Annotated in this window: 118 protein-coding genes and 1 pseudogene (2 of these 119 running past the window's edge); 69 read left to right on the top strand and 50 right to left on the bottom strand. The window is 63.0% G+C overall.

Annotated elements, in window-relative coordinates; genetic code table 11:
• The 3 genes from NKJ81_RS16810 to NKJ81_RS16800 form a co-directional block, all read left to right on the top strand.
• Positions 1–1,650, top strand: the 3' portion of a protein-coding gene (locus tag NKJ81_RS16810) for a Na/Pi cotransporter family protein (protein WP_352473946.1). It extends 15 nt beyond the left edge of the window; only the last 1,650 of its 1,665 coding nucleotides appear in the window; its start codon lies off the left edge, out of view; the stop codon is at positions 1,648–1,650.
• A 132-nt stretch (positions 1,651–1,782) separates the two neighbouring features.
• Positions 1,783–1,992 carry a DUF2061 domain-containing protein gene (locus tag NKJ81_RS16805; protein ID WP_352473945.1) on the top strand — a complete coding sequence of 70 codons (210 nt, stop codon included), beginning with the start codon at positions 1,783–1,785 and terminating at the stop codon, positions 1,990–1,992.
• 127 nt (positions 1,993–2,119) lie between these two features.
• A complete protein-coding gene (locus NKJ81_RS16800; protein ID WP_352473943.1) occupies positions 2,120–3,301 on the top strand; it encodes an MFS transporter in 1,182 nt (393 codons plus the stop codon).
• Positions 3,302–3,303: 2 nt separating this feature from the next.
• On the opposite strand, the gene NKJ81_RS16795 is transcribed toward NKJ81_RS16800, so the two are convergent.
• Positions 3,304–3,861 carry a GNAT family N-acetyltransferase gene (locus tag NKJ81_RS16795; protein WP_352473942.1) on the bottom strand — a complete coding sequence of 186 codons (558 nt, stop codon included), beginning with the start codon at positions 3,859–3,861 and terminating at the stop codon, positions 3,304–3,306.
• A gap of 56 nt (positions 3,862–3,917) precedes the next feature.
• The gene (locus tag NKJ81_RS16790; RefSeq protein ID WP_292658734.1) at positions 3,918–4,367 is read right to left on the bottom strand and encodes a GatB/YqeY domain-containing protein; all 450 of its coding nucleotides are present in this window, start codon (positions 4,365–4,367) and stop codon (positions 3,918–3,920) included.
• A 320-nt stretch (positions 4,368–4,687) separates the two neighbouring features.
• On the opposite strand from NKJ81_RS16790, the gene carA reads away from it, so the two are divergent.
• Positions 4,688–5,905 carry a glutamine-hydrolyzing carbamoyl-phosphate synthase small subunit gene (gene carA, locus NKJ81_RS16785; RefSeq protein WP_352541094.1) on the top strand — a complete coding sequence of 406 codons (1,218 nt, stop codon included), beginning with the start codon at positions 4,688–4,690 and terminating at the stop codon, positions 5,903–5,905.
• A 55-nt stretch (positions 5,906–5,960) separates the two neighbouring features.
• Here carA and NKJ81_RS16780 read toward each other — a convergent pair whose 3' ends face one another.
• The 3 genes from NKJ81_RS16780 to mntR form a co-directional block, all read right to left on the bottom strand.
• Positions 5,961–7,229: a TCR/Tet family MFS transporter gene (locus tag NKJ81_RS16780; RefSeq protein ID WP_352541093.1), complete on the bottom strand. Its 1,269-nt coding sequence runs from the start codon at positions 7,227–7,229 to the stop codon at positions 5,961–5,963.
• A gap of 150 nt (positions 7,230–7,379) precedes the next feature.
• The gene (gene ypfJ / locus NKJ81_RS16775; protein ID WP_352473939.1) at positions 7,380–8,297 is read right to left on the bottom strand and encodes a KPN_02809 family neutral zinc metallopeptidase; all 918 of its coding nucleotides are present in this window, start codon (positions 8,295–8,297) and stop codon (positions 7,380–7,382) included.
• Positions 8,298–8,520: 223 nt separating this feature from the next.
• Positions 8,521–8,976 carry a manganese-binding transcriptional regulator MntR gene (gene mntR / locus NKJ81_RS16770; protein ID WP_023678308.1) on the bottom strand — a complete coding sequence of 152 codons (456 nt, stop codon included), beginning with the start codon at positions 8,974–8,976 and terminating at the stop codon, positions 8,521–8,523.
• Between the two features lie 235 nt (positions 8,977–9,211).
• Between mntR and NKJ81_RS16765 the strand changes: the two genes are divergently transcribed.
• The gene (locus NKJ81_RS16765) at positions 9,212–10,579 is read left to right on the top strand and encodes an Nramp family divalent metal transporter (RefSeq protein ID WP_352473938.1); all 1,368 of its coding nucleotides are present in this window, start codon (positions 9,212–9,214) and stop codon (positions 10,577–10,579) included.
• Between the two features lie 156 nt (positions 10,580–10,735).
• Positions 10,736–11,389 (top strand): dihydrofolate reductase family protein, encoded by a 654-nt coding sequence (locus NKJ81_RS16760; protein WP_352541092.1) that lies wholly within the window; start codon positions 10,736–10,738, stop codon positions 11,387–11,389.
• A 53-nt stretch (positions 11,390–11,442) separates the two neighbouring features.
• On the opposite strand, the gene NKJ81_RS16755 is transcribed toward NKJ81_RS16760, so the two are convergent.
• On the bottom strand, positions 11,443–12,312 hold the full coding sequence (locus NKJ81_RS16755) for a LysR family transcriptional regulator (protein WP_352541091.1): 870 nt from the start codon (positions 12,310–12,312) through the stop codon (positions 11,443–11,445).
• Positions 12,313–12,404: 92 nt separating this feature from the next.
• Between NKJ81_RS16755 and NKJ81_RS16750 the strand changes: the two genes are divergently transcribed.
• Positions 12,405–13,004 (top strand): LysE family translocator, encoded by a 600-nt coding sequence (locus NKJ81_RS16750; protein WP_352541090.1) that lies wholly within the window; start codon positions 12,405–12,407, stop codon positions 13,002–13,004.
• An 18-nt stretch (positions 13,005–13,022) separates the two neighbouring features.
• Here NKJ81_RS16750 and NKJ81_RS16745 read toward each other — a convergent pair whose 3' ends face one another.
• The gene (locus NKJ81_RS16745; RefSeq protein ID WP_352541089.1) at positions 13,023–13,814 is read right to left on the bottom strand and encodes an SDR family NAD(P)-dependent oxidoreductase; all 792 of its coding nucleotides are present in this window, start codon (positions 13,812–13,814) and stop codon (positions 13,023–13,025) included.
• 196 nt (positions 13,815–14,010) lie between these two features.
• On the opposite strand from NKJ81_RS16745, the pseudogene NKJ81_RS16740 reads away from it, so the two are divergent.
• A pseudogene (locus NKJ81_RS16740) lies at positions 14,011–14,457 on the top strand (MarR family winged helix-turn-helix transcriptional regulator); the annotation flags it as partial.
• Positions 14,458–14,506: 49 nt separating this feature from the next.
• On the opposite strand, the gene NKJ81_RS16735 reads toward NKJ81_RS16740, so the two are convergent.
• Positions 14,507–15,685: an MFS transporter gene (locus NKJ81_RS16735; protein WP_254820339.1), complete on the bottom strand. Its 1,179-nt coding sequence runs from the start codon at positions 15,683–15,685 to the stop codon at positions 14,507–14,509.
• A gap of 193 nt (positions 15,686–15,878) precedes the next feature.
• Between NKJ81_RS16735 and NKJ81_RS16730 the strand changes: the two genes are divergently transcribed.
• Positions 15,879–16,232 (top strand): ArsR/SmtB family transcription factor, encoded by a 354-nt coding sequence (locus tag NKJ81_RS16730; protein ID WP_352541088.1) that lies wholly within the window; start codon positions 15,879–15,881, stop codon positions 16,230–16,232.
• A 95-nt stretch (positions 16,233–16,327) separates the two neighbouring features.
• Complete coding sequence (locus NKJ81_RS16725) at positions 16,328–17,074, top strand: metallophosphoesterase family protein (protein WP_352541087.1); 747 nt, start codon at positions 16,328–16,330, stop codon at positions 17,072–17,074.
• Between the two features lie 86 nt (positions 17,075–17,160).
• On the opposite strand, the gene NKJ81_RS16720 is transcribed toward NKJ81_RS16725, so the two are convergent.
• A complete protein-coding gene (locus NKJ81_RS16720; RefSeq protein WP_352541086.1) occupies positions 17,161–19,587 on the bottom strand; it encodes a DNA/RNA non-specific endonuclease in 2,427 nt (808 codons plus the stop codon).
• 221 nt (positions 19,588–19,808) lie between these two features.
• On the opposite strand from NKJ81_RS16720, the gene NKJ81_RS16715 reads away from it, so the two are divergent.
• Positions 19,809–20,732, top strand: a complete 924-nt coding sequence (locus tag NKJ81_RS16715; RefSeq protein WP_352541085.1) for an SH3 domain-containing protein — start codon at positions 19,809–19,811, stop codon at positions 20,730–20,732.
• A 208-nt stretch (positions 20,733–20,940) separates the two neighbouring features.
• The gene (gene carB, locus NKJ81_RS16710) at positions 20,941–24,444 is read left to right on the top strand and encodes a carbamoyl-phosphate synthase large subunit (protein ID WP_352541084.1); all 3,504 of its coding nucleotides are present in this window, start codon (positions 20,941–20,943) and stop codon (positions 24,442–24,444) included.
• A 268-nt stretch (positions 24,445–24,712) separates the two neighbouring features.
• Here carB and NKJ81_RS16705 read toward each other — a convergent pair whose 3' ends face one another.
• Complete coding sequence (locus NKJ81_RS16705; protein ID WP_352541083.1) at positions 24,713–25,261, bottom strand: site-specific integrase; 549 nt, start codon at positions 25,259–25,261, stop codon at positions 24,713–24,715.
• Between the two features lie 496 nt (positions 25,262–25,757).
• Here NKJ81_RS16705 and NKJ81_RS16700 point away from each other — a divergent pair, with 496 nt between their 5' ends.
• Complete coding sequence (locus tag NKJ81_RS16700; protein WP_352541082.1) at positions 25,758–25,880, top strand: hypothetical protein; 123 nt, start codon at positions 25,758–25,760, stop codon at positions 25,878–25,880.
• Here NKJ81_RS16700 and NKJ81_RS16695 read toward each other — a convergent pair.
• From NKJ81_RS16695 to NKJ81_RS16680, 4 genes are all read right to left on the bottom strand, one after another.
• Positions 25,873–26,337, bottom strand: a complete 465-nt coding sequence (locus NKJ81_RS16695) for a DUF6644 family protein (RefSeq protein WP_352541081.1) — start codon at positions 26,335–26,337, stop codon at positions 25,873–25,875. The genes NKJ81_RS16700 and NKJ81_RS16695 overlap by 8 nt on opposite strands.
• Entirely contained in the window at positions 26,338–26,721 is a 384-nt protein-coding gene (locus tag NKJ81_RS16690; protein WP_352541080.1) for a DUF6152 family protein, read from the bottom strand. It lies immediately after the preceding gene.
• 350 nt (positions 26,722–27,071) lie between these two features.
• The gene (locus tag NKJ81_RS16685; protein ID WP_352541079.1) at positions 27,072–27,560 is read right to left on the bottom strand and encodes a GNAT family N-acetyltransferase; all 489 of its coding nucleotides are present in this window, start codon (positions 27,558–27,560) and stop codon (positions 27,072–27,074) included.
• Complete coding sequence (locus NKJ81_RS16680) at positions 27,553–28,329, bottom strand: transglycosylase SLT domain-containing protein (RefSeq protein WP_352541078.1); 777 nt, start codon at positions 28,327–28,329, stop codon at positions 27,553–27,555. Before NKJ81_RS16680 ends, NKJ81_RS16685 begins: the two co-directional genes overlap by 8 nt.
• Positions 28,330–28,536: 207 nt before the next feature.
• On the opposite strand from NKJ81_RS16680, the gene NKJ81_RS16675 reads away from it, so the two are divergent.
• Positions 28,537–29,106 carry a methylated-DNA--[protein]-cysteine S-methyltransferase gene (locus NKJ81_RS16675; protein WP_352541077.1) on the top strand — a complete coding sequence of 190 codons (570 nt, stop codon included), beginning with the start codon at positions 28,537–28,539 and terminating at the stop codon, positions 29,104–29,106.
• 52 nt (positions 29,107–29,158) lie between these two features.
• On the opposite strand, the gene NKJ81_RS16670 is transcribed toward NKJ81_RS16675, so the two are convergent.
• Entirely contained in the window at positions 29,159–29,485 is a 327-nt protein-coding gene (locus NKJ81_RS16670) for a hypothetical protein (protein WP_352541076.1), read from the bottom strand.
• 295 nt (positions 29,486–29,780) lie between these two features.
• Here NKJ81_RS16670 and NKJ81_RS16665 point away from each other — a divergent pair, with 295 nt between their 5' ends.
• Positions 29,781–29,993 (top strand): cold-shock protein, encoded by a 213-nt coding sequence (locus NKJ81_RS16665; RefSeq protein ID WP_352541075.1) that lies wholly within the window; start codon positions 29,781–29,783, stop codon positions 29,991–29,993.
• A 510-nt stretch (positions 29,994–30,503) separates the two neighbouring features.
• Here the strand turns inward: NKJ81_RS16665 and NKJ81_RS16660 are convergent.
• From NKJ81_RS16660 to NKJ81_RS16650, 3 genes are all read right to left on the bottom strand, one after another.
• A complete protein-coding gene (locus NKJ81_RS16660) occupies positions 30,504–31,112 on the bottom strand; it encodes a glutathione S-transferase family protein (RefSeq protein WP_352541074.1) in 609 nt (202 codons plus the stop codon).
• A gap of 263 nt (positions 31,113–31,375) precedes the next feature.
• Positions 31,376–32,230: an EAL domain-containing protein gene (locus tag NKJ81_RS16655; RefSeq protein WP_352506737.1), complete on the bottom strand. Its 855-nt coding sequence runs from the start codon at positions 32,228–32,230 to the stop codon at positions 31,376–31,378.
• Positions 32,227–33,120 carry an EAL domain-containing protein gene (locus tag NKJ81_RS16650; protein ID WP_352541073.1) on the bottom strand — a complete coding sequence of 298 codons (894 nt, stop codon included), beginning with the start codon at positions 33,118–33,120 and terminating at the stop codon, positions 32,227–32,229. The genes NKJ81_RS16655 and NKJ81_RS16650 overlap by 4 nt, the downstream gene beginning before the upstream one ends.
• A 202-nt stretch (positions 33,121–33,322) precedes the next feature.
• Here NKJ81_RS16650 and NKJ81_RS16645 point away from each other — a divergent pair, with 202 nt between their 5' ends.
• Positions 33,323–34,525, top strand: a complete 1,203-nt coding sequence (locus NKJ81_RS16645) for a pyridoxal phosphate-dependent aminotransferase (RefSeq protein WP_352541072.1) — start codon at positions 33,323–33,325, stop codon at positions 34,523–34,525.
• Positions 34,526–34,531: 6 nt separating this feature from the next.
• Here the strand turns inward: NKJ81_RS16645 and NKJ81_RS16640 are convergent, their stop codons facing one another.
• Together NKJ81_RS16640 and NKJ81_RS16635 are read right to left on the bottom strand one after the other, a co-directional pair.
• Positions 34,532–34,927 (bottom strand): (R)-mandelonitrile lyase, encoded by a 396-nt coding sequence (locus tag NKJ81_RS16640; protein WP_023678338.1) that lies wholly within the window; start codon positions 34,925–34,927, stop codon positions 34,532–34,534.
• A 30-nt stretch (positions 34,928–34,957) separates the two neighbouring features.
• Positions 34,958–35,557, bottom strand: coding sequence for a methyltransferase family protein (locus NKJ81_RS16635; protein ID WP_352541071.1), 600 nt, complete (start codon positions 35,555–35,557; stop codon positions 34,958–34,960).
• A 144-nt stretch (positions 35,558–35,701) separates the two neighbouring features.
• Here NKJ81_RS16635 and NKJ81_RS16630 point away from each other — a divergent pair, with 144 nt between their 5' ends.
• The 4 genes from NKJ81_RS16630 (at position 35,702) to NKJ81_RS16615 (ending at position 40,112) form a co-directional block, all read left to right on the top strand.
• On the top strand, positions 35,702–36,568 hold the full coding sequence (locus tag NKJ81_RS16630) for an alpha/beta fold hydrolase (RefSeq protein ID WP_352475048.1): 867 nt from the start codon (positions 35,702–35,704) through the stop codon (positions 36,566–36,568).
• Positions 36,569–36,747: 179 nt separating this feature from the next.
• Positions 36,748–38,799: an elongation factor G gene (locus NKJ81_RS16625; RefSeq protein WP_352541070.1), complete on the top strand. Its 2,052-nt coding sequence runs from the start codon at positions 36,748–36,750 to the stop codon at positions 38,797–38,799.
• Between the two features lie 554 nt (positions 38,800–39,353).
• Entirely contained in the window at positions 39,354–39,566 is a 213-nt protein-coding gene (locus NKJ81_RS16620; protein WP_352541069.1) for a hypothetical protein, read from the top strand.
• A 48-nt stretch (positions 39,567–39,614) separates the two neighbouring features.
• Complete coding sequence (locus tag NKJ81_RS16615; protein ID WP_352541068.1) at positions 39,615–40,112, top strand: methyltransferase family protein; 498 nt, start codon at positions 39,615–39,617, stop codon at positions 40,110–40,112.
• 19 nt (positions 40,113–40,131) lie between these two features.
• Here the strand turns inward: NKJ81_RS16615 and NKJ81_RS16610 are convergent, their stop codons facing one another.
• The gene (locus tag NKJ81_RS16610) at positions 40,132–40,884 is read right to left on the bottom strand and encodes an SDR family oxidoreductase (RefSeq protein ID WP_352469808.1); all 753 of its coding nucleotides are present in this window, start codon (positions 40,882–40,884) and stop codon (positions 40,132–40,134) included.
• Between the two features lie 121 nt (positions 40,885–41,005).
• On the opposite strand from NKJ81_RS16610, the gene NKJ81_RS16605 reads away from it, so the two are divergent.
• Positions 41,006–41,650 (top strand): TetR/AcrR family transcriptional regulator, encoded by a 645-nt coding sequence (locus NKJ81_RS16605; RefSeq protein WP_352541067.1) that lies wholly within the window; start codon positions 41,006–41,008, stop codon positions 41,648–41,650.
• Between the two features lie 264 nt (positions 41,651–41,914).
• Here NKJ81_RS16605 and NKJ81_RS16600 read toward each other — a convergent pair whose 3' ends face one another.
• Together NKJ81_RS16600 and trxB are read right to left on the bottom strand one after the other, a co-directional pair.
• The gene (locus NKJ81_RS16600) at positions 41,915–42,811 is read right to left on the bottom strand and encodes a LysR family transcriptional regulator (protein ID WP_023678345.1); all 897 of its coding nucleotides are present in this window, start codon (positions 42,809–42,811) and stop codon (positions 41,915–41,917) included.
• Positions 42,812–42,909: 98 nt separating this feature from the next.
• Positions 42,910–43,884 carry a thioredoxin-disulfide reductase gene (trxB, locus tag NKJ81_RS16595; protein WP_352541066.1) on the bottom strand — a complete coding sequence of 325 codons (975 nt, stop codon included), beginning with the start codon at positions 43,882–43,884 and terminating at the stop codon, positions 42,910–42,912.
• 255 nt (positions 43,885–44,139) lie between these two features.
• On the opposite strand from trxB, the gene NKJ81_RS16590 reads away from it, so the two are divergent.
• Positions 44,140–44,616, top strand: coding sequence for an Lrp/AsnC family transcriptional regulator (locus tag NKJ81_RS16590; RefSeq protein WP_352469300.1), 477 nt, complete (start codon positions 44,140–44,142; stop codon positions 44,614–44,616).
• A gap of 323 nt (positions 44,617–44,939) precedes the next feature.
• On the opposite strand, the gene NKJ81_RS16585 is transcribed toward NKJ81_RS16590, so the two are convergent.
• From NKJ81_RS16585 to NKJ81_RS16575, 3 genes are all read right to left on the bottom strand, one after another.
• Positions 44,940–45,515, bottom strand: coding sequence for a D-sedoheptulose-7-phosphate isomerase (locus NKJ81_RS16585; RefSeq protein WP_352541065.1), 576 nt, complete (start codon positions 45,513–45,515; stop codon positions 44,940–44,942).
• Positions 45,516–45,522: 7 nt separating this feature from the next.
• Positions 45,523–47,001, bottom strand: a complete 1,479-nt coding sequence (gene rfaE1, locus NKJ81_RS16580) for a D-glycero-beta-D-manno-heptose-7-phosphate kinase (protein ID WP_352541064.1) — start codon at positions 46,999–47,001, stop codon at positions 45,523–45,525.
• A gap of 139 nt (positions 47,002–47,140) precedes the next feature.
• Complete coding sequence (locus NKJ81_RS16575) at positions 47,141–47,773, bottom strand: LysE family translocator (protein ID WP_352541063.1); 633 nt, start codon at positions 47,771–47,773, stop codon at positions 47,141–47,143.
• Between the two features lie 175 nt (positions 47,774–47,948).
• On the opposite strand from NKJ81_RS16575, the gene rfaD reads away from it, so the two are divergent.
• From rfaD to waaC, 3 genes are read left to right on the top strand one after another with little or no spacing between them, the layout of a single operon-like run.
• Entirely contained in the window at positions 47,949–48,899 is a 951-nt protein-coding gene (gene rfaD, locus NKJ81_RS16570) for an ADP-glyceromanno-heptose 6-epimerase (protein ID WP_352450437.1), read from the top strand.
• Positions 48,872–49,873, top strand: a complete 1,002-nt coding sequence (waaF, locus tag NKJ81_RS16565) for a lipopolysaccharide heptosyltransferase II (protein WP_352541062.1) — start codon at positions 48,872–48,874, stop codon at positions 49,871–49,873. Before rfaD ends, waaF begins: the two co-directional genes overlap by 28 nt.
• Positions 49,870–50,853, top strand: a complete 984-nt coding sequence (gene waaC / locus NKJ81_RS16560) for a lipopolysaccharide heptosyltransferase I (protein WP_352541061.1) — start codon at positions 49,870–49,872, stop codon at positions 50,851–50,853. Before waaF ends, waaC begins: the two co-directional genes overlap by 4 nt.
• A gap of 199 nt (positions 50,854–51,052) precedes the next feature.
• Here waaC and greA read toward each other — a convergent pair whose 3' ends face one another.
• Together greA and NKJ81_RS16550 are read right to left on the bottom strand one after the other, a co-directional pair.
• The gene (greA, locus tag NKJ81_RS16555) at positions 51,053–51,526 is read right to left on the bottom strand and encodes a transcription elongation factor GreA (protein ID WP_023719113.1); all 474 of its coding nucleotides are present in this window, start codon (positions 51,524–51,526) and stop codon (positions 51,053–51,055) included.
• A gap of 328 nt (positions 51,527–51,854) precedes the next feature.
• The gene (locus NKJ81_RS16550) at positions 51,855–52,412 is read right to left on the bottom strand and encodes a tetratricopeptide repeat protein (RefSeq protein ID WP_352541060.1); all 558 of its coding nucleotides are present in this window, start codon (positions 52,410–52,412) and stop codon (positions 51,855–51,857) included.
• A 236-nt stretch (positions 52,413–52,648) separates the two neighbouring features.
• Here NKJ81_RS16550 and NKJ81_RS16545 point away from each other — a divergent pair, with 236 nt between their 5' ends.
• From NKJ81_RS16545 to NKJ81_RS16530, 4 genes are all read left to right on the top strand, one after another.
• A complete protein-coding gene (locus tag NKJ81_RS16545) occupies positions 52,649–53,074 on the top strand; it encodes a DUF3775 domain-containing protein (RefSeq protein ID WP_352541059.1) in 426 nt (141 codons plus the stop codon).
• A gap of 112 nt (positions 53,075–53,186) precedes the next feature.
• Positions 53,187–54,119 carry an extensin-like domain-containing protein gene (locus NKJ81_RS16540; RefSeq protein WP_352541058.1) on the top strand — a complete coding sequence of 311 codons (933 nt, stop codon included), beginning with the start codon at positions 53,187–53,189 and terminating at the stop codon, positions 54,117–54,119.
• Positions 54,120–54,235: 116 nt separating this feature from the next.
• The gene (locus NKJ81_RS16535; RefSeq protein WP_352541057.1) at positions 54,236–55,105 is read left to right on the top strand and encodes an extensin-like domain-containing protein; all 870 of its coding nucleotides are present in this window, start codon (positions 54,236–54,238) and stop codon (positions 55,103–55,105) included.
• Between the two features lie 66 nt (positions 55,106–55,171).
• Complete coding sequence (locus NKJ81_RS16530; RefSeq protein WP_352541056.1) at positions 55,172–55,879, top strand: LssY C-terminal domain-containing protein; 708 nt, start codon at positions 55,172–55,174, stop codon at positions 55,877–55,879.
• Positions 55,880–55,926: 47 nt separating this feature from the next.
• Here the strand turns inward: NKJ81_RS16530 and NKJ81_RS16525 are convergent, their stop codons facing one another.
• Positions 55,927–56,946 (bottom strand): zinc-dependent alcohol dehydrogenase family protein, encoded by a 1,020-nt coding sequence (locus NKJ81_RS16525; protein WP_352541055.1) that lies wholly within the window; start codon positions 56,944–56,946, stop codon positions 55,927–55,929.
• A 127-nt stretch (positions 56,947–57,073) separates the two neighbouring features.
• Here NKJ81_RS16525 and NKJ81_RS16520 point away from each other — a divergent pair, with 127 nt between their 5' ends.
• The 4 genes from NKJ81_RS16520 to NKJ81_RS16505 all read left to right on the top strand — a co-directional run bounded on the left by NKJ81_RS16520 (position 57,074) and on the right by NKJ81_RS16505 (position 60,200).
• Complete coding sequence (locus NKJ81_RS16520) at positions 57,074–58,015, top strand: LysR family transcriptional regulator (protein ID WP_352541054.1); 942 nt, start codon at positions 57,074–57,076, stop codon at positions 58,013–58,015.
• 59 nt (positions 58,016–58,074) lie between these two features.
• Positions 58,075–59,385 (top strand): hemolysin family protein, encoded by a 1,311-nt coding sequence (locus NKJ81_RS16515; protein WP_352541053.1) that lies wholly within the window; start codon positions 58,075–58,077, stop codon positions 59,383–59,385.
• A 76-nt stretch (positions 59,386–59,461) separates the two neighbouring features.
• A complete protein-coding gene (locus tag NKJ81_RS16510; protein ID WP_352541052.1) occupies positions 59,462–59,758 on the top strand; it encodes a methyltransferase domain-containing protein in 297 nt (98 codons plus the stop codon).
• 10 nt (positions 59,759–59,768) lie between these two features.
• A complete protein-coding gene (locus NKJ81_RS16505; RefSeq protein ID WP_352541051.1) occupies positions 59,769–60,200 on the top strand; it encodes a hypothetical protein in 432 nt (143 codons plus the stop codon).
• A gap of 119 nt (positions 60,201–60,319) precedes the next feature.
• Here the strand turns inward: NKJ81_RS16505 and NKJ81_RS16500 are convergent, their stop codons facing one another.
• Entirely contained in the window at positions 60,320–60,544 is a 225-nt protein-coding gene (locus NKJ81_RS16500; protein WP_352469830.1) for an NAD(+)--rifampin ADP-ribosyltransferase, read from the bottom strand.
• A gap of 214 nt (positions 60,545–60,758) precedes the next feature.
• On the opposite strand from NKJ81_RS16500, the gene NKJ81_RS16495 reads away from it, so the two are divergent.
• Positions 60,759–61,052: a hypothetical protein gene (locus NKJ81_RS16495; protein WP_352541050.1), complete on the top strand. Its 294-nt coding sequence runs from the start codon at positions 60,759–60,761 to the stop codon at positions 61,050–61,052.
• 52 nt (positions 61,053–61,104) lie between these two features.
• Here the strand turns inward: NKJ81_RS16495 and NKJ81_RS16490 are convergent, their stop codons facing one another.
• Positions 61,105–61,395 (bottom strand): hypothetical protein, encoded by a 291-nt coding sequence (locus NKJ81_RS16490; protein WP_352450454.1) that lies wholly within the window; start codon positions 61,393–61,395, stop codon positions 61,105–61,107.
• Positions 61,396–61,590: 195 nt separating this feature from the next.
• Between NKJ81_RS16490 and NKJ81_RS16485 the strand changes: the two genes are divergently transcribed.
• From NKJ81_RS16485 to NKJ81_RS16465, 5 genes are all read left to right on the top strand, one after another.
• Positions 61,591–61,908, top strand: a complete 318-nt coding sequence (locus NKJ81_RS16485; protein WP_352541104.1) for an ArsR/SmtB family transcription factor — start codon at positions 61,591–61,593, stop codon at positions 61,906–61,908.
• Positions 61,905–62,393, top strand: a complete 489-nt coding sequence (locus NKJ81_RS16480) for an SRPBCC family protein (RefSeq protein ID WP_352541049.1) — start codon at positions 61,905–61,907, stop codon at positions 62,391–62,393. Before NKJ81_RS16485 ends, NKJ81_RS16480 begins: the two co-directional genes overlap by 4 nt.
• 573 nt (positions 62,394–62,966) lie before the next feature.
• Positions 62,967–64,964 (top strand): ABC transporter ATP-binding protein/permease, encoded by a 1,998-nt coding sequence (locus NKJ81_RS16475; RefSeq protein ID WP_352541048.1) that lies wholly within the window; start codon positions 62,967–62,969, stop codon positions 64,962–64,964.
• A gap of 247 nt (positions 64,965–65,211) precedes the next feature.
• Positions 65,212–65,685: a VOC family protein gene (locus NKJ81_RS16470; protein ID WP_352541103.1), complete on the top strand. Its 474-nt coding sequence runs from the start codon at positions 65,212–65,214 to the stop codon at positions 65,683–65,685.
• 83 nt (positions 65,686–65,768) lie between these two features.
• Positions 65,769–66,548 (top strand): class I SAM-dependent methyltransferase, encoded by a 780-nt coding sequence (locus tag NKJ81_RS16465; protein WP_352541047.1) that lies wholly within the window; start codon positions 65,769–65,771, stop codon positions 66,546–66,548.
• A gap of 42 nt (positions 66,549–66,590) precedes the next feature.
• On the opposite strand, the gene gcvA is transcribed toward NKJ81_RS16465, so the two are convergent.
• Positions 66,591–67,484, bottom strand: a complete 894-nt coding sequence (gene gcvA / locus NKJ81_RS16460) for a transcriptional regulator GcvA (protein WP_352541046.1) — start codon at positions 67,482–67,484, stop codon at positions 66,591–66,593.
• A 204-nt stretch (positions 67,485–67,688) separates the two neighbouring features.
• Between gcvA and NKJ81_RS16455 the strand changes: the two genes are divergently transcribed.
• The 5 genes from NKJ81_RS16455 to NKJ81_RS16435 all read left to right on the top strand — a co-directional run bounded on the left by NKJ81_RS16455 (position 67,689) and on the right by NKJ81_RS16435 (position 70,821).
• The gene (locus NKJ81_RS16455) at positions 67,689–67,874 is read left to right on the top strand and encodes a DUF1127 domain-containing protein (protein ID WP_352541045.1); all 186 of its coding nucleotides are present in this window, start codon (positions 67,689–67,691) and stop codon (positions 67,872–67,874) included.
• Positions 67,875–67,946: 72 nt separating this feature from the next.
• Positions 67,947–68,432 carry a VOC family protein gene (locus NKJ81_RS16450; RefSeq protein WP_352541044.1) on the top strand — a complete coding sequence of 162 codons (486 nt, stop codon included), beginning with the start codon at positions 67,947–67,949 and terminating at the stop codon, positions 68,430–68,432.
• A 34-nt stretch (positions 68,433–68,466) separates the two neighbouring features.
• Complete coding sequence (locus NKJ81_RS16445) at positions 68,467–69,192, top strand: SDR family oxidoreductase (protein ID WP_352541043.1); 726 nt, start codon at positions 68,467–68,469, stop codon at positions 69,190–69,192.
• Between the two features lie 234 nt (positions 69,193–69,426).
• Positions 69,427–69,861 (top strand): FKBP-type peptidyl-prolyl cis-trans isomerase, encoded by a 435-nt coding sequence (locus NKJ81_RS16440; protein WP_352541042.1) that lies wholly within the window; start codon positions 69,427–69,429, stop codon positions 69,859–69,861.
• 231 nt (positions 69,862–70,092) lie between these two features.
• A complete protein-coding gene (locus NKJ81_RS16435) occupies positions 70,093–70,821 on the top strand; it encodes an HAD family acid phosphatase (RefSeq protein ID WP_352541102.1) in 729 nt (242 codons plus the stop codon).
• Positions 70,822–70,870: 49 nt separating this feature from the next.
• Here the strand turns inward: NKJ81_RS16435 and NKJ81_RS16430 are convergent, their stop codons facing one another.
• A complete protein-coding gene (locus NKJ81_RS16430; RefSeq protein WP_352541041.1) occupies positions 70,871–71,851 on the bottom strand; it encodes a quinone oxidoreductase family protein in 981 nt (326 codons plus the stop codon).
• Positions 71,852–71,949: 98 nt separating this feature from the next.
• Between NKJ81_RS16430 and NKJ81_RS16425 the strand changes: the two genes are divergently transcribed.
• A complete protein-coding gene (locus NKJ81_RS16425; RefSeq protein WP_352541040.1) occupies positions 71,950–72,342 on the top strand; it encodes a winged helix-turn-helix transcriptional regulator in 393 nt (130 codons plus the stop codon).
• A gap of 74 nt (positions 72,343–72,416) precedes the next feature.
• Here the strand turns inward: NKJ81_RS16425 and NKJ81_RS16420 are convergent, their stop codons facing one another.
• The gene (locus NKJ81_RS16420) at positions 72,417–73,022 is read right to left on the bottom strand and encodes an NADPH-dependent FMN reductase (RefSeq protein ID WP_352469781.1); all 606 of its coding nucleotides are present in this window, start codon (positions 73,020–73,022) and stop codon (positions 72,417–72,419) included.
• A 90-nt stretch (positions 73,023–73,112) separates the two neighbouring features.
• Between NKJ81_RS16420 and NKJ81_RS16415 the strand changes: the two genes are divergently transcribed.
• On the top strand, positions 73,113–73,481 hold the full coding sequence (locus tag NKJ81_RS16415) for a winged helix-turn-helix transcriptional regulator (protein ID WP_023678378.1): 369 nt from the start codon (positions 73,113–73,115) through the stop codon (positions 73,479–73,481).
• Between the two features lie 50 nt (positions 73,482–73,531).
• Here the strand turns inward: NKJ81_RS16415 and NKJ81_RS16410 are convergent, their stop codons facing one another.
• The 4 genes from NKJ81_RS16410 to NKJ81_RS16395 all read right to left on the bottom strand — a co-directional run bounded on the left by NKJ81_RS16410 (position 73,532) and on the right by NKJ81_RS16395 (position 76,272).
• Positions 73,532–73,852: a hypothetical protein gene (locus NKJ81_RS16410; protein ID WP_352541039.1), complete on the bottom strand. Its 321-nt coding sequence runs from the start codon at positions 73,850–73,852 to the stop codon at positions 73,532–73,534.
• Positions 73,853–73,995: 143 nt separating this feature from the next.
• Complete coding sequence (locus NKJ81_RS16405) at positions 73,996–74,391, bottom strand: acyl-CoA thioesterase (protein WP_023678380.1); 396 nt, start codon at positions 74,389–74,391, stop codon at positions 73,996–73,998.
• Positions 74,392–74,529: 138 nt separating this feature from the next.
• The gene (locus tag NKJ81_RS16400) at positions 74,530–75,192 is read right to left on the bottom strand and encodes a hypothetical protein (protein ID WP_352541038.1); all 663 of its coding nucleotides are present in this window, start codon (positions 75,190–75,192) and stop codon (positions 74,530–74,532) included.
• Between the two features lie 126 nt (positions 75,193–75,318).
• On the bottom strand, positions 75,319–76,272 hold the full coding sequence (locus NKJ81_RS16395; protein ID WP_352541037.1) for a LysR family transcriptional regulator: 954 nt from the start codon (positions 76,270–76,272) through the stop codon (positions 75,319–75,321).
• 106 nt (positions 76,273–76,378) lie between these two features.
• Between NKJ81_RS16395 and NKJ81_RS16390 the strand changes: the two genes are divergently transcribed.
• The 5 genes from NKJ81_RS16390 (at position 76,379) to NKJ81_RS16370 (ending at position 81,481) form a co-directional block, all read left to right on the top strand.
• A complete protein-coding gene (locus NKJ81_RS16390) occupies positions 76,379–77,170 on the top strand; it encodes an alpha/beta fold hydrolase (RefSeq protein ID WP_352541036.1) in 792 nt (263 codons plus the stop codon).
• A gap of 115 nt (positions 77,171–77,285) precedes the next feature.
• Positions 77,286–77,870, top strand: a complete 585-nt coding sequence (locus tag NKJ81_RS16385) for a GNAT family N-acetyltransferase (protein WP_352541035.1) — start codon at positions 77,286–77,288, stop codon at positions 77,868–77,870.
• An 80-nt stretch (positions 77,871–77,950) separates the two neighbouring features.
• The gene (locus NKJ81_RS16380; RefSeq protein ID WP_352541034.1) at positions 77,951–78,508 is read left to right on the top strand and encodes a hypothetical protein; all 558 of its coding nucleotides are present in this window, start codon (positions 77,951–77,953) and stop codon (positions 78,506–78,508) included.
• 148 nt (positions 78,509–78,656) lie between these two features.
• Positions 78,657–80,273 (top strand): GMC family oxidoreductase, encoded by a 1,617-nt coding sequence (locus NKJ81_RS16375; protein ID WP_352541033.1) that lies wholly within the window; start codon positions 78,657–78,659, stop codon positions 80,271–80,273.
• Entirely contained in the window at positions 80,270–81,481 is a 1,212-nt protein-coding gene (locus tag NKJ81_RS16370; protein ID WP_352541032.1) for a mandelate racemase/muconate lactonizing enzyme family protein, read from the top strand. The genes NKJ81_RS16375 and NKJ81_RS16370 overlap by 4 nt, the downstream gene beginning before the upstream one ends.
• Positions 81,482–81,582: 101 nt before the next feature.
• Here the strand turns inward: NKJ81_RS16370 and NKJ81_RS16365 are convergent, their stop codons facing one another.
• Together NKJ81_RS16365 and NKJ81_RS16360 are read right to left on the bottom strand one after the other, a co-directional pair.
• On the bottom strand, positions 81,583–82,005 hold the full coding sequence (locus NKJ81_RS16365) for a GNAT family acetyltransferase (RefSeq protein ID WP_352469774.1): 423 nt from the start codon (positions 82,003–82,005) through the stop codon (positions 81,583–81,585).
• Between the two features lie 128 nt (positions 82,006–82,133).
• Positions 82,134–83,072, bottom strand: a complete 939-nt coding sequence (locus NKJ81_RS16360) for a diacylglycerol/lipid kinase family protein (protein WP_352469773.1) — start codon at positions 83,070–83,072, stop codon at positions 82,134–82,136.
• A gap of 737 nt (positions 83,073–83,809) precedes the next feature.
• On the opposite strand from NKJ81_RS16360, the gene NKJ81_RS16355 reads away from it, so the two are divergent.
• The 3 genes from NKJ81_RS16355 to NKJ81_RS16345 all read left to right on the top strand — a co-directional run bounded on the left by NKJ81_RS16355 (position 83,810) and on the right by NKJ81_RS16345 (position 86,057).
• Entirely contained in the window at positions 83,810–84,244 is a 435-nt protein-coding gene (locus NKJ81_RS16355; RefSeq protein ID WP_352541031.1) for a DUF4383 domain-containing protein, read from the top strand.
• Positions 84,245–84,250: 6 nt separating this feature from the next.
• The gene (locus NKJ81_RS16350) at positions 84,251–85,381 is read left to right on the top strand and encodes a hypothetical protein (protein ID WP_352541030.1); all 1,131 of its coding nucleotides are present in this window, start codon (positions 84,251–84,253) and stop codon (positions 85,379–85,381) included.
• A 160-nt stretch (positions 85,382–85,541) separates the two neighbouring features.
• On the top strand, positions 85,542–86,057 hold the full coding sequence (locus tag NKJ81_RS16345; protein WP_352541029.1) for a hypothetical protein: 516 nt from the start codon (positions 85,542–85,544) through the stop codon (positions 86,055–86,057).
• Between the two features lie 8 nt (positions 86,058–86,065).
• Here the strand turns inward: NKJ81_RS16345 and NKJ81_RS16340 are convergent, their stop codons facing one another.
• On the bottom strand, positions 86,066–87,688 hold the full coding sequence (locus tag NKJ81_RS16340; protein WP_352541028.1) for an FAD-binding protein: 1,623 nt from the start codon (positions 87,686–87,688) through the stop codon (positions 86,066–86,068).
• A 118-nt stretch (positions 87,689–87,806) separates the two neighbouring features.
• Here NKJ81_RS16340 and NKJ81_RS16335 point away from each other — a divergent pair, with 118 nt between their 5' ends.
• Positions 87,807–88,301: a YegJ family protein gene (locus NKJ81_RS16335; RefSeq protein WP_352469768.1), complete on the top strand. Its 495-nt coding sequence runs from the start codon at positions 87,807–87,809 to the stop codon at positions 88,299–88,301.
• A 15-nt stretch (positions 88,302–88,316) separates the two neighbouring features.
• Here NKJ81_RS16335 and NKJ81_RS16330 read toward each other — a convergent pair whose 3' ends face one another.
• On the bottom strand, positions 88,317–89,288 hold the full coding sequence (locus NKJ81_RS16330; protein WP_352541027.1) for a hypothetical protein: 972 nt from the start codon (positions 89,286–89,288) through the stop codon (positions 88,317–88,319).
• A gap of 72 nt (positions 89,289–89,360) precedes the next feature.
• Positions 89,361–90,401 carry a CapA family protein gene (locus NKJ81_RS16325; protein WP_352541026.1) on the bottom strand — a complete coding sequence of 347 codons (1,041 nt, stop codon included), beginning with the start codon at positions 90,399–90,401 and terminating at the stop codon, positions 89,361–89,363.
• 143 nt (positions 90,402–90,544) lie between these two features.
• On the opposite strand from NKJ81_RS16325, the gene NKJ81_RS16320 reads away from it, so the two are divergent.
• From NKJ81_RS16320 to NKJ81_RS16295, 6 genes are all read left to right on the top strand, one after another.
• Positions 90,545–91,798 carry a hypothetical protein gene (locus NKJ81_RS16320; protein ID WP_352541025.1) on the top strand — a complete coding sequence of 418 codons (1,254 nt, stop codon included), beginning with the start codon at positions 90,545–90,547 and terminating at the stop codon, positions 91,796–91,798.
• Positions 91,799–91,912: 114 nt separating this feature from the next.
• The gene (gene uvrB, locus NKJ81_RS16315) at positions 91,913–95,203 is read left to right on the top strand and encodes an excinuclease ABC subunit UvrB (protein ID WP_352541024.1); all 3,291 of its coding nucleotides are present in this window, start codon (positions 91,913–91,915) and stop codon (positions 95,201–95,203) included.
• A 431-nt stretch (positions 95,204–95,634) separates the two neighbouring features.
• Complete coding sequence (locus tag NKJ81_RS16310) at positions 95,635–97,164, top strand: ABC-F family ATP-binding cassette domain-containing protein (protein WP_352541023.1); 1,530 nt, start codon at positions 95,635–95,637, stop codon at positions 97,162–97,164.
• 103 nt (positions 97,165–97,267) lie between these two features.
• Positions 97,268–97,441 carry a hypothetical protein gene (locus NKJ81_RS16305; RefSeq protein WP_023719167.1) on the top strand — a complete coding sequence of 58 codons (174 nt, stop codon included), beginning with the start codon at positions 97,268–97,270 and terminating at the stop codon, positions 97,439–97,441.
• Positions 97,442–97,569: 128 nt separating this feature from the next.
• Positions 97,570–97,998 carry a VOC family protein gene (locus NKJ81_RS16300; RefSeq protein WP_352541022.1) on the top strand — a complete coding sequence of 143 codons (429 nt, stop codon included), beginning with the start codon at positions 97,570–97,572 and terminating at the stop codon, positions 97,996–97,998.
• 77 nt (positions 97,999–98,075) lie between these two features.
• Entirely contained in the window at positions 98,076–98,429 is a 354-nt protein-coding gene (locus NKJ81_RS16295) for a DUF1428 domain-containing protein (RefSeq protein WP_023678403.1), read from the top strand.
• Here NKJ81_RS16295 and NKJ81_RS16290 read toward each other — a convergent pair.
• The 3 genes from NKJ81_RS16290 to NKJ81_RS16280 all read right to left on the bottom strand — a co-directional run bounded on the left by NKJ81_RS16290 (position 98,416) and on the right by NKJ81_RS16280 (position 100,712).
• Entirely contained in the window at positions 98,416–100,071 is a 1,656-nt protein-coding gene (locus tag NKJ81_RS16290; RefSeq protein ID WP_352541021.1) for a tetratricopeptide repeat-containing sulfotransferase family protein, read from the bottom strand. The two genes, NKJ81_RS16295 and NKJ81_RS16290, sit on opposite strands and share 14 nt — an antisense overlap.
• Before the next feature lie 181 nt (positions 100,072–100,252).
• Positions 100,253–100,519 carry a DUF1488 family protein gene (locus NKJ81_RS16285; RefSeq protein ID WP_023678405.1) on the bottom strand — a complete coding sequence of 89 codons (267 nt, stop codon included), beginning with the start codon at positions 100,517–100,519 and terminating at the stop codon, positions 100,253–100,255.
• A 10-nt stretch (positions 100,520–100,529) separates the two neighbouring features.
• On the bottom strand, positions 100,530–100,712 hold the full coding sequence (locus NKJ81_RS16280) for a hypothetical protein (RefSeq protein WP_023678406.1): 183 nt from the start codon (positions 100,710–100,712) through the stop codon (positions 100,530–100,532).
• A gap of 368 nt (positions 100,713–101,080) precedes the next feature.
• Between NKJ81_RS16280 and NKJ81_RS16275 the strand changes: the two genes are divergently transcribed.
• Positions 101,081–101,347: a hypothetical protein gene (locus NKJ81_RS16275; protein WP_352469759.1), complete on the top strand. Its 267-nt coding sequence runs from the start codon at positions 101,081–101,083 to the stop codon at positions 101,345–101,347.
• Positions 101,344–101,589, top strand: coding sequence for a hypothetical protein (locus NKJ81_RS16270; RefSeq protein ID WP_023678408.1), 246 nt, complete (start codon positions 101,344–101,346; stop codon positions 101,587–101,589). The genes NKJ81_RS16275 and NKJ81_RS16270 overlap by 4 nt, the downstream gene beginning before the upstream one ends.
• A 136-nt stretch (positions 101,590–101,725) precedes the next feature.
• Here the strand turns inward: NKJ81_RS16270 and NKJ81_RS16265 are convergent, their stop codons facing one another.
• On the bottom strand, positions 101,726–102,127 hold the full coding sequence (locus NKJ81_RS16265) for a Kazal-type serine protease inhibitor family protein (RefSeq protein ID WP_023678409.1): 402 nt from the start codon (positions 102,125–102,127) through the stop codon (positions 101,726–101,728).
• Positions 102,128–102,617: 490 nt separating this feature from the next.
• Here NKJ81_RS16265 and NKJ81_RS16260 point away from each other — a divergent pair, with 490 nt between their 5' ends.
• The 3 genes from NKJ81_RS16260 to NKJ81_RS16250 all read left to right on the top strand — a co-directional run bounded on the left by NKJ81_RS16260 (position 102,618) and on the right by NKJ81_RS16250 (position 103,871).
• A complete protein-coding gene (locus NKJ81_RS16260; protein WP_006202520.1) occupies positions 102,618–102,830 on the top strand; it encodes a cold-shock protein in 213 nt (70 codons plus the stop codon).
• A 227-nt stretch (positions 102,831–103,057) separates the two neighbouring features.
• Positions 103,058–103,270, top strand: coding sequence for a cold-shock protein (locus NKJ81_RS16255; RefSeq protein WP_006202521.1), 213 nt, complete (start codon positions 103,058–103,060; stop codon positions 103,268–103,270).
• Between the two features lie 190 nt (positions 103,271–103,460).
• The gene (locus NKJ81_RS16250) at positions 103,461–103,871 is read left to right on the top strand and encodes a BA14K family protein (protein WP_023678410.1); all 411 of its coding nucleotides are present in this window, start codon (positions 103,461–103,463) and stop codon (positions 103,869–103,871) included.
• A 69-nt stretch (positions 103,872–103,940) separates the two neighbouring features.
• Here NKJ81_RS16250 and NKJ81_RS16245 read toward each other — a convergent pair whose 3' ends face one another.
• From NKJ81_RS16245 to NKJ81_RS16235, 3 genes are all read right to left on the bottom strand, one after another.
• The gene (locus tag NKJ81_RS16245) at positions 103,941–104,582 is read right to left on the bottom strand and encodes an MBL fold metallo-hydrolase (protein WP_352450491.1); all 642 of its coding nucleotides are present in this window, start codon (positions 104,580–104,582) and stop codon (positions 103,941–103,943) included.
• A gap of 176 nt (positions 104,583–104,758) precedes the next feature.
• Complete coding sequence (locus NKJ81_RS16240; protein ID WP_352450492.1) at positions 104,759–105,070, bottom strand: hypothetical protein; 312 nt, start codon at positions 105,068–105,070, stop codon at positions 104,759–104,761.
• A gap of 145 nt (positions 105,071–105,215) precedes the next feature.
• A complete protein-coding gene (locus NKJ81_RS16235; protein WP_352450493.1) occupies positions 105,216–106,109 on the bottom strand; it encodes a branched-chain amino acid aminotransferase in 894 nt (297 codons plus the stop codon).
• A 249-nt stretch (positions 106,110–106,358) separates the two neighbouring features.
• Here NKJ81_RS16235 and NKJ81_RS16230 point away from each other — a divergent pair, with 249 nt between their 5' ends.
• The 3 genes in view from NKJ81_RS16230 to NKJ81_RS16220 are tightly spaced (at most 50 nt apart) and all read left to right on the top strand, a layout consistent with a single transcriptional unit that may run on beyond the window.
• On the top strand, positions 106,359–106,886 hold the full coding sequence (locus NKJ81_RS16230; protein ID WP_352456926.1) for a MarR family winged helix-turn-helix transcriptional regulator: 528 nt from the start codon (positions 106,359–106,361) through the stop codon (positions 106,884–106,886).
• Positions 106,873–107,592, top strand: a complete 720-nt coding sequence (locus NKJ81_RS16225) for a response regulator (protein ID WP_023678415.1) — start codon at positions 106,873–106,875, stop codon at positions 107,590–107,592. The genes NKJ81_RS16230 and NKJ81_RS16225 overlap by 14 nt, the downstream gene beginning before the upstream one ends.
• 50 nt (positions 107,593–107,642) lie before the next feature.
• Positions 107,643–109,001 carry the 5' portion of an ATP-binding protein gene (locus NKJ81_RS16220; protein ID WP_352541020.1) on the top strand. Its footprint extends 57 nt past the window's final position, so the window shows 1,359 of its 1,416 coding nt (coding positions 1–1,359); its start codon is at positions 107,643–107,645; the stop codon falls past the right edge of the window.

Genomic DNA, 109,001 nt, shown 5'->3' with positions numbered 1-109,001 from the left:
GTCTTGCTGCACCTGGCCGGTGCGGTCGCACTGATGCTGTTTGCCACCCGTCTGGTGAAGACCGGCGTCGAGCGCGCCTATGGCGATGTGCTGCGCCACAAACTGCGCGCCACAATGCGCAATCCGTTCATGGCGGTTCTGGCCGGCTGCGGCCTGGCTGTCGCGCTGCAAAGCTCGACCGCCGTCACCTTGCTGGTCGGCTCGTTCGCCGGCTCCGGTATTGTCAGCGGCATGTCGGGCCAGCTTGCGGTGCGCGGCGCCGAGATCGGCTCGGCACTCGTGGTCAAGCTGCTCACCTTCGATCTGTCGCTGCTGGTGCCGATCTGCCTGGTCGCCGGCACCGTCATGTTCATGGCCACCGAGCGGCGCGACTGGCGCCAGTTCGGCCGCATCCTGGTCGGCATCGGCCTGCTGCTTCTGTCGCTGGAGATGATCGGCCAGGCGTCGGAGCCGCTGCGCCAGAGCACGCTGATGCCGCTCATCGTCGATTACTTCTCCGGCGATCCGGTTACCGCCTATCTTCTGGCGGCGTTGGTCACCTGGCTGTTCCATTCCTCGATCGCCGCGGTGCTGCTGATGGTGACGCTGGCCGGCCGCGGCTTCATCCCGCCCGAACTCGGTATCGTGCTGGTGCTGGGTGTCAATCTCGGCTCTTCGATCATCGCGCCGCTTCTAACCCGCAACGCAGAACCCGGCGTTCGTATCGTGCCGATCGGCAATCTCCTGATGCGCGGCATGGGTTCGCTGATCATGCTGATCCTGTTCCTGACGTTCAAACCGCCGGTCGCCTTCTTGGGCAACACGGTGCCCGAGCAGATCGTCAATGCCCACATTGTCTTCAACATCCTGATCCTGATCGCCGGCCTACCGCTGGCGAGCCTGGTCTATCGCGCCTCGGAAAGGATCGTGGCGTTGGGCACCAAGCCCCAGGCCGCCAACGCGCTCGACGTCGTCGAGCTTTCGGCGCTCAACGAAAGTGCGCTCGACGTGCCGAGCCAGGCATTGGCCAACGCCACCCGCGAGGTGGTGCGGGTCTGCGAAACGGTCGAGATCATGCTGAAACGGATCATCGAGCTCTATGAGAGCGCCGATGCCGACAAGATCGGCGCGCTGGCCGCACTCGACGACCGTGTCGACAGGAAGCACGCTGCGATCAAGCTCTATCTGGCCAGGGTCACCAAGAACCCGCTGAGCGAGGACGAGGCGCTGCGTTGCCAGGAACTGATCGGCGCCTGCGTCAAGCTGGAGCAGGTCGGCGACATCATCGTGCGCAACATGCTGGTCCACGTGAAGAAGAAATTCGAGCGTGGGCTGGAGTTCACGCCGGAAGGCTGGCGTGAGCTTTGCGCCTTCCATGCCTTGGTGCTTGCCAATGCCAGGCTTGCCTTCAACGTGCTGGTGTCCCGCGATCCGGAGACCGCTCGCCAGTTGGTGCTGGAAAAGGACCGGCTGCGCGACCGCGAGAAGGAAACCAGCCAGAGCCATTTCGTGCGGCTGCGCGACGGCACCGCCAAGAGTGTCGAGACCAGTTCCATCCATCTCGACACCATTCGCGACCTCAAGCAGATCAACTCGCTGCTCGCCTCGATGGCCTATCCCGTTCTTGAAGAACGTGGCCTGCTCACCGGTTCGCGGCTGAAGGCCGGATAGATTGCATCCACAGGCCGGGAAGCTTCACAACATCGCCTATGAAAATTGCTGTGGGCCAATGCGCAGAAATTATCTTTGCGCCACCTCCTGTCTGTCGGCTAAAGATCGCCGCATCTACCGGAAGGAAAGTCGATGGACACCCATTCTCGCAGCTTCGCCAAAGCGCTTTCCTGGCGCATCACCGGCACCATCGATACGATGATCATTTCGCTCGTCGTGACCGGAAGCATTAAGCTCGCCGCTGCCATCGGCCTGACCGAGGTCGTCACCAAGTCGCTGCTCTACTATTTTCACGAACGTGCGTGGCTGAAAATTCCTTACGGGAGGAAGGCAGCCGCCTAGCTCTTGCCTCCGCGCGGACGCCTGACCGGCGATCAAGAAAAGCTAAAGCGGCGTCGACAATTTCTGGATTGCCCGCTGCCCTCATCCGTGGTTTGAGGCGACCTTATCTGAGGATCGCCTTTCCGCCATGCTCCCCCTCATTGCCCTGTTCATTGCCGCCTTCGCCTTCGGCACTACCGAATTCGTCATCGCCGGCGTGCTGCCGCAGGTGGCGGAGGGCCTTGGTGTCGCGATCCCGACCGCCGGCTATCTCGTTTCCGGCTATGCCGGCGGCATTGCAGTCGGCGGCCCGCTGCTGGCGCTCGCCACCAAAAGCTTCTCCCGCAAGGCCCTGCTGCTTGGACTGACTGCAGCCTTCACCATCGGCCAGGCCGCCTGTGCGCTGGCGCCCGACTTCGCCTCGATGCTGCTGTTGCGGATAGCGGTGGCCGTCGCGCATGGCGCCTATTTCGGCGTTGCCATGGTGGTGGCCGTCGGCCTCGTGCGCGAAGACCAGCGCGGCATGGCGGTGGCGCTGATCCTGTCCGGCCTCACCGTATCGAACGTAATCGGCGTTCCGGCCGGCACGGCAATCGGCAACATCTGGGGATGGCGTGCGACATTCTGGGTGATGTGCGCGCTCGGTGTGGTGGCCTTCACGGCAGTCGGCGCCCTGCTGCCGCGCAAGACGGGATCGTCGAGCCCGTCGGCGAGCCTTGGAAGCGAGGTCCGTGTGCTCGCACGCCAGCAGGTCTGGACCTCGCTCATTATTATGCTGATGCTGATGATCGGCCAGTTCGGCCTGTTCACCTACATCACGCCGACGCTGCTTGAGGTCACCGGCCTCGACGAGAAATGGATACCTTGGGTGCTCTTGCTCAACGGCGTCGGCGCAACGATCGGCGTCTTTGTCGGCGGGCGGCTCGCCGACTGGAAGCTGATGCCGTCGCTTATCGCCATGCTTTTCCTACAGGCGGCAATGCTCGCCTTGATCTACGCTGTCGGCCCTTACCCGCTGCCGATGGTGATAGCGATCTTCGTCTGGGGCGGCCTCAACTTTGCCATCGGCACGCCGATCCAGACCCGCATCCTGACCTGGACCGCGGACGCCTCCAACCTTGCCTCGTCGCTCATCCCGTCGGGCTTCAATGTCGGCATCGCGCTCGCCGCATCGCTCGGCGCGGCGATGCTCAATGCCGGCTATGGCTATCGCAGCCTGCCGGTGGTTGGCGCGATCGCCATGCTGGTCGCCGTCGCGGTTGCGCTTGCCTCGCATGTCTGGGAATGGCGAAGCCGGGCTGCGCCGCCGCTGCCGGCTGCCGCCGAATAGGGCTACAGATCGATCCGGTAGCGCAGGCTTTCCGCGCCGCCATAGGCGGCGTCCTCGAAGAAACGCCCGACCAGCCGGCCGCCATTGGCCAGAACGACCTTCTGCGAGGGCACATTGTGAGGCTTGCAGGTGATTTCGACGAAGGGCAGGCCAACCGCCCTCGCCTCCACCAGCATCAGCCGCAGCGCCTCGGTCGCATAGCCGCGTCCCCGTTTCCACGGCACCACCGCATAGCCGATGTGGCCGAGCACATGCGACGGCAGCGACGCGGTGCCGTGCTGCCAGCGCAGGCCGATTGAGCCTGCGACTTCCCCGTCCCAGATCCAGCGCCGGAATCCGGGCAGCCGCGGCACCGTCGAACCGTCGGGCAAGGTGATCGGCGGTCCCTTGCCATCGGAATCGTCGAGATCGCCAAGGAAAGTCGCTGGATCCTTTTCGATAGCCGCAAGCTGCTCGCGCGTCGCGTCGAGCAGCCGCACATTGTCCGGCGACCAGCCGCGCTCGAGGGCCGCCTTGTAGGACGGCAGGTGTTCAAACGCCGGTTTGACGAGTTCGATCACGGGCGCGAGCTTTTGGCTGCCGGATTGCGGGCGCGACGGCAAGGGCCTTCGGCGGCTTACTGCAGCAGGCTCTTGACGATGCCGCTCGCCTTGGAGAAATCCATCTGGCCGGCGTATTTTTCCTTGAGCGCCGCCATCACCTTGCCCATGTCCTTGACGCCGCTGGCACCAGTCTCGGCGATGGCGGAACGGACGGCGCTTTCCGTCTCGGCCTGGCCCAGCTGCGTCGGCAGGAAGTCGCGGATGATGGCCATCTCGTCGCGCTCCTGCGCTGCAAGCTCCGGCCGCTTGCCGTCATCGAACGCCTTGGCCGATTCTTCGCGCTGCTTCACCATCTTGGCCAGGATCTGCAGGATCTCGTCATCGCTCGCCGGCTCCTTGCCGGCGCCGCGATTGGCGATGTCGCGATCATGGATGGCCGCCTGGATCAGCCGCAATGTCGGCAGCCGGCGCTTGTCCTGCGACTTCATCGCGCTCTTCAGGGATTCGGCGATTTTGCCTCGCATGGTGCTTTCTCCTTCGAATGCGGCGGACAATAGTCGTGCCGATAGCTCAAGGCAAACTCGATAGCGTCCGGCAAACCGCTGATATTATTCGACGAAATAAATCTAGGCTCGCACGGCGCGGCATCATTGACCGCCTTGGCGCCTTCCCCTATGTACTGGGCCTTGCATGAAATTGAATTCTAGTGCACGTCGCCCAAAAATGCGCAGCGGTTTTGGGCAACGACAGGCACAAATGAAAACCTAGCGCGCCGAGGCTGTGAGATCGCCGCTTCGCGCCTTTTGTTGCGCCGACTGAGGGCGCAACCTTTAGGAGTGCCGCCATGGCTACGATGACAGCCGCGTCGACCCCCCCTTGGGCCAGCGAGAGGCCGACAGCCCTGCTGGTGCTGGCCGACGGCACTGTCATAGAGGGCCGTGGTCTGGGCGCCGCCGGCTCCGCCGTCGCCGAGGTCTGCTTCAACACCGCGCTGACCGGCTACCAGGAGATACTCACCGATCCATCCTATGCCGGCCAGATCGTCACTTTCACCTTTCCGCATATCGGCAATATCGGCACCAATGACGAAGACACCGAAGACCTCAACCCGCTGGCCCGCGCCGGCGCCGTCGGCGCCGTGTTCAAGGCCGATGTCACCAACCCCTCGAATTACCGGGCCGGAACCGGTCTCGACCAGTGGCTGAAGAAGCGCGGCATCGTCGCACTTTCAGGCATCGACACGCGGGCGCTGACCGCGCTGATCCGCGAAAAGGGCATGCCCAATGCCGTCATCGCGCACGCGCCCGACGGTATCTTCGACATCGATGACCTCAAGCGCCGCGCCGCCGCATGGTCAGGGCTTATCGGGCTTGATCTCGCCAAGGAGGTGACCTCCGGCCAGTCATCAGTCTGGCGCGAGACGCCTTGGGTCTGGAACGAGGGCTTTGGCGAACAGGCTGATCCGTCGATGCACGTCGTTGCCGTCGACTACGGCGTCAAGCGCAACATATTGCGCCTGCTGGCCGGCCTCGGCGCCAAGGTCACTGTGGTGCCGGCAAAAACCGGCGCCGAGGAGATCCTGGCGATGCGGCCGGACGGCATTTTTCTATCCAACGGCCCTGGCGATCCGGAAGCCACCGGCGACTACGCCGTTCCGGTTATCCAGGATCTGTTGAAGACCGAAATCCCGCTTTTCGGCATCTGCCTCGGCCACCAGATGCTGGCGCTGGCGCTGGGCGGCAAGACCGCAAAAATGCATCAGGGCCACCACGGCGCCAATCATCCCGTCAAGGACCACACCACCGGCAAGGTCGAGATCGTCTCGATGAACCATGGCTTTGCCGTCGACGCCGACTCATTGCCGAGCGGCGTCGAGGAAACCCATGTCTCGCTGTTCGACGGTTCGAATTGCGGCATTGCGCTCACCGGCAGGCCGGTCTTCTCGGTCCAGCATCATCCCGAAGCCTCGCCCGGCCCGCAGGATTCGCACTATCTGTTTCGCCGCTTCGTCAATCTCATCCGCGAAAAGCGCGGCGAGCCGGCACTGGCCGAGCGTGTTTAGCGCATTGCGTAAAAACGGATTTGATTGACGGCGCCGGCCGGGCTCCCGGCGCCGATCAAGCCCCGTCCGTCACGGCTTCCTGCGTGTGCACGCGTTTGACTTCCTTCGGCGTCGGCTTGGCCACCCTGGTGACGAAGACGACGAGCGCCAGCGTGAGGAAAATCGCGCCGAGCAGATAGGGGGCACCGCCGAAAACCACGGGCGCGTTCGGGCCCGTGAACCAGGAAAAGATCGCCGTATAAAGCAGCGGTGTGATGATCGACGTAATCGAGAAGATCGAGGTCATTGCGCCTTGGAGTTCGCCCTGGGCGGAAGGTGGCACCTTGGCGGCCGCCAGGCTTCTGAGCGGCGGGTCGGCCAACGCCTCGAGACATCCGACGACGATCACTGCATAGATCATCCAGCCTTGTGACGCGAAGGCGTAGCCGAAGGCGCTGAGTGCGGTAAATGCCAGACCGATTACCGCCGTCTTCCACTCGCCGAGCTTAGGGATCACGCGCGGCAGGACTGTCGCCATGACGATCGCCCCGCACAGGCCGAAAGCGCCGAGCGAGAAGCCGATCTGTTGTTCGCTCCAGCCATAGCGATAACTGGAGACGAACGACCAGACCGCAGGATACATCATGTGCCCCAGCGTCATCAGAAAGAAGACAAGTCCGATCCAGCCGATACCTTCGTAGTTGCGCATCTGGACGAGCGTGCCGACCGGGTTCGCGCGTTTCCACTCGAAGCGGCGACGGTGCTTGTTATCAAGTGTTTCCGGCAACAGAAACAGCGCGATCAGAAAGTTTGCGAAAGCAAGCCCGGCAGCGAAATAGAACGGCACACGCGGCCCGAACGTGCCGAGCAACCCGCCCAGAACCGGCCCGATGACGAAGCCGACGCCGAAAGCAATGCCGAGCAGCCCGAAATTCTTCGCACGATTTTCGTCGGTCGAGATATCGGCAATGAATGCCGATGTCGTGGAATAACTGGCGCCGGAAATGCCGGCCAGCACGCGGCCGATGAACAGCATCGGATAGGACCAGGCGATAGCGCAGATCAGATTGTCGATAGCGAACGTCAGCACCGAGGCAAGCAGGATAGGCCGCCGCCCGAACCGGTCGCTCAACCCGCCCATCACTGGTGCGAAAACGAACTGCATCGCCGCATAGACGAAGAACAGCCAGCCGCCCTCGATAGCCGCCTCGCTGATGCCGACGCCGGTCAATTCCCTGAGATAGGCCGGCAGCACCGGCATAATGATGCCGAAGCCAATGATGTCGAGCAGCAGGGTGGTGAAAACAAGCGCAAGGCCCCGCCTGGCGGTTTTGGGGTCTATCATGATGGTATCTCCTCGGGCCGCCCAAGCTAACGGGAACACACCTTATAGGCGAGCACATCGCTGGGAACAATGAGGGAACGGGCAGAGTGCTTTCATCCTGACATCCCCTGACTGCGATCCAGTCTCTCGGATTAGGAGAAAACCGTCGGCTCAGATCGGGTTGTTGAACGTGTCGCAGTCCGAAAGCTTGCCGTTCTGGAAGCCTCGCGCCAGCCAGGTCTGCCGCTGCTGCGACGTGCCGTGGTTGAAGCTTTCCGGCACGACGTAGCCCTGCATCTTCTTCTGCAGCGTGTCGTCGCCGATCTGCTTGGCGGCGTTCAGTGCCTCCGCCATGTCGCCCTGTTCCAAGATGCCTTTCTGACCGGTGAAATGCGCCCAGATGCCGGCAAAGCAGTCGGCCTGCAACTCGACCTGCACCGACATGTGGTTGGCGTCCGCTTCGCCCATGCTCTGCCGCATCTGGTTGAATTTGGGCAGGATGCCGACGAGGTTCTGCACATGGTGGCCGACCTCATGCGCGATCACATAGGCCTGTGCGAAATCGCCCGAGGCACCGAACTGCTGATCGAGCTGCTGGAAGAAGGTGGTGTCGAGATAGACTTTGCGATCGTTGGGACAGTAGAATGGTCCGGCCGCTGACGAGGCAGAGCCGCAAGCAGAGCCGATCCGTCCGCTGAACAGGACCAGTTTTGGATCTTGATAGGTCAGGCCCTCGGACTGAAAAATACCGGTCCATGTGTCCTCGGTCTCGGCCAGCACAGTCGACACGAACTGCTTCATCTCGTCGGAGGCGGGCGCACCGGTGCCGCCGCCTTGCGCACCGCTATTGTCGGTGATCTGACCGCCGCCGGGCTGCAAGCCGCTGTTATCGAGGATCTGACTCGGGTCGAAGCCGAAATACCACCCTGCCAGGAAAATCAACCCTACGATGATAATGCCCGACATGCCGCCGCCGCCCGCGCGACCGCCGATCGGGATGCGAAACTGCCCCGGCCCGCCGCCAAGCCCGCCGCTCTGGCCGCGCTCGTCCTCGACATTGTCACTCTGACGACGGCCCTTCCAGAGCATGGCAACCCCCGTGATGCAATTTTCCGGCCGATCGGGCCGTGTCCCGGTTCGATCGGACACGACAACAATTATCTCAACGGTTACGCCAAGTCACAGTATTTTTCGTGCGAACAAGCAATGCTTGCTGACGCTTGCCTGCTCTGGCCGAGACATCGCAAGGTCTGTGCCGTTCACCCTGCTCGTGGGAAGCGAGTCGCGCGAAGAGATACGCTGGCCGTGCTTTTCAGCGGGCGGCGATTATTGCCTTGCGAAAGGCTTCGAGCGTCTCGGCGCTGACATGATGCTCGATGCCCTCGGCGTCGATGCGCGCCGTCTCGGCGCTGACCCCGAGCGAGCGCAGGAAGGCCTCGACCGTCTGGTGGCGAATGCGGCTCTCTTCCGCAACCTTGCGGCCGGCATCGGTCAGGAACACGCCGCGATAAGGCTTCCGGGAGACCAGCCCGTCGGCGCACAGCCGCGTCAGCATTTTCGCGACCGTCGGCTGAGCGACGCCGAGCCGTGCCGCGATATCGACCTGGCGCGCCTCGTTGCCATCCTCGATCAGGTCGGCGATGAGCTCGACATAATCCTCGACCAGCGCGCTGCGGCGCGCTTCACGCGTCTGCCTGAAGCCTTCCGAGTGGATTTCTGCGTCAGGCAGCGGCTTTTCGCGAGGAACCGGTCTTTTCTTCAGCGCCAATACGCGCTCCTCCCGGCAGTTTGAATCGACATTGCGGTCATAACACGGAACCCTATTGGTTCTGGCCGTTTATTTCCATTCGGTGGCCGGCGCAACCGGCGTTCACTGCCGTTCAGGCCGCACGCCAAGCGGCCACAAGAAAAAGCTCAGACAATGAAATATAGCATATTGCATAATGTTCAGCCGTGGCATAGATAAGGAGACAACATCGATCGTTCCAGTGGAAAGCCATTTCATGTCGGAAGCCGAAGCCACCTCAGCCCCCCGGTCCATGTGGCGATTTGCCCGCCCGGAGGACGACGAGCAGCCCAGCCTTCGCGAAGTCAACGCAACGATCGCGGTGCCGCACTCGGGGATCTGGCTTCGCCGGCTGTTCGCCTTCATGGGGCCGGGCTACATGGTTTCGGTCGGCTATATGGATCCGGGCAATTGGGCGACCGACCTCGCCGGCGGGGCCCAATTCGGCTACACGCTGCTTTTCATCATCATGTTGTCGAACCTGATGGCGATCCTGCTGCAGGCACTCGCCGCCCGGCTCGGCATCGCCACCGGCCGCGACCTTGCGCAGGCGTGCCGCGCCTATTATCCGCGACCAGTCAATTTCATGCTTTGGGTCGCTTGCGAACTGGCCATCATCGCCTGCGACCTGGCCGAGGTCATTGGCACGGCGATCGCCTTGCAACTGCTGTTCGGCATTCCGCTGATAGGCGGCGCCATCATCACCGCGCTTGATGCCTTCCTGCTGCTGCTGCTGATGAACAAGGGCTTCCGTTTCCTCGAGGCCTTCATCATAGCGCTTTTGATTATCATCTTCGGCTGCTTCGCCATCCAGATCTTTGCCGCCGCCCCGCCGGTCGGCTCCATCCTGCATGCGATGTTCGTGCCGTCGTCCGAGATCGTCACCAATCCGGCCATGCTCTACATCGCCATCGGCATCATCGGCGCCACGGTGATGCCGCACAATCTCTATCTGCATTCCTCGATCGTGCAGACCCGCGCCTATGAGCGCACCGATCGCGGCAAGCGCGACGCCATCAAATGGGCGACGACCGACTCGACCATCGCGCTGATACTGGCGTTGTTCGTCAATGCTTCCATCCTGATCGTGTCGGCGGTGGCGTTCCACGGCACCGGTCATCATGACGTTGCCGAGATCGGCCAGGCCTTCGAGCTTCTGTCGCCGCTGCTTGGCCTCGGCATCGCTTCCATCCTGTTTGCCGTAGCGCTGCTCGCCTCCGGCCTGAACTCGACGGTGACGGCGACGCTCGCCGGCCAGATCGTGATGGAAGGGTTCTTGCGGCTGCGCATCCCGCAATGGGCGCGCCGCCTGCTGACGCGCGGCATCGCCATCATTCCGGTGGTGGTGGTCACCGCGCTCTATGGCGAGAAGGGAACCGGTCAGTTGCTGGTCTTCAGCCAGGTAATCCTGTCGATGCAGCTCCCCTTCGCTGTCGTACCGCTGGTGCAGTTCGTCTCGGACAAGCGCAAGATGGGCAATTTTGCCATTTCCCGCGCCGTCGCCGTGCTGGCCTGGGTGGTTGCCGCGCTCATCCTGGTGCTCAACTTCAAGCTGCTCTACGATACGGTCGTTGGCTTGGGCTGAGCGTTCTCGGCTCCAAGCTGAGACGATAAGGTCGGCAGTCACCTGCCCCCGGTCCTAGACTAGAAATTTGCCGGCCGCTGTCGGACAAATGTCCGTTCGCGCGTCCTTGGCTCGAACTCCGGCCATGACGGCACGGACTAGGGAAAGGGAGCTCCAATGAAGAAGATCATCGCCGCAACATTCGTCAGCCTCGACGGCGTCATGCAGGCGCCCGGCGGCCCACAAGAGGACCCTGTCGGCGGCTTCAAATTCGGCGGCTGGACGTTTCACTACTGGGACGATGTGATGGGCGCCGCGATGGGCGAGACGTTTTCAAAACCGTTCGCGCTGCTTCTCGGCCGCAAGACTTACGACATCTTCGCCGCCCACTGGCCTTATCAGAAGAATGATCCGATCGCCGACATCTTCAACGCCGTCACCAAATATGTGGCGACGCACAGGCCGGATTCGCTGTCCTGGCAAAACAGCCAGCCGCTCGGCAGCGACGTCGTGGCGACGTTGCGCCGGATGAAGCAGGAGGACGGCCCCGACCTGCTCATTCAGGGATCGAGCGAGCTGATCCAGACCTTGCTCGCCAATGACTTGATCGACGAGATCAGCTTGCTGATCTTCCCGCTGGTGCTGGGCAAGGGCAAAAAACTGTTCGGCAGCGGCACGATACCTGCCGCCTTGAAGCTGACCCGTTCGCAGGCATCGACCACCGGCGTCCTCATGGCGAGCTATGAACGCTCCGGCGAGATCAAGACCGGGTCATTTGCCACGGAGCAGCCGTCCGAAGCCGAGATCGAGCGGCGCAGGAACTGGAAGTAGATGCCGCGGGGCGATCAAGGACGGCTGAACACTGGCCGTCCTTTTTGCTGTTTTTAAGCCGCCTCTCGTCGCCCTGCCAACCCATCGCGGAGGTGGCCCGCGAATGCCAGTGCAGCCGGCGCGACGGCGTGCTTCGGCAAATGCAGATTGATCGAAAAATTCGGCAATGACGGCAGCTCCGGATCGTTGGCCAAAATGTCGAGGTCGACAGGCACGGTCGACGCCAACCAGGTGGTGACGGCCAAGTCCGAACGCACTGTCGCCGTCGTCGCGTCGATGCTGCCGTTTTCGAATACGGTGCGCCATTCCAGCCCATGCTCGTTAAGCGCCTCCAGCACCACCGGGCGGAACGCACAGGTCTCGGCGACCATCGAAACCGGCAAGGGGCGTTTGCTGCGGGCGGCGCCGCCTTTGGCGCCGACCCAGACCAGCCGGTCGACAACAAGGCATTCGCCGGCCGACCGACCGATCGGCTCCTCGATCACCGCGAGCTCTATCGTGCCGGTCGCCAAGGCTGCAGCCAGCTCCGGCGACGAAGCACAGACAAGCGAGATCTCGACCTGCGGATAAGCTTCCGCATAGGCCTTCAGCACCGGCGCAAGCAAGGTGCCGACAAGATCGTACGGCACGCCAAGCCGCACCTGACCGGCAACTGCATCGCCCGCCATCTCCGCCAGGATCTCGTCATTGAGGGAAAGCAGGCGCTTGCCCTTGCCGAATAATCGCTCGCCGGAGCGGGTCAGCCGCAATCCACGCCGATCGCGATCGAACAGGCTGCAGCCGAGAACCTCTTCCAAACGCTTGATCTGCTGGCTGACGGCACCTTGCGTCAAATGCAGCGCGTTGGCCGCCGCCGTCATGCTGGCCTTGTCGGCAACGGTGACGAAGGTTCGAACCAGGGCAGTATCGAGGTTGCGGAGCATCCGGCTATTATATTTGCTAATGCATGTCATAGCAAACATTGCATTTACTGATGAGCCGAACAGCCTACCGTGCAGGCTTCAAAGGAAGCAGCATGTTTGAACCTGTCCTTCCCCTCGTCCTGTTCGCGCTGGTCTCAACCTCAACGCCCGGCATGGCCACGACCTTGTCGACGGCGTCCGGCGCGCAGTTCGGCTTTCGCCGCTCTATCCCGCTGATGGCCGGGAGTGCGGCCGGCCTGGCCACGGTGGCTGCGGCAGGTGCTGCCGGGCTCGCCGGTCTGCTGGCCGCCGCTCCTTCGCTGCAACTGGCAATGAAAATGGCCGGTACCCTCTATCTGACGTGGCTTTCCCTCAAGATCGGCCGCAGCGGTCCGCCCAATCTGGACGTGGCCATGGCAAAGCCGAACAGCTTTTTGGGCGGCGCCGGCCTGCAATGGATGAACCCAAAGGGCTGGGCCATGGGGCTGGGAGCGGCGGCATCCTTTGCCGGGCTCGCCAACGGGCCGCTGCAGCTCGCCTTGCTGCTCGGCACGGTCTTCGGCCTTGCAGCGGCCCTATCGCTGGCAGCATGGTGCGTGGCGGGCACGCTGCTCGCCGGGTTGCTGCGAACCGAGCGGCAGTGGCGCATGCTCAACGCCGTGCTTGGCCTGCTGCTGGCCGCCTCGATCATCCCGATGTGGCGGACAGCGTAAGATCAGTCTTTAGCCATGTCAGGCAGCGTAACGCGCCGCCGGCTTGCCCGCCAGAAGACTGCCGAAGAAGCCTTGCCGCGCACCAAGATAGGTTTCCAACCCAGCCGGATCGGAGAGCCCGGGCGCGGTGACGGTTTCGCCCTTGGCCAGGCCGACAAGCGCTGCATCGACCAGATCGTCGGCAGTCATAACGATCTCTGCCGGCAGGTCGGCAATATCGCTTCCGGCAACTTCCCAGAATTCTGTCCGCGTAGCCCCCGGCAAGACCACCTGCACGGCGACCTTCGTGCCCGCGACTTCCCGCTGCAAGGCCTCCGTGAAGTTGACGACATAAGCCTTTGTGCCGCTGTAGATGCCGCCGAACGAGGTGTCGAAGGCCAGCACCGACGCGATGTTGACGATTGCGCCGCGGTTGCGCGCCAGCAGCTCCGGCAGAACCGCGCGGGTCAAACGAGTCAAAGCCACGACATTGACCTTGATCATGCGCTCGGCCACATCAGCGTCGGCCGTTGCCACCATCTGCGCGCCGCCAAGGCCGGCATTGTTGACCAGCAGCGTCACGCTGTCGTCGGTTGATATCGCCTGCTCGACCCGCCGCAGATCGCCGTCGTCGGCCAGGTCGGCGCTGATCACACTGATTTTGATGCCATACGCGTAGCGGAGCCTCTCCGCCAATTCCTTCAGCCGGTCGGCGCGCCGCGCCACCAGCACCAGATCGTAATCTTGGCCGGCGAGCCGGTTGGCATAGACCGCGCCGATGCCGGAGGAGGCGCCGGTGACGACCGCCGTGCCTTTGTCCTGATTGCTCATTGTCTTGTTCCTTCTGGTTCGATTCCAAATGCCAGTGCCGCAGGGCAACACCTCTGCTTCGACTGGCACACGATTTATTGGTATATGCCACTATTTGAAAGTAGGCATATGCCACCATCTTGTCAATCCGGGGAGCAAGGACTATTTCTGGTTTGCATCGAGGGGTCCCTTCCGGCCCCTGATTGGAAATCCGCCAATGTCCCAAACCACCCTGCCCGGCCTGGCGCTTTGCAACAACGCCATGCTGCGCCGCGCGACGCGGAAACTCGGCCAGTTCTATGACGATGTGCTCGCGCCCTCCGGCATTAAGGCCACGCAACAGGGCCTGCTTTATCAAATCCACGTCGGCAACGAACCGACGATGGGTGCCATCGCCGCGGCCCTCGTCATGGACCTGTCGGCCCTCGGTCATACGCTGAAGCCGCTGATCCGGGACGGCTATGTCAAGACCTTCGCCGACCCTGTCGACCGCCGCATCAGGCGCGTCAGGCTGACATCGCAGGGCCGGATCAAGCTCGAAGAAGCTCTGAAGCTGTGGCAGGTCGCTCAGCAGCGCTTCGAGGAGATGTTTGGAAAAGAGCAGGCGGCAAGCCTGCGAGCGGCACTGGACGAAATCGCCGCGCTGGATTTTGACGCACCGCCGCCGCGACTTCAACTATCGGCGGCCGGCAGCCAAGCTTTGCCCACAAGCCTTACTCGGCCGGCATCGCCACCGGACGCGCCGCCAGATGGCCCGCCAGCACTACGCCCAGACCGATGATCGGGAACGCCGCCGCGACCACGCCGAGGTCGGCCGGTGCGCCATAGCGCAGCACAGCGGCGCCGACCACGGCACCCAGTGCCACGCCGAGATAGAGCGCCGAAGCGTTCAGCGACAGCACGATGGGCGCGGCATCGGGCGCCAGCTTGATAATGCGGCTGGCCTGCGCCGGCGGGAATGCCCAGCCGACGATGCCCCACGGCACCATCATGGCCATGAGCGCCGGCCCGGCGATCTCGCGCGGCAGGAACATCGGGATCAGCGAAAACGTGACCAGCATGGCGGCACTCAGCGCCAGCGACCAGCAGACGGTGCGCGTCGCGCCGAAACGGTCGGCGGCCTGACCGCCGCCGATATTGCCAATGACCGCGCCAACGCCAAAGGCGAGCAGCATTCCGGGAAGCGCGATCGGGTTCAGTCCGCCGCCTTCGATCGCCAGCGGCGCGACAAAGGCAAAGACGGTGAAGGCGCCGATCAGCGCCAGGATCGTCGTCACCAGGATAGGCATGACGCCGGGGCGAAGTGCCGCTGCAAGCCGCATCCGGAGCGGCAGCCTGGTGCCGACGATGCCGCGCGGCAGCCGGTACCACAGGATCGCGCCGGCGAGCGCACCGAGGCCGGCGATGGCAAAGAAGGTGCCGCGCCAGCCGGCAACCGTTGCAACGAGCGCGCCGAGCGGTGCTCCGACCGCGACCGCAACCGTAGTGCCGCCGACGACCACGGCAATGGCGCGGGCGCGGTGATGATCGTCGACAAGCGCAACGGCCGTTCCCTGTGCGGTCGCCGCGAACAAGCCTGACGACAGCGCCATGACGATGCGCGCGATCAACAGCAATTCGAAGGAGGAGCTTAGCGCCGCGGCGACGTTGCCCAACACGAAGAACACCAGCGTCCACAGGATGACGCGGCGCCGGTCCCATTCGCCGGTCAGCGTTGCCAGGATCGGCGTGCCGATCGCATAGGCGAGCGCAAACGCGGTGATCAGCGTGCCGGCGAGCGGAACGGAGATGGCGGCATCCTTTGCAATGTCGGGCAAAAGGCTGGAGATGACGAAACCTTCGGTCGAAATCGTGAACGATCCGAGCGCAAGCCAGATTAGGCGCTTATCCATGGCAATTTCCTTAGTTCAAAGGTTATTGAACAATTGGACATAACAGGGCATGATGTCAATAAAGCCGCTGCAAAATAGCCGAACCATCCTGACAGCCCGGTGTCAGGACCGGGCGACGGGACGAAACTATGTGTCCATTGGCCACGAGAGGAGATGCGTTGAAATCGGCTCCGAATGTGCTTAATTCCTGGGCATGACCTTGCCCCATCCCACCGCCGACCAGATCAGCCTGCCGAACGTGCTTGCCGTGCTCGGCGACCCGACGCGACTGGCCATCGTGCGCTATCTCGCCAGCAAAGAGGGCGTGCCGCTGAATTGCAGCCGGTTCCTCGATCTCTGCTCGAAGACCAATCTGAGCTACCATTTGGCCAAGTTGCGTGAGGCCGGCGTCACCCGCACCGAGGCGGTTGGAACCAGCCGGCTGATCACGCTGCGCCGTGACGATCTCGACCGCCGCTTCCCGGGCCTGCTCGACAGTGTTATTGCCGCGGCCGGCGACGCATCGTTGCCGGCGGTCGGCGGCCAAGAGATCGAAGTCCGCGCCTGAACGAACCCAAAGCTAGGTTCCGCTCTCGCCCGCTTCGCGAGACGAGCAAAGTAGCTTCACCCGCCCTCCAGCCATTCCAATTAACGGAGCCTGCCATGCGCATTGCCGTCCTCGCCGACATCCACGGCAATGTCCTGGCGCTCGACGCCGTGCTCGATGATCTGCGGCAGCGCGGCGGCGCCGACCTCATCGTCAATCTCGGCGATTGCGTTTCCGGCCCGCTCTGGCCGCGCGAGACCATGGAGCGGCTCGAGACGCTCGACCTGCCGACGGTGCGCGGCAACCACGACCGCCGCGTTGCCCACGACACCGCCGACGAGACCATGTGGCCGTCCGACCGCTACGCGCAGGAACGGCTGACCGCAGGCCAGCGCGAGGCGCTATTTGCGCTGCCCGTCACGCTGGAGGTGGCGCCCGGCATACTCGCCTTCCATGCCCGGCCCGACCACGACGAAAAATACCTGACTGACGCGATCGTCGACGGCCGGCTGGTGCGCGCGCCGCTGGTCGCAATCGAGCGGCGCCTCGGCGCGATCGATCCCGCCTGCCGCATCATGCTTTGCGGCCACAGCCATCGCAGCGAGCTGGTCCGCATTCCCGGCGGTCCGGTCATCTTCAACCCGGGCAGCATCGGCTGCCCGGCCTATCACGATGATACGCCGCCGGCGCATGTCTCCGAGCAGGGCTCGCCGCACGCCCGCTACGGCATCGTCGACTTGCACCGCGACAGTTTCGAAGCCATCGCCGTCGATTATGACCACGAGGCGGCGGCGCGCCAGGCCGAGCAGGCGGGACGGCCCGAATGGGCTCACGCGCTGCGCACCGGCTTCATGCCGGGCTGAGCTTGCTCATCCCAGGCTGAGCTTGCTCATGCCTAGCTGAACGGATGACCGCCTTCGAGCGGCAGAAGTCGCGACCGGTCCAATCTTCAGTCGTCAGACGCCGATCGCTTCGATCGCTTGGCAGGACGTCGGGCGCTGGCCGCCGAAGTCTTGGACGCCGAAGTCTTGGACGTCGAAGTCTTGGTCGCCGAAGCCTTTGGCCGTGACGTCTTGGGCGCCAGTTGCGTTGGGTTGAAAGTCTGTGCTGGGGCGGATTCGGAACCGGCCCGAATGTCGGCGTCGCGCACCTGCTGGCCAAAGTTCAGGCCGGTCAGCTCTTCAATCTCGGCCACCGTCGAAAGGAACTCCGATACCCTGGCAATTTCAAGCGGGTCATCGAATGCCTCGGCACGCTCGCCGAACGCTTCGGGCATCACTTCCAAAACCGGCTTCTGGTCCGCCAGCAGCGCGATGGCGCGCAGGCCAGCTTGATCGGACCACAGCGCGATCTTCCAGAACTTCAGCGGAACATGGCTGTCGAAGCGGTAGGGAGGATCGTCCTCGCCGAACACTGGCCCGGCAAACACCGTGACACGGCCTCGCGTCGTATAGGCGTTGCGCAGCACATAGGTTTCTACCGCGCGCCATCTCAACTTCCCTTTGGAGCCGGGATGGTTAAGCGAGCTTCCTTGATTGAAGAAGCCGACTTGCGGCGCAGCATTGGTATAAAAGAACGTGTCGCGTTCTGCCGCGACCGCCTCCTGATCGACGCCCCATGCGGGGTCGCCGCGAAGTGTAATATGGCCCTTCTGGAACATTCGAGCGATTCGTTCCTTGGATTTTGCGACGGGAAATCCAGGGACATTCTGGCTCGAATAGAATTCCTGGTTCATCTGCTCGCCAAGGTCGATGCGCCGATCGGGCCGGAAAGCATCGCTGGCTTCCGAACCGGAAATCGACTCCACCCCCAATTCGACAAGCGACGGGTTGTCGATGACCGTCTTGTCCTCACGATTGACCGCCTTGGTGCGGGATCCATCGATATTGCAGGCCGTGACGAAGGCAAGCCTGCGATCGGCGTTCATCAAGATCGAAAAATGATGGTAGCGCAATTCGTGCGGGTCCTCTCCCGGTTTGGCAAGAAGGTTTTTGGCCAACCGGTAGGGTGAATTGGCAACCGTCGGCATTGCCAGGACAAAGCCCGGTATGAAGCCGGGCTCATACCCTCCACGATCGTCGAAATCCTCTGTTTTCCAACCCGCGGCCTCGGCGATGGCCACCTTCCCGGGTTCGCTTGCCGGGCCTTTGCCGTCGTTTCGTCTCGCATCGCCTCCGTCGCGGTTGATCAGCGGCGCCCGGACATTTATCTCGACGGGAAAAGTCCAGGTGACCGAGCCATCGGCATTGTGTCTCGTCGCCGGCCGATTGCGATCCGGTTCCGGCCGCTGCACCGGCTTGTCCGGCACATCTTCGCGAATATCGGCGTTCAGCCGAACTGTCTCGTCCATCATGCGCGGCATGCCGGCCCAAATCGCCAGAGCTTGCGAAACCGCCGATGCCGAGGAGCCCGGCAGCTTGGACTTTCTAGCACCCAGATGGTCAACGATGGCGCTGATCCGTATGCCTTCGTTGATCTCGCGCGCAAGCGCATAGCCACCTATGCCCGTCACCTCGTGGAACGGGCCGGCCCAATGGTGCAGGGCGATAGGTTCCCATTCATTGTTGAAGACCGGGGAGCCGGAAGAACCCTGTTCGGTGTCGGCGACATAGTGCAGCACTTGCACCGTTTCGTCGCGGGCCACCAGCCGGTTTTCACGCAACACCAGTTCCTTGAAGCGGCCATCGGGATGCTGGACGATGTTGGCGATTTCGCCGAGCATATGCTTGTCGCGCGCATCCGACAGCGAGATAAAACCGAACTCCCCCAGTTCCTTTGGGCCGGAACGCCGCTCGCCGACTCCGATCAGCGTATAGTCCAGACCCTCTATGCTATCGCTCACGAAACAGGATTCAGGATCGAACAGGAACGTCGTCGGCGTACGCACGGCATTCGCACCGTCCTGCTCATAATCGAACTGGACCTGGAAGCGCCGGGAATCCGCCTGCGACGAAATCACATGGTTGTTTGTGAGGAACAACCTTGGCCCGACCAGAAAACCCGATCCTTGCGGATTGCCGTTGAGAAAGGCAACGCGGCCAACCGCATCGGCAGCACGGCGCCCACGCTCGAGGAATGCGACCCCGATGAAATCGAGCGTTGGGCCGAGAATAGCCTCCGGCCCTTGCTGCTTGGCGGCGGCCTTTCTTTCCCCGGCAGACCTCATGTCAATTGCTGCCGATATCATCTCCGCTTCGGTGCGGCTGAGCGACGCCTTTACCTGCAACCTGTCGAGGCGCCTGGAGAGGGTCTGTTCGGCGGCCAGCGGATTGCCGTTGGCGATGTGACCAAGTGAAGCCTCAATCTCGGCGCGCGTTTTCTTGATACGCTGGCGAACTATGTTTTCCACCTGCGCAAATATTTCAAGGTCGACCATATTGCCCTCCTCAACCTTACTTGAGAGAGTGCATATTTACATGAAATGTGCAATATTTTGCCGGCTGTTAGTTCACGGAAGTGGCTTGGTCGCGATTCAACACGCGGCACCTTTTCGGGCTTACACAGCGCCGTCTCGTCGCCTATAAAAGCCGGCTGGCGTGCGATGGCGCTTTCGTGCCTGGCCGCGCCTTCGGCAATTGAACCTACCGCCCATGGCAGATGATTAGGCGCACAGTAACACTCCCGACGACGCTGCTTGCGGTGATTGCCGCTCCGCTGATCCTGGCGGAGTTGCCGGCCAACGGCCAGGAGCCGGAGCCCATCGTCTCGATTGTGACGGGTCTCGCTCCGGATGACCTCCTGAACGTGCGCGCCACGGCGTCGGCCATGGGCAAGATCGAGGCGCGGCTGCCGAGTGGTTCGAGCGTGAAAAATCTCGGCTGCGGCGACGTCAGCGGCTACAAATGGTGCAAGGTTGAAGACATTGATGACCCGAAGATGAGCGGATGGGCGCCCGCACGCTACCTCGACCCTATCAATCCCCGGCAAGTGACACCGCAGGTGGCGGCCAGTGCGGAGAACCCTGCGCCTCAGCCGCTGCCCGACCTGACAACGCGCCTCGGCGCGACCGCTCCCGAAACGCCGCTGAATTCCCCTGACGCGATCGGCAGGGTGGCGATCGAGGATGCTTACCGCCTGGCCCTGGCCGGTGGAAACCCCACGACTGGACAGGTTGATGGATCGCCGCCCGCGGCAGTGGGTCCCGTCCAGAATTTCGGCGCGGCCAACGCGGCGCCCCCGGCCGACGCACAGACCGTTGCGCGGCTTCAGCCGCCGGGGACACCGGTACCCGGTGCCGGCAACGCCATCCCCTGTGCGCGCTATCTCGGCCAGCCGATGACCAGCTGCAAGGCAGGCGTGGTGCGCACCGGCGACAAGACCGACGTGACCGTGACCTGGCCCGATGGCGGCACGCGCATCATCAGCTTCAAGGCCGGCAAGCCGGCCGGTGCGGACGCACCCGGCGAATTCCGCTTCACCCGCGAAGGCAGCCTGAACATGATCCGCGTCGGTGCTTCCGAACGCTTCGAGATTACGGACGCTTTGGCGTTGGGGGATAGTGGTAAGGGAGTAGGGCAGTAGGGCAATAGGTTCAAAGGGGGCTCGAACCTCTGCCCTACTCCCCTACTCCCCTACTCCCCTACTCCCCTACTGCCATTTTAGGGGGTTACATCCGGCAAAACTCTTCCCTATAAGGCCCTCCTAGCCTGATACCAGAATCGCGAGCACAACCGGCCGGGTCATCCCGTCCGGCTTTTTGTGCAAGCCGCCCGCCGAACGGACCCTCGACATGCCAAGACGCACCGACATCAAGTCGATCCTGATCATCGGGGCCGGCCCCATCGTCATCGGCCAGGCCTGCGAATTCGACTATTCCGGCACCCAGGCCTGCAAGGCGCTGAAGGAAGAGGGTTTTCGCGTCATCCTGGTCAACTCCAATCCGGCCACCATCATGACCGATCCGGAGCTGGCCGACGCCACGTACATCGAGCCGATCACGCCCGAAGTGGTGGCCAAGATCATCGCCAAGGAGCGGCCGGACGCGCTGCTGCCGACCATGGGCGGCCAGACCGCGCTCAACACGGCTCTGTCGCTGCGCCGCATGGGCGTGCTCGACCGCTATCAGGTCGAGATGATCGGTGCCGACGCCACCGCAATCGACAAGGCCGAGGACCGCGCGCTGTTTCGCGAGGCGATGAACAAGATCGGCCTGGAAACGCCGAAGTCGATGCTGGCCAACGCCACCGACGTCAAGAATGCCGACCGCAAGACGCATGAGGCCGAGCGCGCCGAGTTGAAGGCGGAAAAGCCCGAAAATCTCGACGCCGCGCTCGATGCTCTGGAAACGCGCTGGAACCTCGGCGAAGGCGACCGCAAGCAGCGCTATATCAGCCATGCCATGGCGATTGCAGCACAAGCGCTCGACCATGTCGGCCTGCCCGCCATCATCCGCCCGTCCTTCACCATGGGCGGCACCGGCGGCGGCATCGCCTACAACCGCGCCGAATTCTTCGAGATCGTCCAGTCCGGCCTCGATGCCTCGCCGACCACCGAAGTGCTGATCGAGGAGAGCGTGCTCGGCTGGAAGGAGTATGAGATGGAGGTTGTCCGTGACAAGGCCGACAATTGCATCATCGTCTGCTCGATCGAGAACATCGACCCGATGGGCGTGCATACCGGCGATTCGATCACCGTCGCCCCTGCGCTGACGCTGACCGACAAGGAATACCAGATGATGCGCAACGCCTCGATCGCGGTGCTGCGCGAGATCGGCGTCGAGACCGGCGGCTCCAACGTGCAGTTCGCCGTCAACCCGGCCGACGGCCGCCTGGTGGTGATCGAGATGAACCCGCGCGTCTCGCGCTCGTCGGCGCTCGCCTCCAAGGCGACAGGCTTCCCGATCGCCAAGATCGCCGCCAAGCTCGCCGTCGGCTACACGCTGGACGAGCTTGAGAACGACATCACCGGCGGAGCAACGCCGGCCTCGTTCGAGCCGAGCATCGACTATGTCGTGACAAAAATCCCGCGCTTTGCCTTCGAGAAGTTTCCCGGCGCCGAGCCGGTGCTGACCACCTCGATGAAGTCGGTCGGCGAGGTCATGGCCATCGGCCGCACTTTCCAGGAATCGCTGCAGAAGGCCTTGCGTGGACTGGAGACCGGCCTGACCGGTCTGGACGAAATCGAAATCCCCGGCATCGGCCATGGGACGACAGCTGCCAGCCACGTCGACGACCGCAACGCCATTCGCGCCGCACTCGGCACGCCGACGCCGGACCGGCTGCGCATGGTGGCGCAAGCGATCCGCATGGGCACCTCGCTGGAAGACGTGCACGCCATGTGCAAGATCGACCCGTGGTTCCTCGAACAGATCGCCGGCATTCTCGACATGGAAGCCCGCATCCGCGAGCACGGCATCCCCGAGGACGCCGCCAATCTACGCATGCTGAAGGCGATGGGTTTTTCGGACGCCCGCCTCGCGTCGCTGGTCAGGAAGGATGTCGAAGAGATCCAGAAGATTCGCGACAAGCTCGACGTTCATCCGGTCTACAAGCGCATCGACACCTGCGCCGCCGAGTTCGCTTCGCCCACCGCCTACATGTACTCGACCTACGAGGTGCCGTTCGCAGGCGCGCTGGCCAACGAGGCGCAGGTCTCGTCGCGCAAAAAGGTCGTCATCCTCGGCGGCGGCCCCAACCGCATCGGCCAGGGCATCGAGTTCGACTATTGCTGCTGCCATGCCGCCTTTGCGCTGCGCGACGCCGGCTTCGAGGCGATCATGATCAACTGCAATCCCGAAACCGTCTCGACCGACTACGACACCTCCGACCGGCTCTATTTCGAGCCGCTCACGCCGGAGGACGTGTTGGAGATCCTGCGCGCCGAGCAGGCGTCGGGCGAACTGGTCGGCGTCATCGTCCAGTTCGGCGGCCAGACGCCGCTGAAGCTCGCCGATGCGCTGGAGAAGGCCGGCATCCCGATCCTCGGCACCTCGCCCGACATGATCGATCTCGCCGAGGACCGCGACCGCTTCCAGAAGCTCTTGCACAAGCTCGGCCTCAGCCAGCCGAAGAACGGCATCGCCTATTCGGTCGAGCAGGCCCGCCTCGTCGCTGGCGAGCTCGGCTTCCCGCTGGTGGTGCGCCCGTCTTATGTGCTCGGCGGCCGCGCCATGCAGATCATCCACGACGAGAGCATGCTGCAATCCTATTTGCTCGACACCGTGCCCGGCCTGGTGCCGGAGGACATCAAGCAGAAATACCCCAACGACAAGACCGGCCAGATCAACACGCTGCTCGGCAAGAACCCGCTGCTGTTCGACACCTATCTCTCAGGCGCCATCGAAGTCGATGTCGATTGCCTCTGCGACAGCAAGTCGACCTACGTCTCCGGTATATTGGAGCACATCGAGGAGGCCGGCATCCATTCGGGCGACTCGGCCTGCTCGCTGCCGGTGCATTCGCTGCCTTCCGAACTCGTCGACGAGCTGGAGCGCCAGACAGCAGCACTTGCCCGGGCGCTCAATGTCGGCGGCCTGATGAACGTGCAATATGCGATCAAGGACGGCACGGTCTATGTGCTGGAGGTCAACCCGCGTGCGTCGCGCACCGTGCCTTTCGTCGCCAAGACCATCGGGCGGCCTATCGCGAAGATTGCTGCCCGCATCATGGCCGGCGAAAGCCTGGAAGACGCCTTCGCCCATTACGGCGCCATGCCCGACCCGCGCAATCCCGGCCACATCGCGGTCAAGGAAGCGGTGTTCCCGTTCGCCCGTTTCCCCGGCGTCGACATTTTGCTCGGCCCGGAAATGCGCTCGACCGGCGAGGTCATGGGCCTCGACCGCGACTTCGCGCTGGCCTTCGCCAAGAGCCAGCTCGGGGCGGGTGTTGATCTCCCCCGCGCGGGCACGCTGTTCGTCTCGGTGCGCGACGAGGACAAGAAAGGCATCCTGCCGGCGGTCAAGCGTCTCGCCGGCCAGGGATTCAAAGTGCTGGCCACCTCCGGCACCGCCCGCTTCCTCGCCGAAAACGGCGTCGCCGCGGAGAAAATAAACAAGGTGCTGGAAGGCCGCCCTCACATCGAGGACGCCATCCGCAACCGCCAGGTGCAGATCGTCTTCAACACGACGGACGGCCAAAAGGCGGTGTCGGACTCGAAATCGCTGCGCCGGGCGACGCTGATGCAGAAGGTGCCGTATTACACCACGCTTTCGGGCGCGGCTGCGGTGGCGGAGGCGATTGCGGCGTTGAGGGCGGGGAGCCTGGAGGTTCGGCCGCTGCAGGAATATTTTGCCTGATGAGCGCTTTTTTCCCTTCTTCCCTTGTTGGAGAAGGTGGCCGAGCGAAGCTCGGTCGGATGAGGGGTGTTTCAGCTTGACGGTCACGTAATCTGGCGTCCACCGCCATCGCGGGAAAATTTGCTCGGAACCGACAAATCAGCTATCTACTCGGGCATCTGGAAAAATTCAGATTGGTGGAGGCCGCTGGTCTTAGGTATGGACCCTATTACCAGCGGCCCCGGTGTCTCGGCTAAACCGAGAAAGATTCTCCGTTTGGACGGGAGAATCAATCAGATGCTGCCATAGCTCGCACGACATTTGCAATCTTATTTGCTTCAGCGGGCGTCAAATCAAATGGCAAGCCTTGGATTTGAATTATCAAATTTTCCCGAATCGGGATTGGAAGCACCGACACGCTGGTCGGCGGGGCCATCATCGCTGATGTAACCTGTCGAGCAGCTGGCCTTTCCCCCTGAATTTGCGCGACCTTCTGGCGCTCGCTTGTCTTCCGAAATCCAGCAGCCCCCCCTACTTTAAACGTCATTGGGTTGTCTTGGTAGTTTAAGAAATCCTCCACCGACGACTTTACGCGGCTTTTGTAAGTGTTCAGGCTCCCGGGAGTATAATTTCCTCCGGAAATGTTTGAAAACCTATGCATCAAACGATCGAGATCCACTTCGGCCAAATCAGAAGCCTCTACTTCGTCGAGTAGAGCAAGGACTTTGCCTGCCGCCGCTTTTCTGGCGTTGGCAGTGGTCTTGTTCAGGAGCCCCTTCCTGGCTAGGTAGTCCAAAAACTCTAGCAGAGCTTCTCGTGATCTAGGCTTCACATCCATAGCAATCTCCGTTGGCACCACAAATGACGGAGTCGGATGTCAATGTCAAACGAATTTTGTCCAGTTTGATCGTTTTTTTAAAACGACGGCGTTTGATTGAACAAATGGACTATGTGGCGGGCAAGCATGGCTCGACTAAGTCGCCAGGATGGCGCACGGTCATATCCTCCACGTTGTCAATGAACGTATCGCAGACGGAATCCAGGCCGGCGGCTCGAAGCTGCACGCCAGCGGGTTTGCCGCGAAGTATCTGGTATAGACGCTGGTGATGGCGTTGTACTGCGCCGGAATTGACGGCGTAGATGCGCACCATCACCACATCGTCGAGCGAGGATCCCCGCTTCCAGGCAATGTTTCAGCGCCTTCAGCGACGCCTCGGTCCGCGTTTCTATGTCGCCGCGCACCATCTCGCCTGTCACCATGTCCACCGGTGGCGTCGCGAACAGGAAATCATTGGCCCTGACGCGGTCGAGCACGGCACGCCGAGCGATCGCACTTGGCCGATATCACCGGCACCTCGATGATTTCCTTCTTCATGGCAAGCTCGTTCCAGATGCATTTTGCAGGGAGCTTATCTGCCCGCCTCGGCCGGACCATCGCCGACGCTCGGTTTAGTTGAGAAACCCAATAAACCGTCCGGCGAAAAGCACGGACGTCCACAGCATCAGCGAAAGCACCGCCAGCATGGTCGTGGCTCCGCCGGCCGGCTCGTCACCGCCTTTTACGCGGCGCACGAAGACAAGGAAGTTGGCGCCGGCGAGGAGGATGAGTGTCATCTTGGCAAGGAAGATCGGCATCGCCGCATATTCGCTCGCCCTGACCGAAAACAGCAGCGAGCCCGTGACCAGCGCACCGCCAAACGCGGCCAATGCGGTGCGGCGCAGCAGCGCGACGAACGCCGCCTGCGGCAGCGAGCGGAAGGCGCCCAGGATCCTGAGGTCCATGAGCCAGACGCAGGTCAGCAGCACGCCGATCGACATGATGTGCAGCGCATTGACGATGGGGTAGGCGACGAACGAGGCCTTCAGTCCCCGCACCAAAGCGAGTTGCTCGATGCCGGCGAAAAACCCGTCCATTCAGGCCGGCGGCACGCGGTCAGGATAGACGTCATAGGTCTTGCCGCCGACGATGACGCGGACTGCCTTCACGCGTTTTTCGCTCTCGTCGCGCGAGCGGTTGCCGATCGCGGTCACCTCGTCGCCGACCTTGGCGACCTCCTCGGTGAAGCCGGCGGCAATCGTGCGGGACGGCGTCGCCATCTCCACCCGCCAGGCCTCTCCCTTCGCGTCGACATCCAGCGTGGCGTGCGGGTTGCCGATATAGATGGCCGTGATCTTGCCCCGGAGTTCGAAAAACCCGTCCTGCGTCCACGACCAGCCGTGATGGGCATAGGCCGGACTGACGGCGGCAAGGATCACCGCCGCTGCCAGCGTGATGCTCCGGTTGAAAGGTGACCGCATCGCTCGTCTCCTCGGTTCATTTCGATTGGAGGGTAGCTCACGGCGCGGCAGCGTCAAATCACATAAGGGCCTTTTGGGTCGCTGCGCTCCACAGCCATGGTAACGGCATGGATCCTAGGGTCTGCGCTCCGCTTCGCGTTCGCTCCGCCCTAGGATGACGAAGCGAGGGGAGGTTTCCAGCCAATCTCCAACGTCCGCGATTGGCCTTATGCCACTGTACCTTCGTCATCCTAGGGCGGAGCAGGAGCGAAGCGACGTTGCGGAGACCCTAGGATCCATGCCGTTACCTTCGAGCGTCGCAGCCTGCTTGAATATCAACGCACTTACCCGAAGCCAGCTTTGCCCTGCCTTCACCCCGCCCAGTCGACTTCGACCATCCCCAGCCGTTCGTAGAGCCGGACGGCGGCGGCGTTCTCGACCGTGTTGGTCTTGAGGTCGACATGCACAGCACCCCTTGCGTGAAACACGGCGAAAGCGTGGCGCATCAGCGCCTCGGCGATGCCGTTGCCGCGCGCCTCCGGGTGGACGGCAAGATCCTTGACGAAAGCCCGCGTCCAGCAGAGCGCCGCGCCCGCCAGCCGGCCCTTGTCGTCGATGACCAGGAAACACAAAGCTGGGTCGAATTCCGCGCCGGCCGAAATGCGCGGCCACCATTCGTCGAACGGCCCGTCGGCGCCGTCGTCGAACACCGCGGTCAACAGCGTATGCAAAGCGAGTGCATCGGCGGCTTCGAAGCCGCGCATGAAAAAGCCTTCGGGCCAGCGCGGCGCCAGAAGCGTGTCGTCGAGGATCTTGCGCAGGCGGATGTCGTTTGGCGCCGGCGGGCGCGGCTCAGGCATCGGGTTGCATGCGGCGGCGCAGGCTGTCGCTGCCGAGGCCGGTTTCGCCCAGCATCCCCTTACGCTTGGCGTCATAATAATAGCCGCTCTGGTAGAGCCGGTCGGCGCGCTTGGGGTTGCCGCCTGAGACCAGCCAGGCGCCGCGCAGATATTTCACCGCATATTTCAAATTGGTCTCGGCATCGAACAGGCCGCTTGCCGGCCCGTCATAGCCCATGCCGCGCGCCGTCGCGTGCTTGATCTGCATCAGCCCCCAATGGCCGTGATTGTAGGCTTTCGGGTTGAACGTGCTCTCGCGGTTGACGACGCTGCGCACCAGATCGACCGGCACCTGATAAAGCGCGGAATATTTCTCGATCAGCCGCTCGATCTCGCTGCGGCCGCCGGCGTTGGACTGACCCTCGGTGGGGTCGGTCGCGGCCAGAGCGGCCGGGTCCTGCGGCAGCGTGTAGGAAACCGGCTGAACGCCGGGCATGGCCTCGGTCTGTTGGCTGACCGGCATGGCGACGGCTGGCGTCGCGGTAACAGGCAGCGCGTTGGCGGTCATGACGGCGGGGGTACTTGCCGCCAGCGGCGTCGGCCCGGCAAAGGCGGCGGCCGGCTCGATCGGCAGCGCCGCTGTCTGGGCGACGCCGGACGGCTCCGGCAGCACCGAAACCGTGTCAGGCAGCGCCAGCGTAAAGCCGGCATCGGTATTGGCCGTATTTTCGGTGAAGGCCGGCGTCGGGGTCACCGGCGAAGTCGAGGTGCAACCGCTGAGAGCGGCCACGGCCAACACCGCCGCAAGGACGGGAAAGAGGAATTTTGCTGGCAAGCGGCGCTCGGGTCCGGTTCGTCGGGTGTTAAGAAGTCCTTACACCAGCATCTTTCCTCGGGCAATCCGCGGTAGCTGGTGGTTTTCGGGTGGCGAGCCGGGCCGCGAAATGCGATATTGTTCTGGATTTGTACTTCGAAGGATTCCGGAAAGGAGCACGCCATGCACGCCTCTCATGCCACCGCCGGCCACGCGGTCTTCGAAACCGTGCTCGGCTTCATGGGCATCGCCTGGAGCGATGCCGGACTGACCCGGCTCTGCCTGCCGCAGCGCAATCGCGACGCGGTCGAGCGCCGGCTGCTGCGCCATGCCGCCGCCGACCAGCCTGCGAAGCCCGAGCCGCAATGGGTTGCCGAGCTGATCGCGTCGATCAAGGCCTATGCCGCCGGCGAGGATATAGATTTCTCCAACGTGCCGGTCGATCTCAGCGGCGTCGACGAGTTCCGCCTGGCGATCTATGACGCGGCACGAAAACTCGCCTTCGGCGAAACCACCACCTATGGCGAACTGGCCAAACGCGCCGGCCATGCCGGGCTGGCGCGTGAGACGGGCGCCGCACTCGGCGCCAACCCGGTGCCGCTGGTCATCCCCTGTCACCGCATCCTTGCCGCCGGCGGCAAGATCGGCGGATTTTCCGCGGCCGGCGGCTCGGCCACCAAAGAAAAGATGCTGGCAATGGAAGGCGTACGCGTCGGCCCGCCGCCCCCGGCGCAGGTGTCGTTCGGGTTTTAGTGGTGCTGATATTCAGGCGAGGCCGGCACCCGGCGCACCATTTCGTCCCACTCTAATCCGGAAGCAGGCGCCGGCGAAAACGCCGGTCGATCTCCACCCGCTTGCATTTGTAGACGGTGCAGGAATTCGTGTCGGCGCTCGGCACCGAGGCCCGCGCCCTGACCTCGCCGATGTCGCAGAATTGCTGGCTCCGCACATAGCGGTCATAGAGCGCCAGCCCCGGCACGCGCGCCGATCTGTAGCGCAGGATGACCGCGCCCTCGCGCGCGATCGTCGCCTGCACCCTGCCGCAGCTCATGCGGGTCGGGTCGTAGCGTGAGACCGCCTGCGCCTCGGCGGCCACCAGGGTCAGGCAAGCGGCAAGCAGAACGATTTTCATGTCCCTCCCCCCAAAACCCGTGCCCGAAGCTGTCGCGATCCTCCCGCGTCAGGCGCGCAACGACGACGCTCTCACGTGATTGGGGCGGCCGTTGGGCAGCGTTGCCGTCGCGCCATTTTCCGCCCCGTCTTGTTTTTTGCGCGAAGGCATATTATATGCGGTCCATTGATATTTCGGCCGATCGATCCGGGCCTCGCGATCTTCGCGTTTGCTGACGTTCTATCTCCAAAATCTCGATACAAACCGGCTGGGTTTCGGCCCAGTCAAACTAAAGCAAACGTAAAGGACTATCGAAATGGCAATAGGTACGGTCAAGTGGTTTAATTCCACCAAGGGTTTCGGCTTCATTCAGCCTGACAGCGGCGGCGCGGACGTTTTCGTCCACATCTCCGCAGTCGAGCGTGCTGGACTGTCGACCCTGGTTGAAGGCCAGAAGATCAACTTCGAGATCGAGCAGGACCGCCGCACTGGCAAGTCGTCCGCTGGATCTCTGAGCAAGGCAGCCTGATTTTGCGAATGGCGCCCCCCGCGCGAAAAACCCGCGCGCGCGGGCAAACCAGGGGCTTCTAGCGGGAGCGCCCCGAGCCCCCCCGCGCGCAAGACCCCCCCCCCACCCACCACCAGAATGAGTACCGCCCCGCCCCACGGCAATGGCGGCCGGTGATTCTCGCACCCCGGCCGCTTTTTTTTCCTCCGGGCGCGCGCCGGGCCACCCCGGGGGGCGCGCGGCAAGTCACGGATGTACTGGCGGTCGCGCGAGAAGCGCGCCGGAGCGAAAGACCCCGACAAGCCGAAGCAGCAGATTGCTGCCGGCCCGGCCAAAACGCTCCCGATCAGGCTACCAAGCATGGGAAGGCGGGATTTTGTCCCGCCTTTTTGCTGTCTGGATTTTAAACGCCGACAATTGGCGAAACCGGCGATACAGCTCCTTCTCCCCGTATAGTGACGGGGAGAAGGACGCTTTCGCCAAAGCTTTCGCCAATTGTCAACGTTGCTCAGCAAAGTCGGCGAGCTGCGCTCAACCCACCCACTCCAGCGGCACATGCCCCGGATCGGCCTCGACCCTTTTCAGCCAGGCGGCAACCGCCGGATAGGCGTCGAGCTGAAACCCGCCCGTCTCGGCCGTATGCGTATAGGCATAGAGCGCGATGTCGGCGACGCTGAGCGCATTGCCGGCAAAGAACGTGCTCCCGGCCAGGTGCTTGTCCATGACGCCGAGCGCCTTGTTGCCGCGCTCCAGCGTCAGCGCCAGCCGCTCGGGCGTTGCGTCCTTGGCTCTTTCAGGGAAGGTCAGCAGCGCCCTGCGCACGGCGATATAAGGCTCGTGGCTGTATTGCTCGAAGAACAGCCACTGATAGGCCAGCGCGCGTTCGTATCTGTCCGCTGGCAGAAACCGCGTGCCTTCGGCGAGATAGAGCAGGATGGCATTGGATTCGGCCAGCCGCCGGCCGTCGTCGAGTTCGAGCAGCGGCACCATGGCGTTCGCGTTTTTCGCGACATAGTCGGGCTTGCGCGTGTCGCCGGTGTGCGAGCTGACCTCGACATTGGTGAAAGCGATGCCGAGCTTGGCCATCAACAGGCGCGGCTTGTAGCAATTGCCGCTGTCGATCATTCCATAGAGTATCATCGGTGCTCCCCCTTGCTCGCAACCACCCCTCTCAGGGCTTGATCCAGCCTCTATCGCGGCAGCGGCGGCTTCATCCAGTGATTTGTTTTGGCGTAAGCATCAGCGCCGCTGATGCATTTCAGGATATGTCGAGATTCAAGTCAGGCCGAGCCGAGAAGAGCGGGTTCCGAGAACCGGAGCGGAGCGTACTTTTTGGGTACGTGAGCACCGGAAGCGCAGGACCCCCCGTTCGCAGGCCGGCATCACTTGAATATCGGCATATCCTAGCCGAACAAGGGGATGACGTTGCTATCCCTGCCAAGCAGCCTGTCGATCGACAGAGGCTCCTCGTCGAACAGCGTACCGGCCAGCGCCGGCCGGGCAAGGTAAAAGCCCTGCAGCAGGTCGACGCCGCCATCCAGCGCGACGCGCAGATGCGTGGCGTTCTCGACGCCTTCGACCAGCACCTTGGCGCCACGGTCGTGCAGCGTCGAAACCAGCGGCCGGAAAAACCGCTCGGCGGCGGCATGGCGGCAGAATTCTGCGAACCAGGTGCCGTCGATCTTGACGATGTCGGGCTGCACCAGCGCTACCCTTTCTTCGGTCGAATGCCCGGTGCCGAAATCGTCGATGGCGATGCGGACGCCGTCGCGCCGCATCTCGCGCGCCAGGCTGACAAGCACCTTGTCGCCGGCCGCCTGTTCGGTGATCTCGCAGACCAGCATGCCGGGATGCAGGCCGAAATCCGCCAGATGCCTGGTCATCAGCCTGATTTCGGCCAGCGCCCGTGCGGGGTCATCGTTGATCAGCGGATTGTAGTTGAAGAAGAGGTCGAGCCCGTCGACGCCGATGTTGCGGAAGTTGCGCAAATGCAGCACCCGGCACATGGTTTCGACAAACAGCCGATCCGCTGCCGGCACGCCTTCGAAGAAGATTTGCGGCGCCACCGGCCTGCCTGCACGGTGCGGCTCGATCAGTCCCTCGACCGCAACGGCGGCGAGAAACCTGCCGCGCGGCGCGAAGACCGGCTGATAGGCGCTCCTCAGCCGGAATGCGCCGTAGACGCCATATTCGATGCCGACCTCGTCGGCAAAGATCGCTTCGCCGACCTTGCGCCGCATGTCGGCCCGCCCGGTCACGATGCCACCCTGCGCCCGAAAGCCCGCATCGGTCGCCGCGAGGTCGAAACGGCCGTGGGCACTTTGTCCTTATCGGGCGACACCGCTGATGCCTGCCCGGCCTTGTCGAAGACGTGAAAGCTGGTCGGTGCAAGCTCCGGGCGTGCCAGCACGAAGCCTTGCACCATCGAGGCGCCCGACTTTTCGGCGAGCTCGAGCTGCCAGCCCGTCTCGATGCCCTCGAATACCGTACGGATGCCTTGCTCTTCGAAGCTGGTCACCATAGCGGTCAGCAAGGCGAAGCCGGCACCGGATTCCATCAGCGTCATGATCCAGTCGGCGTCGAACTTGACGATGTCTGGCCTGAGTTCCTTGATGCGATTGATGTCGGATTCGTCCGCGCCGTAATCGTCGACGGCAATGCGCAAACCATTGCCCCTGAGCGCCTCGACGAAATTGTAGAGCGTTTCCTGCGACGCCGATTTCTGTTCGGTGACCTCGCAGACGACGCGGTGCGGATCGATGTCGGCCTCGTGCAGCACCAGCCGCATTTCGCGCAGCGCCTTGTCGGCGATGCTGCGGTCGGTGAACACCGATGGATCGAAATTAATGAAGATGGAGGCGTCTCGCGGCAGGCAGGCGCCGGCGTTCAGAAGGTGCAGCGTCCGTGTCAGCGCCTCGATATGCAGGCGGTCGACCGCCGGACAGCTGTTGAAGAAACTCATCGGCGGCTGCGGCTCGCCTTCGCGGAACGGCCGGATCAGCCCCTCGAACGCGACGACGGAAAGCTTGCCCTTGTTGAAGGCGAAGATCGGCTGGAACGCGCTTTGCAGCGTATAGACCCCCCAGACACCGCTGGCGGTGCCGTCATCATGGCGGATGATATGGGCAAGCCCGATGCTGCGCGTCACGGTTCCTCGCTGTGCGAGACTGGCGGACCGGCTACGGTCCTGCCGTTCTAGCTTTTACCGATCGTTGGTGAATTTATTGTTGCCAGCATTGCGCGCTGGCTCATTCGACAATGCCTGCGCTGGGCTTGCGCTTGACCAGATGATGCGACATGAGAGGCGCCGCGGCGCTTTCGCCCGCCGGTCTTTTCTGGAGATATCTGTCATGGCCTTTCTTGCCGACGTCCTTTCCCGCGTAAAGCCTTCCGCGACCATCGCGGTGACGCAGAAGGCGCGCGAGCTGAAAAACGCCGGCCGCGACGTGATCGGGCTGGGCGCCGGCGAGCCGGACTTCGACACCCCCGACAACATCAAGCACGCCGCGATCGAGGCGATCCGCCGCGGCGAGACGAAGTATCCGCCGGTATCCGGCATTGTGCCGCTGCGCGATGCGATCGCAAAAAAATTCAAGCGCGAGAACAATCTCGACTACCGGCCGGAGCAGACCATCGTCGGCACCGGCGGCAAGCAGATCCTGTTCAACGCCTTCATGGCGACGCTGAACCCCGGCGACGAAGTGATCATCCCGCGGCCCTACTGGGTCAGTTATCCCGAAATGGTGGCGATCTGCGGCGGCACCTCGGCCTTTGCCGACACCTCCATCGACAACGGCTTCAAGCTGACGGCGGCCGTGCTGGAAAAGGCGATCACGCCGCGCACCAAATGGCTGTTGATGAACTCGCCGTCCAACCCCTCGGGCGCCGCCTATACCGAAGCGGAGCTCAAGGGCCTGGCCGACGTGCTGTTGAAGCACCCGCATGTCTGGGTGCTGACCGACGACATGTACGAGCACCTGACTTATGGCGACTTCGTCTTCAAGACCATCGCCGAGGTCGAGCCGAAGCTCTATGAGCGCACGCTGACGATGAACGGCGTGTCAAAGGCCTATGCCATGACCGGCTGGCGCATCGGCTACGCGGCAGGCCCGGTGCCGCTGATCAAGGCGATGGACATGATCCAGGGCCAGCAGACCTCCGGCGCCTGCACCATCGCCCAATGGGCGGCGGTCGAAGCGCTGAACGGCCCGCAGGATTTCATCCCGAAGAACAAGGCGATCTTCCAGGGCCGGCGCGATCTCGTCGTCTCGATGCTCAACCAGGCGCGCGGCATCACCTGCCCGTCGCCGGAGGGTGCGTTCTACGTCTATCCCTCCTGTGCCCAGCTGATCGGCAGGAGGACCAAGAACGGCAAGGTGATCGACAGCGACGAAACCTTCTGCTCCGAACTGCTCGAGGCCGAGGGCGTGGCGGTTGTTTTCGGCTCGGCCTTTGGCCTCGGCCCGAACTTCCGCATCTCCTACGCCACGTCGGAGGCTCTGCTCGAAGAGGCCTGCACGCGCATCCAGCGCTTTACCGCCGCGCTGGTCTGAGACGTTTCAGCCGCCATACTGCTCGTCGTTCACCTTCTCCAGCCAGTCGACATGCACACCCTCAAGCGCCTCCTGCATGGCGATGTGGGTCATCGCCGATTTGGGCGCGGCGCCGTGCCAGTGCTTTTCGCCGGCCGCAAAGGAGATGACGTCGCCGGCCCTGATCTCCTGCAGCGGCCCGCCCCAGCTTTGCACGAGACCGGCACCGGATGTGACATAGAGCGTCTGGCCAAGCGGATGCGTGTGCCAGTGGGTGCGGGCGCCGGGCTCGAAGCTGACCAGCGTGGCTCTGAGCCGCGCCGGCGCCTCTTTCTCGATGATCGGCGTCTGCAAAACCCGGCCAGTGAAGTATTTTTCCGGCGCAACAATCGTCGGCACGCTGCCGCAGGCAATGATCTTCATCGTCGCAAATCCTCGATTCAATCCAGTGTCTTAGACCCTACCACTTTCGTCCGATGCCGGCTGCATCTCCTGCCGGCTGCGGGCAAAACGCGGCCAGAACAGACCGGTCCGCGTGCGGTAAGCGTCGTAGGCATCGGCCAACCTTGTCCGCGAAAATTTTCGCTCTTCGTCCAAGGCCGCGATCACGTAGATCGTAACGATGCCGGCGACCGGCACCACCGCCCAGACCGACCAGGTCGCGATACCCCATCCGACCCAGAAGATGATGTAGGACGTGTAGAACGGATGCCGGACATGGAGATAAGGGCCTTCGGTCACCAGGCTGTCAGGATTGTCAGGATCGAATGCGAACCGCAGCCCCGCCTTGCGGGAGACCGAGATCGCCCACCAGAACAGCGCCGAGCTTGCCAGTTCGATGGCGAGCCCGCCGATCTTCGCCGCCAATGGCTGCCGCTCGATCCACAGCAGCGCAAGAAAGAACAGCGCCGTGCCGACCACGACGGCCGAAATGATCATCGCGCCTGGAGACATGCTCGGCGACTGGAAATGCGCGCGCATCGACCAGGCATATTGGCCGAGCGTCGCGATGCTGCTGATCGAGACGAGAAGGTCGAGTGTGGACTCCATCATCAGGCTCCGGGGGTTAGCTGTGGTGGATTCGTTCATCATACCCGGCGCAAGCCGAGAAATCATTTCTTAACCACCGTTCTAAACAACATGGTGACCTCGGCATGCGATGTTGACCTGGAGACAATCCCAAGGTCCAAACCAGATATGGCCGTTTCCCACCGCACGATCCGTACGCCGCAAGCGGATTTGCGCCTCAGCCAGTCGTCGGGACCCGGCATCCCGCTTGTCCTGATCCACGGCTCAGGCAGTTCGCGCGCCGTATTCGCCCGCCAGTTCGACAGCCCGTTGGCCGCTGCCCATCGGTTGATTGCTTTCGACCTGCCCGGCCATGGCGAATCGTCGGACGCCCGCGATCCGGCGACGGACTACACAATCGCCGGCCTTGCCCAATCGGCGGCCCAGCTCCTCGATGCCTTGGGCATCGGCCGCGCGGTCGTCTTCGGCTGGTCGCTTGGCGGGCACGTGGCAATCGAACTCGCGAGTTTTCACCGCGCCGTCGGCGGGCTGATGCTGACCGGCGCGCCGCCGGTATCGAAGGGTCCTTTCGGCATGCTGCGCGGCTTCCACGCGCATTGGGACATGCTGCTGGCGTCCAAAAAGACGTATTCCGAACGCGATGCCGAGCGCTTCGAGACGCTGTGTTTCGGCGACACCGCCGATCCGTCCTTTCGCCAAGCCATCCTGCGCACCGACGGCCGGCTGCGCGCCGCGGTGACGCGCGGCATGCTCACCGGCAAGGGTGCCGACCAGAGACAGGTGGTCGAGCAAGCCGCGTTTCCGGTCGCTATCGTCAATGGCGAGAACGATCCGTTCGTCCGGCTCGGCTATTTTGAGACGCTCGCCTACGGCTCGCTGTGGGAGCATTGCCACATCGTCTCCGGCGCCGGGCATGCGCCTTTCTGGGAGCGTGCGGACCTGTTCAATCCGTTGCTCGCGCGCTTTGCCGAGACGGTGGCGGTGCAGCGCGTGGACGCACCCCCGCTGGCGTCGCGCCTGACCGGCACCGGCTGAACCGGCCCCAACTTCAAATCCCTTCAACTTCAAATCCCTTCAACTTCAAATCCCTTGCCCTCCCGGCCTGCCCGTGGGACGATGCCCTTTGGGTAGGTGGCAAATTGAAAAAAGCCTCGCCCGCGACGGCCGACAGGCCGGCCGCCGCTCACAGGGAAACGCCTGAGTGGAGGTCAGCCATGGGTACTCGCGCCGGAGGACGACGCACGGGACCGAAATGCATTGCCATAGTCGGTCCCTTCGCAAGCGGTAAGACGACACTTCTCGAAGCCATACTCGCCCGTACAGGCGCCATTCCCCGCCAGAATCCCGTTTCGTCCGGAAATACCGTTTCCGATCATTCGCCCGAGGCGCGCGCTCACGGCATGAGCGTCGAGGCGACCTTCGCCACCACCGATTTCATGGGCGAGCCGTTCACCTTCGTCGATTGTCCCGGCTCGATCGAATTCTCCTTCGAAGCCGAGCCGGTGCTGGCCGCCTGCGACGTCGCCGTGGTCGTTGCCGAGGCCGACAAGAAGAAGATCCCTGCCCTGCAGCTGATCATGCGCAAGCTCGACGAGCTCGGCGTGCCGCGCATGCTGTTCCTGAACAAGGTCGACAAGGCGATAGCAGGTGTGCGCGACACGCTGAAGATGCTGCAGCCGGCAAGCTCGGTGCCATTGCTGCTGCGCCAGATCCCGCTGCGCAAGGACGGCGTCGTCATCGGCTCGATCGACCTCGCTCTGGAGCGTGCCTACATCTACCGCGAATATGCCGAGAGCGAGGTCGCCCAGATCCCGAGCGACGACAAGGCGCGCGAGCTCGAGGCGCGCTTTTCCATGCTGGAGACACTCGCCGACCATGACGACCGGCTGATGGAGCAATTGCTTGACGAGATCGAACCGCCGAAGGACGCGATCTTCGACGACCTCGCCGCAGATCTGCGCGACGGCACGGTGACGCCGGTGCTGATCGGCACCGCCGAGAAGGGCAACGGCGTGCTGCGCCTGTTGAAGGCGATCCGTCACGACGCACCCGACATCGCGGCGACGCGCCAGCGTCTCGGCGCGCCCGATGGCAATGCCACCGTGGTCCAAGTGATGAAGACCATCCACACCGCGCATGGCGGCAAGCTGTCGGTGTCGCGCATCCTGTCCGGCCAGGTCGCCGACGCCGCCGAGCTGTTCCTTCCCAGCGGCGAGACGGCAAAGGTCTCCGGCATCTACAAGATGCTCGGCAAGGACCAGGTCAAGCTGACTTCGGCCAAGGCCGGCGACACTGTGGCGCTCGGCAAGCTGGACGCCGTCAGGACCGGCCAGACGCTGAGCTCGACCAAGGGCGGCATCAAGCCGCTGGTCACGCTGGCGCCGCCGCAACCGGTCTTCGCCTTCGCGCTGCGGCCGAAAGAGCGCAAGGACGAGGTCAAGATGTCGGCGGCCATCCAGCGCCTGGCCGAGGAAGATCCCTCGCTCAACCTGCATCACAACCAGGATTCCGCCGAAACCGTGCTGTCCGGTCATGGCGAGATGCATCTGCGCGTCGTGCGCGAGCGGCTGGAAGGCAAGAACCAGATCCCGGTCGAAGGCCATGTGCCGGCCGTGCCCTATCGCGAGACGATCCGCAAAGCGACGCAGCAGCGCGGCCGCCACAAGAAACAGTCGGGCGGCCACGGCCAGTTCGGCGATGTGGTGCTGGAGATCAAACCGCTGCCGCGCGGTTCAGGCTTCCAGTTCACCGATACGATCACCGGCGGCGTCGTGCCGAAGACCTACATCCAGTCGGTCGAGACCGGCGTGCGCGATTACCTGAAATCGGGCCCGCTCGGCTTCCCGGTCGTCGATGTTGCCGTCAACCTTTCCGACGGCTCCTACCATGCGGTCGATTCCTCCGACATGGCCTTCCAGATGGCGGCGAAGCTGGCGATGAAGGAAGGCATGGCCGCGTGCTCGCCGGTGCTGCTGGAGCCGGTGATGAAGGTCGAGATCGTCACGCCGTCGGATGCGACGTCGAAGATCATCGCTCTGATCCCGCAGCGGCGCGGCCAGATCCTCGGCTACGACGCGCGGCCCGACTGGCCGGGATGGGACGTGGTCGAGGCGACCATGCCGCAGGCCGAGATCGGCGACCTCATCATCGAGCTGCGCTCGGCCACTGCGGGTGTCGCCAGCTACCGGGCCGTCTTCGACCACATGGCCGAACTCACCGGCCGGTTGGCCGACGAAGCGCTGAACGCCAACGGCAAGGCCGCCTGAGCTGCCCTTGCGGCCCAACAGGAACCGGCCCCCGGAGCCCCCGGGCGCCGTTTCTTGCGGACCGTCTTCGTGGGAGGCGAAACGGCAGGTCCGCCGCATGCTTGCCGCCGGTGTTTGGCGGAGGAAGGTTCGGACGCGGTAGCTGCCTGAGCCCGGGTCGTCCGAGTGATGCCCCCATCCCCCGGACGAGCCACACCGCGTCCTATGCTCTGCTTAATCGATTTGGCGCGCCCGCGGCATGTTACCCGAGGTTACATGTCACTGTTACGCGACCGTTCCGGCCGATTTTCTGGCGATGTGTTGGTTTCGGGCAACAAAAAAGCCGGATCAATGAAGACCCGGCTGAGTTTGATTGGAAGTGCCTGTTAAGGCTAACCTCCAGAGGGGAACACTCGAGAGCGCTAATGGGAGGAGAACGCGCTCAGGAGATGATCTATATATGTGCTCTTCATGCCCAAGAAACAAGCATCTATTTTGCAACACTCACATGCAAAAAGGCGCCGGCTGTGGTCTAATCCGTCCCGAAGCGCAATAGGACCAGTTGAATCGCTGAAATGCAGCCTGCGGCAAGGCAAAAATCGATCCACGGCCGCGAATCAGCAGCGATTCCTGCTCGGAAAATCGAAAAACGCAGGATGACGTGGAATCGTGCAGCACGCGTTTGTTTTTTCGGCAGCCAGACCTTGCTGGTGCATGCCGCCCAAAAGCCCGCCATCGAGCTTGACCTGAGGTGCGGCGGCTTGGGTTACGTGCCGGACAAGACCTGAAGCGCGTTGCAGGAGACCGTTCAAGGCCGCGCCCGTAAGGAGAGCTATATGCGAGCCACTTCGGCGATCGCCGGCAGCGTCATCTTCCTTGCTGTAGCGCCCGGCGTGGTCGCCGGACTGTTGCCTTGGCTGCTGACCGATCGCTATCGCCTGCCTTGGTCGAGACTGCCCGGTTTCGTTCCTGTGGGCTGGCTGCTGGTTGTCGCCGGCACAGCCATACTGCTGCACGCCTTTGCCCGGTTTGCCCTGGAGGGTCGGGGTACGCCCGCCCCGGTCGCGCCGACCGAGAGGCTGGTCGTCGGCGGCATCTACCGCCATGTCCGCAATCCGATGTACGTCGCCGTGCTGTCGATCGTCCTCGGCCAGGCACTGCTGTTTTCGAGCTGGACGGTCGCCGCCTATCTAGTCATCGCCGCGGCCGCCATGATCTCCTTCGTGAGACTATATGAGGAACCGACGCTTGCCCGCCGCTACGGTGACGAATACGAGGCCTACCGCCGTGCCGTACCAGGCTGGCTGCCCCGCCTGACACCTTGGCGCGGCTGAAGCAGGCTCCAACGCAACGTCACCACGGCAGCGGGCCGTCCTCGTTCGAGAACGTGCCCGTCGGACCGTTCGCGTCGAGAAGCGCGAGGCGCACGGGCTCCCGCGCGGCCTGTTCGACTGTGCGCGGACCTTCGAAGTTGTTGAGCTCCGTCGCGGTGTAGCCCGGGCACGCAGCGTTGACCTTGATGCCGGTCTCCTCGAGCTCGATGGCGAAGGCGAGCGTCATCGCGTTGACGGCCGTCTTCGACGGGTTGTAGACGGCGCCAAACGACGTGCGGTACGGAAAGGCCGGATCCGCGTTCAATGTCAGCGAGCCGGCGCCGCTCGATACGTTGACGATACGCGCCGCCGGCGCCTCACGAAGGAGCCGCAGCATCGCTTGCGTGACGGCAACGATGCCAAACACGTTCGTCTCGAATACCGCGCGTACGTCGTCGAGGGAGGCAATGCTCGGGCGGCCCGAATTGATGATCTCCTCGAGCGGCCTGCCCGGCTTTCCCGCATGGGAGATGCCGGCATTGTTCACCAGCACGTCGAGGCGGCCGAGTTCGATGCGGATGCGCTCTGCCGCGGCGGCGATCGACGCCTGATCGGTGACGTCGAGCTGCAGGGCGTGGGCATCCTCTCCGATGCTATTTGCGGCTGCCTCGGCATGCTCGAGCCTGCGCGATCCTACGAGCACGGTAAGGCCGTTCGCCGCGAGGTCCTTGGCGATCTGAAGACCGATGCCCTTGTTGGCCCCGGTGACCAGGGCGACGGGTTTGTCCTGCATGGTAATCTCCTTTTGTGCACCGATGTGTGGCCAACACCGCCTTGCCGTGCTAGATATAAGTCAAACGGAACCACGTTCCATATATATCCGGAACAAGGTTCCGTTTGCAAGAGGTAATTTGATGGGCGAAAAAACGCCGAACGGCAAAACGGATCAAGGCGATCGTCTGGAACCCCGCGACCGCGCGGATCGGCACGTGCGCGCCGACGCACGGCGCAACATCGACGCGTTGCTCCGGGCGGCCATGGCGGTGTTCGCGACCTCCGGCGTGGAGGCTCCGGTGCGAGAGATCGCGGAAAAGGCTGGCGTCGGCGTCGGCACCGTCTACCGCCATTTTCCACAGCGCTCGGACCTGATCGTGGCCGTCTTCCGCAACGAGGTTGACGCCTGTGCGGACGCCGCGCCGATCCTGGCCAGAAAGCATGAGCCCGGTGAAGCGCTGGCCCTGTGGATGCAGCGCTACGTGGATTTCATCACGGCAAAACGCGGCCTCGCGGCAGCCTTGTACTCAGGCAATCCGGCATTCGACACTTTGCCTGCCTATTTCAACCAACGGCTCCGGCCCGCGCTTCAAACATTGCTGGAGGCGGCGGCCGCGGCCGGCGAGGTGCGAGCCGATATCGAGCCGGGCGATCTGTTAGGGGCGGCCGCCAGCCTTGCCATGCCGGCACATGGCGGCGGCCCTGCCCAGGCACGGCGCATGGTTGCCCTGCTGGTCGACGGTTTGCGCTACGGCGCCAGCACGCTGGCGGATATGCGTTCCTAGTCTATACGCCGACAATTGGCGAAACCGGCGATACGTCCCCTTCTCCCCGTCACTATACGGGGAGAAGTGCCCGGCAGGGCGATGAGGGGCGGCGCGGCATATCAGGACTGCCCATCGCAGGCCAAGTACGACCAAAGGCTGGTGCTGCCCCTCATCTGGCTACCGCCATCTTCTCCCCGTATAGTGACGGGGAGAAGGACGCTTTCGCCGAAGCTTTCGCCAATAGCGGACAGTGCTCGGAAGTCGGTAAGCAGCGCTGGCAAACTAGAACGACCAGCTGCGCGCCTTGGCTATGATGAAATCGCGGAAGACATGCAGCTTCGCCTGGTTCTTCATCGCATCGGGATAGGCGAAATAGGTATCGAAGGACGGCACTTCGGTCTCGGGCAGCAACTGCACCAGTCCGGAATCCTTGCTGACCACGTAATCCGGCAGCATGGCGATGCCGGCGCCGCCCTGCACCGCCCGCTTGATCGACAATATGTCGTTGATCTGCAGCGTCGGCACCCTTTGCCCGCCTTCGAAATCGCCGACCGTCTCCAGCCAGTTCAGTTCCGACAGATGCGCCGGCACCGGCACGCCGAAGGTGACGATGCGATGGGTTTTCAGCTCGGCGATCGAATTCGGCTTGCCGTATTTGTTTACATAGGATGGCGCCGCGTAGAGATGGAAATGCACGGTGAACAGGCGGCGCTGGATGAGGTCCGGCTGCTGCGGCTGGCGCAGCCGGATGGCGCAGTCGGCCTGGCGCATCGTGAGATCGAGCTCCTCATTGGCCAGGATGAGCTGCAGGCTGACCTCGGGATAGAGCTCGATGAATTCCTGCACGCGCTCTGTCAGCCAGCCAGCGCCGAGGCCGACCGTGGTCGTCACCCTGAGCACGCCGGAGGGCCGGTCCTTGGTTTCGGTCAGTCGCGACTTGATGGTTTCGAGCTTCATCAGCACGTCGTGCGCCGTGCGGAACAGCATCTCGCCCTGCTCGGTCAGCACCAGGCCGCGGGCATGGCGATTGAACAGCGGCACGCCGACGTCATGCTCGAGCGCGCTGACCTGCCGCGAGATCGCCGATTGCGACAAATGCAGTGTTTCCGCGGCATGGGTGAACGACCCCGCTTCCGCCGCGGCGTGAAACACGCGTAGCTTGTCCCAATCCAACGCCATGATTTCCCCTCGTCCTGTTTTCTGGCGTCCGCCTGTTTTCGGCGTCTGAATGAAAAATCAGGCTTTTGCGCGGCTTTTCTCAGCCGCTTATCGAACAATCACTCCGCCGCTTCGCGGTGAACCTCGATCCCCGCCAGATATTTTTCCGCCTCGAGCGCGGCCATGCAGCCGAGACCGGCCGCCGTCACCGCCTGGCGGTAGATGTCGTCGGTCACGTCGCCGGCGGCGAACACACCCGGCATATCGGTGCGGGTCGAATCCGGCGCCGTCCACAGATAGCCGTTCGGCTTCTGCTTCAGCTTGCCGGCAAACAGCTCGACCGCCGGCGCGTGGCCGATCGCCACGAACACGCCGTCGACCACCAGATGCATCTCCTGCCCGGTCACCACGTTGCGCAGCTTCAGCCCTTCGACCGACGGCGGCAGCGGCGCCTTGCCGTGCCTGCCGGTGATCTCGTCGACCACCGTGTCCCAGATGATGCGGACATTGTCTTTCCGCAGCAGCCGCTCGCGCAGGATGCGCTCGGCGCGGAAATCGCTGCGCCTGTGGATGACGGTGACGCTCTTGGCCAGGTTGGAGAGATAGAGCGCTTCCTCCACCGCCGAATTGCCGCCGCCGATCACCGCGACGTCCTTGCCGCGGTAGAAGAAGCCGTCGCAGGTGGCGCAGGCCGAGACGCCAAAACCCATGAAGGTGTGTTCGCTCGGGATGCCCAGCCATTTCGCCTGGGCTCCGGTGGCGATGATCAGCGCGTCGGCGGTATAGATCGTGCCGGAATCGCCCTTGGCGCGGAACGGCCGCACGTTGAGGTCGACCTCGGTGATGATGTCGTTGACGATGTCGGTGCCGACATGCTCGGCCTGCCTGAGCATCTCGCTCATCAGCCATGGACCCTGGATCGGTTCGGCGAAGCCCGGATAGTTTTCGACATCGGTGGTGATCATCAGTTGCCCGCCCTGCTGCAGGCCGGCGACCAGCATCGGCTTGAGCATGGCGCGGGCGGCATAGATCGCCGCCGTATAGCCGGCGGGGCCGGAGCCGATGATGAGAACAGGCGCGTGCTTGGTGATCATGAAAAACCTCTGCGGGGAGCAGCCATGGATTGTGGCATGAACTCTCGTCGATTGTTGCGCGTAATGTAAGTGTTGCCTGCGACGCCAGCAAGGCAAGTTGCCGTTCGTCCCCGGAAAGCTTCGGCGCCGGCGACAGCGACAAGCAACCCGCAGCAAGATGATGCGAAAATCCTCGATCCAGCGGATGGAATAGACAGCAAAGTCGTTTAATTACAAAGTCGCGAAAGATTCTTTCGCGTCACCACGGAAGCCACCATGCCGATCAAGGCCGATCTCGATGCCATCGACTGGAAGATCCTGCGCGAGCTTCAGCAGGACGGACGCATGACCAATGTCGAACTGTCGGGCCGCGTCGGCATTTCGGCGCCGCCGTGCCTGCGCCGCGTCAGGAGGCTGGAAGAGGCCGGCATCATCCGCGGTTACCGCGCTTTGCTCAACGCTCCGGCGCTCGGCCTCGACGTCGTCGCCTTCTGTCTGATCGGCCTGCATCACCAGGCCGACGCCGAACTCAAGACCTTCGCCGAGCGCACCCGCGGCTGGCCGATCGTGCGCGACGCCTGGATGGTGTCGGGCGAGTCCGATTTCCTGCTGCATTGCGTGGCGAGCGATCTCGGCACCTTCCAGACCTTCGTCATCGAGGAACTGGCCTCGGCCCCCAATGTCGATACGGTGCGAACCGCGCTGACCATCCGCCGGGTCAAAGACGAAGGGCTGGTGGCGTTTTCGGCTTAAGAGAGCAGGCAAAGCGGCTGCGAAACAAAAAACCGGAAACAAAAAACCCGCCTCGGCGGGCGGGATCGTCGGTGGAATCATCACCATACCGAAATTAGTAGCATAGCTGCCGGCACAAAGCAAGAACAAAATTGCCTTCAGCGTTGAAGATTGGCTTCATTCCAGCTTAGGTTCCTCGCCCCACGAAAGTGGGGAGAGGTGGCTCGGCGAAGCCGAGACGGAGAGGGAACCGCGCTCTACGAAGCCCCCTCTCCGGCCGCTTCGCGGCCACCTCTCCCCCGCTTCGCGGAGGGCGAGGAATCCAGGTCCTGAGAGTTCGACGATCACCCTGCGTCGCAGAGGCGCGTTTCGACCATTTCGCACAAATGGTGGTAGAGGCACAAATGCCCCTGCTGGATGATCGGCGTCGAGGTCGAGGGTACGTTGAGCAGGACGTCGGAGAGCGGCTTCAGCTTGCCGCCGGTGTCGCCGGTCAGGCTGATCACCGTCATGCCCATCATGCGCGCCTGCTCTGCGGCGGCGAGGATGCTTGGCGAATTGCCGCTGGTCGAGATGGCGAGCAGCACGGCGCCCGCCGAACCATGCGCCTCGACCTGGCGCGCAAACACCGTGTCGAAGCCGTAATCATTGCCCCAGGCGGTCAGCACCGCCGCGTTGGCCGGCAGCGCGATGACGTTATAGGCCTTGCGCTCCCTGAGGAAGCGGCCGACCAGCTCGCCGGCGATATGGATGGCGTCGCTGGCCGAACCGCCATTGCCTGCTATCAGCAGCGCCTTGCCCTGCGAAAGCGCGGCGACGACGGCGCTGACCGCCCGCTCCATCTCGCTGGTCAGGTCGCGCTCGACCATCGCCGAAATCGCGGCCGCCGAGCGCGCCAGGTAATCGTTCAGTTCGGACATGAAACCCTCAGTTCCCGGCGCGCAATCTGCCGATAGTGCCGGTCGTGCTCTTGCCGGCGACGAGGTCGACCAGCACGACGCGCCCGCCGGCCTTCTGCACGACATCGGCGCCAACCACCTGATCGACCGTATAGTCAGCACCTTTGACCAGTATGTCGGGGCTCAGCGCCTCGATCAGCGAAAGCGGCGTATCCTCTTCGAAGATGACGACGGCGTCGACCGAGGCAAGTGCTGCCAGCACGCAGGCCCGGTCATGCTGGTCGTTGACCGGGCGCCCCGGCCCTTTCAGCCGGCGCACCGAGGCATCGCTGTTGAGGCCGAGCACCAGCCGGTCGCACTGGCTGCGCGCCGCATGCAACAGGCTGACATGGCCGGCATGCAGGATATCGAAACAGCCATTGGTGAAGCCGACGCTCAAGCCCTCGTCTTTCCAGCCCGCCACCAGCCGCACGGCGGCGGCGGCATCGAGGATCGCATCCAGGTGGGCGACCGGACCATGCGAGCGAAACAGCGCACCGGTGAGTTCCTCGATCGTCAGCCGCGCCGTGCCGCGCTTGCCGACGACAACACCGCCGGCGGCGTTGGCGATCGATCCGGCCATGACACGATCAGCCCCTGCTGCAAGAGCCAGCGCGAAGGTCGCGATTACCGTGTCGCCGGCGCCCGAAACGTCGAACACTTCGCGCGCCTGCGTGGCGATATGGCGGGCATCGTCCGCACCGATGACGCTCATGCCCTTTTCGCTGCGCGTCGCGACGACGAAATCGAAACCGTGCGCCGAAATCAGCTGGCGTGCCGCCGCCTCGATTTCGTCGTCGGCAAACACTGCGCGGCCGACCGCCTCGCCGAGTTCCTTGCGGTTGGGCGTGATTGCCGTCGCGCCGGCATAACGCGCATAGTCGCGGCCCTTCGGGTCGACCAGCACCGGCTTGCCCGCTTCCCGACAGATCGAGATCAGCTCGCCGGCGACGCCGTCGAGCAGCACGCCCTTGCCATAGTCGGACAGAATGACGATGTCGGCGCGTGCCAGCGCTTCGCGAAAATGCCCGACCAATGTCGCGCGCTCGGCATCGCCCAGCGGCTTGATTTCCTCTTCGTCAAAACGCAGCACCTGCTGGTTGAGCGCGCTGAATCGGCTTTTGGACGACGTCATGCGATCGGCATCCTGCGCCAGCCCGCCGGTGTCGACGCGAAATTCGCCGAGCATGCGCATGAGGTTCTTGCCGGCCTCGTCAGCGCCGATCACCGAGACCGGTATGACGGCAGCGCCGAGCGAAACGATGTTGGCGACGACATTGCCGGCGCCGCCCATCGCCAGCGTTTCGCCGCGCCCGTGCAGCACGGGGATCGGCGCCTCCGGCGAAATGCGCTCGATCACGCCGTTGACGAAACGGTCGAGGATGAAATCGCCGACCACCAGCACGGTGGCGCCGCCGAAGCGCGAGATGGCGCGGTGAAGAGGTTCGGGAGAGGGCAGCTTGATCATGTCAACGCGCGGGAGGGCCGATTTTCAGTGACGGGAAATTCGATTGGCAGGGCCGGCCGTTCATGGCGATGCCGATATACCGCAATTTCAGCCGACGCAACGGCGGGCCTTCGACCGATCGCGGCGGCGAGACAATGCGTCAGCTTTTCTGCAACGCGACATGCACGCCCAGTCCGACAAGCACCGCACCGCCGGCGCGCCGCATCAGGCGCTGCGCGCGGCTCGACTGCCGCAGCCTGGCGATCACCGCGCCGGCCAGCACCACGCAAACAATGTCGGCCGACGAGAACATCAAATTGACGATTGTTCCAAGCACGACGAACTGCACCCAGACCGGAAACGCTGCCGAGGCATCGATGAATTGCGGCAGGAACGCCATGAAGAAAATCGCCGTTTTTGGGTTGAGCACCTCGACGGCAACGCTCTCGAAAAAGGCGCGGCGGGCGGATTTCGGCTGAATTCCCGGCAAGACAACGTCGCCTTGCGCCTTGGCGCGAAACAGCGAAACACCGAGCCAGACCAGATACAGCGCACCGACCAGCTTGACCGCCATGTAAAGCACCGGCACGGCATGGAAAAGCACCGACAGGCCGACAGCGGCGGCGAAGACATGAACGTAGCCGCCAAGATGGATGCCGAGCGCCGCCATCAGGCCGGACCACCGGCCGCGCGCCATGGTTTGCGCGGCGGCATAGAGCATGGCGGGGCCGGGGATATAGGCGAAGATCGCCGTGGTGGCGAAAAAGGCGACAAGCAGTTCGGTTGACGGCATTACCTTGCTCCTGTCGCCGGTCGGCCGGCAGGCCGACTGAAACGTGACGTTTGCGGCGCCACTATGGCGCTCATCCGCCGCCCCGCCACCTGCTTTGTCGACAGCCCGGCCCGCCTCCCCTATAAGGCCAGAATCCCACAAGGGCTACAACCGGCACAAGGTACCAGAGGCTTTCATGATCATCGTCACGGGCGGCGCCGGCATGATCGGTTCCAACATCGTCGCCGCGCTCAACGCCGAGGGTTTCAGCGACATCCTCGTCGTCGACGACCTCACCGACGGCCACAAGATCGCCAACCTCGCCGATCTCGAGATCGCCGATTATCTCGACAAGGACGATTTTCTGGCGCGGATGGAGGCCGGTGACCTCGGCCGCATCGAGGCGGTCTTCCACCAGGGCGCCTGCTCGACCACCACCGAATGGAACGGCAAGTTCATGATGGAGGTCAACTACGCCTATTCGAAGCGCCTGCTGCACGCCTGCCTGGCCCTGCGCGTGCCGTTCCTCTATGCCTCCTCCGCTTCGGTCTATGGCAGCGGCGCCGAGTTCCGCGAGGAGCCGCAATGCGAACGGCCGCTGAACGTCTATGCCTATTCGAAAAAACTGTTCGACGACTATGTCCGCCGCACCGTTTTCGATACCGATCACTCGCCGGTCGCGGGCCTGCGTTATTTCAACGTCTATGGACCGCGCGAGGCGCATAAGGGCGCCATGGCCTCTGTCGCCTTCCATCTGTTCAACCAGGTCGAGCAAGGCCAGAACCCGAAACTGTTCGGCGCCTATGGTGGTTTCGGGCCCGGCGAGCAGAGCCGCGACTTCATCCATGTCGGCGATGTCGCCGACGTCAATCTGTGGCTGTGGAAACGCGGCTCGAGCGGCATCTTCAACTGCGGCACCGGCAAGGCCCAGCCGTTCCGCGCCATTGCCGAAACGGTGATCGATACGCTCGGCCAAGGCCAGATCGAATTCATCGAGTTTCCCGACCACCTCAAGGGCAGCTACCAGAGCTTTACGCAAGCTGATATGTCCCGCTTGCGCGCAGCCGGTTACAATGGCCAGTTCCGCACAGTGGAAACCGGCGTCAGAGACTATGTCGAATGGCTGAAAGCCCAACGATCCTCGTGATCGGCCCACGCTGGGTGGGCGACATGGTGATGGCGCAGTGCCTGTTCCAGGCGCTGAGGGAGCTTCATCCGGATGCCGCCATCGACGTGCTGGCGCCGGCCTGGGCAGCACCGCTGGTCAAGCGCATGCCCGAAATCCGCCAGCAGATCGACCTGCCGCTGCAATCCGGCGCGTTCGAATTCCGCGTCCGAAGGCGCTTCGGCCGCCTGCTGCGCGGCCGCTACGACATGGCCTTTGTCCTGCCGGGAAGCTGGAAATCGGCGCTGATCCCGTTCTTTGCCGGCATTCCGCGCCGCGTCGGCCATCTCAGGGAAATGCGCTACGGGCTGCTGACCGACATCGTGCCCTTGCCCGATCGCCTGAAACGGCGCACCGCGCAGGCCTATTTCAGCCTTGCCCGCGGCGGCGCCTTCCAGACTCCAAAGCTTGCCGTCGATCAAGCCAGCCAGGCGGCGCTGCTCGGCCGTTTCGGGCTGACAGCGGGGAAATTCGTGGCACTCATGCCCGGGGCCGAATTCGGTCCGGCCAAGCGCTGGCCGAGCGAACACTATGCCGGGCTCGCCCGCGAGATGATGGCGAAAGGGTTTGGCGTGGCACTGTTCGGATCGAAGAACGACGCTGGGGTGACGGCGGAAATCGCCGCGCTGGCTCCGGGCGCCGTCGATCTTGCCGGCCAGACGCGGCTCGAGGATGCCATCGACCTGATCGCCGCGGCGAGGCTTGCCGTCTCCAACGACAGCGGGCTGATGCATGTCGCCGCCGCCGTCGGCACGCCGGTCGTCGCCGTCTACGGCTCGACCTCGCCTGAGAACACGCCGCCGCTCGCCGAGCGCCGCGAACTGGTCTGGCTCGGCCTGTCCTGTTCGCCCTGCCACAAGAAGACCTGCCCACTCGGTCATCTCAACTGCCTGAAGACGCTGGAGGTCGAACGCGTCGTGGCGGCGGCGGAGCGGCTGCTGCCGGCCGCCGCATGAAAGTGCTGATCATCAAGACATCGTCCATGGGCGACGTCATCCACACTTTCCCGGCGATCGAGGACGCGCGCCACGCTCGGCCGGATATCTCCTTCGACTGGTGTGTCGAAGAGGCATTTGCCGGCATTGTGGCGCTGCATCGAGCCATCCAAACCATCCACAGCGTGGCGATCCGGCGCTGGCGCAGGAAGCTGCTCGAGCCCGGCACATGGCGGGAAGTGATCGGCTTGCGCCGCGCCTTGCGCGATTGCCGCTACGACCTCGTTCTCGATGGGCAAGGCTTGCTGAAATCGGCGCTGGTGGCGCGGCTGGCGGCAGCGCCGATCGCCGGTTTCGATCGGTCGAGCGCTCGGGAGCCGTCGGCGACCTTGTTCTACGACCACCGGTATCCCGTGCCGCGCGGCCTGCATGCCATCGAGCGCACGAGACGCCTGTTCGGGCTGGCGCTCGGCTACGAGCCGGATTTTTCCCGGCTTGACTCCGGCATCGCGCCGCCGGCCGGAAGATCCATTCTTGTCGGTGAAAAGACCGCCTTCCTGCTGCATGGCACCAGCCGCGAGGACAAGAAATGGCCGGTCGCGGACTGGATCGAAACCGCCCGTCTGCTGGTGGACAAGGGGATGACACCGGTCACCACCTGGTCGAACGATCGGGAACAGGCGGCTGCCGAAGCGATCGCCGGCGCCGTTTCGCAAACCGTGGTGGTCGCCAGGTCGCCGCTTGCCGAGATCGCCGCTGTCATCGGCGGCTCGGCGCTGGTCATCGGCGCGGACACCGGCCTGACCCATCTCGCCAGCGCTTTCGGCCTGCCGACGGTGGCGATATTCCTCGCTACCGAGCCCGGCCTGACCGGCCCGCGCGGACCATTCTCATCGACGCTGCTGGCCAGGCCCGGTCACAGCGTCACCCCGCCGGAGGTGATGGCGGAAGCCGAAAGGCTTGTGGAGCGCCAGACGCTTGGTCAGGCCGGTGGCCGCTGATTTGCTCAATCAATTCAATCGGAAAGGTGCCCCTTCCCTTCTCCCCCTGTGGGAGAAGGTGGATCGGCGCGAAGCGCCGAGACGGATGAGGGGTGTTGGACGGAGTGCGGAGGGAGCCAGCTGGAACACCCCTCATCCGACCTCGCTTCGCGAGGCCACCTTCTCCCACAGGGGGAGAAGGCAGAGCAGCGCCAATCCCCTAGATAAATTGCACCTGGACGATCTCGTAGCCCCTGGCGCCGCCCGGTGCGTTGACCTCGATGGCGTCGCCGACTTCCTTGCCGATCAGGGCGCGGGCGATCGGCGAGGAGATCGAGATGCGGCCGGATTTCACGTCCGCTTCCTGGTCGCCGACAATCTGGTAGGTCTTTTTCTCCTCGGTATCCTCGTCGACCAGCACCACGGTGGCGCCGAACTTGACCTTGTCGCCGCTAAGCTTGGTGACGTCGATCACCTCGGCCCGCGCGATCAGGTCCTCGAGTTCGTTGACCCGGCCCTCATTGAGGCTCTGTGCCTCTTTTGCCGCGTGATATTCGGCATTTTCGGAGAGGTCGCCATGCGAGCGCGCTTCGGAAATCGCCTCGATGATACGCGGCCGCTCCTGTTGCTGGCGCCAGCGCAGTTCTTCCTTCAATGACGCGAACCCCTCGCCTGTCATCGGGACCTTGTTCATAATGCCTGACCTTTCCTGCCGCCGCCCCCGCAATCGGGAGCGACCTTGTCGATGGTACAAAAAGAAAACGGTCCGGCAGCCTCGGGCTAACGGAACCGTCTCACCACAATTTCGCAAGATATAGCAATCTTCGCGGGTTTTTCACGTCCAAAAAGTCGGTTTTTGAAAAATCATCCACCGATTGCACGGCTGACCCCATGTCAAGCGGGGGTTTCCAAGATCGTATCGTGTACCGTGATGCCAAATCTCGGTTGTGGCCAACATGTGCAGCACAGCAAAAAACCGGCTGCGATCGCTCACAGCCGGTTATGAGCAGCGTTCCGGAGGATCAGCTCCTCATGAAATGATCGATCTGCTCCGACAGCATACCGTATTCGCGAGATCCCTTGCCCGTGCGCTTCTCGATTTCGCGGAGCTGTTCCTGGGCGCCAGCAAGATCGCCGATCTGCAGGTGCGCCTCGCCGAGATATTCGCGCACCAGCGTGTAGTTCGGGTCGATGCGCAGCGCTTCCTCGTAATAGCCGAGGCCGACGGTGACGCGGCCGGAATGGCGGTGCGAATAGCCGAGATAGTTGAGGATGCGCGGGTCCTGCTTGTTGGCGGCGAGGCTGAGCACGGCGATCGCCTCGTCGTAGCGTCCATCCATCGCCAGCGCGCGACCGGCATCATAGATGCTGTCGTCATCCAACATGCCTTGCTTCGGCGAGACACATTTCTTCTGCTTCTTGTCCCAGGCCTGCCCCTTCTTGCACTGGCTCTGGCCGCCGCCGCCATTGCCGCCGCCGCCGCCACCACCTCCCCCGCCTTCACCAGCCGAAAACGCCGGAGCCGCAATCAGCGGCAGGGCGGCAATGGCCATGGCGTAAATCAGCAATCGTCTGCGCATTACACTCTCCTTTGAACCTGACAATGCAACACTAACGCCGGGCCGAAGCCGTTTCGTCCCCGGAAAATGCCATCCTATCTCAAAACCGCGATCTCTCCCAGCAAGGCCATCTTATCCCGGGAAGAGAGGGCATCGGAAATCATGCTCACGATCAACGCCGCCGCGCAAGATAACGTGACGAGCGCTGCAAATCCGCTATCATCGGGCCGACCGAGCACGAAGCAGGGAGACGGCCGGTGCAGCAACGCGTTGAACGAGACTGGGAGCTTTCGATCGGTCCCGACACCGTGCGCCTGTTCATCCTGAAGGCGAAGGCGCTCAGCGCCGCCGTCAACGAAGACTATGCCAACGGCGCCGAGCACGAGGTAGAGCTCGACGGCAACGCGCACGACAACCACCATCATGACGGCCTTGCCGAGGAAAGCTCCGAAGATCTCACCGAAGAAGAATTGCGCGAGCTGATCGACGATCTCAATGTCGACGAAGCGGCCGAACTGATTGCGTTGGCCTGGGTCGGCCGCGGCGACTATGACGCGACGGAATGGACGGACGCGCTGTCCGCCGCCCGCGAGCGCGCCAACAAGCGCACGGCAAAATATCTGCTCGGCATGCCGCTGCTGGCGGACTGGCTCGAGGAAGGCCTGGAAGCGATCGGCGCGTGACGGCGCGGTTACCGATTGTGATCGCCTCGAACCTTCGTCCAAGGCAACTTCCCTGCATCCTGGCCGTTGCGAGCTGATGGCGGCGTTCGGTTTTTCCAGATTGTGCAGACTGATGCTCGCCGTTGCGATGGCGTCGCTGCTGGCGGGACCTGCATTACCCAAGGCGCCCGAACTACCGCAAACCGCACCGGTTCCCCAGCTCAACCGGGAAGCCACATCGCCATCGCCAACCGAGATCCCGGTCCCCGAACCACGCCCCGCTCCGGAGGCTGAGCGGCCCAAAAACGGTCAGCCTCAAAACGATCAGCCCCAAAATGGCCAGTCCAAGACCGAGCAGCCGGAGCCACCGGCGATCGCACCGCAGCCGCCTGAAAAGCCGGCGCAGGCCGAGCCGCCGGCAAACCCATCGGTCGCGCCACCAAACCCGGCCGAGGCAGACGAGAAGGCCGAGCAAAAAATCCTTCCAGATCCTCGATCGGTCGCCATTGCCGGGAAAGAAATGCCGCCGGAGGAGTTGGCCTGCCGCAGGCGGCTGAAGTCGATGGGCGTCGATTTCGAGGAGCGCAAGCCCGAGCATGATACGGCGGTCGGTTGCTCGATCCCCTACCCGATCGTGCTGAAGACGCTCGGCAAATCCATCGCCATCGGCCCGGACCCAGAGCTCAATTGCCAGATGGCGGAAGCGGCCGCCCGCTTTGCTGCTTCGGTCATTCAGCCTGCCGCAAAGGCCGAGTTCGGCATGGATGTCAAATCGATCGGCCAGGCCTCCGCCTTCGTCTGCCGGCCGCGCCACGCCGGCGGCAAACTGTCGGAGCACGCCTTCGGCAACGCGCTCGACATCGCCAGCTTCACGCTTTCCGACGGCAAAGAGATCGATGTCGGGCCAACGCCGCCGGAAAAGGACGCGAAATTCCTGAACGCAGTGCGCAAGGCGGCCTGCGGACCGTTCAAGACCGTGCTTGGTCCCGGCAGCGATGCCGATCATTCGCTGCATCTCCATTTCGATCTCGAGCCGCGCCGCAATGGCGGCACGTTTTGCCAATGACGCCGGCCGCCGGTAATGGGCGCCGCAATTTGGCCGCAGGCGTGAACAGCGCCGCTGATTTTTCCTTTACTCTTCAGGTTTAGAGTCTGTGCCATCTGGGGACAGGAACCCTTCCGATGGCCGGGCTATTTCGCGCTGCGCTTGCCGCTGCGCGGCACACAGAATGCGCGCGCATAGCCGGCAGGCTTGCCGCCCTGCTTGCCGTGGCGGCGGTCTCGGCCTGCAATACCGGCAGCGTGCTGTCGCTGCAGCCGGCCGTCGATATCGGCAGCCAGACCGCTGCCGTCCCGCCCAATTCCGACCCGCAATATTCCGACCCGCAATATTCCGGCGCGCAAGATTCCGGGCCGCAATATTCGGGTATGCAGCGTCTCGTCCCGTCCAACCCCTATATGACCGCCGCCTATCCGCGCCTGGACAACCCGATGTCGCCGGCCGAACAGATGCCGGCCACAGAGATCGATTGCCGCAAGGAATTGAAACGCCTCGGCGTCGTCTACACCGATGTTGCGCCGATCCATGAAGGCCAGTGCGGCATCGACTATCCGGTCAAGGTCTCGGCCATCGGCAGCGTCGAGATGAAGCCGGCCGCGACGCTGACCTGCGACATGGCCGCCAGCTTTGCCGGCTGGACCAGGAACGAACTCGTGCCGTCGGCCCGCTGGCGCTATTTCTCAGGCGTCAAGACCATCCACCAGGGCTCGAGCTATTCCTGCCGCAGGATTGCCGGCGAAGGTGTTTTGTCGGAACACGGCAAGGGCAATGCGCTCGACGTAATGAGCATCGAGCTTAACAATGGCGACGACATCGACGTCCGCAAGCCCGGCCTGTTCGCCTTCCGCACGCGCGGCTTCCTCAACAATGTGCGCGCCGACGGCTGCCAGTATTTCACCACCGTGCTCGGCCCCGGCTATAACTACGACCACCGCAACCATTTCCATTTCGACATCAAGAACCGCAAGAACGGCTATCGCGCCTGCCGCTGATTGCAGCCCCTGCCCAAGACTTGCTGCGCCGGTTAAGATGGTGCGCAGACGCTTGGGTGGTGCCTCTTGAGCCAACGGAGCCTTCGACGACGTGCAACGACCTGGCTGGTGGCATGCTGTGCCGCCTATCTTTCGCTCGCCTATTTCGCCGCGCCTGAGTTCTGGACGTTACGGGACCGCAATTTTCGCAATCAGCAATTCGAGATGGTGACGCACACGCCGCAAGGCATTCCGGGCGATCCGATCAATGTCGGCCTTGTCGGCACCAAGAAGGAGGTTGTCCATGCTTTTGCCGTCGCCGGCTGGGATACGGCAGACGCCATCACGCTGAAGACCGCGATCGAGATCGGCGAAAGCGTGCTGTTCAACCGCCCCTATCCCGACGCGCCGGTCAGCCGGCTTTTGTTCGAAGGCCGCGCCCAGGACCTAGCCTTCGAAAAGCCGGTCGGCGACAGCGCCGACCGGCGCCACCACGTCCGCTTCTGGCAGACCCATGCGACCGGAGACGACGGCCGGCCGCTCTGGCTCGGCTCGGCAAGCTTCGACCGGGGCGTCGGCCTCAGCCATGACACCGGCGCGATCACCCATCATATCGGCCCCGACGTCGACGCCGAGCGCGACGGGCTGATGCACGACCTCTCCGCCGCCGGCATGCTGATCTCGACCAGCGAGATACCAGGCGTCGGCGCCACGAAGACCGGGCGCAACGGCGAAGGCGATCCCTATTTCACCGACGGCAGGGCCATCATCGGGGTCCTGTTGCAACTGCCGTAGGCGCGCAATCGGCCTTCCCGTCTGACAGCCATTTCGTCCCGACGGGCTCAGGGCACGGTGATCACGATCTTGCCGAACGGTCCTGTCTCCAGACGCTCAAATGCCTGCGGCACCTCGTCGAAGCCAAACACCTTGTCGATCACCGGCTTGATCGCGAGCGTCTCGATCGCCTGGTTCATTCGCTCGAAAGCGCGGCGGTGGCCGATCGATATGCCTTGTACGACGATCCGGTTGCGTATGAACGGCAGGACCGGAAAATTGAGTTCCATGCTGCCGAGAAGGCCGATCACCGAAAGCCGGCCGTCGGCGCCCAGCGCGTTGAGCGAGCGTCGCGCATTGTCGCCGCCGACCATTTCCAGCACGTGGCTGACGCCGGCGCCGTTTGTCAGCTCACGCGCGGCCTCGTCCCACGCCGGCCGGCTGCGATAGTTTATCCCTTGCCAGGCGCCGAGCGCCTTCGCCCGTTCGAGCTTCTCGTCGCTGCTCGAGGTGACGATGGCGCGCAGGCCGAAGGCGGCGGCAAATTGCAGCGCAAACAGCGACACGCCGCCGGTGCCCTGGATGAGAACGGTTTCGCCCGGGATCGGCTTGGCCGCCTCGACCAGCGCGAACCACGCCGTCAGCGCCGCAATCGGCAGCGTCGATGCCTCGACGTCGCTGAGCGACGGCGGCGCCGCCACGGCGGCATCCTCATCAAAAAGCACATGCTCGGACAGCATGCCGGGCAGTGACGAACCAAGCGTATGCTTGTGCAGCACCGGCGGGGCGTCGCCGTCCGGCCAGTCGGCGATCACCTGGCCGAGCACGCGCTGCCCAATGCCGAAGCGGCTGACTTCGCTGCCTATGGCGACTACTTCGCCTACCGCGTCCGATGTCGGCACGAACGGAAAGCTGAGGTCCGGTATCAGCACGCCATCGACGATCATCCTGTCCTTGTAATTCAGCGATACCGCAGTGACGCGTACCAGAAGATCATGCGGCCCGGCTTGGGGCAGCTTTCCATCAGCCGGCTTCAACCTGGACAGGCCGAAACCGTTCATCTGCCAGGATCTGTTTTCGGTGCTCATTTGGTTCGCGCTCCGTGGTTGATGATTGCGCGAGACATTTACGCCGTTTCACTATGGAGAAAAGTGCTTCCATGTGGCATGTTCTGCAACAGATTAAGGAGCAAAACTCTACAATAGGGGCGCTTCATTGGAATCAGCCAATTTGCAAGGCATCGTCGCATTCGTTCACGCGGTGGAGGCCGGCAGCTTCACCGGCGCCGGCGCGCGGCTGCATGTCACCAAATCGGCGGTCGGCAAGTCGATCGCGCAGCTGGAACAGCGATTGGGCGTTCGCCTGCTCAACCGCACCACCCGTAGCCTCAGCCCGACCAGCGAGGGCCTGAGCTATTACGAAGCCTGCGTCAGGGCATTGGCCGAGATCGATGCCGCCCAGTCGCTGCTCGCTTCCCGCAAGCAGGTGCCTTCCGGCCGGCTTCGTGTCGACCTGCCTCTGGCCTTCGGCCGCCGGTGCGTCGCCCCAGTGCTGTTCGAGATTTCCAAAAGATATCCGGATCTGACGATGGAAATCTCCTTCAACGACCGGCGCGTCGACCTGATCGAGGAAGGCATCGACCTGACGGTGCGTATGGGCGACCTCGACGACAGCTTGTCGCTCGCCGCGCGCCGCATCTATGCCCAGCGTTCGGGCGTCTGCGCCGCCCCCGCCTATCTCGACGCCCATGGCAGGCCGCAATCGATCGAGGACCTGGCCAGGCACAGCCTCATCGGCTACGGCCGCGATGGCACGGTCCATCCCTGGACCGTCAGGCACGCCGACGGCCGTCTCGAAAAATTCGCGCCCAAGGCGCGGCTGGTGCTCGGTCACGGCGAACCGATGCTCGATGCGGTACTGGCCGGCTGCGGCATCGTCTATCTGCCGACATGGCTGACGGCCGACAGCATCAGGCGCGGCGAGCTCGAAATGGTTCTGTCGGACAGTCTTGTCGAAAACACCGTGGTGCATGCCATCTGGCCGGTAACACGCAATCTCGCGCCAAAGGTGCGCGTCGTCGTCGACGCCCTGATCGAGCATTTTGCCGCGCCGCCCTGGGATGTGGCAGGAGTGCCGCCTGATTGCCCGGCTCGCTAAATTTAAAAAGCGCGACCGTCCTATTTTCGAAAACAGCGCGGCAATGCTATGGACCCGGCATGCTTTATGCTGAAATTGCCATCGTGGTCGTCCTCATCTGCATTAACGGCCTTCTGTCGATGTCCGAGCTCGCCATCGTCTCGTCGCGGCCGGCGCGCCTCAAGACGATGATCGACCGCAACGTCAAGGGCGCCGGCCGGGCCCTGGCGCTCGGCGCCAATCCGGGAAAATTCCTGTCCTCGGTGCAGATCGGCATCACTTTGGTCGGCGTCTTGTCCGGTGCCTTTTCCGGCGCCACGCTCGGCGAGCGGCTGGCCACCTCCCTGGCGTCGGCCGGCATCCGCGAAAGCCTCGCCGATCCGCTCGGCGTCGGCATCGTCGTCGCCCTCATCACCTATGGCTCGCTGATCATCGGCGAACTGGTGCCCAAGCAGATCGCATTGCGCGACCCCGAACGGGTCGCCGTCAGGGTTGCCCCGGCAATGACCATCCTCGCCGGCGTCTCGGCGCCGCTGGTCTTCCTGCTCGATTTTTCCGGCCGCGCCCTCCTGTGGCTGCTTGGCCAGCGCGGTCAGAGCGAGGATAAGGTCACCGACGAGGAGATCAAGATGCTGGTCGCCGAAGCCGAGCACCACGGCACCATTGAATCCGACGAACGGCGGATGATCGCCGGCGTCATGCGGCTCGGCGACCGTGCCGTGCGCGCGGTGATGACGCCGCGCACCGAAGTCGACTGGATCAATCTGCAATCCGACGAGGCGGCCATCAGGAAGCTGCTGATGGACACCCAGCATTCGCGCCTGCCGGCCGGCGACGGCGGCGTCGACGCCATGATCGGCGTCGTCCAGACCCGCGACGTGCTGGCCGCAATGCTCGGCGGCCGCGCTCTCGACCCGCGCCGGCACGTGCGGGCTGCGCCGATCGTGCACGACCAGGCCGACGCGCTGGACGTGCTTGCGACGCTGAAGGAATCCGACGTGCCGATGGCGCTGGTGCATGACGAGTACGGCCATTTCGAAGGCATCGTCACCCCGGCCGACATTCTGGAAGCGATCACCGGCGTCTTCCGTTCGGATCTCGACGCCGGCGAAGAGGAAAACGCCGTCAAGCGCGAGGACGGCTCATGGCTGCTCGCCGGCTACATGCAGGCCGACGAGATGGCAGAGGTCCTCGGCATCGACCTGCCTGAGAGCCGCGATTATGAAACCGTCGCCGGCTATGTGCTGTCGCATTTGCACCATCTGCCGGCGACCGGCGAATGTGTCGACGCGCAAGGCTGGCGCTTCGAGGTCGTCGACCTCGACGGCCGCCGCATCGACAAGCTCATCGCCACCCGCCTGCCCGGCGGCCACCGCGAGGTCGTGCGCTAAGGATCGACGCTACTTATGGGCTATATGCTCGCGGCGACACCGCTCGCACAGTCAAAGTTGATTGGGAATACCGCCTATGGTCGACCACCTTTTCGCCGACCCATATCTCGCTGCCGTCTACGATGCCTGGCACCCGAGATCTGCGCGCGACGACTATGATTTCTACCTGCCCCGCATTCTAACAGCAGACGCGGTGCTTGATGTCGGATGTGGAACGGGCACCCTCCTTCACGAGGCACGCCTGGCCGGACATTCAGGGCGGCTCTGCGGCATCGACCCAGCACCCGGCGTGTTGAAATCGCGCACGAACGCGCGCGGATATCGAATGGGTTCTCGGCGATCTCCAATCGGCCGGCTGGACAGCCGAATTTGATCTCATTGTGATGACGGGGCACGCATTCCAGGCCCTTGTCAGCGACGAAGACCTGAGGGATTTCATGGCGGCTGTCCGACACGCCCTTGTCCCAGGCGGATGCTTCGCGTTCGAAACGCGGAACCCTTCGGTGCGGGCGTGGGAGCACTGGACACCCGAAAATGCGGTCGTCGTTGAGCTGCCTGACGGGTCGCTGGTGCAGATCACAACAGAGGTGATCGTGCCGTTCGATGGACAGACGGTGACATTCACCCACAGGTTCGGCGGAAAGCATCCGAGCCTTCCGCAAGTTAGTCGCAGCACCTTGCGATTCCTCGAGACGGACGCCTTATCGAGCCTGCTGGGGAACGCGGGGCTACGGATCGAACAGCAATTCGGCGACTTTGACGGCAGCCCACTTGGCCCTTCGAGCCCAGAGATCATCACGTTCGCGGCCAGATGAAAAGGAGCATCCGCTCTCCAGCCCTGCAAGCAACGACAACTCGCGGCCCCATTGCGGACGTGGAGCCGTATTTTGCGGCGGCTGCGACGCAGAAATGAGACTGCCGACCGTCAGCCAGGTCAAGCTTGGCAATCGCAGGACTCAGCGATCAATCGATTGCCTCGATGCCTTGTGCCCTCAGCCGTTCGAGATGGTCCATCATCCAGAGTGCCGGTTAGATAGACCCAGGCTGCCTGCTTTCGCGCGCCGTAGTTGGCGCTGTGGCCGGCTTCGATCAGGTCTCCCGGTTTAAGGTCGGCCCGCGTGCCGTGGTAGAATTGGCGCGGCTGGTCGGAGGCTGTCATCGGCTCGCTACTCATCCTCGTCGTCCCAGGCATCATGGTGTCGTAGCGCGCACTATTTCATGCACGCCATCGAATCAAGCCTCCGGCCGCGCGGTTATCGGCCGTCCGCGCTCAGCGCTGCCGACACCCATTCCGGCCATACCGCCCGATGCGCGCTAGCGGTCGGCTGCCGGCGCGGTTATTATCGGCGCCTGCACCGTCGCTAAGGTGGAAAATGGATCTGCAAGCCTTCAGGGAATCGATTGCGAAACCACAGCCGCCAGCCGGCTTGAGCCCTGCCCTGCAGGCGCTGTGGTGGGATGCAAAGGGCGATTGGGCTAAGGCGCACGAGTGCGCGCAGCAGCGCGACGATACGGCGGGCATGCACGTGCACGCCTATCTCCACCGCAAGGAAGGCGACCAGTCGAATGCGGAATATTGGTATCGCCGCAGCAACGCGGCGCCGTCGACCTTAACGCTTGACGAGGAATGGCAAGAGTTGGCGCGTACACTTTTGCAGCAAAGCTGACGCTTGCTCAGTCATCGTAAAATAGCCGGTCCTGCATCCACTCTCCGGGGTTTCAGCTGGCGCCCTGTGGCTTGTCCCTGCCGTTCCATTCCGCATTGCGCGCCTGCGCCTCTTCGGCGATCAGCTTGAACTCCCGCATCTTCGCAGCTTCGATGGCGAATGCGCGGCTTGGCAGGACGCCAGGGTCCTCCTGACTGTTCTGAAACTGAAAACGGGCCTCCAGTTCGGCCCATATTCGCTCGGGTGCCGTATCCTTGCTGGCAAGCAGCGCAACAACCAGCGCCAGAGTCTCGCGCTGGGCGTTCAGCCGCCCTTCGATCTCTTCATTCGGCAATTCGGACATGCGGGTCGCTTCCAGTTTCTGGCTCAACGGCAAAATCGCACCCTTGTTCCGGAATCCAGCGACGGCACGTGAGCAATTCCGAAAACGCGAGCAACAGTTTTCCCGTTAACCGACAGGGTCCGACCGGGGCTGTGGTTCCGCATCGTCGACCCCTCCAGGTTGACAGCGCAGGCCCATCGATTTAAGTTCGCGTTAGTGGCCACTAACGCGAAACACTGGACAGCGCTTGGAGACTCGACGAGGCGCACGATATTCGAACTGTTGGTCGAACATCCTTGCTCGGTCAACGGACTTGCTCGTGTGCTGCCTGTAACCAGGCCGGCGGTCTCTCAGCACTTGAAAGTACTCAAGGATGCCGGGCTCGTGGCCGACGCGCGCTCAGGCAAGGAACGAATATACCGTATCGATCCGAACGGCCTGGCAAGTCTGCGCGCGGAAATCGATGAGTTCTGGAGCAAGACCCTGGCAGGTTACAAACTGGCCGTCGAGCATCCAAAGAAGGACCAGCCATGAGCAAGCATGCTGCAACCGCGCCCGTAAGGCATTTCGTCGTTGTCGAGGCACCTATCGCGCGTGCCTTCAAGGTCTTCACCGAGGATTTCGGGAAATTCAAACCTCGCGAGCACAATCTTCTTGCCGTGCCGATCACAGAGACCATCTTCGAACCCTGGGTCGGGGGCCACGTTTACGATCGCGGCGTGGACGGCAGCGAGTGCCACTGGGCTCGTGTGTTGGCTTACGATCCCCCCGGCCGGCTCGTTCTGAGCTGGGACATCAGTCCTCGGTGGCAGATTGAGAGCGACCTGAACAAAACCAGCGAATGGGAAGTCAGGTTCACGCCTGAGACGGAGAACCGGACCCGGGTCGAGATCGAGCACCGGAATCTCGAGCGCCATGGCGAAGGCTGGGAGGGCGTGCGCGTGGGGGTTGATAGCGATCAAGGCTGGCCGCTGTACCTGCGGCGGTTCCAGGGCCTTTTCCCCGGTGTGGCGGCCTGACCCGTCCGCGCCCTTGCGAGCATGACTCGCAAGCACCGTCTGGTCCACTGCGATTCCAGGGAGCGGAGACAACATGGAAGTCTATTGGTTAAGTCTTCTCGGCGTGCTCGCGCTCTGTTTGCTATCGGTAGTGTTGGCAGTCTACTCGGGTTCGTCCAGAGGTTTGCAGGAGCGCTGGCAGGACCGGTAGTCCCGGCAGACGACGACAACCGGCGCTATAGGATCGACCGGGTTCACATGAATTCGGTCGAGGCACTGGCGCCCTTGATCGTGCCCGCAGTGCCAGCGATGATGGTTGGTGTTGGAGCGGCCAGTTTGGCGACATTGGTCTAGACCCACCTGGCGATACGCCTCCTCCACCTGGGAATCTACCTGCGTGGTGGAAACGCCGCCAAGGGGGGTAGTGTCAGGACGATCTTGTACGTCTCTGGCGCGCTGCTCACGTTGGCCCTCATCGTTTTGACTGGATGGGCAGCACTCAACTGACGTTGGCGCCACTTCTTGAGGCTACAGTTCGCGAGACTCGGCGGCTGACGCTATGAAACCTTCTGATTTTTAACCCGTTATCGCCGGATGCCCGAGGCTAAATTTAAGCTGAAATCGGTTGACGGCGCCCGAACGCGCGATGCCGAGAAGTCGCGCCGCGAGAAACAATCGACTGTCGAAGTCGCGTCAGAGGTCGTCGGCGAGCCCGCGCCGCCGCCGGATGTCACCGAACCCGATCCTGAGCTGACACCTGAAGAGGCCGAGCGGGCGCGCAAGAGATACCTGCTTAAGCGCTTCTGGATCAGCGCGCGCGGTTACTGGAGCGGCAGTGGCGACAGGGTCGCCTGGCCGTTGACGATCGGGCTGTTGGTCCTGATCGTCGCCAATGTCGGCTTCCAGTATGGGATCAATGTCTGGAATCGCGCAATTTTCGACGCCATTGAGCAACGCAATGCCCACACCGTATATTGGCTGAGCGCCGTATTCCTGCCACTCGTGATCGGAAGCGCCAGCCTTGTGGTGGCACAAGTCTTCTTTCGCATGAGGATACAGCGCCGCTGGCGTTCCTGGCTCACCACCGCGGTCATCGCGCGCTGGCTCGCAAGCGGCCGCTACTATCAGCTGAACCTCGTCGGCGGCGATCACAGCAACCCCGAAGCCCGCATCGCCGAGGATTTGCGGATTGCCACCGAATCGCCCGTCGATTTCATCGCCGGTGTCATCGTCGCATTTCTGTCGGCCTCGACCTTCATCGTGGTGCTGTGGACGATCGGCGGCGCCCTGACCCTGACGATTGCAGGTTCGACCGTCACCATTCCCGGCTTCCTGGTCATCACCGCGGTGCTCTATTCCGCGATCACGTCCACTTCGATGGCGGTCATTGGCCGTCATTTCGTCCACCTCTCCGAGGAAAAAAATCAGGCGGAAGCCGAGTTCCGCTACACGCTGACGCGCGTGCGGGAAAACGGCGAGAGCATCGCATTGCTCGGCGGCGAGGAGGAGGAGCGCAGCGGCATGGACAAGACATTTGCCCATGTGCTCAGGCAATGGGCGCTCCTTGCAGGCCAGCACATGCGCACGGCGCTGGTGTCTCAGGGGTCGAGCCTGTTTGCGCCTGTCGTGCCGGTCTTGCTTTGCGCTCCAAAGTTCCTCGAAGGCAGCATGACACTTGGACAGGTCATGCAGGCTGCCTCGGCCTTTGCCATCGTGCAGGGCGCGTTCGGATGGCTGGTCGACAACTATCCCCGTCTCGCCGATTGGAACGCCTGTGCTCGACGCATCGCTTCGCTGATGATGTCGCTCGACGGGCTCGAGCGGGCGGAACAGAGCAACACGCTGGGACGCATAAAGCGCGGCGAGACCGGCGGCAATGCGATGCTCAGCCTGAACAATCTCTCCGTGTCGCTCGACGACGGCACCGCCGTGGTCAAGGAAACCGAGGTCGTGATCGAACCAGGCGAGCGGGTGCTCGTCGCCGGCGAATCCGGCTCGGGCAAGAGTACGCTGGTGCGGGCCGTCGCGGGTCTGTGGCCATGGGGTAGCGGCAGCGTCAACATCCGCGCCGACAGACGGTTGTTCATGTTGCCGCAACGGCCCTACATCCCGACCGGGACGCTTCGCCGCGCTGTCGCCTATCCAGGCGCCGCCGACAACTGGACGCTGGATAAGATCAAGGCTGCCCTCGACAAGGTGGGGCTCGACTACCTCAACGACCGGATCGAGGAGGACGCGCCATGGGACCAGACCTTGTCGGGTGGCGAAAAGCAGCGCCTCGCCTTCGCGCGTCTTCTGCTGCACCGCCCCGATATCATCGTGCTGGACGAGGCAACGTCGGCACTCGATGAGAAGAGCCAGGACAAGATGATGGAGATGATTATTCGCGAATTGCCGAAGGTCACCATCATAAGCGTAGCGCACCGCGCCGAGCTGGAGGCCTTCCACAGCCGCAAGATCACATTGGAGCGGCACAAGGGCGGCGCAAAACTTGTCAGCGATATCGAACTCGTCCCGCGCAAGGACAGACGGAACTTGCTCATGCGCCTTCTGAGGCAACGGCGCGCCAACGGAAAGCCAGCGCGACCTTGAGCAAAGCGGCGCTGCCCTACGCAAAGAGTGAGGCCGCCGGTCGGATCAGGCGGACCATCGCCGGTTCGAGTCACTGCCCGCATCTGGTCCTGAAAGCAGCAGTCGTGGTACCTTGATTCCGGGCAGCTGCTGCTGTCGGAACGTCGATGGCACGAGCGCATTTCCATGTCCGGTGCAACGCCGATGCAACCCGGGTTGATTTCAAAAGCCCAGATTGATTTCGAAAGCAAAGGGACCAGCAATGACAATCGCCAAGAACACGATCTGCCTTTGGTACGACAAGGACGCCGAGGCTGCGGCCCGCTTCTATTCCGAGATTTTTCCCGACAGTTCGGTGAAATCCGTCCACCGCGCTCCCAGCGACTACCCGTCCGGCAAGGCCGGCGACGTGCTGACGGTCGAGTTCACGGTCGTCGGCATCCCCTGTCTCGGCCTCAATGGCGGGCCCGCGTTTAAGCACAACGAAGCCTTCTCCTTCCAGATCGCCACCGACGATCAGCAGGAGACCGATCGCTATTGGAACGCCATCGTCGGCAATGGCGGCCAGGAAAGTGCCTGCGGCTGGTGCAAGGACAAATGGGGCATCTCCTGGCAAATCACGCCGCGCGTGCTGACCGAAGCGATGGCCGCCGGCGGCGATGAAGCAAAGCGCGCATTCGAGGCGATGATGGAGATGAAGAAAATCGACGTTGCAGCGATCGAGGCGGCGCGGCGCGGCTGACAGTTTCGGGTGGCCCGACGCGAAAAGATCAGGGCAGAGCGGCCGGAAATGCTGCCGGCCCATCATCTCCAGGCAGGCGTGCGATGGTGCTGAACTGCGCTGCGTTTTACGACGCCGAACTGCGACGGCACAACGAGGTCTTCAGGGCTGCGGTCAAGGTGGGAACGCGCGATCGCGTGCTCGATATCGGATGCGGTTCGGGACAATCCTCTCGTGATGCTGCCCGTGTCGCGGTGGAAGGCAGCGTGCTCGGCGTGGACGTATCGGCGCAGATGCTCGAGATCGCCCGGAAGTGTAGCGCGAAAGAGGGATTGCGAAACGTCGCCTTTGAGCGCGGCGATGCGCAATTGCTGGTATTTCCGCGCGCCGGTTTCGATCTGTGCATTAGTCGGTTTGGAGTGATGTTCTTTGCCGACCCCGCGGCGGCGTTCGCCAACATCGCCCGGGCGTTGCGACCAGGGGCACGTCTTGTGTGGATGGTATGGCAGTGCGAGGGCCGCAACGAGTGGGCGACTGCCATTCAGCGGGCGATTGCGCCGGGGACCGCCATATCGGGGGGCGCCGCCACCCCGTTTTCGCTTGGCGACCCCGCCATCACCGCGGAGATCTTGCGTGCATCCGGTTTCGTTTCGGTCGACTTTGCCGAAGTGCATGAGCCGGTCTTCTACGGCCAAGACATCGATGCGGCCTATGACGCTTTGCTTGGCCTGCAACTGGTCAAGGATCCGCTCGCCCGCGCGGATGTGGATGTCGACGCGGCGCTGCGGCAGTTGCGCGATCTGCTCGACGCGCATTTGACCGCGGACGGTGTGCTTTTCGACTCGCGTGCCTGGATCGTCACCGCGTTTCGGGCGAGCCGATAGTAACCACTCGATGTAGACGATCCTGTTCTCTCGGCCTTCCCGTCAGTCCATTTGCGGCGTGACTTCTGAAAGCAGCCAATCCCTGAAAGCCTTGACTTTGCGCTGACGGATCGCCTCCGGCGGGTAGACGAAATAGAAGCTGGAGGGGGATTTCAGGGCGTAGCCGAAGGGGCGGACAAGTCGCCCGGCGGCAAGGTCGGCCGCAACGAGCATGGTCCGGCCGAGCACCACCCCCTCGCCTTGTGCGGCCGACTCCATGGCAAAGGTGGCAGAGTCGAAGGTAATCCCGCTCTGCGGGTCCACGCCCTCGACCCCGGCGCTAGCCAGCCAGGTCGCCCAGTCGATCGGAAAGCTGTCACGGATCAGCGTGTGGTGTTTGAGGTCCTGAGGCGTGCGGAGCGGATGTGCACCCTCAAGAAGCTTTGGGCTGCACACTGGAAACACCTCCTCGCCGGTGAGGAACTCTGACGTGAGCCCCGGATAGTTTCCATTGCCATAACGGACGGCGACATCGATGCCGTCGCCGAGGAAGTTGGTCAGCTTCCCGCTCGTCGAAACCCGCACATCGATGTCGCCATGCGCACGGTGAAAGCGGTAGAGGCGTGGCACCAGCCATCTTCCCGCGAAGCCATCGGAGGTGCTGACGTTCAATGTCGAGCTCGAATAGCGGGCTGTTGCTGCAGCGGTGGCGGTGGCCAACTGGGCGAGCGCCTCGCGCACCGCCCGCGCATAGGGCTCGCCGACGGCTGTCAGACTCACCGAACGCGTACCGCGCTCGAACAGCTGCACACCGAGCTGATCCTCAAGATTCTTGATCGCCCGGCTGATCGCACCGTGGGTGACATGAAGTTCCTCTGCCGCCTTGGAGAAACTCAACAGGCGCGCCGCCGCTTCGAAGCTCGGCAAGGTGGTGAGGGGAGGCAGCTTCCGGGGCATGGACCGAGACCTATGTGTGAGCAATGCTCACACATTGTCGCCGATAAGTCGTTTGTCGTCCAGGCCGGAACACTGCATGTTTGCTCGCGTAGTCAGTCATTCACCGCCGCTTCAAAAGGCGATTTGATGTGACTGATACTCTCGCTGACAAAAGTCGCGGGGCAACTGCTGAAACCAAAACTGCCGCCACTCTGGGAGAGCACCATGAACGCCAAACGAGTTGAAGCCATCGTCGACGTCCTGACCGGCATGGCCGGCCGCATCCTCGCCTCGAGCAGCCGGCGCCGGACCGGGCGGCAGATTGCACGCTTCTCTACCCGCCGGCTCGAAGACCTCGGATTTGCCCGCGACTGGGACGGCTCGGTCTATCGGCCGTCGGACCACCGCTAGCCTGAACGAAAGCAACAGCGGACAGGCTCTTCGCAAAAGATCGCTGTCGCAAGGAATTAATGGAGAACGGACATGGCCACCATCCACCCATTCCTCTGGTTCAACACCGACGCGGAGCAAGCCCGCGATTTCTATCTCTCGGTCTTCAAGAACAGCAAAGCGCTCCAGACCATCGAATACACCGACTGGGTGTCCGGAACCAACAAGACGGTCCCGCATGCCACCTTCGATTTCGAGCTCGAAGGACTGCACCTTACAGCGCTCAACGCCGGGCCGCAGCCGCCTTTCAACGAGCGGCTCTCGCTCTACATCGAGACCAGGGACCAAGCCGAGACCGACTACTACTATGAGGCGCTCACCGCCGGCGGCGGCAGGGCACAACCCTGCGGCTGGCTCACCGACAGATACGGCGTCTACTGGCAGGTCATCCCGGAAATCCTGCCGCGGCTCGGTGCCGATCCGGACCGCGAAAAGGCCAACCGCGTCCGGCAGGCGATGTACGGGATGCGCAAGATCATCATCGCCGACGTCGAAGCCGCCTATGCCGGCAAGGCCTGACCCTCACCGCAATCGCAACGAACGGAGAACCCTCATGACATCGCTCGTGGACAGGAAAGTCATCGTCGTCGGCGGTAGTTCCGGCATCGGTCTCGGCGTCGCGGAAGCTGCTCTCAACGGCGGAGCGAAGGTCGTGATCGTCGGACGCTCGCCCGAGAAACTGCTGGCTGCCGAACGGACGCTCAATGCGGGCCGCGTGACCAGCGTGGTCGCCGACATGACCGACGAAGCGGACGTCGCTCGCCTGTTCAACGAGGTCGGTCCCTTCGATCACCTCGTATCGACCGCCGGAACACTGCCGCCCGGCGATCCCATCGGCAGTACCGACATGGAGGCTGTGCGAGGCTTCGTCGATAACAAGCTGATTGGCGCCGTCATGCTCTCCAAGCATGCTGTGCGCACCCTGAAAGCCGGCGGCTCGATGACCTTCACCTCGGGAATAAATAAGGATCGGCCGCCGGTGCCGGGAGGCTCGGTCGTCTCCGCGATTGCCGGTTCATTCAGCTACTTCGCCCGCGCCCTGGCGCTCGAACTGGCCCCGACGCGCGTCAATGTCGTGTCGCCCGGATGGGTCGACACACCGATGTGGGACATTGTTGGAGAAGCCAAATCCAGCTTCTTTGCCGACATGGCTGCCCGGTTGCCATCGAGAAAAATTCCGACCGCTGCGGATGTCGCCGCCGCCTACCTCTACCTCATGGAAAGCGACTTCACGACCGGCGAGACGATCCGCATCGATGGCGGCCATAACCTGATCTAGCCGCCATTTGCACGCCGCCTGAATGGGTTGAGCCGGCATGACCGCTAGACCGGTGCACTGCTGCCGAAGGCGACGAACGCCGGCGGGTCATGCCGGCGTCGCTCAATCGGGGTTTACATCGGCAGCCAGGTCCCTAGTTTTAGCGTTTCGCGCCGCGCACCTAAGTGCGTGGATGATCGAGGACGGGACCGTGAGCTTTGGCCGGCCCCTCGAAACTTTCAAAGGATGGCTATCATGACACAGGCCAAGAATGGCGACACCGTGCGCATCAATTACAATGGCCGCCTGGCAGACGGCACTCAGTTCGATTCTTCCGGCAACGAACCGCTGCAATTCACGTTGGGTGAAGGACAAGTGATCGCCGGTCTCGAAACCCATGTCGAGGGTATGGAGGGGGGCGCGAAAAGCACCGTCACCATTCCCGCCGACGCCGCCTATGGCCCCCACCGCCCCGAAGCGGTCATGACCGTCGATCGCGCCCGCGTACCAGACAATATCAATGTCGATATCGGCGCTCGACTGCAGGTCAGAACCCCGGAAGGGCGCCCGATGCCGGTAACAGTCGTCGGCGTGGACGACACCAGCGTCAAGCTCGACGGCAATCATCCGTTGGCCGGACGCGATCTCGTGTTCGACGTTGAACTGGTCGAGATCGTTCAGGCGGCGTAGGGCACGGCAAAGCGCGTAACGGCCATGATTTTCGGGTGACGCATTTCGACCGGCGGTTCCGGCGGTGCGTCACCTGTTTGGAGGCAAAGACCGCGACGGCAGAAATCGTGTAGCGTGCAGCAACCCATAGAGACATTCGGCATCTGGAATGTCCAATTCAGCGTCGCGGTCTCGAGGACCTGTGGAAGACCTCGCTTGACAGCCGAGTTCTCGTGACAGCAAAGTCCCGTGATGCGGGCGATTGGCTGGAATAGAATTGCGCGTGTCGGGGCAATCGTGCTGATGATTGGCACAAATGTTCCTGCGCCGGCACGTTCCGACTCGCTCCTTCTCACAAGCCCGTCCCAGCCGGCCAATGTCGGCGATGCGATGCTGGCGGCTGCCAATTATCATGATTCCGGCGACTATGATCGCGACCTTGCCGCTGTGGCGAAGCAGGCAGGCGACTGGGTCGTCAAGCGCGCAATGGAGGTGCCTCGCCCCGCGCTGGTGCTCGATATCGACGAGACGGCTTTGGCCAACTGGGAAGTGATCACACGTGACAATTTCGGCCGCCCGATCGGCGGCGCCTGCGACATTGCAATCGACGGTCCCTGTGGCTGGGCCGCCTGGGATCAGCTTGCGAAGGATCCGGCCATCGACCCGGTGCTGGAGGTTTTCCGGCAGGCACGAACGGCGAAAGTCGCGGTGTTCTTCATCACCGGACGTCCGGAGGACCAGCGTCAGGCAACCGAACAAAACCTGCAGTCGGCCGGCTATGCCGGCTACGAGCACCTTTACATGGTCCAGCCTGGGGCCAAATACGGCTCCGCCGCAGATTTCAAGGCACCCATAAGGGCCGAAATCGAAAAGGCCGGCTACACAATAATTGCCAATGTCGGTGACCAGCCATCCGACCTGTTCGGTGGGCATGCTGAGAAGCTGTTCCAGCTGCCTAATCCGTTCTACCGGGTTCGCTGACGGCCGGAACGGCACAAGCCCGGATCCTCGGCTCCTTGCCGAGCACCTACTAAGGTATCAAGACAACTTTGCCGGTCGCGCCGCGCTCCTCCAGCAGGCGATGTGCGTGGCTGGCCTGGTCGAGCGGGAAGCGGCCACCTTTGGTCACCACAAGCTGACCACCAGCGGCCAGATCGAAAAGCTCCAAAAGGCCGTCACGGAGCCCGTCCGTAGACAGCAACGGCAGCAGGGCAAAACCCTTCAGCGACTGGTTGCGGCCGATCATCGCCTCCATCTCCGGGGCGCCGAGCGCGTATCTGCCGAGTGCTGCAAACACCAACTCTCCGCGAAGTGCCAGAGCCTCCAGCGCAACCGCCGTCAGCGGGCCGCCGACAATGTCGTAGATGATGTCGACGCCAGCGCCACCTGTCGCTGCCCGGACGTGCACCGGCCAATCCGTGTTGCTGTAGTCGACGGCAGCATCGGCTCCCAGCGACAAAGCAAGGTCGAGCTTGGCCTTGCTGCCGGCTGCCGCGATGACACGGCTTGCACCGGCGCGCTTGGCAAGCTGGACGAGCAACGAACCGACGCCGCCCGCGGCGGCGGCGACCAGCACCGATCTGCGGGCGGGCGGGCTTTGCCACGATAGATACAATGCCGTCAGTCCTTGCACCATCAATGCCGTCGCGTTTTCGAACGAGAGCGAATCCGGCAAGGGCACGGCCAGGCTTGCGTCGATCGTCACATACTCGGCATAGCCGCCAAACGGGCGGCTCGAGGCGAACAACGGCGCGGCGACGCGCGTGCCGAGCAAGGAAGCGTCCACCCCCTGCCCAAGCGCCTCCACGATCCCGGCGGCCTCGACGCCAGGGATCATCGGCAGTTGCGGCGTCACCGCATAGCGATCCGCGCGCATCAGCACTTCGAAGAAATTCACCCCGGCCGCATGAACGCGGACCAGGACCTCGCCGGCTTGCGGCTCAGGCTTCGGCACCGTGACTATGTCGAGAACGTCGGGCCCGCCGAAGCGGCTCAGTTGAATGGCTCTCATCGCATGCACCGATAGCTGTTGGCATCGGCCGCTGTTTGCCACTATCTGCCTGGCTTCGACTACACACCAATTTGTCCGCTGCTGACCGGGAGGTGACCATGGCCAAGCCGATCAAGAGACTGCCGCTGCTGCCGGCGGAGCGCGCGCTGAAAGTGATTTCGGGGCGCTGGAAGGCGGTCATCCTGTACCATCTCTTCGACGCGCCCCGGCGGCTGTCGGCGCTGCAGGCGCTGATGCCCGATATCACCCAGAAAGTGCTGATCCAGCAGCTTCGCGAAATGGAAGAGCACGGCCTCGTCCGCCGCGAGATCTTTGCCGAGATACCTTCGCGCGTCGAATATTCGGCGACGCGGCTCGGCCTCAGCCTCGAACCGATCCTGCTGGCACTTTGCCAGTGGGGCCAGCATCACGCCGACGAGCTGAATGAGATGGACCGCCTTGCCGATTGCATCATCAGACCACGGCAAGCGCAGGACGCCCATGCCGTGTAAACAAAAGGGGCGGCGCATGCGCCGCCCCAATGCTTGGGAGAATTAATCCTTGGGAGGACTGTTCGAACCTGTGCTCAGGCCGCCTTGACTTCCTCGGCGACGGCATCGGCCTGACGCGCCGTCTTCAGCACCCTGGCCCACCATGCAATGTCGTTGACCAGCGCGGTTGCCGCCTGGTTGAGGTGCTCGAACTCATCGAGCTTCTTGTCGCCTTGCTTGACCGCAAGGAAATCGGCCCAGGAGATGTGTACGGCGGACTTCACCGGCGCCATCTGCAACTCGACCGCATGCAGCCTCAGCTGCTCGACCGCGCGCGCGCCACCGACGCTGCCATAGCCGACGAAGCCGGCCGGCTTCTTGTTCCACTCGTTGGCGGCGTAGTCGATGGCGTTCTTCAGCACGGCCGTCGGGCCATGATTGTATTCGGCGGCGGTGAAGATGAAGCCGTCGAATCCGGCGACCTTCTTTTGCCAGCGCTGCGCCACTTCGTTCTGCGACGGCGCCCAGGCGGAGGATGCGACCTCATCGAAGAACGGCAGCGGGAAATCGCGCAGGTCGACGACTTCGACGTCGATGTCGGCGTGCGACTTGGCGATCTTGGCAATCCATTCGGCCGGGACGTCGGCAAAGCGCGCGGCGCGGGTCGAACCAATGACGATGGCAATTTTGGGTTTTGACATAGAGGGGCTCTCCTTACAGGAATACTGGTATCGTTTAGATACCTGAGCTATATGAGTAACTGGCCGCTCAATGTGCAAGGAGGCACTTTTTTGTTACCAAGGCACCCGCACCGCACCGAGGACTGCCGCGCCATCTCGGAAATCCTGCAGCGCGTCGGCGACAAATGGACGGTGCTCGTGGTCGGCAAGCTTGGCAACGGGCCGCTGCGTTTCAACGAGTTGCGCAGCGCGGTCGGCGGGATTTCGCAAAAGATGCTGACCACGACCTTGCGCGGGCTCGAGCGCGACGGCTTCGTTACACGCACCGTGTTCCCGACCATCCCGCCGCGGGTCGACTACGAATTGACCGATCTTGGCTACGAACTGCTGGTGCCGGTCGATGCGCTCGGCGAATGGGCACGCAAGAACACCGAGCGCGTCAAGGCGGCGCGCGAGAAGTTCGACGCCATGCACAGCTGAACCCTTGTGCTGCAAAGGTTTGAACCTGCCCGGGAGCCTCCGGATGAGCGCTACTGCTGTAACTGCATCTTGGTCTTCGGCAGCTTCTCGATCCGGTTCCATTTCGGGTTGGGACTGACCACCCTGCCGCCAATCGTGCAGGTCGTGGTCGTCTCCTTGCGGCAATTGCTCACCGTCGTGCCGCTGGTGTCGCATTTCGTCGCCGAGCAGATCTCGCACTTGGCCGCCTGCCCGTTGATGGTGCGGTTTTCCGACGTGCAGGTGGCGCCTGGATCGCCTTTTTTGACCTCGGCAAAAGCGCTTGCGGACGACAGGCAGAGCAAGGCTGCAAAGGCACCCGCCAGGGCAGCGTTCAGCATGTGTTGACGCATTGTCTTTCCTCCCAATATCCCGTCGGTCGCGCTGCAGGCGCGCATGCGGGAACCCGTTAGCCAAAGACCACGCGGGATCGCTGTCCGCATCCCCCGCGCGGGAGAGACGGCTGTTTAAATCCGTCTTCTGGAATCAGGCCGGGTCAGCCTTCGGCCGGAACCGCCTTCGGCTTGCCTTCGCCGTCCAGCGCCACCATGACGAAGTCGGCATGGGTGACCTTCTCCATCAGGTCGGAGAGATAGCGCTGCGCCCAGGCCTCGACCTTGAGCGTCATCGAGGTGCGGCCGACGCGTTCGACATGCGTATAGATGCACAGCGTGTCACCGATCTTCATCGGCTTGGCGAAGGACATTTCCTTCACCGCCGCCGTCACCACGCGGCCCTTGGCGCGCTCGGCGGCGCGGATGCCGCAGGCGAGATCCATCTGCGCCATCACCCAGCCGCCAAAAATGTCGCCTGCCGCATTGGCGTCGGAAGGCATGGCCAGCGTCCTGAGCGTCAGATCGCCGATCGGCCGCCCGTCCGCGTAATGCACCATGCTGAAAAAACCTTTGCGATCGATTGTCCCGATCCGTATCGGCGGGACGATGATACGTCAACGCGCTCTCCGCACCTGGGTTGCCGGTATGGTGCGCGGCGCACGTACTAACGATAGAGTGCGTAATCGATGGACTTCTCACTTGCTTCTAGGGCGATACACCCCGCCATCACGTGCGAAAGGCTCTATATCTCGACAATCAGGAGGGGCTTTAACGGCGGCCATCCTTGCCAACAGGTACGGGACTCGAAACTCATCCATATTATTTTTTTGCATTTTCTCCACAGCGTTCGAACTGACAGAGTAATCGGGGCAAGTGATGAACGCTTGGAGATATCCACCCCATGCCACCGCCGCTGCATAGATTTTGTACTGTGAACTGCCACGCGGCGCCGCATTGAGTAGACTTAGCATCTCGTCGCGGGGATTCGGGGTTCCAATATCTAAATCTAGAATTTCATAGCTGAGGTCATCGCACTCTGTTCCGGGTACCCCGCCGCCTTTGGCGCTCCAAGTGGTTTGTGCGTCGGAGTAGTGCTTTTGTACCAGTGCGAGGTCTGAAGGACTAAGGCTCCAAGTCAGCTTCTTATAGTAATTTTCGAATGCCTTCATGTCTATCAGCGGAACCAAGTCGCACTTGTCGTCAAATTCTTTGTGTTGCGTCAGCGCGTTCATCATGCGGCCGAGTATATCGGCGCGAGCCAATGAATCTTGGCTGGCCACGTTCTGATAGACCTCTTCCGCCAAAACGGTCGACGACGCGAGAGAAGCGAGAAGCGGCAACAAAAAGATCAGGCGCATTTTGAGACTCTCCACGTGAGCGTCGCCGATTTTGTCAGATGGAGCAGACCCTAACGAAGGACTGAGATAACAACAATGTAGGAATTACGGTTCTACCTACCGATAGACTGAACGGCCTCGAAGAATTCACTCGATGCCGAGCCCTTGCTTTGCGTGCCGGACAGGTGTCCGACGTTCGAGCGCTCGGCGCAACGTCGGCGCCTCTTGCTCGATATGATCCCACAGACGGTTCGAGATCGGCCCGTGCGGCCGGTCGCGGCGGCGCGCCACCACCAACTCCTCGGTGCGGCCTGGCAGATGACGGCCGGCAACGGATTGCAGGCGTCCGTCGCGCAGCTCATCCTCGATCAGGAACCGGGGCATGTGGCCCCACGCGAGGCCCTGCAGGATGATTTCCTTCTTCATCCCCTGGTCGGCCACCATGCATTGCGGCGCACCCTCGATCATGAAGTAGTCTTGTTGGGGTGAATGGCGGGCCGTGTCGCGCATGACACATTGGGTGAACGCGTGCATCTGATCCGGCGTGATGGGGTGCTTGATCCGCTCCGGTAGAAAGCCCGACGCCACTACTGGGACGAAGGGCACCTTGCACAGATCGATCCATTCCACCCGCGGATCGGTCTTGTCGATCCAGTGCAGGATCAAATCGGCTTCGTCATCGAAGAGGCGCTCCCACGGGCCGCCCACCGCCTCGAAGTGCAGATGCAGGCGTGTGCCCGGACACTGGGCGAAGAACCGTCCGAGCATGCCCAATGCCTGCGGACGCGGGCAAAGGTCGCCGATCACCACATGGATCTCGCTTTCTTCGCCCATTGACAGCTGAGCAGCATGAAGCCGCAAGCCCTCGAGCTCGCGCAGCAGCGATTGTGCCCTGCGATGGAACGACAGCCCTGCCTCGGTGGGGCGCACGCGATAGCCGCTGCGATCCAGGAGAACGAGGTCGAGTTGCCGCTCCAGCTTTGCAACGGCTGCGAACACAGCCGGGTGCGAGCGATGCAGCATGGCCGCCGCAGGCTGAAAGCCGCCGCAGCGGACCACGGCATCGAAGCATTGCAGGTCGTGCAGGGTGAATTCGGCCATGTCAGCTTCTATTACAGAGATGGTCCCATCTTTGTAATATCATCAAAAGCGCGCCGCAGCTAGGCTTTGCCACATTCAACGCTCCAAGAAGGAAGGTGTATTCACCATGAATGAGCTGGATTTCGTGACTGTCGGCGATGGCACACGCATCGCCTACCGCATCGACGGCGACGCCGGGAACCCCGTGCTGATGCTGTCGAATTCCATCGCCACCACGCTGCGGATGTGGGACATGCAGGTCGGCGAGCTGTCGAAGCATTTCCGTGTTCTGCGCTATGATTTTCGCGGCCACGGAGGGTCGAACGTTCCGGCCGGCGCTTATTCGCTCGACCGGCTTGGCCGCGACGTGATCGAGTTGCTCGACACCCTGGGCACTGAACGCGTACACTTCCTCGGTCTGTCGTTGGGCGGCTTCGTCGGGCAGTGGCTCGGCATCCACGCGCCCGAGCGGATCGAGCGATTGATCCTGAGCAACACCTCATCCTACCTCGGACCGGCAAAGCAGTTTGACAAGCGGATTGCCGCCGTGCTGCAGGCGCCGGACATGGCGGAAACCGCCGAGATGTTCCTGGGCAACTGGTTTCCTGCGCGTATGCTGGCGGCCAACGAGCCCGTCATCGAAGAATTTCGCGCCATGCTGCTGGCTATCGACCGGCAAGGCTTGGCTGGCTTGTTCGCGGCGGTTCGCGATGCGGACCTTCGCCGAACCGTAGCGCTGATTTCCCGGCCAACGCTGGTGATCGCCGGCCGGCACGACACTGTCACAGCCGCCAGCCATAGCGAGCTGATCGCGGCGACGGTGCCCGGCGCGAAACTGGTTGTCCTGCCCGCGGTTCACTTGTCGAACGTCGAGTACCCCGCCGAGTTCATGGAGGCCGTGCTTGGCTTTCTGCGCTGAGCTGGAGCACGACGGGGATGCTGAGTGAACCCCGTTTCGAACATCACCCGCATGGACCGCAACCTATGATGCACTAACGCGTAGCTCAGGCTAGACTGGGCAAGGTAGGTAGCTGATGGCGGCTGACATGGAACTTGGCTTTCGCCCATTAACGTCCGATCTATGGCCCGCACTCGAGAACCTGTTCGGTGACAGCGCCGTCTGCAGTCGCTGTTGGTGTATGTACGGACGGATCGGTCGTTCTTACCGAAAGAGACCCGGCGAGGAAAACAAGGCCGCGTTCCGGCAAGCCGTCCAGCATGGTCCGCCTCCGGGTTTGCTCGCTTTCGACGGCGATACGGCTGTCGGCTGGTGCCGGGTGACGCCGCGAGATGCCCTGCCCTGGCTCGATCGGCTATGGCAGCTCAAGCGCGTGGATGACAAGCCGGTCTGGTCCCTGTCCTGCCTCTACGTGCGAAAACGATACCGCAGGCGGGGCGTAACATTCCAGCTGATTGCGGAAGCACTGGAAGTCGCAAGGCGCGCAAATGCTCCGGCACTCGAAGCCTATCCTTTCGAGGCCGACGTATCGCCGAGTGCTTCCGGCAGCGGATATGCCTCCACCTTCGCGCGCGCCGGGTTCCGGGTCGTCGCTCGCAGAACGCCGGCCCGCCCGATCATGCGCTATGATTTCAAGCAGATTGCCGATCATCGCCTGTAATGCTTGGATCGCTTGTCGAGGAAGCTCAGGCACTTCGAAATGAAGCCGGATCGTTTTCAACTTTTGGTCAGAGGCACAACGTGGATTGGTTCACACGACGCAAGCCGTTCTCGGGCGCTGCGAAGTCAGCTTTCCCATTCAGCATGTTGACCACCATGGCAGAGGAGGAGCTGACGCCCTTTGTCGACGACACTTACCGAACGACGTCCCGACATCTCATTTCTGATGGAGCGGTCATCTATATTCCTTATCGGTTACATTTTCTGCCAAGCGTGCGAGAGCATCACCTTGGCTTTTCATTTCCGTCGCATTGCCTGCTGACACGATCGACAGATGGCTTTTTGCGGCAGAAATCAGCCAAGGTGATCCTGTCGCTGAACGAAAGTTGGAGCATCGCCTTCGTCGTTCTGCTGTTGGGCGAATATGTCGTCGAAATCGCCGAAGACATCTACGCCGCAGTACCTGATCTGGACGCTTCAGCCTATGCCAGTTTTGTCCGACAGAACCGAGACGTAATGCGTGCAATGCGCAGCAAGGCCACAAGCTATTGGAATGCCTATTACAGGCGTGCTTATCCCAACCGGAAATCCTATCCAGCCATTGCTGTCCTCAATCAACTCGATGCGTGGGCAAGTTAGGTCTTCATCAATCTTCTTGGCGCTGAAAGTCGAAATTCAAACGAAGTTGCCAGTCGCTTTTTTCACATCGGATGCCGGAAGACCCGGCGACGCCGCGCCGCGCTCAAGTCTAGGCTAGAGCTGAATTCCGGAGCCAGCCGCAGCCACAATGCAGACCTATGATTTCATCATCGTTGGCTCCGGTTCGGCCGGCTCGGTCCTGGCCGAGAGACTGTCGGCTTCCGGCCGCTTCTCGGTGCTGGTGCTGGAAGCCGGCGGCAGCGACCGCCGCTTCTACGTGCAGATGCCGCTCGGATACGGCAAGACCTTCTTCGACCCGGCGGTCAACTGGAACTACAAGGCCGAGCCGGACCCCGGCCTCGCCGGCAATGTCGACCACTGGCCGCGCGGCAAGCTGCTCGGCGGCTCGAGTTCGATCAACGCCATGGTCTGGATCAGGGGCGCGCGTGAGGATTTCGACGCTTGGGCAGCGGCCGGCAATCCCGGCTGGGGCTTCGACGACCTGCTGCCTGCGTTCAAGGCGCTGGAGGATAACCAGGCCGGCGCCGACCAATGGCGCGGCGTCGGCGGGCCGCTGCATGTCACCGACTGCTCGACCTCCGTCCATCCGCTCACCAAGCGCTATCTCGCCGCCGCCAACCAGGCCGGCCTGCCGCTCAACCCGGATTTCAACGGCGCCTCGCAGGAAGGCGTCGGCGTCTACCAGATCACCACCAGGAACGGCCGCCGCATGTCGGCGGCGCGCGCCTTCCTGCGCCCGGCGACGAAGCGCAAAAACGTCCGCGTCGAGATCAACGCCCTAGCGACAAAGATCCTGTTCGAGGGCAAACGCGCCGTCGGCATCGAATATCTCCAGAATGGCGCGACGAAAACCGCCCGCGCCGGCCGCGAGATCATCCTGTCGGGCGGCTCGGTCAATTCGCCCCAATTGCTACAGCTTTCCGGTGTCGGCCCGTCGGCGCTTCTTGGTGCGCTCGGCATTCCCGTCGTTCACGCCAACGAGAATGTCGGGGCAAACCTGCAGGACCATGTCGGCATCAACTACACGTTCAAGGGCAGGCTGCCGACGCTCAACCAGATCCTGCGCCCGTGGTGGGGCAAGCTGCTGGTCGGCATGCAATACGTGTTTTTGCGCTCAGGCCCGCTGTCGCTGTCGATGAACAATGCCGGCGGCTTCTTTCGCACCGATCCGGCCACGGCACGGCCCAACATGCAGCTCTATTTCCAGGCGTTTTCAACCGTCATTCCGAAGAGCGGCGAACGCCCGATCCTGACGCCCGATCCATGGCCGGGCTTTTCCATCGGGCTGTCCAATTGCCGTCCGTCGAGCCGCGGCGAAATCATGATCCGTTCCGCCAATCCGCGCGATTATCCCAAAATCGTCGCCAATGCCTTTTCGACCGAGGCGGACGTCGCTGAAATGCTGGCGGCGGTGAAATTCGTCAGGAAGATCGCCTCGATGCCGGCGATGGCCGAGATCATCGAGGAAGAGGTTTTGCCCGGTCCCTCGATCACCTCCGACGCGGATCTCATTCAGGATTTCAGGAAGCGCTCGGGCACCGTCTATCACCCGGTCTCGACCTGCCGCATGGGGCCGGACGCGGCGCACGCCGTCGTCGATCCGCGCCTCAAGGTACACGGCATCCAGGCGTTGCGCGTCATCGACGCCTCGATCTTTCCGGACAACATAACCGGCAACACCAACGCCGCCGCGATCATGACCGGATGGAAGGGCGCCGAACTGGTTCTGGAGGATCAAAAATGAAAATCACCGACGTCAAGACCTGGGTGGTCGGCAATCCGCCGCCCGGCATCGGCGGCAAGTATTTCATCTTCGTCAAGCTCACCACCGATGGCGGCGTCGTCGGCTATGGCGAGGCCTACAACGCCACCTTCTCGGCCCATGTCACGGCGAAAATGGTCGAGGACATGGCCGAGCGTTATCTGATCGGCCGCGACCCGCACGATATCGAGACCTTCTTCCGCCGCGCCTATTCGTCCGGCTTCACCCAGAGGCCCGACGTGTCGGGCATGGGCTGTTTCTCGGCGCTGGAAATCGCCTGCTGGGACATTATCGGCAAGGAGGCCGGCAAGCCGGTCTACAAGCTGCTTGGCGGCCAGGTACACGAAACGCTGCGTTCCTATACCTACCTCTACCCGCACAGCGGCAGCGTCCATTCGGAGGACGCCCGCGGCAAGAACGTCTACAATGATCCTGACCTGGCCGCCGCCTGCGCGCTCGAATATGTCGAGCAGGGTTTTAACGCGGTCAAGCTCGACCCAGCCGGCCCCTACACCGCCTTCGACGGCCACCAGCCGCGCCTCGTCGACATCGACCTCTCCGCCCGTATGGTCAAGGCGATCCGCGAGGCGGTCGGCACCAGGGCCGACATCCTGTTCGGCACGCACGGCCAGTTCACCGCATCGGGTGCGCTGCGCCTCGCCCGCGCCATCGAGCCCTATGATCCGCTGTGGTTCGAGGAGCCAGTGCCGCCCGACATGCCCGAGGTCATGGCTCAAGTGGCGCGCGGCACTTCGATCCCCATCGCGACAGGGGAAAGACTGACCACCAAGTTCGAATTTGCCCGCGTCATCGAGAACCGTGCGGCGACCATTCTTCAGCCCGACCTCGGCCGCTCCGGCGGCATTCTCGAAACCAAGAAGATCGCCGCCATGGCCGAAGCCTACCACATCCAGGTCGCGCCGCACTGCTATTGCGGGCCGATCGTCGGCGCCGCCAACATCCAGCTCGCGGTAACGCTGCCCAACTTCCTCATTCTGGAATCGCTGAAGCAGTGGAACGGCTTCCACGAAAAGCTGCTGAAGAAGAAAATCGAATGGCAGGACGGCAACGTCATCCCGTCGAAGGAGCCGGGCCTCGGCGTCGAGCTCGACGAAGCCGTCTGCGAGGCGCATCCCTGGACCGGCAAGGACCTGCATTTGCAGATGATGCAGACGCCGCTGATACCGTGAGCGCGCGTCAGAGCTATGCCTTCGTCGGTCTTGGCCATCTCGGCGGCCAGCTCGCCGCCAACCTGATCCACAACGGCTTTGCCGTCACCGTCCGTGCCAGCTCAGGCCTTGGAGAGCAGTTTGCTCATGCTCACGCGCTGCTCGACCTCATACCCGCACTTGCGGTAGAATCCGAGGCCCGCTGAGTTGGAAGCGACAACTTGGAGGTTGATCTTTACGCAGCCAAGGGCGGCGAGCCGTTTTTCGGCTTCGTGGATGAGGGCCTCGCCGATCCCCTTGTGGCGATGGGATTGCAGGACGGCGATCCGGGAAATCCAGCCCCGGTGGCCATCGTATCCAGCCATGATCGAACCGACGACCCGGCCAGATTCAAGCACAACCAAAAAGAGGTTCGGCTGATATCTCAGCTTCTCGGGGATCGAAATATGAGCCGCGTTCCAAGGGCTGTCATCGGGGAATGCGTCCCGCCAAAGCGTATCAACCCCGTCAAAATGACTGTCGGTGTATTCAATGGTCGAGAACATTCATGTCCGTTCCAACTGGCCCGACCGGGGTGTCTGACATCAGGCAGAATATCAGCAATTTCAAAGCGCTGAATGTATCTCCGGAATCAAAGCGGTAACGACCGGATTCAAAGTCTCAACACCTTGATTCAATATCTCAGCGTCAATGCGCCGGGCAGGATCTCGAAAGTCGCTGGTATGCGACCCGGCGATTCGCCGTCTACGTCGATCAGCGCGGCGTTCTTTTGCACATCGCCGAGCGGCTCGACAACCACTTTCTTGCCGCGCAGGATGGTGATCGCAGGATGGTTGCGGTGCCGCCCGCCATAGAGCAGGCGGATGTCCCAGATCAGCTTCAGCTTGCCGGCGGCGCGCAGGATGACGATGTCGAACTCGCCGTCGTTAAGCTCGGCGTCGGGCGCGATCATCATGCCGCCGCCGAAGAATTTGCCGTTGGCCACCGCCACCAATGCCATGCGCGCCTCAACCGGGGCACCGTCGTCGATGGTGATCGCAACCTCCTGGAACCGATAGCGGAGGAATTCCCAGACCGTGCGCCAGTAGAACAGTGCCTTGGCCGAAACCTTGCCCTTGCGCCTGTCGGCGTTGACGGCACGGTCGGTAGCGCCGGAAAGCCCGAGGCTGGCGATGTTGATGAAATGGCGGCTGGCCAGTGCGCCATGGTCGTCGACATAGCTGATGCAGCCGGCATCGACCTTGCGCGGCTTTGCCTCGGCAATCCGCTTCAGCGTCAGATCGACATTGTTCGACAGGCCGAGCCCGCGGGCAAAGTCGATGCCGGTGCCGCAAGGCAGCAGCCCGAGTTCGGCCGTCCGGCCGCTTTCCCGGAAAGCCTTCAGCAGCCCGTCGGCGACTTCGCTGGCGGTGCCGTCGCCGCCGGCCGCGATCACCAGCTCGAAGCCGATGGCGGCAAGGTCGAGCGCCAGCCGTTCGGCATCCCCCTCGGCCTGCGTTTCACGCAGCTCGAAATCACCGAAATGTCTTTTCAGCGAAGCCGCAACCTCGGGCCAATGCCGCTTGAGCCTGCCGCCGCCGGCGATCGGATTGAGAACCACCGCGACCTTCAAGCCTGCCTCCCCAAGGCCATCGAACACGCCTTCCAATCATTTGCCGGCATTGAAGCCCGCGCCGGCCTGCGGGGCAAGGGTCGATTACCCGACAATGCGGCTTCGGCATCGAGGCGGCAAATCCCGACCGGCGGCGGCAGAGATCGGAAAGTCGCTATTTTGGCAGGGTCAGTCCCCGATAATCCCGCTATCCACAGGCATGCGGCAGTTCCGCCAAACGCTTATCCGACGTACGTTAAAACCCATCTCAGGCGGCTACCGATCGCCACGCCGAAAGGCAAAGCGGAACGGCGGATTTCCTGAGGCCCGTACGGCCCTGAACGAGAACAGGCTTGCTTGTTGGAGGGATGGACGCCGAGACCTACGGGGCCGCGGAAAGCGTGCGAACGCCGACGGCGGACCGATGCTGCCATGAAGGACGGCAAAAACCTTCGATGGCGCGCTGGGCAAAGCTCGCAAGAGTGGAGACCGGCGTGGTCCGGAACGGACGCTGCCCTCGGGTGGCGACTGGCAGGACCGTCAAAATCAAGGCCGGCATGGCGCGACATCTTTCGGGAGTTGCTGCCGCGACCGTGTCCTGATCTGACAGGGAGGCGCTGGGAGAAATCCCGGCGCCGACTGTCTTTGTGGCCCCGCCTGACGATTTTGCCGGCGACGCTTCACGCTGCGCCAAAATCAGCTACTATCCATTTGTCGTCGGGGGCCGTTTAAAGGGGCTGACGGCAGGGGGACATTTCATGACGCTCATCCAGAAGCTTGCTGTTGCCTATGCTTTCCTGTTCTTCGGCGTTGTTGCCATCGGCTATGTGCCGGCTTTCAACGACGCCGGCGGCAATCTGTTCGGCCTGTTCTCGCTGCAATGGTACGACGATTTGCTGCACGCCTTCTCCGGCGTCTGGGCGCTGGCCGCCGCCTTCATCTCGCACCGCCAGGCGGTGTTCTATTTCAAGCTGTTCGGCTCGGTCTATCTGTTCGACGGCGTGCTCGGCCTGATCACCGGTTCCGGCTGCCTCGATGGCGGCATCTTCATCAACGGCTTCCGCTCCCTGAACGACATCGAATTCCCGGCCCGCTTCTTCGCCAACCTGCCGCACATCGTCATCGGCGGCTTCGCCGTCTACGTCGGGTTCTGGCTGTCGAAACGTGTGTACGACCATTTCGCCACGGCCTGACCGGCCATGTTCCTGTTCCGCTGGCTAAAGCGCATTATCAAGGCGATCCTCTGGCTCGTCGTCATTGTCGTGTTGATCCCGATCGCCGGGCTGGCCTACGGCTTTCTCACGACGCCGTCGCTGGACACAACGCCATTGCCGGGCGTCGCCGAGGGTGCCCCGCCAAAGGCGCTGGCCGACAAGGTCCGTGCGGAGATCCCCGGCTACCAGCGGCCGGAGGAATCGACCTTTCTTACCTATCCGGAATGGGCCATCGTCTACGCCGCCCGCGAATATGCCGGCTTCGTCGACAAGAACCAGCCGAGCGGTTTTCCCTATCTCTCCTATATCGGCCGCTTCTGGCAGGACTATGCGATGGTCATCCGCGCCAGCTCCACCTACAAGTTCAACCTCGACAACCACCAGATGCTGGTGGTCATCGGCACCAGCCACACGATCGAGCACGCCATCCAGTGGGCCTATGAAAATACGATCGGCCGCGTCACCGAAGCGACAGCCGGCAAGCGCACCGCCGTCGACATCTACCAGGCCAAGGTGGCGGCCGATTATGCCGGTTTTCTCGACCAGGTGCCGTGGTACCAGTTTCCCTATGCCGAAAAGCGTGCCGGCCTGTTTGCCGTCCAGCCGGCAGCGGACGACAGCGCCGTCCGCACCAGCGAACGCAAGCTCGCCTTCGGCCTCGCCGACACGATCAAGCAGGGCTATGCCGATCTGATCAAGTCGGCGCTCGCCGCCACCACCGATCCCGCCTTGCTCGATATTCATGTCTGGGCCAAGGGTCCGGTCGGCGAGGTGACGCGCAACGAACCCGACACCTTGCTGGAGCGCGATCTCGGCGCCGACGGCGCGATCTTCGTCACCAGACGCTATCAGGTGTTCACCGACATGATCCCGCGCCTGATCGGCAAGGGCGTCTCCTTCGTCGAGATCGGCGGCAATGACGAGATCATGGTCACCATGCTTTCCAATGACGAGATCAATGTTCCCGAAGGCGCACGCACCTTGTTCAGCTACCCGCTTCCGGCGGAACCTTCGACGCGCCGCACCGGCCTGACCGTCGCCGTGCGCAAGCTGCACATCGTTCTGCCGGCGCTGATGACGGCGGGCGCCAGGCTCGAGCATGTCTACGATTACTGAGGCCTTTCGGTCACAGCCGGCCTCGGCAGGACGTTGCGTGATGCTCCGTCACGCTCATTCCACAATCGCGGCCAAATCCCGCCTTGTTCCGCAACGATTGATGATGCCGTAGACACGTTGTCTTGCGCACATGTGCCAGGCAACTCGGAGGGACACGACCGTGATCAAGACCGCCCTTGTCGCCATGACCATCGTCGGCTGCGATTGCGACGCCAGGCTTTGCGAATATATCGGCGAGACGCCCGCCAAATGGTCGACCATCGCCGAATGCGAAGCGGCGATGAAAAGCCAGATGCTGCACGAGCGCAATTTCGACTATCCGCTGGTCTCCGGCATCTGCCGGACACAGAACTCGTCTTCGTCATCGCAGCTCGCTGCGACCGCTTCCGAGCCTGAATTGACGACGGCCAGTACGGCCGCGACAGACCCGCTGCCACCGGAACTGAGCCATCGGCCCAGTGCTGCGGTCGGAACGCAGGCCACGGCGACGGAAACGGAAGCCGTCCGGCCGGTCGCCTATGAAGCGGCGGTCGATGGCGGCCGCGCCGTGGTCTACCGCACGAAGGCCGGCTACGCCGTGGTCAAGACCGATCTCGGCCGCGCCGCATCGGCAACGATCGGCATCGCCAGGCGTTCGGCGAACTGGCTGGCGGCGAAGCTGCCTGACGGTTTGTAGCCGCCGCTTCAGGCCGTGCCGATCAGTGCCTTGACGGCGCGATAAAAAATCGACGAAAACAGCTCGCCCGGATCGTATTGCAGCTTCTTCGCCAGGAAGGACGGCAGTTCCGGATAGGAGGCAAGCAGCTCCTTGCCTGTGTAGTGGAGCTGGTAGGGCAGGAAAAAACGCCCGCCATGCTTGATCGTCACGTCGATCAGCGCCCTTGTCAGCGCCCGCATCCTGGCATTGCCGTCAGCGTTTGTCGGCTGATTGATGTAGAGCACCAGCGAATAGGCCGGCTCCGGCGCATAATTCAGCGCCACATCCTCCTTGTGGACGATGCGTACCGACGCGTTGAGCACCGGCAGGGTCTGGTTGCGCAGGATCTCGCGCGCTTCGGCGATGAACGGGTTATAGGCCGCCCGCGGGATGAAATACTCGTGCAGGATGTCGGTCTCATCGAGCAGACCGTTGAACAGATAGGGCACTGAATCGTGCATCGGATGGTTGCGCGTGACGAGGCAGGCCTCGCCCTCGCCCATTGCCGTCGTCCGCGCCACCGTGCAGCTCTCGAATTGCGGCTCCAGCGTCTTTTCGGTGAACCATTTCAGCTCCTGGAACAGGCTGCCCCATTTCGCCAGGTTGATGATCACCCGCTTGAGCCCGACCGAACCCGGTTCACCGATTGCCGGCTGGTCGGCCGGCGGCTGGTCGGCGACCTTGTCATAGCGGTAGACGATCATATCCTCGAGGAAATTGCCCGGCGCAGTCGACAGATGCCCATAAAACAGACCGATCGCCCTGTTTGGCTCCAGAACCTCGGCGAAGAACGTCGGGAAATCGTCCGATTTTATGATCTCGCGCGAGGTCCGGTAGACGGCGTTGTCGACGATGTCGAGTGTCGCCTCCAGCACCACGCCGAACAGGCCGTAGCCGCCGACGACGTGGCGGAACAGCTCGGTATTTTCGGCCGGTGAGCAGGTCGTCACCGAACCGTCCGCCAGCATCACCCGCATCGATCGGATCGAACCGGCGACCGAGCCGGCCTGGTGGTCCATGCCATGCGCGTTGACCGACAGCGAGCCGCCGACCGAAAAGATGTCGGTCGACTGCATCGCCTTCACCGCGAAGTGCGGGTGCAAAAGGTTCTGGATGTCGTGCCAGCGCGCGCCCGGCTGCAAGGTCATCGTCTTTGCAGCCGGGTCGATACTGACCTTGTTGAATTTACGCATGTCGAGGACCAGCGCGTTGTCGTCGAAGGCGTGGCCGCCCATCGAATGGCGCACCGCCGCGACCGAGACCTTCAGGCCATTGGCGCGGGCAAAGGCCAGCGCGCTCGCGATGTGGTCTTCCTTGCTGACTTCGATAACGCCGTAGACCGGTGTCATCGACAGGCCGCTGGCATCGTTGATGTTGCCGCCCTTGGTCAGCCATGGCAGCGCCGGATCGTAGGCTGGCGGGCCCTCCAGCGGCTTCTGCGCCAGGTCGATTCCGTCAATGTCGGCGATGCGCCCGGAATTCTTCTGCCCCGACGGACCGCGCGCCAGCCGCGCCACGGTCGTGCCGCCCCAGAGCATCGCGCCTCCGACCACGGTCGTACCCAGCAGCAGCCGCCGCGACAGGCGAAACCCCTTGCGTTCTTCGACCATAGCCCCACCCCACTGCCCCAGGAATAGCGCCTGATGGAGACAAAAACCAGTTGCCAATCAGACGTTCGGCGAACGATGATCCGGTTTGCCTGGCGAAAATGTCGAAAGCAGTCGCATCATGAAGCTTGCAGCCCGTATCGCGCTTGCCCTGTTGCTTGCGTTTGCTCCGGCATCAGCCGACGCGCAGACTCCTGGTCAAGGCGACGACAAGGTCGTCAGCGTAGCTGGCGACGATCCGGAGATGGCGGCCGCTATCGAGCAGGCGCGTGCCAGCCTCGACGACTTCCTGGTATTGGCCGACGCACCGCCATCCGGAACGGCCGACTTCCAATTGAAAGTCGTGGTCAGGGACGGGGACGCCACTGAACATTTCTGGGTCTTTCCCTTCCACCGGACGGCGGCCGGATTTGCAGGAACCTTGGACAACGAGCCGCAGACCGTGCACAACGTCGTGGCAGGCCAGGAGATCGAATTCAGCCGGGACGATATTTCCGACTGGGGCTACATGAAGAACGGCCGCCGGGTGGGAAGTTTCACTGTCTGCGTTCTCTTCAAAAAAATGTCGAAGGAAGACGCCGACTATTATCGCCAAAACTATGGCTTCGATTGCTGACGGCTGAATTCTAGTTCAACCGGCTTCTACATCCTTCACGCCGATCTTGCGGACCAGTGCCGCGGTCGCCAGGATCGTGGCCATGTCGGCGATCATCGGCGCAACATGCTTGGCATAGTCGAGCGGCACAGAGATGTCCGGCAGTTCGAAGAAGTTCTTCGTCTGCGGAAGCAGCAGAAAGCCGTCGCTGCCGTTGAGCGCGACGCGTGCCGGTTCCTTCGGCCATGTTTCGCCAAGCCATTCGAGCGCCTGCGCCAGCCGGCCGGTCACCAGCGGCCGCGCCGCTTCGATGTTGTCGGTGTGGAACTCGTAGGCGGCGTCGAGTTCGGGTAGGCCGCATGACAATTGTTCCGTCTTGCTGCCGAACATGCCTCGGAAGAAACCTACCACCATATTGGCACGGCGCGCCGCCACCAAGATTCCCGGGAACGGCGCAATGGTGTCGAACGCGATAATGACGCCCTTGAACGCCTGAGATGTGGTCTTGCCGTTCCTCTCCAGCAGCGTCACCTCGTAGAGCTCGAACGCAAAGCCTTCATACCGACCGGAGACGACGTCCTCGAAATACGAACGGTTGAACACGCCAATCGTCTCGCGCGGCAGCCGATCGAAGGAGTTCGGCGTTACGCCATGCTGATAGCGCACGTCCTGGATGAAGCCGAAGACGATCGGCAGCAAACTGTTGCGGAACGTCTGCTGCAATTTGCGCGCTGGCCTGATCGCCTGGAGATAGAGCAGGATCGCCGCCAGGAACCCGCCGATATAGAGGAACACATGCGGGGTCGAGAACCACTGCTCGTTGGGGTCGGCAACCCCGTTGAAGAGCCAGGCCACCAGCGCCACGAAGACAACCACCGATCCGATGAAAAGTGGCACCCGCCAGCGCGTCCGGCGATAGGCCGAAGCCCTTTGCGCCTCGTAGGCCTCGATGTCCTTCCTGAGGCCGGCGATCACCGCTTTGCTCGGCATGAAATCCGCAGTTTCCATCACCCACCCGCCCCACAAGCCCGCCCGCGTTGGGCATGATAGCCGGTTTGGTGGACCGCGTCAGCGCAGCTGTCAGCGCCCGGCACCGAAGATCGCATCGAGGCGGGCCAGAACCCTTTGCCTGGATTTTCCCGCCAGCGTTTCAACCGGCATCAGCCGCTCGTGATCGCCGGCGCGCAGCCGCATGAAGGCATGCAGCCGGTAGGCGGCGATGGCCCCGCGCGTGCCGGGATCGTCGCTGATGTCGACGACGAGAATGGCGCCGATGCGGCCGGGCCATGGCTGGCGCGCGAAGGCGGTGCCGATGAAATCGCCGAGCCCATAGGCGACGAGCGTCTTGCCGATCCGCTCGATCGGCTGCACGACATGGGCATGATGCCCGGCGATCAGGCCGACGCCATGTTCGGCCAGAAGTCGCGCCATTGCCCGCGTCTTCGCACGTGGAAAATGCCGGAATTCCCAATCCCAATGCGGCACCGCGCAGAGGAGGTCGACACCCGAAACGGCAGCGTGCGGCCATTGCGTCGGATCGGCTTGCATCGAGACTCGGCCCGCCAACTGAGCCTCGTCGGTATTGCGCCACAAGGTAAAGGCGGCAAGGCCTATGGTCAGCGAACCAACCGCAAACCGCTCGACCGGAGCCGCACTGCCGATCGTGCGGATGCCTAATTGCTCCAGCGCGGCGACGGTCTCGTCGAAGCCGGCAATACCCTGGTCGAGCACATGGTTGTTGGCCAGCGACAGCACCAGTTTTTCACGCGAAATGCCGGCGGCGGCCAGCGCCTCGGCAAGGAACCGCTCGCTCATCGCGTGGTGCGTGCCGAGCCTGGTGCCCCAAACAGCGCTCGGCCGCTCCACCACCGGGCTTTCGCAATTGCCGACCACCAGATCGGCCGAGGCAAGCAGTGCCGCAATCGCCGGATCGCAGTCTGGCGCGCTGCGATTGGCCACCGCCGAGATATCGCCGACGAAAGCCAACCGCACCACCCGTGCCGGCGGCGGCTCGATCAGAGTCGCTGCCGCAGGCGCAAAGCCGCGCGCGTCGCCGTCGAGCGAAGGCCGGAGGAAGCGTGGCAGCCAGGACAGTTTATAGGAAAGCGGATAGTTCGACACGCGACGTCCAATCGTTTGCCTTGTGTAGACCGTCCGCCGGATTGATTGAAGCGTCGACTGTTGTGGGTGAACCACAGGGCCACAGGCGCAGCGAACCAAATGCGTGTATGATCCACTGCGGAGCGACAAAAGGGGCGATCACGATGAAGCGTTTTTCCAGGCTGGTGGCGTGCGCCATCATTCTTCTCCTGCCGCTGGCTTTACCCAGCGCCGCGGCTCCCGAAGCGGCGGCCCTGTTCGAGGCAAAAATCGTAGCCGAACGCGACAGCGCTCTTGCCGCTCTGGAAGCCGCCGCGCCAGGCGATCCGGCAGCCGCCTACGCCGCCGGCGCCGGCGAATTCTTCACCGCGCTGGAGATCCTGGCCGGCGGTCTGCACCGCCACGGTTTCGACAGCCCGCAATCCTTCATGCTGCCGCTGATGCGGCTGCCGGTGCCGGACAATGCCAATCCCGAGCCGCTGACCTACGAACAATTCCGCGCCATTCTCGTCGCCTTCCGCGACCGGCTGGAGAAATCCGCAGCCAGGCTGGGTTCGGTACCCGCCGACGCCGACATCGGCATGGTCATCGACCTCACCCGCCTCGGCATCGACCTCAACGAGGACGGCACGATCGCGCCGGACGAAAGCGCCGCGGCGATCATGGCATCTCTGTCACGCGGCGGCGGTGCGGCAGACGCGGCCGCACCAGCCCTCACCTTCCGCTTCGACCGCGCCGACGGCTATTGGCTGCAGGGCTATGCCGAGTTCCTGATGGCGCAGGCCGACTTCTGGCTGGCGCATGATTTCAGAAACACGTTCGACGGCTCCTTCCACATGCTGTTCCCGCGCGCAAAACTGCCGCTGCAGGATACGCTCGTGCCGCTGGACGGTGGCACGAATGGCGGCATCCTGACGTCCGAATGGCGCCTAGCCGATTTCATCTCCCTGGTGCATCTCATTAACTGGCAAGTGGTCGAGCCTGAGCGCCGGCAAGCGGCACGCCGCCATCTCATGGAAATGATCCGGCTGTCGCGCGAGGACTGGAAAGCCATCCGCGCCGAGACCGACAATGACCGTGAATGGCTGCCCGGCCCGCAGCAGAAAGGCGCCAGCCCGCTCACCGGCCTCGAAGTCGGCGAGCAGCAGGTGCAGGCCTGGCTCGCCGCCCTTGATATGGCCGAGGATCTGCTGGAAGGCCGCACCTTGCTGCCGCATTTCCGCATCGCCGACAAAGGCATCAACATGAAGCGCTTCTTCGACGAGCCGAAGCCCTTCGACCTGGTGCTGTCGATCACCGGCCCGGCCATCGCGCCCTATCTCGAGCGCGGCAAGACTCTCACCAGCGAGGAGTTCAACCAGATCCAGCGCCAGTTCGGCGGCGCCGGGTTTCTGACGTTCGCGCTTTGGTTTAATTGAGCGGCGCACTTCGACGTTGCTCCTGACAGCCTGCTGTCAGCAGCCAAATTGCGCGCGGCACCCTTCACCACTCCGCTCTTTCCATTTTGGCCGATACCTCCCATATTCGGGGCCATGGCCAGACTCTCCGACAAGAAAACGCCGCCGCCGGCGAATGACGAGCGCGCTTCGCCGCCCAAGCGGCGCAGTCCGCTGACCGATTTCCTCGATGCGTCGGAGCCCCTGTACAAGGGCGGCTTTGCCGAGGCGCCGCAGACCGAGTTCACCGGCGCCCCGCTGACCGGCTCGATCGCCGACTGGGCCGAGCAGATAGAGCAGGAAGCCGAGAAGGAAGGGCGCCAAATCTCCCCCCTCGAGGGGGAGATGTCGCCGAAGGCGACAGAGGGGGTCGCCGGAGGCAGCGCGGGACGCAAAGGAACGTCGAGTACTGCCGCACCGACCCCACCCGGCGGCTCCGCCGCCACCCTCCCCTCGAGGGGGAGGGAAGGCGCCAAGTCTGCCAAGAAAATCCCCGAGCGCTCCTCTTCCCCCGGCCGTACGGCACGCGGTACCTCGATGGGCGGCGCGGCTTCGGCGCGGGAGCGCACTGCGGCCGGTCTCAACCCTGTCGCTGGCCTCGATGTCTCCCTGGAAGAAGCCGAGACCATGGCTTCCGGCGGCGTCACCGCCACCGTCGCGGCGCTGTCGGCGCTGATCGAATCCGGCAATCCGCTGCACAAGGACGGCGTGCTGTGGACGCCGCACCGTCCCGCCCGGCCGGAAAAATCCGAAGGCGGCATCGCCATCAGGATGGTCTCGGATTTCGAGCCCGCCGGCGACCAGCCGACCGCGATCAAGGATCTCGTCGAGGGCGTCAACAGCAACGACCGCACCCAGGTTCTGCTCGGCGTCACGGGCTCGGGCAAGACCTTCACCATGGCCAAGGTGATCGAGGAGACGCAGCGCCCCGCTCTGATCCTGGCGCCCAACAAGACGTTGGCCGCGCAGCTCTACTCCGAGTTCAAGAAATTCTTCCCGGAAAACGCCGTCGAGTATTTCGTCAGCTACTACGACTACTACCAGCCTGAGGCCTATGTGCCCCGGACCGACACCTACATCGAGAAGGAATCCTCGATCAACGAGCAGATCGACCGCATGCGCCATTCGGCGACGCGTTCGCTGCTTGAGCGCGACGACGTCATCATCGTCGCCTCGGTGTCCTGCATCTACGGTATCGGCTCGGTCGAGACCTATACGGCGATGACCTTCCAGATGCAGATCGGCGACCGGCTCGACCAGCGCGCGTTGCTCGCCGACCTCGTCGCCCAGCAATACAAGCGCCAGGACATCAACTTCGTCCGCGGCTCGTTCCGGGTGCGCGGCGACACGATCGAGATCTTCCCGGCCCACCTCGAGGACCGCGCCTGGCGCATCTCGCTGTTCGGCGACGAGATCGAGGCGATCACCGAGTTCGATCCGCTGACCGGCCAGAAGACCGGCGAGCTGAAGAGCGTCAAGATCTACGCCAATTCGCACTATGTCACACCGCGCCCGACCTTGAATCAAGCCATCAAGTCGATCAAGGAAGAACTGAAGTATCGCCTGCAAGAGCTTGAAAAGGCTGGCCGCCTGCTTGAGGCGCAGCGGCTTGAGCAGCGCACCCGCTTCGACCTGGAGATGCTTGAGGCGACCGGGTCCTGCGCCGGCATCGAGAATTACTCGCGCTATCTGACCGGCCGCAAGCCGGGCGATCCGCCGCCGACCTTGTTCGAATACATCCCCGACGATGCGCTGGTCTTCATCGACGAAAGCCATGTCACCATACCGCAGATCGGCGGCATGTATCGCGGCGACTTTCGTCGCAAGGCAACGCTGGCCGAGTATGGTTTCCGCCTGCCGTCCTGCATGGACAACCGGCCGCTGCGCTTCGAGGAATGGGACGCCATGCGCCCGCTCTCCGTCGCGGTTTCGGCGACGCCCGGCGCCTGGGAGATGGAACAGTCCGGCGGCGTCTTCGCCGAACAGGTTATCCGCCCGACCGGCCTCATCGACCCGCCGGTCGAAGTGCGCCCGGCCAAGACGCAGGTCGACGACGTCGTCGGCGAAATCCGCGAGACCACCAAGGCGGGCTACCGCACGCTGGTCACCGTGCTGACCAAACGCATGGCCGAGGACCTGACCGAGTACCTGCACGAGCAGGGCATTCGCGTGCGCTACATGCACTCCGACATCGACACGCTGGAGCGTATCGAGATCCTGCGCGACCTGCGCCTCGGCGCCTTCGACGTGCTGGTCGGCATCAACCTGCTGCGCGAAGGCCTCGACATTCCCGAATGCGGCTTCGTCGCCATTCTCGACGCCGACAAGGAAGGCTTCCTGCGCTCCGAGACATCGCTGATCCAGACGATCGGCCGCGCCGCCAGAAACGTCGACGGCAAGGTCATCCTCTATGCCGACCAGATCACCGGCTCGATGGAGCGGGCAATGGCCGAGACCAACCGCCGTCGCGAAAAGCAGATGGAGTGGAACGCGGCCAACGGCATCACCCCGGAATCGGTCAAGTCGCGCATTTCGGACATCCTGGACTCGGTCTACGAAAAAGATCATGTCCGCGCCGATATCTCGCAGTTCACCGACAGCGCCGGCGCCATGATGGGCAACAATCTGAAAGCGCATCTCGACGCCCTGGACAAGCAGATGCGCGATGCCGCCGCCAATCTCGATTTCGAGAAGGCAGCCCGTATCCGCGACGAGATCAAGCGGCTGCGCGAGATGGAGCTGTCCATCTCCGACGATCCGCTGGCCAAATATGCCGACATGGAAAGCCCGGTCTCGGGCCGCGAAAAGGGCAAGCACAACAAGGGCGTGGCCAAACACCGTACATCGGAGGAACAGGAGCGTTTCCGCAAGCTCGACGAGGCACGTTCGGCCGAAGAGGCGGCCCGGCCCAACCTCTTCCGCAAGCCGGCACTCGACGAGATGGGCGCCGACGGCGCCGTGCCGGTGAAGAAGCCGCTGTTTTCGAAGCCCTCGCTCGACGCCATGGGGCCGGGCACGGATATGCCGACCCCGGCCGGCGCAGTGTCGCGTTCGCTGTTCAAGAAGCAGTCGGCCGAAGAGGCGCACGGCTCCGACTTCGGCATCCCGGGCGAACCGACCAAGCCGCTATTCAAGAAGAACTCGCTCGACGAGATGACCGTGCGGCGGACGGAAAAGCCGGTCGAAGGAAAGGTGCCAGCGAAACCACAGCCGATCTCCCCCCGTGTGGGGGAGATGCCCGGCAGGGCAGAGGGGGGCGCGAAGGAACACGGCGATCCGGGTAAACCAATTGTCCGCCAGCGCGCCGGCATCGGCTCCTACGAAGACCCCGCCGACGCCCGCCGCGAAAAGCGCCGTCCCGGCAAGACGGGACGGCCGGGACGCTAGCGAGCTTCCCTTCTCCCCTTGGGGGAGAAGGTGGATCGGCGCGCAGCGCCGAGACGGTTGAGGGGTCCTGGACGGATCGCCGTCGGTGCCAAGCTGGAGCACCCCTCATCCGATCGCTTCGCGGCCACCTTCTCCCACAAGTGGAGAAGGGGGAGCCTAGCCACTTGCCATCGGCCCTACCCTTGGTGTAGCCAGTTTCTACAACTCGAACGTCTTGAAAGGAGGGCTGCGTGTTATTTTCTCACCACCGTCAGCGCGGCCCTGTCTCTGCCCTGCGAGCTAGCTTGCAGGGCTGACCAGGGACGGTCCGGGTTTTTCCCCGCTTCGATTTTTTGGTCTGCCCTTCGTGGTGCGCAATGCCGAGCCTAATGGCTGGCACGTGCACCGTCAAAGTGCATGAGCCGGGCTCCGGCAAGACCAGAGAAATCAAAATGGCCCTGATCAGCCTCAAATCCCTCGGCGTCACCCTGAATGCGCCGCTGTTTTCCAACCTCGACCTCACCATCGGCACCGGCGACCGGCTCGGCATCGTTGCCGCCAATGGCCGCGGCAAGTCGACCTTGCTCAAATGCCTGACCGGCGAGATGGAACCGACCTCCGGCGACATCACACGCACGCGCGGCCTGCGCGTCGGCTATGTCGAGCAAGTCGTCCCCGCAGCCTTGGCCGGGCGTAGCTTTCATGAGGTGGTGGCCGACGCCTTGCCGGCCGAGCAGGCCGAAAGCGAGCAATGGCGCGTTGACGTGGTTCTCGACTCGCTCGACGTGCCGCAGCCGATGCGAGCGCGGCCGATGCGTGCCTTGAGCGGCGGCTGGCAAAGGCTGGCGCTGATCGCCCGCGTCTGGGTCACCGACCCCGACGTCCTGCTTCTCGACGAGCCGACCAATCACCTCGATCTCGGCAAGATCAGCCAGGTCGAGACCTGGCTGAACGCGCTGCCACGTGAGGTGCCGCTGGTGATTGCCAGCCACGACCGCGCTTTTCTCGATGCTACGACCAACCGGACGCTGTTCCTGCGCCCCGAACAGTCGCCGGTATTCTCGCTGCCCTATTCACGAGCCAGGGACGCATTGAGCGAAGTCGATGCCTCGACCGAGCGCAAATTCCAGCGCGACATGAAAGTGGCGCAGCAGCTGCGCCGGCAGGCCGCCAAGCTCAACAATATCGGCATCAATTCCGGCAGCGACCTTTTGACGGTCAAGACCAAGCAGCTCAACCAGCGGGCAGAGCGTCTGGAAGAAGCGGCAGCGCCGGCACACCGCGAAAGATCGGCGGGCGCGATCAAGCTCGCCAATCGCGGCAGCCATGCCAAGGTACTGATCACGCTCGACGATTTGGTGGTCGGAACACCTGACGGCACGGTTCTGTTCAGCACCGGCAAGCGCCACATCTGCCAAGGCGACCGCATCGTCCTGCTCGGCCGTAACGGCGTCGGCAAGTCACGGCTGATCGGCCTGATCCGGAACGCCATCGTCGAGCCGGAAACGGCGGCGCGAAGCCTGAAGGTGCCGCCGTCGACGGTGCTCGGCTATAGCGACCAGGCATTGTCGGGCATCGGCGGCGACGACACGCCGCTGGCGATGCTCTCGCGCAGATTCGATGTCGGCGAGCAGCGCGCCCGCTCGCTGCTGGCGGGCGCCGGCGTCAGCATCGACATGCAGGAGCGCAGGATCGGCGTGCTGTCGGGCGGACAGAAGGCGCGGCTGATGATGCTGGCGCTGAGGCTCGCCAATCCCAATTTCTATTTACTCGACGAGCCGACCAATCATCTCGATATCGATGGTCAGGAAGCACTGGAAGCGGAATTGCTGGAACATCAGGCGAGCTGCCTGCTTGCCTCGCACGACCGCTCCTTCATCCGCGCGGTTGGCAACCGCTTCTGGCTGATCGAGAAACGGCGATTGACCGAGATCGACAGCCCGGAGGAGTTCTTCCGGGAGGTTGCCGAAGCCGGCGGCTGAAGGCTTGCGGAAAAAAATTCCGGCGCCTGTCGGATTATGATCGCATGCCACGTCCTTGGGTTGCCGACACGGTGATGCCGGCGCCAATCGAGGAGAAAGCATCATGTCTATTCTGTCATCCATAGGTCACGCCGTGACGCGTTACTCGGCGGCTCGCGCCCGCTATCGCAGCGAACGCGCCATCCTTTCATTGCCGATCGAGCTGCGCAAAGATATTGGCTGGCCGGAAATCGTCGTCGACGCGCAAAACAGCCCGCGGATTCGCATCGAAGGTTGAAAGGTGGCAGTTGGCCGTCGCGGCAGGCGCCATTTCGAATCCAAAAAACCATCGGCCGTGTAGGATCGTCGCCGTTCCGTTCGTCCTGTGGTTCGCAAAGGCAAACCAGACGCAAAGAGGAGCATGACATGAATGACCAGCCGCAGACCCAGCCCGCCGCCAAAGTGCTTGGCGGATTGACGCCCTACCTTCAGTTGGATGGCGCTTTCAAAGCCGCCGAATTTTACCGAAAGGCCTTCGGTGCCGAGCAGGTCTTTGCCTATCCGCCGGACGAACAGGGCCGTACCATGCATATCCATCTCCACATCAACGGTTCGACCCTGATGCTTTCCGACTTCTATCCCGAGCATGGAATGGCCGCTGTGAAGCCGCAGGGCTACACCATGCAGCTCCATCTCGGCAGCGACGACATCGACGCCTGGTGGCAGCGGGCCATCGAGGCGGGCTGCGAGGAAGTCGTGCCGTTGCAAGTGATGTTCTGGGGTGATCGCTGGGGCAATATGCGTGATCCGTTCGGCGTCGAATGGGCAATGAACGCACCGGTGAAAGCAGCTTAGCATTCCACACAGGCTGTGTCTGAAATCACCTCTCCCGCTCCAGAGGGAGAGGAAAACGATCGCATGGAGGAAATCAGATGTCCTATGTCGACGGTTTCGTACTTGCCGTACCGAAGGCAAAGCTCGATGCTTACAAGAAGCTGGCGGAAACCGGCGGCGCCGTCTGGAAGGAGCACGGTGCTCTTGCCTACGTCGAATGCGTCGGCGACGACGTCCCTTATGGCGAGCTCACCTCGTTCCCGCGCGCCGTACAGGCCAAGGACGACGAGGTCGTCATCTTCTCATGGGTGGTCTACGAATCGCGCCAGAGCCGCGACGCGGTGATGGCCAAGGTGATGGCCGACCCGCGCCTCAAGTCGGACTGGGAGACCATGCCATTCGACGGCAAGCGCATGATCTTTGGCGGTTTTCAGCCCTTCATCGAGCTGTAGGCGCCCCTCGATCAAGTTTGTCGTGCAGCGGCTTCAGCCGGTCGCCATAGCGCTTCCACAGGTCGACCGAGCCCTGATACATCGGCTGGCGCACTTGCGCAGCCGACGCCGTTCGCACCGGCCGGTCGGTCTCGTGGAACGACAGCACGGCGTCGTCCCACGGCAGGCCGAGATGGGCGATCAGCGCCCGCGACCGGCCTTCCTGGTCGGCGACGAAATCCTCGTAGCGAACGTCGTGCACGACATCAGGCAGCACGGCATGCCAGTGCGCCATGATGTCGGTGTACAGATTGTGGAAATCGGCGAGCTCGTCGAGATCGTAGCCGTAGCGATGGCTGTCGCCGCGGAAGTGCACCTTGTAGATCGACAGGCAGGTCGCCGCCGCATCGCGCGCGCAATGGATGATCTTGGCCCGCGGCAGCATCATGTGGATGAAACCGACCAACAGGAAATTGCCGGGCATCTTGTCGGTGACGTGTCGAGAACCCGGATAGCGGGCGTGCAGCATGTCGAGATAGGCCTGGCCGGCCTCGGCATAGGCCTTGTCGGGCATGTCGGCGATGCCCCAGGGAAAGCCGCCCTTCATGCTGAGCGGAAACTGCTTGCCGACCGCCGTCTTCAATATGCTGAGCTCGCCGGCGCCATAGACCTGCGGATGGCTGGCGATGATCTGCTCGACCAGCGTGGTGCCGGAACGCGGCATGCCGACGACGAAGATCGGCGTGTCCTCGGCTATCTCGCTCGGCTTGTGCCTTTCAAAAAAGGCCTTGTCGAACACCGCCTTCATCGCCTCGAACTCGCCGCGCGTCTTGCCGGCGTCGTAGTCGATGCCCTGGCGGCGGATCGCGTTGCCTTCGGCGAAATAGTCGAAGGCGCGGCCATACTCCCTGAGGTCGTCATTGGCCTTGCCGAGACCGAAGGAAAGCTGCATGCGCGCCAGGCTGCCTCGCGGCGCCTTGGCGTGCTCCGCCTCCATGCGGGCAAGCTCGGCGTCGCGCTCCTTTTGGCGCTTGACCTGGGTAAGCATCAGCCAGGCCCTCGCCATGCCGGGGTCCACAGCCAGCGCCTGCCTGAAAAGATCCGCAGCCTCGTCGAGATTGCCCTTTTCCATCAGCCCGACACCCAGGCCGTGCAAAAGATCGGCATCCTTCGGCCGGATCGTCAGCGCCTCGCGAAAAACAGCCAGTGCCTCATCCAGCCGGCCCGCTTCCTGCAGCGTTTCGGCAAGCCCGACGCGGGCGCGGACATGGAACGGGTTACGGCCCATCGTGCCGCGATAAATATCCTCGGCGCCTTCGAATTGGCCGAGCTGCCTCAGCGACGAGCCGAGATTGTCACGCGCCGCCAACTGGTCCGGCCGAATCGCCACCACCTTGCGGAAGAGATCGGCGGCGGCCGCGACCCGGCCGAGGTCGCGCAGCACGGTGCCGAGATTGTTGAGGAAATCCGGATTGTTCGGTTGCAGACGCACCGATTGTTCGATCAGCGCCAGCCCCTCAGCGCTGCGCCCGGTCTGGTGCAGCAGAAGCCCGAGGAAATGCGCAGCAGCCGGGTGGTTGGCCTTTTGCGCCAGCACCTGTCGGTAAAGCGCCTCGGCTTCCTGCCGGCGCCCCGCCTGGTGCAACTGCAGCGCTTGCTGCACGTACTGGTCGAGCCCCAGTGGTGGCTGCCCGCCTGAGCCGTAACGTGCGCCTGCCGGTTGTCTCGGATCTCTGTTGATGGGAAACCTGCCGTGTTGTCCGCCTGCCGCGATCTAGGCCATCGCTGCGGCGCGTGCAAGAGCAGAGGCGGTCGCAAGGGAGCGAACCTCGGAACCCACCGAGCTAGCGGAAGTCGGCCGGCGTCAGCACATACATGTTCCTGCGGCCGTGCGAGTAGGCTTGGCGCGCAATCTCGTGGATCGACGAACGCTTGGCGTCGAAGGCGCTGAGAAATTCGGCCTCGGCTCCGCTTGCAGCCGGGTTTGCCGCCGAAAGTGCCGCGACCTCGACAAAGAACGGGACTTCGAGCATGCCGTCATGGCCGACGAAACGAATGCGCTTGGCCGCCGCGTCATAGGAGCGGCTGGGATTGGGAAAATTGAGCGTCATGGCTTGCGCGTCAAATCAGGCGGTTGCTTTCGGCAAGCTGGCGCGCCCGCCGCGCCGTGCCGTCGGTGTCGGCAATCCTTCGCCTTGCCGCCTCGTCGCTTCTTATCGTGAGACGCGGCGACAAGACCTTTATCGGCTTTGCGACAGGACTGACTGCAACTGTCGGGACATCCGGTGTTCTTGCGGAGTTCATGACTCTCTTCCTTCCATTGCTAGATAAATACAAATGCCGGAGGAATTTTTTCGGAAGTTCTTCAAATAATTTTCGAGGTGCTCCGGGACCGTATCATCGTTCTGCGGATAACTATAGAAAAGTAATTTGACGTTGGTAGGGGTAAGAGGCCGAAAACTTCTTGAATAAGTCGTATTTTCAGACTAGAGGTATGAAACCGTTTGGGTCATGCTTGGCCCCGCGGTGTCAGGGATTCTCGGCCCGCCAAACTTATCCAAATCGCCGACACCTGGTACCGCAATGCAGGCTCCGCTTCCGGGGCAGGCCGGAAAGAAACTTCAAGGCACGAGAACTTCAAGGCACAAGCGAGAACTTCGAGGCGCACAAGAATGTCTGCTCGCACCACCCATTCCATAGCGCATTTCGCGGCACCGTTCGTGCTTGGCGGGCTGGATGGCATGCAGCCGGCCGGCGACTATGACATCGACCACGACGAAGAACTGATCGACGGCATGTCCTGGCCTGCCTGGCGCCGCGTCGCCACTTTCATCCATCTGCCGGCAAGGACAGTGAAAAGCGCGACCAGCCAGCTTGTCGCCATTGACCATGCCGAGCTCGACGCAGCGCTTCGGCACGACCAGGAGAATGTCACATGATCCGCTTCCAGCAGAATGCGCGGCGCACGGACACGCCGGCGCATATCTTCACCGTCGGCCAGACCGTCCGCATGAAGAGCCGCACCGGCCTTGCCCAAAAGACCGCGGAGCTGTTCCAGATCAAGAGCCGGCTGCCGGTCAAGGACGGCTCGCCGCAATATCGCATCCGCAGCGATCAGGAGACCTATGAGCGGGTCACCACGGAAGACAATCTCGAACCGGTCGACAACCCGGCCAACTGAGCCGACGCGCCGCAACGCTGCTTCACATGCTGATGATGCCGCAGATCCGCGTCGCCTGCGCATCTTCAAGGGAACGGCGCTGAGCTGTACGCCGGCCCCAGATGGTGCTTATCCGGCCAGGCTGTAGGTCGGTGCGCTAGCAGGGCCCGTCATCGACGACGCGATAGTCCGCCGCGCGGGCTTCGCATTCGTTGGGGAATGTGCGCAGTTCGCCATGGCGACGGGCACAGACGGGGCGGTATTCGCGGGTGCAGAATGTCTGCTCCTCACCGCCACCACCACCGCCGCGGCACTCGCCCTCGCGAATGATGCGGTATCCGGCCCGTTCGGCAAGGCAGGCATTGGCGAAGGTCTGGCGGTCGCCGCCGCGCCGGGCGCAGACCGGGTCATATTGCCTGGTGCAGAATTGCGGCCCCGGCCGTGGCGGGCGCGGCCCCGGCCCCTCATCATCCACCACGACGGTGCAGGCTGCGAGAATTGCCGACAGGAACAGGATGGAAAAAACCTGCCGCGGAAAGATTGCCGCAAGAAACCGCATGAATGTTCCCTCCCTCGAAACTCCTGCCTGCACAAATGGTGCCTGGGTCAGGCCGATCCTCGTCATTCCGCCGCCAGATGCAACCCCTGTTTGCAACTGGCGAGCCAGGGCGGTATGCCGGCGCAAGCCAAGACAGCACCTGCCCCGCTTGCTGGACCATGCCTGGGTGAAGTCTGGCCGATGACCGCGCAGAGAACCGGGACTATCGGTGCGATGCGTCGGGATGCGCCTGTTGGGGCCGCCCGCGGCTGTGTCTTGCAAGCATCACGTTTCCGTGCGATAAATTTTGTGTTCGGGCATTTGCGACCCGGAGAGCGGAACGTTTTGGACGACCTTTCCCCGATACTGTGAATCTCTGACAGCCCCGTTTTCGGCGGGGGTTTTTACCATGCGCCAATGCATGACTGCCGAAGCAACCACCGGGACTTGCCCACGGCGCCAGGCGGCGGGCGGAACCACCAAGACTGACACGGGTGAAGGAGTTTCCCCAATGGCCCAGACCGGCACCGTTAAATTCTTCAACGCTACCAAAGGCTTCGGCTTCATCACGCCCGATGGCGGCGCCAAGGATGTGTTCGTCCACATCTCGGCGATCGAGGCTTCCGGGCTGCGCACGCTCGTCGACGGTCAGAAGGTCACCTTCGATGTCGAGCCCGACCGCATGGGCAAGGGTCCGAAAGCGGTCAATCTCCGCGCCGCCTGAACGGCGGCGTGCTGCGCGTCCTTTCGGGGTGTGAGGATGCTGCAAGGCTTTGGTGTGACGTGAGTTTTATGAAGGCGCGGCGGTTTTCGTCGCGCCTTTTGTGTTCCGGGGATGCTTGCCGGCACCCGCAAAACTTTCTCTTGCCGATGGCACTAAAATAAAGGACAAATTTCCGTCCGGGCATTTGCCGGCCCGAGACTGGACTTGTGGGATCAAAGGAGCTTCCCATGCCGCAGACCGGCACCGTCAAATTCTTCAATCACGCCAAGGGCTTCGGCTTCATCACGCCGGACGACGGGGCAAAGGATGTCTTCGTCCATATTTCGGCCGTGCAGGCGTCGGGTCTTCCCGGTCTCGAGGATGGGCAGAAAGTGACATTCGACACCGAGCCGGACAAGCGCGGCAAGGGTCCGAAAGCCGTCAACCTGTCGATCGGCTGAACCACCCCGGGCAGAATGGACGTGGGCCGGTCTGGCCTGCGGTGTTTGCCGCACGCTTGAACCGCCCAGTTAGATGAACCGCCTGGCCAAATTTCGTTCAGCCCCCGTTCAGCCACGGTCGCATATTAATCTTCGTTAAAGCCGGACCGCATCCCCCGAAACGACCCGGGCCGGCACGAAGGAGACTGACATGAACCGAATTTTCAAGACTGCCATCCTGTCCGCCGCGGTCGTTGCGACCACGCTTGCGACCTTGCCCGCGGCCAATGCCGACGAATGGCGCCATCACCGCCGCCACCACGGCCACGGCGACGCCGTTGCGGCCGGCGTGCTCGGCCTTGCGGCCGGTGCCCTGATCGGCGGTGCGCTCGCCAGCCCGCAGCCCCGCTATTACGACCCGGCCTATGATGATGAATACTACAGGCCTGCCCCGGTGCGCCGTTATTACGTGCAGCCGCGAGTGGCCTATGCCGAAAGCTATGCGGAGCCGTGGACCCGCGGCTGGTACGAATACTGCTCGGACCGCTACCGGAGCTTCAACGCCCGTACCGGCACGTTCACCGGCTATGACGGCGAACAGCATTTCTGCACCGCCAATTAGCGGAGGCAGTTTCCCGTCGGAAAAAAGCGCGGTCGCACAGGCCGCGCTTTTTGTTTCCGGCAAGCGGTTTCAGACCAGAAAAGGATTGCTCCGCCGCTCCTCACCAAAACGGCCGCCGGGACCATGGCCGCAGATAAAGCCGATGTCGTCGCCCAACGGCAAAAGCTTCTCCTTGATCGAGGCGATCAGCGCGGCGTGGTTGCCGCCCGGCAGATCGGTGCGGCCGACCGAACCGCGGAACAGCACGTCGCCGACATGGGCGAACTTCGCAGCCCGGCTATAGTAGACGACGTGGCCGGGTGCATGGCCCGGACAATGGAGCACCTCGAACACGTGCGAGCCGAACGAAACGGTCTCGCCTTCGGCAAGGAACCGGTCGGGGACACAGTTGCGCACGGGATCGGTGATGCCGTAGCGCTTTGCCTGGTTCTCGAGATTGGCGAGCAGCGGCCGGTCGGCGGCATGCGGACCGATGATCTCGATACCGAGCGCCTCCTTCAACTCCATGGCCCCGCCGGCATGATCGATATGGCCGTGCGTAATCCAGATCGCGCCGGCAGTGATCGCATTGTCCTCGAGCGCCGCCAGCACCTTGTCGATGTCGCCGCCCGGATCGACGACAACGCCTTGCCTGTCGTCCATGTCGAAGAGGATGGTGCAGTTCTGCTGGAACGGCGTGACCGGCACGATGCCGGCGTTGAGCTGACCCATATTCGTCCTTTCACGCTGTCGGAGCGCTGCGCGTCCCCTCGAACGCGTCAGGAGAGCTCCAACCTTGAACCAGGCCCTGATGTAGAGACACACGCGAACGGCGTCCACCGCTCCCACAAACGGCAAACGAAATGGGCGGCCGAAGCCGCCCATTTGAAAACCTGAAACGTCAAAGCTTATTTCTTCATCGCGTTCATGACCGCACCGATGATGCCGGTCAGGATGGCGCCGCCGCCGGCACCGCCAACGATATTTGAAATGTTCAACGCGCTGCCGGCCCCTGCCGCCGTGGCGGCGGCTGCCGGATCGACCGAGCCACCCAGCAGACTGTTGAGGATGGCCGCACCGCCGACGCCGCCGACAGCGCCGCCCAGGATTTTGGTAAGCTGCCCCATCGCCGCAGTCTTGATAGCCGCGCCAACCGCCTGACCACCGATGATACCCGTAATCACCTGAATAATGATCGGAAGAAGCGTGTTCATATCCATATTTCCAGTCCCTCCATAGCTGCCAGCCTCCCGGGCCGACCCCATCATGAGACGCCGAATTGTGTGAAAGTCAAATGCAGAAGCGCTTAAATAAAAGGGGCGGCCCGAAAACCGCCCTTACTAGTTAAAAAAGCTGTGACTTTCGTTATTCTGCAGCGATTGCGTGCTTGGGCTGAACGGCCGCAGAATAGTCATTCATCAGCGTCTTGGCGATTTCGCCGACCTCGAATCGGTATGGACCGATCTCCGAAACAGGCGTCACCTCGGCTGCCGTCCCGGTGAGGAAGCACTGCTGGAAGCCTTCAAGCTCATCCGGCATGATGGCGCGCTCGATCACCTCCAAACCGCGGTCCTTGGCAAGGCCGATAACCGTGCGGCGGGTGATGCCGTCGAGGAAGCAATCAGGCTTGGGCGTATGGATCTTGCCGTCCTTGACGAAGAAGATGTTGGCGCCTGTCGCTTCCGCCACCTGGCCACGCCAGTCGAGCATCATGGCGTCGGCATAGCCCTTGGCCTCGGCGGCATGCTTGGACATGGTGCAGATCATGTAGAGGCCGGCCGCCTTCGATTTCGACGGTGCGGTGCGCGGGTCGGGGCGGCGCCATTCGGCCATGTCGAGGCGGATCCCCTTGAGCTTCTGCGCCGGGTCGAAATAGCTTGGCCACTGCCAGATGGCGATGGCGCAGTTGATCCGACTGTTCTGTGCGGAAACGCCCATCTGTTCGCTGCCGCGCCACGCGATCGGCCGGACATAGGCGTCCTGGAAACCTTGCTTCTTCAACAGCGTGCGGCAGGCGTCGTCGATCTCGGCGACCGAGTAGGGTATCTTGAAGCCAAGCAGGCGCGCCGATTCATGCAGGCGTTCGGTGTGGTCGGTCAGCTTGAAAATTTCGCCCCCATAAGCGCGCTCGCCCTCGAATACCGCGCTGGCGTAGTGCAGCCCGTGGGTCAAGACGTGGATCTTGGCGTCGGCCCATTTGACGAATTCGCCGTTCATCCAGATAAAGCCGTCCAGTTGGTCGAAGGGAACGGATGCCATGGTAACCTCCCGCGGGCGGCAGCCCGCACATCATTGTGTCGTTGCGTGTTTCGCCTCGGCCGCTGCGGGCGGCCATTGTCTCAAAGCGTAGGCGGATATTTAAGGTCTGGCAAACTCAGGAAGTTCCGGAAAAAACGGCTTCGCTTGCCTTTTCGTTCGCAATCCGCCGAAAAGCTTGCCAAAAATTACCATCGCGCGGAAAATACGTCAATAGTGCTGACATAATTTCCTGCTTCACACGGAGAAAAGATGACGAGCCACGCAGCCGCAGAGCCGATCAGGACAGCGATCACCGACGAGGACGGCATTGATTTCGCCATCATCGAGTTGTTCTTCTTCGCCTATCGCGACTTTACCTCCGATCCGGACCAGATCCTGGCCGATTACGGTTTTGGCCGCGCCCATCATCGGGTGTTGCATTTTGTCAATCGCCGGCCCGGCCTGACGGTCGCCGAGCTCCTCGATGTGCTCAAGATCACCAAGCAGAGCCTGGCGCGCGTGCTCAAGCAACTGATCGACACCGACCATATCGTGCAATTGCAGGGCCCCCGCGACCGCCGCCAGCGCGAGCTTTATCCGACGGCCAAGGGCCGTGCTCTGGCGCTGGCACTGGCGCGGCCACAGTCGCGCCGCATCCATGCTGCATTGGAAGATTCCGGAGCCACCGAACGCGCCGTTATCGAACGGTTCCTTGAAGCGATGGTAAATCCGGAACTAAGGGCGCAGATCGACATTGTGCCCGCAAAGATGTCAGGGAAAAACCATGGAGACCATTGAGAGGGTTGATCATCCGACAGCACCGGAAGACGACGCGCCGCATCTGCTGGTGGTCGACGACGACACCCGTATCCGCAATCTTCTGAAACAGTATCTGACCGAAAACGGTTTTCGCGTCACCGTCGCCGGAAATTCCGGCGAGGCGAGGCGCAAGCTCGCCGGCCTCGACTTCGATCTGATCGTGCTCGACGTCATGATGCCGGGTGAAAGCGGCGTCGATCTCACCAAGGCGCTGCGGGCCGAGAAAAACGTGCCGATCCTGATGCTCACCGCACTGTCCGAAACCGACAGCCGGATCACCGGGCTCGAGGCCGGTGCCGACGACTATCTGCCTAAACCGTTCGACCCGCGCGAGCTGATCCTGCGCATCAACAATATCCTGCGCCGCGGCGGCCCCGCGACGACGCCCAAGGTCGAACAGCTGGTCTTTGGCCCCTATACGTTCCAGATCGCCAGGCGTGAGCTGAAGCGCGGCGGCGAGGCGCTCAAGCTGACCGACCGCGAGCAGGAAATCCTGGCGATCTTCGCTGCGCGTGCCGGCGAAACGATACCGCGGCATGAGCTTGTCGGCGATGAATCCGAGGTCGGCGAGCGCACGATCGACGTCCAGATCAACCGGCTGCGCCGCAAGATCGAACGCGATCCGTCCAATCCGGTCTGGCTGCAGACCGTGCGCGGTATTGGGTATCGGCTCAGCGTGGAATAGAATGCCGCCGACAGCGGCCCTTTGCCGGGTCCCGGTGAGCGAAAGGACGAATGGCGACCACGCAACTCGAACGGCCGGGAGATGGCGGCTTCAGCGCCCGCGCGACGCGGGCGCTCAAGGCCGTGCCGCGCGCCTGGAACCGTTTCTGGCGCCTGGTGTCGCTTTACATGCCGAAGCGGCTCTATGCCCGCTCGCTGATCATCGTCATCGCGCCAATGATCATGCTGCAGTCGGTCGTCGCCTTTGTCTTCATGGAGCGCCACTGGCAGACCGTGACGCAACGCCTGTCGCAGGCCACGGTGCGCGACATCGCCGCCATCATCGACCTGATAGAGACCTATCCGCATGACGCCGACTACGCCAACGTCATCCGCATCGCCCAGGATCGCATGCAGCTGAAGGTCGACCTCCTCCCGCCCGACCCGCTGCCGCCTCCCGGGCCAAAGCCGTTCTTCTCGATCCTCGACGAGATCCTTTCGTCCGAGATCACCCGCCAGATCAACCGTCCGTTCTGGATCGATACGGTCGGCAATTCCAATATCGTCGAGGTCCGCGTCCAGCTCGAGAACAAGGTGCTGCGCGTCTTCGTGCGCCGCAGCCAGGCCTATGCATCGAACACCCATATTTTCCTGATCTGGATGGTCGGCACCTCGCTGGTGCTGCTGATGATAGCCATTCCCTTCCTGCGCAACCAGATCCGGCCGATTCTGACGCTGGCCGAGGCGGCCGAGAGCTTCGGCAAGGGCCGGCCGATGCCGCGCGATTTTCGCCCGCGCGGCGCGGAGGAAGTCCGCCGCGCCGGCTTTGCCTTCATCCAGATGCGCGAACGCATCGAACGCCAGCTCGAGCAGCGCACCGCCATGCTGAGCGGCGTCAGCCACGATCTGAGGACCATCCTCACCCGCTTCAAGCTGCAATTGGCGCTTGCCGGGACCAAGGCGGCCGATACCCAGGCACTCGATCAGGACATCGACGACATGCAGTCGATGCTGGAAGGCTACCTTGCCTTTGCACGCGGCGAAGCTTCGGAAGATGCCGGTCAGTTCGATCTCGAAGCCTTCTTCGACAAGCTTCGCGAGGAAGCCGCGCTGCGCAAGCGCAAGCTGTCGACCGTGCTTGTCGGCGATCCGCATGTGCACGTGCGCCCCAATGCCTTTGCGCGGCTGCTGTCCAACGTCGTCGGCAATGCATTCCGCTATGCCAAGACGGTGGAGATCAATGCCAATCATGGGCGCGGTTCGCTGCTCGTCACCATCGACGATGACGGCCCGGGAATTCCGCCCGAAAAGCGAGAGGATGTATTCAAGCCGTTCGTGCGGCTGGACGAGGCCCGCAACCTCGACGCCAGCGGCACCGGCCTTGGCCTCTCCATCGCACGAGACATTGCCCGCAGCCATGGCGGCGACATT

Origin of the sequence: Mesorhizobium sp. M0018 (assembly GCF_040323955.1) — a bacterium.
Classification (GTDB): Bacteria; Pseudomonadota; Alphaproteobacteria; order Rhizobiales; family Rhizobiaceae; genus Mesorhizobium.
This window is presented reverse-complemented; position numbering and strand designations above follow the sequence as displayed.

Excerpts from the sequence above, each read along its gene's own strand:
- NKJ81_RS16805 (WP_352473945.1), top strand. The coding sequence starts at position 1,783 with ATGGACACCCATTCTCGCAGCTTCGCCAAAGCGCTTTCCTGGCGCATC.
- NKJ81_RS16800 (WP_352473943.1), top strand. The coding sequence starts at position 2,120 with ATGCTCCCCCTCATTGCCCTGTTCATTGCCGCCTTCGCCTTCGGCACT.
- NKJ81_RS16790 (WP_292658734.1), bottom strand. The coding sequence starts at position 4,367 with ATGCGAGGCAAAATCGCCGAATCCCTGAAGAGCGCGATGAAGTCGCAG.
- carA (WP_352541094.1), top strand. The coding sequence starts at position 4,688 with ATGGCTACGATGACAGCCGCGTCGACCCCCCCTTGGGCCAGCGAGAGG.
- NKJ81_RS16780 (WP_352541093.1), bottom strand. The coding sequence starts at position 7,229 with ATGATAGACCCCAAAACCGCCAGGCGGGGCCTTGCGCTTGTTTTCACC.
- ypfJ (WP_352473939.1), bottom strand. The coding sequence starts at position 8,297 with ATGCTCTGGAAGGGCCGTCGTCAGAGTGACAATGTCGAGGACGAGCGC.
- NKJ81_RS16765 (WP_352473938.1), top strand. The coding sequence starts at position 9,212 with ATGTCGGAAGCCGAAGCCACCTCAGCCCCCCGGTCCATGTGGCGATTT.
- NKJ81_RS16760 (WP_352541092.1), top strand. The coding sequence starts at position 10,736 with ATGAAGAAGATCATCGCCGCAACATTCGTCAGCCTCGACGGCGTCATG.
- NKJ81_RS16755 (WP_352541091.1), bottom strand. The coding sequence starts at position 12,312 with ATGCTCCGCAACCTCGATACTGCCCTGGTTCGAACCTTCGTCACCGTT.
- NKJ81_RS16750 (WP_352541090.1), top strand. The coding sequence starts at position 12,405 with ATGTTTGAACCTGTCCTTCCCCTCGTCCTGTTCGCGCTGGTCTCAACC.
- NKJ81_RS16745 (WP_352541089.1), bottom strand. The coding sequence starts at position 13,814 with ATGAGCAATCAGGACAAAGGCACGGCGGTCGTCACCGGCGCCTCCTCC.
- NKJ81_RS16735 (WP_254820339.1), bottom strand. The coding sequence starts at position 15,685 with ATGGATAAGCGCCTAATCTGGCTTGCGCTCGGATCGTTCACGATTTCG.
- NKJ81_RS16730 (WP_352541088.1), top strand. The coding sequence starts at position 15,879 with ATGACCTTGCCCCATCCCACCGCCGACCAGATCAGCCTGCCGAACGTG.
- NKJ81_RS16725 (WP_352541087.1), top strand. The coding sequence starts at position 16,328 with ATGCGCATTGCCGTCCTCGCCGACATCCACGGCAATGTCCTGGCGCTC.
- NKJ81_RS16720 (WP_352541086.1), bottom strand. The coding sequence starts at position 19,587 with ATGGTCGACCTTGAAATATTTGCGCAGGTGGAAAACATAGTTCGCCAG.
- NKJ81_RS16715 (WP_352541085.1), top strand. The coding sequence starts at position 19,809 with ATGATTAGGCGCACAGTAACACTCCCGACGACGCTGCTTGCGGTGATT.
- carB (WP_352541084.1), top strand. The coding sequence starts at position 20,941 with ATGCCAAGACGCACCGACATCAAGTCGATCCTGATCATCGGGGCCGGC.
- NKJ81_RS16705 (WP_352541083.1), bottom strand. The coding sequence starts at position 25,261 with ATGGATGTGAAGCCTAGATCACGAGAAGCTCTGCTAGAGTTTTTGGAC.
- NKJ81_RS16695 (WP_352541081.1), bottom strand. The coding sequence starts at position 26,337 with ATGGACGGGTTTTTCGCCGGCATCGAGCAACTCGCTTTGGTGCGGGGA.
- NKJ81_RS16690 (WP_352541080.1), bottom strand. The coding sequence starts at position 26,721 with ATGCGGTCACCTTTCAACCGGAGCATCACGCTGGCAGCGGCGGTGATC.
- NKJ81_RS16685 (WP_352541079.1), bottom strand. The coding sequence starts at position 27,560 with ATGCCTGAGCCGCGCCCGCCGGCGCCAAACGACATCCGCCTGCGCAAG.
- NKJ81_RS16675 (WP_352541077.1), top strand. The coding sequence starts at position 28,537 with ATGCACGCCTCTCATGCCACCGCCGGCCACGCGGTCTTCGAAACCGTG.
- NKJ81_RS16670 (WP_352541076.1), bottom strand. The coding sequence starts at position 29,485 with ATGAAAATCGTTCTGCTTGCCGCTTGCCTGACCCTGGTGGCCGCCGAG.
- NKJ81_RS16665 (WP_352541075.1), top strand. The coding sequence starts at position 29,781 with ATGGCAATAGGTACGGTCAAGTGGTTTAATTCCACCAAGGGTTTCGGC.
- NKJ81_RS16660 (WP_352541074.1), bottom strand. The coding sequence starts at position 31,112 with ATGATACTCTATGGAATGATCGACAGCGGCAATTGCTACAAGCCGCGC.
- NKJ81_RS16645 (WP_352541072.1), top strand. The coding sequence starts at position 33,323 with ATGGCCTTTCTTGCCGACGTCCTTTCCCGCGTAAAGCCTTCCGCGACC.
- NKJ81_RS16640 (WP_023678338.1), bottom strand. The coding sequence starts at position 34,927 with ATGAAGATCATTGCCTGCGGCAGCGTGCCGACGATTGTTGCGCCGGAA.
- NKJ81_RS16635 (WP_352541071.1), bottom strand. The coding sequence starts at position 35,557 with ATGATGGAGTCCACACTCGACCTTCTCGTCTCGATCAGCAGCATCGCG.
- NKJ81_RS16630 (WP_352475048.1), top strand. The coding sequence starts at position 35,702 with ATGGCCGTTTCCCACCGCACGATCCGTACGCCGCAAGCGGATTTGCGC.
- NKJ81_RS16625 (WP_352541070.1), top strand. The coding sequence starts at position 36,748 with ATGGGTACTCGCGCCGGAGGACGACGCACGGGACCGAAATGCATTGCC.
- NKJ81_RS16620 (WP_352541069.1), top strand. The coding sequence starts at position 39,354 with ATGCAGCCTGCGGCAAGGCAAAAATCGATCCACGGCCGCGAATCAGCA.
- NKJ81_RS16615 (WP_352541068.1), top strand. The coding sequence starts at position 39,615 with ATGCGAGCCACTTCGGCGATCGCCGGCAGCGTCATCTTCCTTGCTGTA.
- NKJ81_RS16610 (WP_352469808.1), bottom strand. The coding sequence starts at position 40,884 with ATGCAGGACAAACCCGTCGCCCTGGTCACCGGGGCCAACAAGGGCATC.
- NKJ81_RS16605 (WP_352541067.1), top strand. The coding sequence starts at position 41,006 with ATGGGCGAAAAAACGCCGAACGGCAAAACGGATCAAGGCGATCGTCTG.
- NKJ81_RS16600 (WP_023678345.1), bottom strand. The coding sequence starts at position 42,811 with ATGGCGTTGGATTGGGACAAGCTACGCGTGTTTCACGCCGCGGCGGAA.
- trxB (WP_352541066.1), bottom strand. The coding sequence starts at position 43,884 with ATGATCACCAAGCACGCGCCTGTTCTCATCATCGGCTCCGGCCCCGCC.
- NKJ81_RS16590 (WP_352469300.1), top strand. The coding sequence starts at position 44,140 with ATGCCGATCAAGGCCGATCTCGATGCCATCGACTGGAAGATCCTGCGC.
- NKJ81_RS16585 (WP_352541065.1), bottom strand. The coding sequence starts at position 45,515 with ATGTCCGAACTGAACGATTACCTGGCGCGCTCGGCGGCCGCGATTTCG.
- rfaE1 (WP_352541064.1), bottom strand. The coding sequence starts at position 47,001 with ATGATCAAGCTGCCCTCTCCCGAACCTCTTCACCGCGCCATCTCGCGC.
- NKJ81_RS16575 (WP_352541063.1), bottom strand. The coding sequence starts at position 47,773 with ATGCCGTCAACCGAACTGCTTGTCGCCTTTTTCGCCACCACGGCGATC.
- rfaD (WP_352450437.1), top strand. The coding sequence starts at position 47,949 with ATGATCATCGTCACGGGCGGCGCCGGCATGATCGGTTCCAACATCGTC.
- waaF (WP_352541062.1), top strand. The coding sequence starts at position 48,872 with ATGGCTGAAAGCCCAACGATCCTCGTGATCGGCCCACGCTGGGTGGGC.
- waaC (WP_352541061.1), top strand. The coding sequence starts at position 49,870 with ATGAAAGTGCTGATCATCAAGACATCGTCCATGGGCGACGTCATCCAC.
- greA (WP_023719113.1), bottom strand. The coding sequence starts at position 51,526 with ATGAACAAGGTCCCGATGACAGGCGAGGGGTTCGCGTCATTGAAGGAA.
- NKJ81_RS16550 (WP_352541060.1), bottom strand. The coding sequence starts at position 52,412 with ATGCGCAGACGATTGCTGATTTACGCCATGGCCATTGCCGCCCTGCCG.
- NKJ81_RS16540 (WP_352541058.1), top strand. The coding sequence starts at position 53,187 with ATGCTCGCCGTTGCGATGGCGTCGCTGCTGGCGGGACCTGCATTACCC.
- NKJ81_RS16535 (WP_352541057.1), top strand. The coding sequence starts at position 54,236 with ATGGCCGGGCTATTTCGCGCTGCGCTTGCCGCTGCGCGGCACACAGAA.
- NKJ81_RS16525 (WP_352541055.1), bottom strand. The coding sequence starts at position 56,946 with ATGAGCACCGAAAACAGATCCTGGCAGATGAACGGTTTCGGCCTGTCC.
- NKJ81_RS16515 (WP_352541053.1), top strand. The coding sequence starts at position 58,075 with ATGCTTTATGCTGAAATTGCCATCGTGGTCGTCCTCATCTGCATTAAC.
- NKJ81_RS16510 (WP_352541052.1), top strand. The coding sequence starts at position 59,462 with ATGGTCGACCACCTTTTCGCCGACCCATATCTCGCTGCCGTCTACGAT.
- NKJ81_RS16505 (WP_352541051.1), top strand. The coding sequence starts at position 59,769 with ATGACGGGGCACGCATTCCAGGCCCTTGTCAGCGACGAAGACCTGAGG.
- NKJ81_RS16500 (WP_352469830.1), bottom strand. The coding sequence starts at position 60,544 with ATGACAGCCTCCGACCAGCCGCGCCAATTCTACCACGGCACGCGGGCC.
- NKJ81_RS16495 (WP_352541050.1), top strand. The coding sequence starts at position 60,759 with ATGGATCTGCAAGCCTTCAGGGAATCGATTGCGAAACCACAGCCGCCA.
- NKJ81_RS16490 (WP_352450454.1), bottom strand. The coding sequence starts at position 61,395 with ATGTCCGAATTGCCGAATGAAGAGATCGAAGGGCGGCTGAACGCCCAG.
- NKJ81_RS16480 (WP_352541049.1), top strand. The coding sequence starts at position 61,905 with ATGAGCAAGCATGCTGCAACCGCGCCCGTAAGGCATTTCGTCGTTGTC.
- NKJ81_RS16475 (WP_352541048.1), top strand. The coding sequence starts at position 62,967 with ATGCCCGAGGCTAAATTTAAGCTGAAATCGGTTGACGGCGCCCGAACG.
- NKJ81_RS16465 (WP_352541047.1), top strand. The coding sequence starts at position 65,769 with ATGGTGCTGAACTGCGCTGCGTTTTACGACGCCGAACTGCGACGGCAC.
- gcvA (WP_352541046.1), bottom strand. The coding sequence starts at position 67,484 with ATGCCCCGGAAGCTGCCTCCCCTCACCACCTTGCCGAGCTTCGAAGCG.
- NKJ81_RS16455 (WP_352541045.1), top strand. The coding sequence starts at position 67,689 with ATGAACGCCAAACGAGTTGAAGCCATCGTCGACGTCCTGACCGGCATG.
- NKJ81_RS16450 (WP_352541044.1), top strand. The coding sequence starts at position 67,947 with ATGGCCACCATCCACCCATTCCTCTGGTTCAACACCGACGCGGAGCAA.
- NKJ81_RS16445 (WP_352541043.1), top strand. The coding sequence starts at position 68,467 with ATGACATCGCTCGTGGACAGGAAAGTCATCGTCGTCGGCGGTAGTTCC.
- NKJ81_RS16440 (WP_352541042.1), top strand. The coding sequence starts at position 69,427 with ATGACACAGGCCAAGAATGGCGACACCGTGCGCATCAATTACAATGGC.
- NKJ81_RS16435 (WP_352541102.1), top strand. The coding sequence starts at position 70,093 with ATGCGGGCGATTGGCTGGAATAGAATTGCGCGTGTCGGGGCAATCGTG.
- NKJ81_RS16430 (WP_352541041.1), bottom strand. The coding sequence starts at position 71,851 with ATGAGAGCCATTCAACTGAGCCGCTTCGGCGGGCCCGACGTTCTCGAC.
- NKJ81_RS16425 (WP_352541040.1), top strand. The coding sequence starts at position 71,950 with ATGGCCAAGCCGATCAAGAGACTGCCGCTGCTGCCGGCGGAGCGCGCG.
- NKJ81_RS16420 (WP_352469781.1), bottom strand. The coding sequence starts at position 73,022 with ATGTCAAAACCCAAAATTGCCATCGTCATTGGTTCGACCCGCGCCGCG.
- NKJ81_RS16410 (WP_352541039.1), bottom strand. The coding sequence starts at position 73,852 with ATGCGTCAACACATGCTGAACGCTGCCCTGGCGGGTGCCTTTGCAGCC.
- NKJ81_RS16405 (WP_023678380.1), bottom strand. The coding sequence starts at position 74,391 with ATGGTGCATTACGCGGACGGGCGGCCGATCGGCGATCTGACGCTCAGG.
- NKJ81_RS16400 (WP_352541038.1), bottom strand. The coding sequence starts at position 75,192 with ATGCGCCTGATCTTTTTGTTGCCGCTTCTCGCTTCTCTCGCGTCGTCG.
- NKJ81_RS16395 (WP_352541037.1), bottom strand. The coding sequence starts at position 76,272 with ATGGCCGAATTCACCCTGCACGACCTGCAATGCTTCGATGCCGTGGTC.
- NKJ81_RS16390 (WP_352541036.1), top strand. The coding sequence starts at position 76,379 with ATGAATGAGCTGGATTTCGTGACTGTCGGCGATGGCACACGCATCGCC.
- NKJ81_RS16385 (WP_352541035.1), top strand. The coding sequence starts at position 77,286 with ATGGCGGCTGACATGGAACTTGGCTTTCGCCCATTAACGTCCGATCTA.
- NKJ81_RS16375 (WP_352541033.1), top strand. The coding sequence starts at position 78,657 with ATGCAGACCTATGATTTCATCATCGTTGGCTCCGGTTCGGCCGGCTCG.
- NKJ81_RS16370 (WP_352541032.1), top strand. The coding sequence starts at position 80,270 with ATGAAAATCACCGACGTCAAGACCTGGGTGGTCGGCAATCCGCCGCCC.
- NKJ81_RS16365 (WP_352469774.1), bottom strand. The coding sequence starts at position 82,005 with ATGTTCTCGACCATTGAATACACCGACAGTCATTTTGACGGGGTTGAT.
- NKJ81_RS16355 (WP_352541031.1), top strand. The coding sequence starts at position 83,810 with ATGACGCTCATCCAGAAGCTTGCTGTTGCCTATGCTTTCCTGTTCTTC.
- NKJ81_RS16350 (WP_352541030.1), top strand. The coding sequence starts at position 84,251 with ATGTTCCTGTTCCGCTGGCTAAAGCGCATTATCAAGGCGATCCTCTGG.
- NKJ81_RS16340 (WP_352541028.1), bottom strand. The coding sequence starts at position 87,688 with ATGGTCGAAGAACGCAAGGGGTTTCGCCTGTCGCGGCGGCTGCTGCTG.
- NKJ81_RS16335 (WP_352469768.1), top strand. The coding sequence starts at position 87,807 with ATGAAGCTTGCAGCCCGTATCGCGCTTGCCCTGTTGCTTGCGTTTGCT.
- NKJ81_RS16330 (WP_352541027.1), bottom strand. The coding sequence starts at position 89,288 with ATGGAAACTGCGGATTTCATGCCGAGCAAAGCGGTGATCGCCGGCCTC.
- NKJ81_RS16320 (WP_352541025.1), top strand. The coding sequence starts at position 90,545 with ATGAAGCGTTTTTCCAGGCTGGTGGCGTGCGCCATCATTCTTCTCCTG.
- uvrB (WP_352541024.1), top strand. The coding sequence starts at position 91,913 with ATGGCCAGACTCTCCGACAAGAAAACGCCGCCGCCGGCGAATGACGAG.
- NKJ81_RS16310 (WP_352541023.1), top strand. The coding sequence starts at position 95,635 with ATGGCCCTGATCAGCCTCAAATCCCTCGGCGTCACCCTGAATGCGCCG.
- NKJ81_RS16305 (WP_023719167.1), top strand. The coding sequence starts at position 97,268 with ATGTCTATTCTGTCATCCATAGGTCACGCCGTGACGCGTTACTCGGCG.
- NKJ81_RS16300 (WP_352541022.1), top strand. The coding sequence starts at position 97,570 with ATGAATGACCAGCCGCAGACCCAGCCCGCCGCCAAAGTGCTTGGCGGA.
- NKJ81_RS16295 (WP_023678403.1), top strand. The coding sequence starts at position 98,076 with ATGTCCTATGTCGACGGTTTCGTACTTGCCGTACCGAAGGCAAAGCTC.
- NKJ81_RS16285 (WP_023678405.1), bottom strand. The coding sequence starts at position 100,519 with ATGACGCTCAATTTTCCCAATCCCAGCCGCTCCTATGACGCGGCGGCC.
- NKJ81_RS16280 (WP_023678406.1), bottom strand. The coding sequence starts at position 100,712 with ATGAACTCCGCAAGAACACCGGATGTCCCGACAGTTGCAGTCAGTCCT.
- NKJ81_RS16275 (WP_352469759.1), top strand. The coding sequence starts at position 101,081 with ATGTCTGCTCGCACCACCCATTCCATAGCGCATTTCGCGGCACCGTTC.
- NKJ81_RS16270 (WP_023678408.1), top strand. The coding sequence starts at position 101,344 with ATGATCCGCTTCCAGCAGAATGCGCGGCGCACGGACACGCCGGCGCAT.
- NKJ81_RS16265 (WP_023678409.1), bottom strand. The coding sequence starts at position 102,127 with ATGCGGTTTCTTGCGGCAATCTTTCCGCGGCAGGTTTTTTCCATCCTG.
- NKJ81_RS16260 (WP_006202520.1), top strand. The coding sequence starts at position 102,618 with ATGGCCCAGACCGGCACCGTTAAATTCTTCAACGCTACCAAAGGCTTC.
- NKJ81_RS16255 (WP_006202521.1), top strand. The coding sequence starts at position 103,058 with ATGCCGCAGACCGGCACCGTCAAATTCTTCAATCACGCCAAGGGCTTC.
- NKJ81_RS16250 (WP_023678410.1), top strand. The coding sequence starts at position 103,461 with ATGAACCGAATTTTCAAGACTGCCATCCTGTCCGCCGCGGTCGTTGCG.
- NKJ81_RS16245 (WP_352450491.1), bottom strand. The coding sequence starts at position 104,582 with ATGGGTCAGCTCAACGCCGGCATCGTGCCGGTCACGCCGTTCCAGCAG.
- NKJ81_RS16240 (WP_352450492.1), bottom strand. The coding sequence starts at position 105,070 with ATGGATATGAACACGCTTCTTCCGATCATTATTCAGGTGATTACGGGT.
- NKJ81_RS16235 (WP_352450493.1), bottom strand. The coding sequence starts at position 106,109 with ATGGCATCCGTTCCCTTCGACCAACTGGACGGCTTTATCTGGATGAAC.
- NKJ81_RS16230 (WP_352456926.1), top strand. The coding sequence starts at position 106,359 with ATGACGAGCCACGCAGCCGCAGAGCCGATCAGGACAGCGATCACCGAC.
- NKJ81_RS16225 (WP_023678415.1), top strand. The coding sequence starts at position 106,873 with ATGGAGACCATTGAGAGGGTTGATCATCCGACAGCACCGGAAGACGAC.